Genomic DNA, 115343 nt, shown 5'->3' on the forward strand with positions numbered 1-115343 from the left:
TGCGATTCGGCGAGCAGCACGACACCCGTCACGCCGTGCTCGCCGCCGAAATGATGGAAATGCGCGCCGATCACGCGCGCGCCCGCCTGCCGCGCCGCTTCGGTGAGCAGCGTCTCGAGCCGTGCGGCGTCGCGCAGCAACGCCGCGTCGATGCCGGCCAGGTCGGCCAGCACGTGCGAGCCGAACGTCGCGCGCGGCGGCGCGATCCCGTCGCGCGCGATCATTTGTGCGACCCGTACGACGAGTAGCCGCTGCGCGCCGACGAACTGCCCCAGCCCCCGCCGCCCGAACCGCTGCCGCCGATCGACGCGCAGCTGAACAGCGTGACGACGATCAGGCCGTAGACACCGTAGAGGATGTACCGGATCACGCGTTGCCCCCGTCCGACGCAAAACTCTTCCACAGCCATTCAGGCAGCCACAGCACCAGCAGGCCGACCAGCACGTAAACGGAGCGGCCGCTGAACGAGAACAGCGCGCCCATGTTCAGGATCACGAGCAGCGCGCTGAACACGAGCGGCAGCGGCGCGAAACTGTGCGGGCCTTTCCGGCCGAACAGGCCGGTCGACGCGCTAGCGCCCGTTGCCGCCGCAGCCGCGGCCGTCGCGAGCGCCGGCGTGCCGAAGCGTTCGGCGAGCGTGCTGCCCGACAGCGGCCGCGCGCGCGACCAGACGATCTCCGCGTCGCTGCGCTCGCGCGTCAGCTTGTCCTTCTGCCAGCCATAGTCGATGATCGACGTGCGATCGCCGACCTGCACGCGCCAGTTGAACGCGCCGACCACGTAGACGACCTCGGAGTCGTATTCCTCGCGCAGGCGGTAGGTCTTGCCGCCGTCGGTCACGTCGGACTCGCTGCCGATCGTCGGCCACTGGTCGAGCACCTGCACACGCTCCCAGCGCCCTTCGCTCTGCACGAGCCACAGGAAACCGCGCTTCGGGTTCAGCAGCAGGTATTCGTCCCACGTCTCCTCGTCGCCCGGCACGCGGCAGCGCATCATCCCGATCACCGTGTACTTCACGCCGTCGAACGTGCCGATCGCGCCGAGTTCCAGCGCCCCCTTCACCGCGTCGAGCTTGCGCTGTGCCGCGAACACGGTCTGCTGCTCGGCCGTGCACTGCACGCCCGCATGGCAACTGCCGCACACCACGTAGTCGGCCACGTTCGGCGCATACGACAGCGGCGCGCCGCAGCTCGGGCACGCGAACGGCACCATCTCCGCACCGCGCTTCTCGCGCGTATCGTTGTCGGTATCGCGCAGCCCGGTGAACGCGAGCGCATCGAACTCCAGCGCTTCTCCCGTGTAGACGGCCGGACTCCCGCCGTTCGAATCGGCGTCGGAATAGTCGTACGTCGCGAATGCGTTGCCGGTTCGCAGGTCGACGACGCGCGCCTCCCAGCCGGCATCGACGCGGAACGGCAGCTCGCCGTCGCCGCCCGTGCAGCGCGCGGTGCGCACGTCGGACACGAGGAACGCGCGGCCGCCGTGGTCGATCCGCATGCCCGGCTCCAGCGTGCCGAACGCGGGCCACGCGCCGCCGGACGCATCGTCGGGCTCGCGCACCGTCACCGCGTACTGGCCCGACGCATCCGACAGCCAGCCGAACGTGCCGTCGTCGAACACGACATACCACTCGCTCCACACGCCGGCGTCGTAGGTCATCTGGATGCGCCCGAGCACCGTGAACGTGCGCTTGCCGTAGCGCCCGGCCGTGCCGATCTGGATCGGCGACGCGTCGTCGAGCACCGTGGCCAGTTCGCCAATCCGCTCGACGTCGGTCCCGCGCTTGAGCAGCGTGCTGCGGCAGAACGCGCAGACGGCCATCACGGCCGCCGCCGAGCGAAACTCGACCGGCGCGCCGCACTGGGGGCACGAGGTACTGAACATGCGCGACGCTTACCGGGTGAGCTTCGCGAGGATCTCGGCCTTCGCGCGCGAATATTCGTCTTCGGTCACGAGGTCCTTGTCGAACAGCGTCTTCAGCTGTTCGAGCCGCTGCACGTAGTCGGTGCCTTCCGCCGGCGCGGCCGCCACCGGCGCTGCAGCGGGCGCGGGCGGCGCGGCCGGCGCCGGTTGCGCGGCGCCCGCGATCTGGCCGGCCATCGCCTGACCGATCGCCGCGCCCGCGGCGAGCCCCGCGCCGACGCCCGCGATGCCGCCCGGGTTCTGCGCGGCGAGCGGAATCGCCTGCGCGGTCTGGTACTGCGTGGCGCGTGCGAGATCGCCGGCCATCCCCGCGCCGATCCGCAGGTCGAGCGCCTTCTGCAGTTCCGCCGGCAGCGACACGCTCTCGACCGCGAACGCGTCGAGCGCGAGGCCGTAGCGCGTGAACACAGGCGCCAGCGCGTCGGCGACACGCTGCGACAACAGCGACTGGTTCGCGGCCATGTCGACGAACGGCACGTCGGCCGAGCCGAACGTCGTGCTCATCGCGGTCACGACGAGGTTGCGCAGTTGCTGTTCGACCTCGTCGACCGTGTACTGCGCGCGCGTGCCGCTGACCTCGCGATAGAACGCGGCCGCGTCGACGATCCGGTACGAGTAGATGCCGAACGCGCGCACCTGCACGAAACCGAATTCGCGGTCGCGGATCGTCACCGGCTGCGCGGTACCCCAGCGGCGGCCGAGCTGCAGCCGCGTGCTGAAGAAATAGACGTCCGACTTGAAAGGCGACTGAAAGAATTTGTCCCAGTTCTTCAGGTACGTGAGCACCGGCAGCGTATTCGTTTCCAGCGTGTACAGCCCCGGCTGGAACACGTCGGCCACCTTGCCTTCGTTGACGAAGATCGCGACCTGCGTTTCGCGCACGGTCAGCTTGCCGCCGTACTGGATTTCCTGGTCTTCCATCGGGTAGCGCCAGGCCAGCACGCCGTCGGTGTCTTCCGTCCATTGCAGGACGTCGATGAACTGCTTGCGGATAAACGATCCCAGACTCATGTCGGTCTCCTCGAAACGCGTGGCGCGTCAGGTCAGGCAGGCGGCATTGATGATGCCGACGACGAGCGACGCGGTGCCCATCAGGCCGCCCATTGCGACGTTGCGATCCTCGATCGCATGATTCATGCCGGGCATCAGGCGCGTCAGCGCCGCATAGGTGATCAGTTGCACGACCATCGCGCCGACGGCCCAGATCACGACTTCGCCGAGTGTGGAATTGTGCGCGATGCTGGACGCGAGCGTCAGGCAGAAGCCGATCAGCGCACCGCCGAACGACAGCGTCGCGGCCGCGTTGCCGTCGCGGATCAGCGCCAGTTCGTCGAACGGGGTGACCTTCAGGTACACTGCCGCGAACACAAGAAGCAGCACGAACGCCGACAGTAAATGAACCGCATAGAGATAGGCACTATTCATTCTTTCCCTCGGATTTTGTGCTCGGTTCGCCGCCCCGTCGCCGGCCGGCCCCCGCAGGGCCGGCGGACAAAATTCCGCGCCAGTATATCCACATTGCCGAACACTGCACAACGGATGCGCCATGCTGCATAAGCGTGCGCTCGTCCTGTCGATTCTCGTGCTCGCGTCGTGCGGGCTCGGCTACGAACTGATCAGCAGCGCCCTGTCGAGCTACCTGCTCGGCGATTCGATCCTGCAGTTCTCGTCGGTGATCGGCAGCTACCTGTTCGCGATGGGGATCGGCTCCTGGCTCGCGAAGTTCGTCGAGGACGACGACGTGCTCGACCGCTTCGTCGATATCGAGCTGCTGGTCGGCCTGCTCGGCGGCGTGTCGGCCGCGCTGCTGTTCGCGGTATTCGCCTGGCTCGCCGAGCCGTTCCGCGCGGCGCTTTACGCACTGGTGCTCGCGCTCGGGCTGCTGATCGGGATGGAGATCCCGCTCGTGATGCGCGCGTTCCAGCAGCGTCGCCAGGCATTCCGCCATACCGTCAGCGAAGTGCTGACGTTCGACTATCTCGGCTCGCTCGCCGTGTCGCTGATCTTTCCGCTCGTGCTCGCGCCGCGCCTGGGCCTGCTGCGCACCAGCTTCCTGTTCGGGCTCCTGAACGCCTTCGTCGCGCTGTGGACGACGCACCTGTTCCGCGACGAGATCCGCAACGTGCGCGGCAAGCTGATGCGCGCGTCGCTCGTGATCGGGCTGCTCGTCGCCGGCTTCGTGCTGTCCGACCGCATCACGCACTGGGCCGAACACGGCGTGTACGGCGACGAGACGATCTATTCGGAAACGACACCGTACCAGCGCATCGTGCTCACCCAGTGGCACGACGACATGCGGCTGTACCTGAACGGCAACCTGCAGTTCTCGTCGCGCGACGAGCATCGTTATCACGAAGCGCTGATCCACCCGACGATCGACGCACTGCCGTGGGCGAAGCGCGTGCTCGTGCTCGGCGGCGGCGACGGGCTCGCGGTGCGTGAACTGCTGAAGCACCGCAACCTCGAACAGATCACGCTCGTCGATCTCGACCCCGCGATGACGAAGCTGTTCTCGACGTCCGCCCCGCTCGTCAAGCTGAACCAGGGCTCGCTGAAGGACCCGCGCGTGCACGTGATCAACGATGACGCGATACGCTGGCTCGAATCGAACGCCGACGTGTACGACGCGATCGTGGTCGACTTCCCCGACCCGACCAACTTCGGGCTCGGCCGGCTGTATTCGGTGCCCGTGTTCCGGCTGCTCGCGCGCCACCTGTCGGAGAACGGCTATGCGGTGATCCAGTCGACGTCGCCGTATTTCGCGCCGCACGCGTACTGGACCATCATCGCGACGCTGCACGAAGCGGGGCTCAACACGTGGCCGTACCACTGCTACGTGCCGTCGTTCGGCGACTGGGGCTTCGTGATCGCCGGCAAGCGCCGCGATTTCACGGTCCCGACGCATTATTCGGTGCCCACCCGCTGGCTCGACGCGCAGACGGCCGCCGAGATGTTCCACTTTCCGGCCGACATGCCGGCGCTGCCGATGTCGCCGAACGAACTCAACGACCAGCCGCTCGTGCGCCGCTTCGACGACGACTGGAAGCACGTGCTGCGCTGATGGACCGCCGCACGTTCCTCGTCGCGTCGGCCGCCGCATCGCTCGCCGCCTGCGGGCGCACCGGCTGGATCGAGACGACACCGCAGGTCGGCTACCCCGGCATGCGCGAAGGCCATGCGCTGCGCGACCATGCGACGCTGCCGCCGCCTTCCGGCACGATCGAAACCGACGTCGCGATCCTCGGCGCGGGTGCCGCCGGGCTGTCGTGCGCATGGCAGCTTGCGCGTGCAGGGCACACGCACTTCACGGTGCTCGCGGGCCCCGAATTCGGCGGCAATGCCGCCGGCGGCCGCTTCGGCGATCTCGGTTATCCAAAGGGCGCGCACTACCTGCCGCTGCCGTCGCTCGAATCCGCGCACCTGCGCGACATGCTCGCCGATCTCGGCGTGATCGAATCCGCGCCGTTCTCCGCCCGCCCCGTGTACGACGAACGCGCGCTCGTGCATGCGCCCGACGAACGGCTCTTCATCGCCGGCCAGTGGCAGGACGGCATCGTGCCGACCGCCGGCCTCGGCGCAGACGAACTCGCGCAACAGGCGAAGTTCTTTGCCTACACCGACGGGCTGCGCACCGTGCGCGGCGCCGATGGCCGCAAGGTGTTCTGCATCCCGATTGCCGAATCGTCGCGCGACCCGCGCTGGCGCGCGCTGGACCGGCGCTCGTTCCGCCAGTGGCTGCTCGACGAGGGCTACACGGCAAAGGCGCTGCACTGGTACCTGAACTACTGCTGCCGCGACGACTATGGCGCCGGGTACGAGCGCGTGTCCGCGTGGGCCGGCCTGCACTACTTCTCGTCGCGCGGCGGCCACGCGGGCGATGCGAGCGACGGCGCGGTGCTGACCTGGCCCGACGGGCTGCACACGATGGTGACGAAGCTGAGCGATTCGATCACCGCGCGCACCGGCTCCGGCGCGTGGTCGCGCGACGGCTTCGCGGTGCGCGCGACCGAACGCGCGGGCGGCGTCGACGTGCTGTGCGCGCGCGTCGGCAACGACGGTGCGCTGTCGACGTTCATGCTGAAGGCGCGGCGCGTCGTGAGCGCGATGCCGCTGTTCGTCGCGGCGCGCGTGTTTCCGCAGCTTGGCGCATACGGCTTCGACCCCGCGCGCGACCTGCCGCCGCGCGCGCCGTGGCTCGTGTCCAACTTCCTGCTCGACGGCATGCCGGCCGAGGAAGCGGGCGTGCCGCTCGCGTGGGACAACGTCGTGTACGACGGCGCGGCGCTCGGTTATGTCGTGTCGACGCACCAGCTGATCCGGATGTCGCCGCCGACGCGTTCGGTGTTTTCCGCCTATCAGGCATTGAGTACGCAAACGCCGGACGACACGCGCCGCTGGCTTGCCCAGGCCAGGCCCGACGCGTTGCGCGAACAGGCGGCGATCGACCTGCAGGCCGTCTACGGACGCGAACTCTGGAAGCACGCGACGGCGCTCGAGATCACCGTGCGCGGCCATGCGATGGCGACACCCGACGTCGACTTCCTGAGCCGGCCGGGGCTGCTCGCGCTGCGCGAGGCCGACGGCCGCGTCGTGTTCGCGCATGCGGACCTGTCCGGGCTGTCGCTGTTCGAGGAAGCGTCGTACTGGGGCATGCTCGCCGCCCGGCGCGTGCTGGCCTGACCGCCGTCATCCGTCATTGCGGCGCCGCCGCCAGCCGCTATAATCGCGCGACATTCCGACTGCATTGAGCAGGCCGACGGTGCCGCGCCGTCCGACGCGCCGTATGCCCTCCTCGACAACAACAATGACGAACCGAACCATCCGACGCCTTCGCCCGTTCGTGCGCGCCGCCGCGCGCGTGCTCGCCTGCACTGCGCTGCTCGGCGTGCCGCCGGCGCTGCATGCGGCCGACACCGCGGCCACCGCCGGCACCGCACCCGCCTCCGGGCGCTACATCGTCGTCGACACCGGCCATACGCCCGCTCACCCGGGCTCCACCGGCGCGAGCGGCCGCGTCGAATACCTGTACAACCTCGATCTGTCCGCGGCGGTCGCCGAAAAACTCGCCGCGCATGGCGACCGCGTGCTGCGCACGTCGGCCGACGGCCGCGAGATCTCGCTCGACCAGCGCTCGACCCAGGCGCCCGACGCGAACCTGTTCGTGTCGATCCATCACGACTCGATGCAGCAGCAGTTCATCGACGCCGGGCGGCAGCGCGAATTCCGCGGCTTCTCGGTGTTCGTGTCGGAACGCAATCCGCACTATGCGGAAAGCCTGCGTTGCGCGAAGGCGATCGCCGAGCGGCTGGTCGCGGCCGGCGAACGGCCGTCGCTGTATCACGCGCAGCCGATCCGCGGCGAGAACCGCCCGCTGATCGATCCGCCTCTCGGCATTCACCGCTTCGACGATCTCGTCGTGCTGCGCACCGCGCCGATTCCGGCGGTGCTCGTCGAGGCCGGCGTGATCGTCAACCCGGACGAGGAGGCACGGCTTGCGCGTCGCGAGACGATCCAGAAGCTGTCCGCCGCGATCGCGGGCGGGATCGACGCGTGCACCGCGCCGCTATAAACGATGCAATCGCCCATCGGGCCCAACGGTTTTCACCCAGTCAGGAGCATCACCATGAAAAAGAAGAATCTGCTCGCATCCTGCGCACTGCTCGCGCTTGCCGTTCCGTTCGCCGCGCACGCGGCCGGCTGCGGGAAGCCGCGCAGCGCGTTCGACCAGGTGTACTGCACCAGCACGCAGTTCTCTCAGTCCGATCGCGATCTGAACGACGAATACGGCCGCCTGCGCAAGCAACTGAGCGGCGACCAGCAGGCCGCGCTGAAGGCCGGCCAGCTCGCATGGCTGAAGCAACGCGATGCGCAGTGCAGCGAAACGCGCAACAACAGCTACCTCGTGGACATCCAGTGCGCGAACGACATGACGCAGTCGCGGCTGTCGTTCCTGCGCGAGCGTGAGCGCGAGTGCTCGAGCACGGGTTGCGTGACGTCCAGGCTCGGCGAGTAAGCTCGCCGGACGCGGTGTGCCGCCGTGCAGGTCGCGGCACGCCGCCTTCGAAAGACACGACGATGCGGCATGAATTCTCCGAAGTCCTCAACGACCTGATCGACTGTTTCCTCGTCGGCGATCTTCTGCTGCTGAAGCGCTACAAGGAAACACATCGGCTGCCGGACAACGTCGCGTCCGCGTTCACGACCGGCGACAGCGGCGACAACGCCGTGCTCGAAGGCGTCGTCATTCCGCTGGCCGGTATCGAGAACCATCCGTATACGGTCATCTTCACGCTGGACGACGACACGCCCGAACTGCTGAAGGCCGGAAGCCGCCTGCAGCATCGGCGCGGCGGATACGTGCTGCGCGTCGAACACCGTTCGGTGATGCTTTACACGTGGCGCATTCTCGAACGCTTCAACGACGAATCGGTGAACGCGCTGCTTGCGCGTTATCGCGAACCGGGCCGGCCCGTGATCGACCTCGACAACGGCTGGTACGACGTCGAAGTCCTCGGTGGCGAAGTGCCGCGCAACGGCTGGTTCGAACCCGCGTTCGAGTTCGTGCTGAAGCGGACCGATACGCCGGGCGACGCGTCGCAAGTGGATCTCGGCTACCGTTTCGCGATCGACGGCAGCCTGGATCCGGCGGAATGAATCCCGCGCGCGGCAACGCGGCAAACGGCACACGATCTGACGAGGCTCGCATGACACCGAACACGATGGCGATCGACATCCGCACGGCCACCTCCGCCGACGCGCCGGCCATCGCCGACATCCACGTCGCATCGTGGCGGGCGACCTACACGGACATCATGCCGGCGGCGTTCCTCGCCGGCCTGTCGGTCGACAAGCGCACGGCCTCGTGGCGCGGTGCGTTCGACGCCGGGCGGCCGCACGTCGCACTCGCGGTCTCGGTCGCGGACAACACGCCGGCAGGCTGGATCGCCTACGGTCCGACACGCGACACCGACAAGGATCGTGCGTGGGGAGAAATCGAAGCGATCTATCTGCACCCGTCGTATGGCGGCCGGGGGATCGGCGCGGCGCTGGTCGACCATGCATGCCGGTCGTTGCACGACCTGGGCCATGCGTGGGTATCGCTGTGGGTCCTGCTCAAGAACCGTCGGGCCAGGGCGTTCTACGAACGCGAAGGCTTCGTCGCCGAAGACGACATCAAGACGTTCGAGATCGACGGGACTCCTATCGAAGAGGTGCGCTATTGGCGCGCGTTACCGAAGCGATCGCGTTGACGGTTTCGCCGCCTCCACCGCCAGCCGCGCCTGCATCATCCGCAGCAACTCGCGAATCTTCGCGTTGACCGAATTCCGGCTCGCATAAGCGGCAAGCAGTTCCAGCGGCGCCGGCGCCATCTCCAGCGGCACGCGCACCAGCCGCCCCTCGGCCAGTTCGACCGCGCACGCGCGCTCGACGAGAATCGCGAAGCCGATCCCGTTCACCGCGGCCAGCCCAGCCATTTCGCCGCTATTGACGCGATACCGGCTCGCCACCGGAATCTTGTGAATCCGCCCTTCACCGTCGGCAAATTGCCACGGCTGCCCTTTCAGCGTGCTCAACGTCGTGATGCACGGCAGTTGCGTGAGCTGTTCCGTCCGGGTCGGCAAGCCAACTCGCGCGACGAGCGACGGCGCGGCCACGACGACGCTCGGCAAACTCACGAGCGGCCTGACGACGAATGCGCTGTCGTCCAGCTTCCCGCGATTGACGATGATCGACAGGTCGATATCGTCGCGCAGCGTCGACACGCCGGCGAGGCTCGTATCGCAGTCGATTTCGACGCGCGGGTGACGGCTCGCGAATTCCGCGACGATCGGCCCGAGCATGCGCGGCCCGATTTCGCCGGGCACGCAGAGCTTCAGCACGCCGCGCAGTTCCGTCTGCTGCGACGTCAGTTCGGATTCGGCCTGCGTCAGCGCATCGAGCATCGGTCGCGCGCGCTCGTGAAGCAAACGCCCGGCCTCGGTCATGCGCAAGTGCCGCGTACTGCGCTCGAGCAGACGCACACCGAGCCTCGACTCCAGTTGCGCCACGTGACGGCTCACGTTGGAAGCCGGCATCTCGAGCACGCGCGCGGCGCCGGCGAAGCTGCCTTCGTCGACGACCGCCACGAACACACGCACCGCGTTCAGATCCAGCTTGCTCCGCATCATTAGCCCATTTCAGGTATCAAAGCGTGCCGATTTTCACGGCTTATCCCGCCCGAGACCATAATTTACGATGCTCATCCCGTCAATGCGACGCCGACGCGCGAACCCGCGACCCGGCGAGCACGCGAATGACACAAGGAAGGAGCACGATGGAAATCGCCATTCTGGGCGCCGGCATTGCCGGCATGAGCACCGCACTCGCACTCGCCGAACGCGGCCACCGGATCGGGTTGTACGAACGCCGGCCATCGGAATCGACGATGGGCGCGGGCGTCGTGCTGTGGCCGAATGCCGGCTTCGTGCTCGAGCAACTCGGCCTGCTGCCGGACATCGTCGAGGTTGGCGGCCACCTGCACGCGATGCGACGCATCGACCGGCACGGCACCGCGCTCAAGGCTACCGATATCCGCGCACTCGACCGCCGCATGGGTTTCCCGACGTATTCGATCCTGCGGCGCGACCTGCAGGCCGTACTGGCACGGCACGTCGCCGCGCGCGGCATCGACGTCCGCTTCGGCCACGGGGCGACGACCATCGAAACCGGAACGGACGGCCGCGCCATCGTTCACTTTGACAACGGAACGACGATCGCCCCCGATCTCGTGATCGGCGCCGACGGCCGCATGAACTCCGTCGCGCGACACTACGTGGTCGGTCACAACACGCCCGTCTACCAGGGATTCGTCAACTGGATCGGTATCGCACAAAGTGATGTGCCGCTGGTCGACGAGGTGTCGGTATTCGACTACTGGGGCGTGCGCGAGCGCTTCGGCATCGTCGCAATCGACCGGCATCGGATGTACTGGGCGGCGGCATGGCCCGAAACCGGCCCGGGCGAGGTGACGGAAAGCGATCCTGCGACGATGCTGGAACGGCGCTTCGCTGCGTGGCCGGCCCCGGTCGCGGACGTGATACGTGCGACACCGTCGGACACGATCACGAAGATCCACGTGCACGATCTCGATCCGGTCGACGTGTGGCACCGCGACAACGTGCTGATGATCGGCGATGCCGCTCACGCCCCGCTACCGACCTCCGGACAAGGCGCTTGCCAGGCGCTCGAGGACGCGTGGCATCTTGCCCGTTGCCTCGACGAGCACGCGGCACGCAACGACAGCAACCTCGATGCCACGCTCGCCTCCTTCACGCTGCGGCGCCGCTCGAAAACCACGGCAATCACCGAGCGTGCGCGTGATTTTGCACAGCTGCTGTTCGGCGAAAACGTCAACGAAAGCGCGCGACAACAGATCGACCCGGTCGCGGAAATCGAGGCCCTGACAAACGCGTGGGGCGCGCACCTGCCGATGGCGCAGGCGCGCTGACGACAAGACGCACGAGTGTCGGCATCCGCTTACAGAAACCACCGATACTCGCGCGCACCGATTTCATTGCGAAAATCCAGCTCCTCCTGCCGCTTGTTCTCGCAATACACCATCACGAACTCGCTGCCGAGCCCTTCGCGCACGGCCGGATGATCCTGCATCGCCGCGACGGCCGACAGCATCTCCTTCGGGAAATCGATCCCGCTGCCGCGATCCTCGTTGAGCGGCGCGATCGGCTCGATCCGTGCATCGAGCCCATGCTCCATCCCGGTAAGAATCGCGGCGAGCACCAGATAAGGGTTCGCGTCCGCGCTCGCGAGCCGGTGCTCGATCCGCAGGTTGCGCGCATCCGACTCGGGAATCCGGATGCACGCATCGCGATCCTCGAAGCCCCAGCTTGCGCGGCTCGCCGCATTCACCATCGATCCGTAGCGCCGGAACGCGTTGTGATTCGGCGCGAACACGGGCATGCAGTGCGGCAGCACCGCGAGGCATCCGGCCACCGCGTGCCGCAGCGGCTGCTGCCCGTCCGCCGCGAGCAGGTTGCGCCCCGCATCGTCGTAGAGGCTCACGTGCACGTGCATCCCGCTGCCGGGCGCATGCAGGTACGGCTTGCCCATGAAGCTCGCGCGATAGCCGTGCTGCAACGCGACGCCGCGCGTGCTGCGGCAGAACAGCGCCGACCAGTCGGCCGCGCGCAACGCATCGTCGGTGTGGCCGAAATTGATCTCGAACTGGCCGGGACCGAGCTCGGCCGTGATCACCGTCGCGTCGACGCCCTGCTCGCGCGCAGCCTCGACCATCTCGTGCAGCACGTCGGAGAAGCGCGACAGGCGCTCGATATGCATGTTCGGCTGATCGTCGCGATCGTCGCTCAGGCGGTCGCGCGGATACTGCGGCATCCCTTCCGCGAGCTGCGCGGCGAACAGGTAGAACTCGAGCTCGAACGCGACGACCGGCCGGATGCCGCGCGCCGCGAAACGCCGCAGCACGCGCGCGAGCACCTCGCGCGGCTCGAACTCGATCGGCGAATCGGTGCCGTCGGAGCTGATCAGCATCTGCGCGAGCGGCTGCCGCTCCCAGCGCACGGGCTTCAACGTGCCGGGAATCAGCCGGCGCGGCGCGTCCGGGTCGCCGTCGTTGAAGCAGTAGTCGCCGATCTTGTAGAGGCCGCCCTGCGTGCCGAGCAGCACGCAATTCTGCGGCAGCTTCAGCAACGAGCCCGACGCGACCTTTTCAAGCGCGTCGATCGGGTAGCGCTTGCCGTAGAAATGCCCGGGCAGGTCGAGGCAGATCAGGTCGACATAACGGATCTCGGGGTGCGCCTGCCGGAATGCGCGGACTTCACCGACCAGCGCGGGAACGACGTCAGCCATGTCTCATCCTTTCCATGTCTTGTATGGCGGTGCCGCAGCGCGGCGAACCGGATTCACGCGCATGCATCACGTCGCATGCATCATGTCGATCAGTACTGCAAACAGGCTGCGTGGCGGGGCGGCCCGTCATGCCGCCCGCCCCGCCGACCACTCAGGTGAATACCCAGATCACGCGCGTCGGCGCGTCGGTCAGGTTGGCATAACGGAAACGCTTGTGCGCGGGGAGCTGGAATGCGTCGTTCGGGCCGAGCGTGACCGGTGTGTCGTCGCCGTCGATCCAGATCGTCAGTTCTCCTTCGAGCACGAAACCGCCCTGCTCGTCGCTGTCGTCGACGGGCCGCTCGCCGCTGCTCGCGCCCGGCGCGAGATGGCTTTCGAGGATCGAGAAGCGCGAGCGCATGTTCGGCGACACGAGGATGTCGGTAATGCCGGCCGCGTAATACACGGTGCGCCGCTCGTCGGGCCGCGTGACCCACGGCACGCTGCGCGGCTTGCTCAGGCTGTAGAAATAGGTGGTCGGCACGCCGAGCGCCTCGCCGATCGCGGTGAGATCCGCGACCGTCGGGCGCGACAGCCCGCGCTCGACCTGCGACAGAAAGCCGACCGAGCGGCCGATCCGTTCCGCGAGATCGTTGAGCGTGACCTTGCGATGCTTGCGCAGGTCGCGGATCAGGATCGCCAGGCTTTCTATCTCTTCCTGTTCGTTCATGGTGGGTTCCGGTGTACTCAAACGGTATCGCGCAGACGGTACCAGGCCTTGCCGACCGCTTCCAGCGGCGCGGCGAGCCGGTCGCCGCCGGGGAAGCGCGGGTTGCGGATGCGCTGGTACTGCGCAAGCAGGCGTTCGTCGCCGAGCACGGCGTCGGCCACCGCGCGCGCGCCCGCGAGCGTCGGCAGCACGCCGTGCCCCGAGAAACCCTGCAGCCAGAAACGCTGCCCGAGGCGGCCGATGTCCGGCGTGCGGCGCATGCTGATGTCGATATGGCCGCCCCACGCGTAATCGAGCGGCACGCCGGCCAGCTGCGGAAACACGCGCTCGAGGTGCGGGCGCGTGGCCGCCGCGATATCGGCCGGAATGCCGCCGAGATACGTGCAGCCGCCGCCGAACAGCAGCCGGTTGTCGGGGCTCAGCCGGAAATAGTCGGGCACGAACTGGTTGTCGATCACGCAACTGTTCCGCGGCAGCAGCGAACGCGCGACGTCGGGCGCGAGCGGCGCGGTCGCGACCTGGTACGTGCCGACCGGCAGCAGCCGGCGCGCGAGGTCGCGATCGAGCCGGTCGACATACGCGTTGCAGGCCAGCACGAGGACGTCCGCGCGCACTTCGCCGCGCGCCGTGCGGGCGACGTGGCCCCCGGCCGTTTCGCGGCAGTCGAGCACGCGGCTCTGCTCGAAGATGCGGCCGCCCGCGCGCTCGATCGTCCGGGCGAGGCCGAGCGCGAGCTTCAGCGGGTTCAGGTGGCCGGCCTCGGGATCGTAGAGCGCCGCGAGATAGCGCGTGCCGCCGATCCATTCGGGCAGGTCGGCCCGCTCGATCACGCGCAGCCGGTCGTAGCCCCAGCGCTCGGCCGCTTCGTCGCGGGCCTGCGCAAGCATCGCGACGCGGCGCGGCCGCACCGCCGCCCACAGGCTGCCGGGCCGATAGTCGATGTCGAAACCATGCCGCCCGGGCAGTTCCCGCACCTCGGTCGCGGCCCAGCGCATGCTGTCCCACAGCAGGCGCGCGCCGTCACGGCCGAGCGAATCCTCGAGCGGCTGCATGTCGCACGACCAGCCGAGCAGCGCCTGCCCGCCGTTGCGGCCCGACGCGGCCCACGCGACGCGGCTCGCTTCGAGCATGACGACCCGCTTGCCGGCGAGCGCAAGGCGCAGCGCCGTATGCAGCCCGCTGAACCCCGCGCCGACGACGAGCACGTCGGCGTCGATGCGCTCGTCCAGTTCCGGACGATGCGGGATCGGCTCCGGATACGTACCGGCGTAGTAGCTTGCGACGTGACGGTCGGACTGCACGAACATGCGGACTCCCGTGAAATTCTTGCCGAGAAATTTCATGAAAAAGTAGCATGACAATTTCACGGGGGCAAGCGGGCTGTCGCGATGCGTCCAACTTGATGTCGAGATGCATCCAACTTGGAATCTTTTTCGTCCAAGTTGAAACCTGCAATCCGACTGAGGCCAGCCCAATTTCCGTCGCGATATTGGTTGGGAAATTCCGGTGTGTCCTGAGATCGACTACGCTCGCTTGATGATTGCGGCCGCACGAGCGAAGGGTGCGATTACGTCCGCACTACCCCCACCTTCGACTAATTTGAGTCGCCCTGAGCGAACCCGGTAGTAAGACCGAAAGCGTCGAGGATTGTCACTGATGTCTTAGCCATGCGCTTCGCCATCGCCTCTGGATTCTGCCGCGCGGGACCTTGGCGAAGCCAGTGCACCGCCGTCCAGACCAAACCACCACCCAACACGGTCAGGCAATCCTCTTCCGCTTCCGTTCGGATTCCTTCATAGGGCGGGAGGATGCGACCTGCGACGAACGTAATGAGGTCATCGAAAAAAGTCGATGTCGCTGCGTCGTTGAATACGGTCAGATAGAAAGACTCATGGGCCAGCAAATGCTGAAGGATCAGCGCCGTTTCCACTTCCATCGACTTGACAAACGCGACGTTCGACGGGTTCAGCAGCTTGCCCTGCTCCTCGACGAACGTGAATGCATTCTCGAGCCTAGCCAACGCCGCCCGCTGAGCAGCAACCTGAAGGTCGGGAAAGTGCTGATAGAAAGTGGGACGAGCGATACCTGCACGCTGCACCAGTTGAGCAATGCTGAGCTTGCTCAGGGGCGCCTCGTCGAGCAGTTCCGTCACGGCACGGACGAGGGAATCGTAACTTCTCTGAAAGCGTGGATCGGCGGGATTAGGGCTTACATCAGGTGGCATAAAAAGCTCTGGACACGTCTTTTTGTCTATTTTACATTCGTTCAATAGATTGAGATGCGACGCTTCGACATGTCCTTGTGAAAGGTTATTGAAATGAAATCCTCCGCCCTCGTTCCGCAGCCGCCTCTGAAGCCCATCATCGGTCACCTGATGGAAGTCCTCGGGCCATCGCCGCTCGCAAAGATGATGGATCTCGCACGAACCTACGGGCCGGTCTACTGGTTCGAGGTGTTCGGGCAAGGTTACTACGTTGTCAGCGGACAAGCACTCGTCGACGAGGTGTGCGACGAAAGCAGGTTTCAGAAATCCGTACACCAATCTCTGCTTGAACTGCGGCCGGCTATCGGAGATGGGCTATTTACCGCATTCAGCAACGAGCCGAACTGGGCGAAGGCGCATCGCGTATTGATGCAGTCTTTCGGTCCACTCAGCATCTGGTCCATGTTCGACAAGATGGTCGACATCGCCGACCAGATGTTTCTCTATTGGGAACGATTCGGCCCCGAGACGGCTGTCGATGTCTCCGACCACATGACTCGCCTGACGCTCGACACGATCGCCTTATGTGCGTTCGATTGTCGCTTCAATAGCTTCTACCGTGAAGACCAGCATCCGTTTGTGGATGCGATGGTCAATACCCTCAGCGAGGCGGGAAAGCGCGAGTTGCGGCCGAAACTGGTGTCGAAGCTGATGCTCAACCGGAGTCGCAAGTTCGACGCGGATATCGAGCTCATGCGATCGCTCGCGACCAAAATGATCGAAGACCGGCGGAAGAACCCGCACGACAACGAAGAAGCGATGGACCTGCTGGACCGGATGCTGAACGGTGTGGATCCGGTGACGGGCGAGAAGCTCGATGACGAGAATATCGTTTTCCAGATGATCACGTTTCTCATCGCCGGGCATGAAACGACGAGCGGGCTCCTGTCCTTTGCCACCTATTTCCTGCTCAAGAACCCGGACGTTCTGCAACGAGCACGGGACATGGTCGACGAGGTCGTCGGCAACGACACGCCACGGATCGAGCATCTGGCGCGACTGCGCTACATCGAACAAATCCTGATGGAAACGTTGCGGATCTGGCCGACGGCCCCGGCCTTCGCCGTCACCCCGCTCGCCGACACCACGTTCGGCGGGAAATATCCGGTGTCTCCCAACGACATCATCATGATCCTGACGCCCATGTTGCATCGCGACGTAAGTGTCTGGGGCGAGGACGTCGAGGCATTTCGTCCCGAGCGATTCGAACCGGAGAATGCGGAAAAACTTCCGCCGAATTCGTGGAAACCCTTCGGCAATGGCGCACGCGCATGTATCGGCCGGCCGTTCGCAATGCAGGAAGCGCACCTCGTCCTGATCATGCTGCTTCAGCGATTCGATTTTTCCTTCGCCGATCCGAACTACGAGCTGCAAGTCGCCGAAACCCTTACGCTCAAGCCTACCGGCCTGCGTATCAACGTGCGGCCACGGGCGCGAGGTGTGCGCAAGGTATCGAACGACAACCTTCGCGTGCGTGCGAGCATCGAAACACCGAACGTCGATCAGGCTCCGGCGGTCTCCGACAAGGACGCGTCGAAGATGCTGGTCCTGTTTGGCGGGAACACGGGTTCGTCGGAATCGTTCGCTCGTCGCATTGCAGGCGACGCCGGTCGCCATGGATTTCATGCCACCTGCGCTCCTCTGGACGCGTTCGCAGGAAAGATCGATGGATTTCCTGCGATCGTAGTCGTTACTGCTTCCTACGAAGGCCAGCCGCCCGACAATGCAATCTCGTTTCTTCCCTATATCGAGGCGATGAGCGAAGGGGCGCTGGGCGGAGTCAAATTTTCTGTTCTTGGATGCGGCAACAAGCAGTGGGCAAGAACGTATCAGGCGATCCCCAAGCGCGTCGACGCAGCCTTCGAAAAAGCCGGCGCCACGCGCGTTCACGCCAGAGGCGAGCTGGATTCGGGTGGTGACTTCTTTGGCGAGTTCGATCGATGGTATGCCGAGCTCTGGAATCGTTTTGCGATCAGCTTCGGGAAAGATACGTCGGTTGCGCAAAACAACAACACCGCACTCAACGTCAGCTTCCTGAATAACGTTCGCGAGAAATTGCTCAGCGTTGACGATATGACGCACGCGACGGTGATCGACAATAGAGAGCTCGTCGATATTAGTGCGCCGGGAAGCCGGTCGAAGAAGCACATGGAACTGAAGTTGCCGGAGACGATGACCTATCGCTCCGGCGACTACCTGGCCGTTCTGCCTCGCAATTCCAAACGGAACGTCGATCGCGTCTTGCGCCGGTTTCGCCTGAGCTGGGACACGCAGGTGGTCATCGACGGGACATCGAGCAATCCGCGCCTTCCGCTCGGCCAGGCAATCAGTTGCGGCGAGCTGCTTTCGAGCTACGTTGAACTTGCCGTTCCGGCCACTCGATCGCAAGTCTCCATCCTTGCCACGGCCACTCGCTGTCCGCCCGAGAAGGTCGATCTCGAGCGCCTGAGCACGGGCGACTTCGAATGCGAGATTCTGGAAAAACGAACCACCGTCATGGATCTGCTCGAACGCTTCGGCTCCGTCGATTTGTCGTTCGACAAGTTCCTCGACATGCTCCCCGCGTTGAAAGCGCGCCAGTACTCGATTTCGTCGTCCCCCCTCTGGAAAGCAGATCACGTGACGCTGACGGTTGCCGTAGTCGATGCACCAGCACTCTCCGGCAACGGCCGTCACGAAGGGGTGGCGTCGTCGTATCTCGCGCGACTCGACGCGGGTGACAGTGTGTCCGTTTCGGTCAGACCGTCGAATGCACGCTTTCGTCCGCCAGCCGAATCGAACCTTCCGATGATCTTGATTTGCGCGGGTTCCGGTATTGCCCCGTTCCGCGGCTTTCTGCAAGAGCGTGCAATACAGAAACAGCGGGGAGAAAACGTCGGCCCGTCGTTGCTTTTCTTCGGAATCGATGACCCCGACGTCGACTTTCTCTATCGGGATGAGCTTGAAGAGTGGGCTAACTTGGGGGTGGTCGAAGTGATGCCGGCCTATTCCAACCGCCCGGAGGAAGGCGCTCGCTTCGTCCAAGACAAAGTATGGCTCGAGCGGGAAAAAATCGCCGCGCTGTTTGCGCAAGGCGCCACTGTTTATGTATGCGGGGATGGCAAGAACATGGCGCCAGCCGTACGTGCCACGCTCGGTCGGATTTACCAGGACTCAACCGGCGCGAATGACGAAAGCGCTCACGCGTGGATCGACACGATGGAGCGCGAGCATGGCAGGTATGTTGCCGACGTGTTCGCATGACGGTGACGACGGTCATGCAGATTGCAATTTGTTGAGAAGAGCAATCGCGCACTTGAACAACCTCTCCACCGCTCTCCCTCACTCGAGCAACTAGCTTCTCGATTCCGGCCAGCACCGTTTGCCATCGCCTCCTCCCATCCGGCTCCGGTCGATCTTCGACCGGGGCCGGATGAGAAATTTTGTCTTTCCATTCGAAACGACACCGCCACACGCCCGAACATCCGTCGACCGGATCCGCACGCCGCCTCACGTTCAGCGAACAACTCATTTCCCACGTACACGCTGGCGCTGCCCGATATCACTCATTGGAAAATCATTCGGAAAGCGAACGGGTTAACCATGATCGACCCTGGATGCGCACAGTGATAATTTTCATGTCACGTGACTTGATCATTTGATCATATTTCCGGGAACACACCGCATCACCGGATACTCCCCCGACCAGATTCCACGTGTGTCATGTCCGGCATCGAGCCGTAGCCTTCGGGTTCTCGAAACATGGGTGTGACGAGCACGCACTCCGTTACCTACCGCGTACACTTCGAGGAACGAATGACCAAAAATATTCTGAACAATTTGAACTCTCTCCCCATCGTCTCAAAGACGACTAGCGCCCAAGAGATCGTATCGCTGATGAATCAGTACGGCGGAGTTCGAATCAAGGCTTACCTGTCGCAAGAACAGGTCGCGAACGTCAATCGCGAGGTGGATGGTCCGCTCGAGAGGCTTCGCGAAGGATCGTCACACGAAAATGAGTTGATCAAGGAATTCCACGGCGCGCATACAAAGCGCCTGACGAACATGATCACGCACAGCAAGACTTTTGGCAGCGTGCTCGACGACGATCTCTTTCATGCGCTCGGTGAAGTGCTATACCGAGAAGAGTCCGGCGACTGGTGGTTGTCGACCGCCCAGGTGATCGACATCGGCCCCGGGAACACCGCGCAAATGCTGCATCGCGATGTCGGTAACTTCCCGCCTCTGTGCGCGCTCGGAATCAACGGTCCCACCGTGTTTACCAACCTGATGATCGCCCTTACGCGCTTCACCGAGGAAAACGGCGCCACCCGAATTATTCCGGGGAGCCAAAACTGGGACGAGGACTACTTCAACAGCAAGGGCACCCCCGAAATGACCATCGCCGCCGAGATGGATGCCGGCGACGCTTTGTTGTTTAGCGGGAAGGTGATCCATGGCGGCGGTGCGAACGTGACGAAAAACGAGCGCCGACGCGGGCTCACGCTGCCGATGCAGCCGTCCTACCTGACCCCGGAGGAAGCGTATCCGTTCATCGTGGATATGGACATCGTGAGAAGCCTGTCGAAACGCGTCCAGCGAATCATCGGCTTCCGTTCTCAATATCCGGCTGGAACGCCAGGCCTGTGGCAAGTCGACTACGACGATATTGCAACGCACCTGGGTCTTTGAGCCACGAACAGAGGCCTGAACCGATCCGGAGCGGGCGATTCCCCTCCGGATTTCACTATTCACTCCAAGGCCGCTACATAAACACTACCAACGAGACAACCCATGAAGATTGATCTGACGAACCGTGTTGCGATCGTGACCGGCGCCGGTGCAGGCCTCGGCCGCGAGCATGCACTGCTGCTTGCCCGACTGGGGGCAAAGGTCGTGGTCAACGACCTGGGCAGCGACGTGAACGGCAACGGCGGCTCTGCCACAGCCGCACAGCGGGTCGTCGACGAAATCGTCGCAGCCGGCGGCGAGGCCGTCGCGAACAGCGCATCGGTAACCGATTACGAACAGGTCCAGTGCATGGTCGACCAAGCACTTTCGCAATGGGGCCGGGTCGACATCCTGGTTAACAATGCCGGCATCCTGCGCGACAAGAGCTTCAGCAAGATGACGCTCGACGACTTTCGTGCGGTGATCGAAGTGCACCTGATGGGAGCGGTCAATTGTTCAAAGGCCGTGTGGGAAACCATGCGGCAGCAACGGTATGGCCGCATCGTGATGACGACGTCGTCGTCCGGCTTGTACGGCAATTTCGGGCAATCGAACTACGGCGCCGCAAAGATGGCGCTCGTAGGTCTGATGCAGACACTGGCCATCGAAGGCGAGCGATACGACATTCGCGTGAACTGCCTTGCGCCAACGGCCGGGACACGCATGCTCGAAGGCCTGATGTCGGCGGACACTCTCGACACGCTGTCGCCTGCGTCGGTCAGCCCCGCGGTAGCGGTTCTTGCCGCCGAAGACGCACCGAGTCGGATGATCTTGTGCGCGGGCGCAGGCAGCTTCGAGGCCGCACATATCACGCTGACACCCGGCATCCATCTCGGAACTGGCGACCAGATCGTTCACCAGCTCGCCCAGCGCCTTGACGAGGTCACGAGCCGGAACGGCGAGACCGTTCCTTCATCCGGGGCGGCCCAGGGCGATCTCGAACTCACCAAGGCCCGTGTCACCTCGGCGAATGCGCAGGAGCATTCGGCTGCATGACAAATCCCGGACAGCGCTCCGCAGCGGATCCCCCAGTTTATTGAAGAGATCCGGACGATTACGAAAGCAGCAGAAGCCAACTTACTCTATTCCATGACTAGCGAACTCACCCTCTCCCGTCGCGACGTGGAGTTCATTCTTTTCGACTGGCTGCAGGTCGAGTCTCTCGCTCGCCGGCAACGATATGCCGGGCAAGACCGAATCGACTACACATCCGTGCTCGATGTCTACGAATCGCTCGCCACGGATCTCTTCAAGCCGCATAACAAGAAAAACGACAGCAACGAACCCGCATTCGACGGAGAACGCGTCACCATCAATCCGGAAGTCGGTACCGCCTTGCGCGCATTTTCGGACGCCGGCCTGATCAGCGCGTCGTTCCCCGCCGAATGGAACGGCATGTGTCTGCCGAGCACCGTGGAGCGAGCCGGCATGGCTTATTTGCTTGCAGCCAATCCCGGCACCGCGGGCTATGCGTTTCTCACGATCGCCAATGCCAATCTGCTCATGGCCCACGGCGAACGGGAGCGCGTGGAGCATTATGTCAAGGCGATGTCGGAAGGCCGATGCTTCGGAACGATGTGCCTGTCCGAGCCGCAAGCCGGGTCGAGCCTGGCTGATATCCGCACGCGTGCGGTCCCGAGCAAGGACGGCCGCTACCGCCTGTTCGGCAACAAGATGTGGATTTCGGGCGGCGATCACGAGATTGCCGAGAATATCGTCCATCTGGTGCTGGCGAAGATTCCCGACGAGAACGGCCAGCTTCCGCCGGGAATCCAGGGCATCTCGCTCTTCACGGTTCCGCGCAAGTTGATCGGCCCCGACGGCCTGCCAGGCCCGAGAAACGATGTCGCGCTGGCGGGCATCAATCACAAGATGGGGTATCGCGGCACCGTGAACTGCCTGCTCAATTTCGGCGAGGGGCGCTACCGCCCGGAGGGCGAGGCCGGCGCAATCGGTGAGATTGTCGGTGAGCCCGGCAAAGGGCTGGCCTACATGTTCCACATGATGAACGAGGCGCGTATCTCTGTCGGCCTCAGCGCGGCCTCGATTGGATACACGGGCTACCTGCACGCGCTCGATTACGCAAAGACCCGCACGCAGGGCCGGCCACGCGGCGACCGGTCGCCAACATCCGGGCAGATTCCCATCATCGGCCATGCTGACGTCCGGCGCATGTTGCTGGCGCAGAAGGCCTATGTGTCCGGCGCGCTGGCGTTGTGTCTGTACGCGGCCCGTCTGAGCGACGATATCCATTCTCTGGAAGACGCCGACGGCCGGGATGAAGCACATCATCTGCTTGATCTGCTCACGCCCGTTGTCAAGAGCTGGCCATCGCAATGGGGCCTCGTCGCCAACGATCTCGCCATTCAGGTTCACGGCGGGTATGGGTACACGCGCGAATACAACGTCGAGCAGTTCTATCGCGACAACCGACTCAATCCGATACACGAAGGCACGTTCGGCATTCAGGCGCTCGACCTGCTGGGTCGAAAAACACGTGCAAACGGCGGTGTCGCCATGGCGGCTCTCGACAGGAGAATCGCTGCAACGGTATCCAGGGCGCGGTCGACTCCGTCGCTTCAGCGTCACGCCAGCACGCTCGAAAGCGCGTGGGAGCACATCCGCGTCGTCACCGACACGTTGCACAAGCACGATGACCCCGATGTCCAGTTGGCGAATGCGGCTGCCTATCTCGAAGCATTCGGGCATGTAGTCGTCGGCTGGCTTTGGCTCGATCAAGCAATTGTGGCCGCCACGCTCCAGGACAGCCCGACGGGAACCGACTTTCATCGCGGCAAACTCGCCGCGTGCGACTACTTCTTCGGATGGGAAATGCCCAAGGTGGCTGCGTGGCTCGCCGTTCTCGATCCGGTGGAGACGACCCCGCTCACCATGCCCGAACACTGGTTCTAACCTGGACTCAATGTCTCCATTTCACCTCCATCGCCTCATCAATAAGGATACCGTATGATTGATGCCGTCATCGTTTCCACCGCACGTACGCCCATCGGAAAGGCATATCGCGGTGCATTCAACCTCACGCACTCGCCTACCCTTCTCGGGCACGCAATCCGGCACGCGGTACTGCGTGCCGGCATCGAGCCGGATCGTATCGAAGACGCCGTGATCGGTTCGGTACTCAACGCCGGGACCGCTGGCGGCAATATCGCCCGACACGGCGTGCTGGCAGCCGGATTGCCTGCCAGCGTCGCTGCGCAAACACTCGACCGGCAATGTGCGTCCGGCCTGATGGCGATCGCGACGGCCGCCAAGCAGATCATGTGCGACGGGATGCAGGTCGTCGTTGCGGGCGGCCAGGAAAACATCTCGGCGGTACAAACGCGCTACTTCGAGTGGACCCGCGCCGACGAGGACCCCAATGTGCTGGCCGCGCAACCCGCGGCCTACATGCCGATGCTCGAGACCGCCGAGTTCGTTTCCCGCAAGTACGGGATCTCGCGGGACGTCCAGGATCAGTACGCACTCGATTCCCAGCTCCGCACCGCCGCCGCACAAGCCGCCGGCCGCTTCTCGAGCGAAATCGTTCCGATCACGACACAGAAGCTGGTCGTCGACAAAGCGACCGGCACGACGTCGAGGCATGAGGTCACGCTCACGCAGGACGAGGGAAATCGTCCCGGCACGACGCTCGAATCGCTGGCCACGCTCGCACCGGTAATCGACGGCGGTGTTGTGACGGCGGGTAACGCGAGCCAGCTTTCGGACGGTGCAAGCGCCTGCGTCCTGATGAACGGAAAAACCGCCGAGCAGATCGGGGCCACCCCTCTCGGTATCTATCGGGGCATGACCGTCGTCGGCAATGCACCGGAGGAGATGGGCATCGGTCCCATCTATGCGATCCCGAAGCTTCTGGAGCTTCATGGCCTCAAAACCGACGACATCGGTTTGTGGGAGCTCAATGAGGCGTTCGCCTGCCAGGCGCTGTACTGCCGTGAGAAGCTGGGAATCGATCCCGCGCGATACAACGTCAACGGCGGCAGCATTTCTATCGGCCATCCGTACGGGATGACCGGCGCGCGCATGGTCGGTCATGCCCTGATCGAAGGCAAAAGACGTGGTGCACGCTACGTCGTTGTTTCGATGTGTGTAGGCGGCGGAATGGGCGCGGCCGGCTTGTTCGAAGTCGCTTGAATCAATGCGTCTCATCCCGGGAACTCGAACATGGCGTTGCGTTCCCGGGATGTTCGCAAGAAATGATTTTCAAATTCAGCTCATCAAACACGGAGGCTGGGCATGGTGAAGCGCTTATTCATCGCAATCTCGCTTATCGCCGGGATATTTTTCGTATTGAGCCCGGGATTCATGGTTCTGTACCATATCGAGCATTACGACTCGACCCAATAAGGTTGGCCCGCCGGACATACTCCTTCCGCCTCGTGTGTTTCGAACCCGAAGCCCTTCGACTCCGGGACGCCCCGGCCGGCAAACAGCCGGAGGCCCGCTCACTGTCCCACCATCGCCGTGACGCCGGGCAACGTCGCCCGGCGTCACGTAGATCGAACTCGGCTCGCGACGGACCTTCGCCTCTCCCTTTCCATTGCATAAGTGAAGCAAGGCGTTTCGTCGGGCACGACAACTAGTTTTGATGTCGATGCATGGTACCAACGGCATAGCGTCGATTGATCTTTATTTCATCCTCCTGGGCGCGCTCCAAAGCACAATAGGCGAAATACAGTGAGACGGACATGTACGACCAGGAGAACATGGCGAGTGTGTAGAAAATCATGTGGTCGCTATCTCCGGGTATGTGGTAGAAGTCGTAGATACTCGCGATGATCTGCGTGGATACCAGTGCCAGTGTCACGCTCGCAGCGTTCCGGTTCTCTCCCGCGTCTATCAACTTCTTGATGACGTAGACCAGGTAGAGCGAGAACAAGGACCACATCACCAGATAGAAATACGGCTTGGGTCCGATCATGAAATCCGCTGCCCACAAAACAACGGTTCCCGCCAGTGCGCCTACCACATACATCACGTCACCTAATATCGACGGCTTGTATCGGTGCGTGACGGCCATCATCGCGGCAATGGTGATGACCGGCACACCGAATCCTCTGGAAAACGCGTCGCAAAAAATAGAAACTTCAAAAAAGGCGGGATTTCCCGTCAAAGCATTGATCATCAAATTCGTTGCGGAGAACGTCACGACCAGCGACTCGAACCCGAGCAGACCATTTCGCTTAACGAGATACTTCACACCACATATCAGCGAAGTCACTATCAAGGTGAGATCGGCAAGACAATAAAGATAAAATTTGATTTCCATGAAGAGATCCAGTGATAGTCGAGAATTTCATTAGTGCTCGAGCTCAACCGCGTTCGCGCCATTCCCTGCATCGCCTCCCGGCGCGAAATGGTCCGACCGATACCGGCCGGTTCCACACTGCCGTGTCAGGCAGCAGCCCCGCCGCGTGGTGCGGTCGCAGCGTCTGTCGTTGGCTCCGCCTCACGCGTCACGCGACAGCAGCTTCGGAATGTCTCGACTTGAACTGTCGGATCGCAACGCTGGTCAGCAGAATCGGCACCACCAGCAACCCGACGGAAAGCCAGCCAACCGCGCGCAAACCGGCCACACTGAACACCGTTCCGGCAATCGCGGGGCCGATTGCCAAGCCCAAATTGATCGCCGACGCACAGGTCGCAGTGCTTCTGCCGCTGGAATCCATTTTTGAGAGCGCCGCCACCATATACGGCGCAACCAGCGTCGCACCGGCGCTGATCAGGGCCGTCGACACGAGAAACGCCCATTTACCGCCCACGCAATACATGCCCAGGCTGCATGCGATCAACACGATGAGCCCGAAGGCGATCGGCTTGAACAGTCCGCAACGATCACCCAACCAGGAAACCGCTACGCCCACCGGCAATTGAGCGGCAGCATTGATCATGAACAGAATGCCCAGTTGCTGCGCCTCGACGCCACGAGTTGCCGCGACCTCCGCGGCGAACCCCATGAGGGCCGTCTGCGAAACGTAGATGAAGAATGCACTGATCAGAATCCCGCGGACATCGCTGGATCTGATCGCATCCTTCGCGGCACCTTCCTCGCTTGCGTTGATGGCGGGGTGCATGAATGCGCCGAAAAACAGGGCTGCCACGACAATGGCTAGCTGGACGGCATCCACGCCGATGCTCCCCACCTTCGCATTCACGACCGGCACGACATACATCGCGACGGAAAATATGACGGCCATCGCCACAGCGACTTGAGCCGCGACCTTCTCCGGGTGCTTGACGTGCGCAATCACACCGTACGCACACACGCAACTCACACCCAAGGCGACGCCGAGAATCAGCCTGGCGGCGACAAAAACATGAAAATTGTTCGTAAACATCGCGCAAGTCGACAGAACGGCAAGCGCCGCCGCAATCAGTGCGCCCGCTCTCTTGTTCAACGTCGCCATGCGCCGTCCGAAAATTACGATGGAAAGCGAAAGGCAGAGAAGCACCGCGGACGCGAGCCATCCAGCGCTGCTTTCGGACAGTCCGAACCGGGCCATCGATTCCTCGATGTTGAACGGAAGCAGATAGGTTGGGGTCCATACCACGGCCCCCGTGTAAAGCAGGGCGATTTTACGGATCCCCTTGATTTCGTAACTCACGATGCGCTCCTTGTCGTTTGCACGAATGCGAGAGCGCGTCGAAGGATCTCGATCGCCCTGCTGCTCACACCCACACGTGGACTGTTTCGAAGATGGCTTCAACCGACCGATAAATCGCGATATCGAGCTCGTTCGCGCTTCGCCGGCCCTCATATCGACGGCCGGGGTGATTCTCGAAACGGGTCGAACTCGATATCTACGGGGCAACAGGTAGCAGGACGTGCCGCTATGCCGCATCTTGACTGCGCATAGGCGGGAGCTTCAGCAGGTTTTAAGCCACGACCCGCCTGCGCTGAAGCCCCGATTCCGCTCCACATACGCGCATCGCGTCGGCCTCCTCGCACTTGATGTCGGCTGACTACGATGCCTTCTGCGATGGGGGACCGTCCAATTTCTACGGGAAAAAGCGCGGTAATTCCAACGCTCATCACGTCCGTCAATCGAAATGCCCGACCTCGAGGAAATCCTTCATTTTCAGCAGATCGTTCGGGTCCGACATTTGCCCGTTACGCTCGACGAAGCCTGCAAACGTGGTGCCATAGGTCCAGCCGAGCAATCGCTGCAGTTCCTCCGGAAAGCGCTTCACACGTTCGATCGGCAACGTGAGGTATTGGTTTTCTTCTTGACGAAGGATCGCCAGGTCATACGACATCGTCAGGCCGGTTCTCGGCGCATCGCTGACGTTCTTCCCGCCGCCGTGATAGGTCGAGCCGATGAAGAAAAGGGCATCGCCGGCGGACATCACCGCGGAAACCGCTTCCTCCTGCTTGGGCATGCGCTCGTCGTCCCACTTGTGACTGCCGGGAATGACGAGTGTGGCGCCGTTTTCCTCGGTGAAGTCCGATACCGCCACCATGACCTGGAACCGAGCTTCGCGACCGTAGTTCGGATGTCGCCAGAGCCAGACAGAATCATCGCGATGCAAGGGCTGCAGGCCTTGACCCGGTCGAATCTGAATGGCCTGCGTCACGCCCACCTGAATATCCGGGGCAATATCGACCTGGTTTTCGCCGCTCCAGATCTTGATCGGCGTCTGCAGAATGCTGCGCGCGGCGCCCAGGTAGAGCGGATGCAAAGCGACCTCGGCCATCCAGTCGGTGCGTGCGAAGAGCCGCGAAACTCGCCGCGTCTGTGTACCCGCGAAGTACTCGTCTACGCCGTTCGGAGCAGATTCGAGCGTGTCGAAAAGCGTCCGCTGGATACGTGCGAGCAGGTCGGAACCGACAAAGTTCTTGACGATCGCACCGCCATCCTGGCGAACCGCATTCGCCAGGTCATCAGGACTGCTATCACTTGAAAGGCGTTGCAACGACATGGTGTTTCCTCCAACAAGTTGTCAATGATTGAAAAGAGCAGCGTATCCGCGGTCACCATCGCCTTCTGCAATGGATGACAGGATTCGCTCGCGTAACGCCTTCAGGATTCGCGGCGGCAGCCCCGCGTCCTCCTGCGCCTGCTGGAACAGCGCGACTGCTCGCGCGTACACGTCCAGGTTCGCGCCCCGAGGTTGATAGTCGGAAGCCGCCACGGATTCGAACAGGCCCTCGATAAAGCGCGCCTGACCGGCGATGTAAGTGGGAATCAAGTCACGAATCTCGTCGATCGACATGCCCGAATTCACGACGAACCGAAGACCTTCCAGGAACGCTGCGCCAGCACCAAACACGAAGGTTCCAGTCAACCCGGCATCGAGCACGTTCGGTACATCGGGGCGTGCACCGACGTAGACGGATCGTGGCGCGATCTTTCTCACGAACGGCTCGACTTCGTTCCAGACATTCACCTCGGCGCCAAAAAGGATGGTTGCGCTTTCTCTGCCGATATCGGGCGGAAAGCACTGGATGGTCCCGCTGATGAATTTCGCGCCGACGCGGCTCACGAGCCGATCCAGCGCCTGGACCTCGGATGGACGCCCCGTTGCCAGATTGACGATCGTTTTTCCTTGCAAGCCCTCGCCCAGTTCCTCGAAGTCGCTCGCGACGTCGATCGGTGTTGCGGTCACGACGACGATGACATCCGCCTGCGCACAGGCATCCATCACACTGTCGGCCGCTCGGGCGCCGAGCTCGGACACACGTTGAGCCTTTCCCGAGTTCCTGTTCCAGACGACGACTTTCTCGCCATGCTCAATCAGAGAGATGGCGATCGCGGATCCCATCGCGCCCAGACCCAAGACAGCAATCAAGTTGCTCATTCGTACACCCTATCGTGTCGTCTACCACGTTGCAGCAAGACAATCATCATTCACATCGATCAATAAAGTCACACGACTTGGTCATATGACTGTACGGCGAGGCGCATACCAAGTATTCACGTGGCCGCGGTCCCTGCGTTGCGTTTGCGCGACCTGCAGCGGCAGACACGCCCCGGAACAGGGAACTCGCCGCACCACGTAACGACTCAAGCCACGCTAGCGGTGCAGAGTGACTGACTTGATCAAATGACCATGTATCTACAGGCACGAGTCTTATGCGCCGAATTGACATTTGGAATACGGGGTTTCCACTAGCCGGATATGAAAGCGCCGCCCGAACTCACACGATCACGCTTGCCCCCCCCCAACGCGTGGCCTGCATCTGCCTCGACGCCGGCTCGCAGCCGAGCATCTGCGGGCCGGAATCGCGTGCCGACCGATTACAGCGTGGCGCACCGCCCCGCTCCTCGGCATGCGGCACCAGGGTCACACCAGGCATGCGTCGGGGCGTCACGTTTCCCACGCAGCGCCCCGCACATCACATCCGTGCGCAGCAACGCCTTCCGAGGCTCGCGGAAATAGCGTTCATCGTCATGCTAATATCCAGCGATTCGACTACCCGGCGCGGGTAGCACCTTAGGACGAAGACATCAAACGGAGCACTGGCCTATGCAGAGAGTACGGGCTGAAGTCCGCCGCCAGGACCTCGTAGCGGCAACTGTCGCGGTTATTGCAGAGCACGGTGTAAAGGGCGCCACGACCCGTCGCATCGCCGAAGCTGCGGGTTGCCCGCTTGCTTCGCTGCACTACGTCTTTCACTCGAAGGACGAACTGTTGTTCGCGGTCTATGAGTCCTTGATCGACTTGATCCGCACAGATAGCCCGGAAGCGCCCGAGCATGGCACACTGTCTGACCTCGCGGAATTCAATTTGCGCTCGGTGATGGCCTGGTTCGAAGCAAACCCGGCATACGCAAAAACCCAGTCGGAACTCTATACATGGGCACTGCGACATCAGCCCGAAGTGGCTGTGGGCGCCCTTCGTATCTCGCTGGAAGGCGCGCGTGGCTATCTTTCCGCCGCCGAGCCGCGTCCCAGTGCAAAAGCGCTGGATGCCGTCGCGCGGCTGACCGTTGTCCTGGTGGACGGGCTACTTTTTTCCTGGTTTGCTCAAGAAGACTCGAAACGCCTGGCGGCTGACGTCGACCATGCGAGCAAGATGCTGGCCGCCTATGCGGCAACGCTCTCGGACGCTGGTCCGCCCGCGAAGACCGCTCGCAAGTCAGCACGGAAGCCGTAAGCAGTTTCTGCCCCCTAGACACCGGTTGCATAGGCCTCGCCGCGGCGAGGTTCGCATCACCTCTTTGCGAATGCCTGCTCGGCTCGTAACGCATCACGTTGATGGCTTCGTCGTGTGCGGCGCTACTCGGTGCGCACACCCTGTTCGAACGCCCGTTACGGAAACGTGACGCTCGCCCCTACCGCAACAAGCGCGACGCGGCAATCAGCACCTCAGAGAATCCACTGGCGCCACTTCCGGCATTCCAGTTCAATTCCCGTGCAAACACGACTCACCAGACGGCTTCTGGGCCGACGTCACGCCCCTTGTCCCCACGGGTTTACCTCCATCGACATCAAATCTTCGGCTGCTTAATTTTCAGAAAGGTCAAATGACCAAGTCAACCGAACGCCTTTCTCGTCCATGACTCGACCTGGCAAGCGAGGCATCCGGGAAACCATTAGCCAGCGCTTCCATGGACAAACTTTCAAGAAGCCGACATAATTCACGACCGTTGTGGTCAATTGACCATGTAATGCGAACGAACACTACACACCCACAAGACGTGAACGAACGAGGATTTTCGGGTACCGGAGTTTATCAATGACACGAGTTCGCGCTGCGATGCGGCGACAGGATTTTGTTGACGCTGCCGTGGAAGTCATCGCCGCGCATGGCGTCGCTGGCGCCACGACGAGACGCATCGCGCAAGCCGCATGCTGCCCTCTCGCGTCGCTCCATTATGTATTTCGGACCAAGGACGATCTGTTCGACGCAGTTTACGAATCCCTGTTCGATCTTCTCGCAACGGACATTCCAGCTCATGGTGAATTTCACTCGCTGGGCGAACTCGCCGGATGGCAGTTACGCGAGACCGTCGAATGGCTCGTACGGAATCCGTCGTACGCCCGCGCGCAGTCCGAGCTGATCCAGTGGGCGGAGCGTCATCGTCCGGATTTCGCGTTGAAAACCTACATTCAGACTGTCGAGCGAACGATCGCTTACTTCGGCAAGCATGTGCCCAAAGTGAGCTACGACATGCTCGAGCCTGTCGCACGAATGAGCATTATCCTGATCGATGGTTTGCTGAATAGTTGGCAAAACGAAACCGACCTCGACGGGCTCGAGGCCAATCTGGATAGTGCGAGCTCGGCGTTGGAGGCGTTTGCCGATTCGATCTCGAACTCGACCACACACGCTTGAGAATCGACGCAGTGCTACGTTGTGCCGAAGGCCAACGACCTGACAGGGCCGATGCGATGCCGATCTGCGCCACATCGCGCTTGAACGCGCGTCGCGATATCGTCGCCGCTCCGTCGACGGACGACGGCTGACAGCGGGGCGCCCACCCGAGATGAGCGCCCGTCGTCGATTCCACTCAGCTGACCGCACCCGGGGTCGCACCGAACATGGACTTCGTCTCGAGGAACTCCTCGATGCCGGCGTAGCCCCATTCGCGCCCATTTCCTGACTGCTTGTAACCGCCGAACGGCGCTGCGATATCAGCTGCGGCACCGTTCAAATGCACCATCCCGGTCCGCAGTTTTCTTGCAACCCGCTCCGCCTGCTCGATCGATTCTCCATAGACGTATCCCGACAAACCGTACGGCGAGTCGTTGGCAATGGCAACGGCGTCGGATTCATCCCGATAGGGAATGATCACCAGTACCGGACCGAAAATCTCCTCTGTCGCAATCGTCATCTGATTGTTCACGCGGCTGAAGACGGTCGGCTTGACGTAGTAACCTCTTTCGAGCCCAGGAGGACTGCCAAGTCCGCCCGACAGGAGCAGCGCGCCCTCGTCGATTCCCGCCTGGATCATCTCCTGCACCTTCCGATGCTGGCGCTTGTTCGCCATCGGGCCCATCGTCGTGCTCGGATCACGCGGATCGCCGACGACGACCTGCGCGCACGCAGCCGCGGCAATTTTTTCCGCCTCGTCGAGGCGATGCGCCGGAACCAGCATTCGCGACGGCGCGGTACACGTCTGACCGGAATTGACCATCATCTGCAGCACGCCGTGCGTCACGGCCTGTTGAAAGTTTTCGCTGTCCAGAATGATGTTCGCCGATTTCCCCCCGAGCTCCAGCGTCACCCGCTTGATCGTCGTCGCCGCGGCCTGGGCAACCTCCACGCCAGCGCTCGTAGACCCCGTCAGCGACACCATGTCGAAGAGCGGACTGGAAGCAATCGCCCGTCCCAGGCGTTGCCCCGAGCCTTGCACGAGATTGAATACACCCGGCGGCACGCCTGCCTGTTCGAGGATCTCGGCGAGAACGATGGCCGAATAGGGTGCATTCTGACTGGGCTTCAACACAATCGTGCAACCCGTCACCAACGCCGGTGCGACCTTGCACATGACCTGGTTCATCGGCCAGTTCCACGGGGTAATCAACCCGCACACCCCCACCGGCTCCTTCACGATCCGCGATGTGCCCTGGATTCGCTCGAACGAGTATTGCTTGGCGACTTCCAGCGTCGTGTGAAGGTGCCAGAGTCCCAGCGCCGCCTGGAGCGGACGGGAAATGGCTTCCATCGGAGCACCCATCTCGAGCGTGATGGCGTCCGCCATATCCTGCAACCGCTCGGTGTATACGGCGATCACGGCCTCGAGTATTTTGAGCCGCTCGACCAGCGGCGTGTTCGAGAACGTTGCGAAGGCATCGCTCGCCGCCTTCGCCGCCAGGTCCACATCCGCCTCGTCGGAGAACAGCAAGACTCCGGAGCCCTCCCCCGTCGCCGGATCGACAATTTCCTGTTCAATGCCACCGTTCACCGGCTCCACCCATCGCCCGCCGATGAACACCCGGCGGAGATGATCTGCTTCAAAAATCGGCATCAGCTCGCTCCATGTCAGTTGGTCTCGGGGCACGTCATCAGTCATCGAAATCGCCCTGGACGATCCATACTAGCGTCTTTTTTGATCATTTGTCCAAGTCACACGACTACGTAATAATCAGCATTGCCATGAGCGAGACAAAGTACGACGCTCGAAGCAACGGACCACAGTTCGGCCCCGTCAAGGTCTACGGAAACTGCGGCATGACGGCAATGATTGCGAGACGCCACGGGGCGTTCCGGCGAAATGGGCAACGCACCAAAGTCACCTTTTCCGGGCGGACCGGCGCGGCTTGCTGGCCGAACGGTGAGTTCAGATCTGCTCGGCGATCGAATCTCTGGCGAACCTCACAGAGGGTTAACCTTCATCGACATAGACTTTTTCGAGCAATACTTTCTACTACACGGTCAATTGATCAAGTCATGTGGCAGACTTTCTGCCGGATAGCCAGGAAGTAAGCAATCCGCAAAGTAGCGCACCGCGATCCGGTCGCTTTCTGACATCAACACCAAACGGCAACTCTCCCCTGGGAGCGAAAGGTAATTACCATGGCAATCATCCAAGTACAGCAGATCATGCATGAGAACCCGTTGCATGCTCGTGCTCCGCATGAACCCCGCTACGAAGATGGCAGTGCTTTCTGCGACGGCAACTATGTCCCCATCACCGAAGCGACCGTCCCGCTCGTCGACGCGGGGTTCCTGCACGCCGACGCGGCCTACGATGTCGTCACCGTCTCGCGCGGCAATTTCTTCCGGCTCGATGATCACCTCACCCGCATGGAGGAGTCGTCGGCGAAGTTCTTCCTCGAGAATCCGTTCAATCGCGACCAGGTCAAGGAGATTCTCCACAACCTCGTGCGAAACGCAGGCTTGAAGGACGCGTATGTCTGGTGGTGCGTCACCCGCGGCCCGCTGAGCGTCGACCGCCGCGACCGCAGCGCGATGAAGAACGCCATGTTTGCATTTGCCGTGCCGTTCTTCTTCCAGGCCGACGATGAGGTTCGCACGCGAGGCTCGAACCTGCTGATCAGCAAGCGGTACAACCGCATCTCCGCGAAAGCGGTCGATCCCACGGCCAAGAACTTCCACTGGATGGACATGAAGCTCGCGCTGTTCGAAGCCGCCGAGCGGAAAAAGGACTGGGCGATTCTCGTCGACGAGGAAGACAACCTCACCGAAGCAGCCGGCGCGAACGTCTTTTTCATCAAGAACGGCGAGCTCTACACGCCCGCTGAAGGCTGCCTGTTGGGTATTACGCGCCAAAGTGTGTTCGACATCGCCGCCGAGCTCGGCCTCAAGGTGAACATCGGCAAATACACCGCGACCCAGTTGCGCGAAGCCGATGAAGCATTCACGTCGTCGTCGGCAGGCGGGATCATGCCCATCAGCTCCGTCGACGATCAGCCGCTCGGCAATCGCAACGGCCCCGGCCCGATCTCCGAGAAGATTCACAACCTGTATTGGGAAAAGCGTTGGGCAGGATGGCACGCGCAGCCCGCCGAGTACTTCTCGTCGATCCCGGCATAAGCCAAGCCATGCGGAGGCGGCACGCGTAAGGAGCCGCTTCTGCCGAACAGAGCGCATCCGGCTTCGGTGAGTGAAGATCGGCTGCATGTAGTACGCACAGTCCGGCACACCATCAGGTGTGCCGGACGACCCGATCATCAACGCAACAATGATGAATGGGGCAGTTGATTCACGCAAATTACAGCAAAACGCAGATTTATAAACTTCGCATTACGAATTAATTGCAGTGACGATCATTCGTTCGCATGCGTTCGCTTATACCCAACCCTTTTGGGCGGATTCACGTTACCTGGTCAAGGTCAAGGAGATTGATGTGGTCAAGATGCCTTCTTTCAAGAAATACCCTTCCCTCGTTCGATCGGCAGCGAAATCGTCACTTCTCGCTTCCGCGGTCGCGATGACTTTGACCAGCACGTTTGCCGAAGGCCTGGACTCGTCTCATACACCGTCCGGGGCGGAGGTCGCCGGCACCGCAAACGGGATTCCCGCATGGGCACCTGTTGGAAACGTAGGTTCGGGCTGGACTTACGGCAAGCGCCGCGCGGATTTCTTCAAGTACAAGTCCGACAAGCCGCTGTACACGATCGATGCGAGTAATGTCGACAAGTACGCGGACAAGCTCAACCCTGGCCAGATTGCGCTGTTGAAGAACCTGAAGGGCTTCACGATGCCGGTCTATCCGTCCCGGCGCACGTGCGGCGTCCCCGATTTCGTCGCAGAGAACACGAAGAACAACGTGGGTTTCGCCAAGATGACCGCGGACGGATCGGAGCTCGCCGATGCTCACCTGCCCGGCTACCCGTTCCCTGCGCCCAAGACCGGCGCGGAAGTGATGTGGAACGCGAAGGTGCACTACCGCGGCGCCGGCGTCGAGATGCGCGACATCATCACCGTCGTCTCCCCGCGCAAGGGCGCGTCCGACTGGATCAAGAACGTGTCCGACGCGTGGATCTACCAGCCCTGGGGTGACAAGGCCGGCACGACGTTCGCGAAGGTCAATCAGGTCGAAGGCAACGCCTACTACGCGTACAAGTCGCCGGCGGCCATTGCCGGCCAGGCCGCGATCTTTACCACCTATGCCGGCAAGCCTACCGAAGTCTTCTACTACTTCCCGGGGCAGCGCCGCACCCGTCGCATGCCGTCGTATGCCTACGATGCGCCCCAGATCGGCTTCGACAACCAGTACAACATGGACGAAGCGCTGGTCTTCTCCGGACAGACGGACCGATTCTCCTGGAAGCTGCTCGGCAAGAAGGAAATGATCGTTACCTATAACGACCTGGGCATGTACGACTTCTCGGACAAATTTGAAGATGCCTACGGCCCCGACTTCGTGAACCCGGCGAAGCGTCGCTACGAACTCCACCGCGTATGGGTCGTGGAAGCCACGGTCAAGCAGGGGATGCGCCATACCGCTCCGAAGCGCCTCTTCTATGTCGACGAAGACAGCTGGAGCTACCTCGGCGCGGTGGACTACGACGCGCAGGGCAACATCTCGAAGGTTCGCGAGGGTTACATCATTCCGGTGTACGAGACGGGGAGCTGCGACACGCTCGCATTCGCTCAATACAACCTCGTCGACGGCCGGTACCTCGTGGACGGTTCGATGCTTGCGGCCGGACGGGACGCGAAGTGGTCGGTCGACTCGTCGGCGGACCAACACTACAAGCCGAGCTTCTACAACGCCGATAATCTCCGCGCGTTGAGCGAGCGTTGACAAGGGCCGAAACAAAATGGCTACCACCTCCTCATTACAGCCCCGCTCCAGCGTGGTGTTCGTGCGCACGGCGATCGCGGCGCTTGTCGCCGTCGGTTGCGGCAGCGCGCACGCCTTCACGTTCACGATCGGAAACGTCGAAGGTAGTTTCGATTCGACGATATCGGCGGGCGTCGGCATCCGAACCGCGTCGCCGAGCAGCAATCTCGTCTCGCCGACCTACAACGTGACCACCGGTGCGCAGACAGGTGGCGGCCGACTCGGTCAGTTGAGCGGCCTCTCCGATCAGGGCGACATCAACTACGGCAAGGGAGATCCGTTCACGAGCTATCTCAAGGGCAACCACGAGCTGGTCCTGAAGATGCCGTCGCAAGGGCTCACGTTCATGGCACGGGGCACCTGGCAATACGACTACTCCGGTACCCGCACGACAGGCGCAACCAGCGGACAGGACCTGTTCTACAACCCTTCGCCCAACCTGAGCGGCGGGCTCCCGTCCGATGCCGAGAAGAACATCCGCTTCAAGCCGCGCCTGCTCGACCTGTGGGTCAGCAAGCAGTTCAACGTAGGCGACCAGATTGCGCGCGTCCGTGTGGGTAACCAGGTCATCAGCTGGGGCGAAAGCATCTGGGAAATCGGCGGGGTCAATGCGACGAATGCGATCGACGTGAATCGCGCGTCCCAGCCCGGGGCGCAGGTCAAGGAGATCATCCTGCCCGCGCCGATCGTGAGTGTCGCATCCGGCGTGGGTCACGGCGTGAACGTCGAAGGGTACTTCCAGAGCAACTGGAACCAGAATTACCTTCCGCCGGTTGGCAGCTATTGGTCGAATCAGATCGTCGGGCCCGGCAACAACACGTATGGCGTCTCGACCATCCACCCGAAGAACGGCGGGCAGTATGGTTTTTCCCTTCGCTACCAGCCGGCGGGAACGGACCTGAATCTCGGTTTCTACACGATCGCGTACCACGACAAGTTCCCGCAAGTCTCGCTGAGCTCGACGGGCGGCACGGTTTTCCGGTTTCCGGAAGACCGTCACATGATCGGTGTCAGTGCCAACTTCCCGGTGGGCGACTGGGCGATCGGCACCGAACTCTCGTACCGTCCGCGAGACGCCGTTCCGCTGAATCCGGCCAGTGGATGCGTCGCGCAAGGAGGAAACTGCTGGGTCGACGAGAAGCGATTCCAGTGGCACCTGACGACCCTCTACTCGCTCCAGCCCGGCAATTCCGCAGCGTTCCTGAAGCTGCTCGGCGCCCAGACCGCCACGCTGACGACAGAGACGGTGATCATTGCGTATCCGGGACTTCACAAGAGCTACGGCGGGTCGCCGATTTCGCCTGGCGCGCTTCTGTGGGGGAACGAATTCAACGACTTGTTCGCGACCGGCGCACTCAACACGCCGGGTAGTGCCCAGGGAACGAAATACTCCGGCGGGATCGACGTCGATTTCAACTGGGTTTACGACGGCACCGTCATTCCCGGGTGGCAGGTCAATCCGGGGATATTCGTCCGATACGGCCTCTTCGGCAATACGCCGAACGTGAATGCCCAGTTCATGCGCGGCGTGACGGCCATGAACCTGTATGTGAACTTCATACAGAACCCGGCGAACTGGCAGGTCGGATTGAACTACACCCGTTTCATGGGTCCGACCAACCCGCTGGCCAACCCGCTACGTGACAGGGACTTCGTGGCAATCGTCGCTTCTCGAAATTTCTGAGGTCAATATGAATCAAACGCCTGTTTCCGACGCAGCCCGACCCAGCAAGCTGCTAAGAATTCTTCATTCGCTGGAAAATGCGCTGTTCGGTCACAGGCGTCTCGTGCTGGGGCTCCTGGTTCTCTTCACCGTCGTCATGGCCTGCTTCGCCGTCAAGCTGCGCATGGATGCCGGGTTCGAGAAGCAGCTTCCGCTGGGCCACGAATATACCCAGACGTTCAACGAGTATCGCGGTGACCTGCTCGGCGCCAACCGCCTGATCGTCGTCGTCAAAGCCCGCAAGGGCAGCATCTGGACGCCGGCTGCGTTGAAGCGCCTGTACGAAGTCACCCAGGCGGTCACCTTCCTGCCGAACGTGTCTCGCAGCAGCGTTCAATCCCTCTGGACTCCGAATTCATTCGTCAACGAGATCACCGAAGACGGGTTCCGCGCAGACCCGCTCATTCCCGGCACCGTGACGCCCGATCAGCTCGACAGCAACACGGTAGGCGCCATTTCGCGCTCGACTGCCCAGGGCGGCTTCGTCGGCAGCCTCGTGTCGCGCGACCAGAGCAGCGCAATGGTCACCGCCGATCTCAACGAGCTGGATGCCAAAGGCGAGCGGGTCGACTATGTGGCATTCGATCAGGCTCTCGAATCGCAATTGCGCGCCAAGTTCGAGGATTCGAACTATGAAATCCAGATCATCGGTTTCGCGAAGCAGATTGGTGATATTGCAAACGGCGCGTCGTCCGTCCTGAAGTTCTGCGCGATCGCCCTGCTCCTGACCGCGTTGGCCGTCTACTGGTACTGTCGATCCGTTCGCCTGACGATCCTGCCGCTGACCTGCTCGCTGGTTTCGCTCGTCTGGCAGTTCGGCACGCTGCATCTCCTCGGCTACGGGCTCGACCCGTTGGGCGTGCTGGTTCCGTTCCTGGTGTTCGCGATCGGTGTTTCGCACGGCGTCCAGCAGATCAATTTCATCGTGCGCGAGATCTCCCACGGGAAGTCGGTGGAACAAGCCGCTCGATCCAGCTTCAGCGGGCTGCTGATTCCCGGCACGCTCGCCCTGGTGACCGCTTTCGTGTCCTTCGTCACGCTGATACTGATTCCGATCCCGATGGTTCGCGAGCTTGCGATCACCGCTTCGCTCGGCGTGGCGTACAAGATCGTCACGAATCTGGTGATGCTTCCGCTGGCAGCGTCGTTGCTCAAAGTCGACGGCAATTACGCAAAGAATGCGGAACGGCATGCCGTTCGTCGTGGCCGCGTGCTCCGCGTGCTCGCAAAAGTCGCCATTCCGCGCAATGCAGCGATCGTCCTGCTGGCTGCCGTCGTGGTGTTCTGCGTGGCGGCCTGGGAAAGTCGGGACCGCGTGGTGGGCACCCTGCAGGCCGGCGCGCCCGAGCTTCGTGCCGATGCCCGGTTCAACAAGGATTCGTTTTCGATTGCGTCGAGCTACGACGTCGGCCTGGACTGGATTTCCATCGTCTTCGAAGCGCCGCCCCAGTCCTGCAACAACGTGGAGGTCGGCGCCTACCAGGATCGTTTCGTCTGGTCGATGCGTGCCGTCCCCGGCGTGCTGTCGGTCGTTTCGTTCTCGTCGTTGCTGCGGCAGTACAACGAGGGATACAACGAAGGCAATCCGAAGATGTCCGCGATCCCCATCGATCCCGACAACTATTCATCGCTGGCCGGCGAGGTGGCCCGCACGCCCGGCGTCATGCGCAAGGACTGCAGCATGACCGCGGTGAACATCTATCTGGCCGACCACAAGGCGACCACGATCACCCAGGTGATCAACGCCGCGAAGCATTTCCGCGATACGAACAAGCTGCCGGGCGTGAAGATCCGGCTCGCCTCCGGCAACGCCGGCGTGCTGGCTGCGGTCAACGACGAAATCGAGCGCAGCGAATTGCCGATGATGCTTTACGTCTATACGACCATCGTCCTGCTCGTCCTCGTCACGTACCGCGACCTGCGCGCGGTCCTCGCCTGCTGCTTGCCCCTGACGATCGGCACGTTCATCGGGTATTGGTTCATGAAGGAACTGCAGATCGGCCTGACCGTCGCCACGTTGCCCGTGATGGTGCTGGCGGTGGGCATCGGCGTGGACTATGCGTTCTATATCTACAACCGGCTGCAGCTGCATCTCGCCAACGGCGTCGACATCGTCAAGGCGCTCGAACAATCGATCCTCGAGATCGGGACGGCCACCATCTTTACGGCGATCACGCTCGCGATCGGCGTCGCCACCTGGTCGTTCTCCGAGCTCAAGTTCCAGGCCGACATGGGCAAGCTGCTGGCGTTCATGTTCATCGTCAACATGGTCATGGCCATGACGGTTCTGCCCGCCTTCGCCGTCTGGCTCGAGCGCATCTTCCCGCGGCGCAAGCCCGCCCGTGCCCCCGGCCTGCTCGCCCATTGAAGAAAAAGAGGATTCCATGACCCTGTATCGCAAGGTTCTCTCCCTGTCGGCCGGTGCCGTCGTCTTTGGCGCGCTGCTGGGCAGTACGCCAAGCGCGGTATCCGCATCGGAACTCCGGCCCGTTCCGGCCGTCCAGTCGAGCATCGCGACCCAGTCCGCCGTGCTGGATGCCACCTGGGCCGGCCAGCGGGTCGTGAGTGTCGGCGCGAACGGCATCGTCCTGCTGTCCGACAACCGCGGTGCGACGTACCGTCAGGCTAAGTCCGTGCCCGTGAGCTCGACGCTGACGTCCGTCAGTTTCATCGACGCCAGGACAGGGTGGGCAGTAGGCCACTGGGGCGCGATCCTGAAGACGACCGACGGCGGCGAGACGTGGGAGGTTCAACGCCTCGCGACCGGCGAAGATCGCCCGCTGTTCGGGGTGCACTTCATCGATGCCAACCACGGCGTGGCCGTCGGACTCTGGTCGCTCATCCTCGTCACCGATGACGGCGGCAAGACCTGGACCAAAAGGGAAGCCACTCTCCCGAACGGCAAGAAGTCGGACCTGAATCTGTTCGGCCTCTTCTCGAACGGCAATGGCGAGATCTTTGCCACGGCCGAGAAGGGGCAGCTCCTGATTTCCAGGGACAAGGGCAACACGTGGGAAAGCGTGGAGACCGGATACAAGGGCTCGTTCTGGTGCGGCGTGGCGCTGCCTAACGGTGTGCTGCTGGTCGGCGGGCTGCGTGGCACGTTGATGCGAAGCGAGGACAACGGCCATACCTGGACACGCGCAACGCTCGACACCAGGAACTCCATTACCGCGCTTGCGTCCCGAGGCTCCACGGTATTGGCGGTAGGTATCGACGGGTTGCAGGCTCAAAGCACCGATGACGGAAAGACATTCAAGCGCCTGCATACCGAGACCGGGACGACTTATACGGCCGCGCTACCCTCGTCTGGCGACAAATGGCTGATTTTCTCCCGCGACGGGGTCGTCTCGCGGTAACGATTCAATGTTCGTGTGGCGCGGCAGGCCGTGATCGAGAAACACGGCCCGCTGCGTCGCAGTCGATACCGCAGTCGATACCATTGGCCGTCACCTCCCGTGGCAGCCGGGTTTTCGAAGGCGATAGCCGACGCCGTGCACACTCTCCAATACGCCCGATACCCCCGCGTCCATCAGCTTTCTCCGCAGGCGGCTCATGTGGCCGTCCACAGTGCGCGTAGACGCGCTCGCGTCCGTCATGCACGCGTTGAGTAATTCGATACGCGTAAACGCATGGTTCGGCACCTTGGCCATGTAAGCGAGCAGGCGGAATTCGGCGAGTGTCATCGATATGGGCTCAACACCGAAGGATGTCCGAACGTACGCGACATGGTGTTCCATGTCGATCTCGAGCATTCCAACCCGCAGGCGGCGCGCCGGGGCGAACGCGCATGATCGCCGAAGAATCGCGAGCAATCGCGCGACGACCACTTCCGGGTTGAAGGGTCTGACAATGTAGTCATCAGCCCCAGCATGCAGTGCTCGCACCCGCTCCTTGTCCAGATCACACTCCGACACGACCACGACCGGCGTATCGCACTGTCTTCGAAGGTTGGCGAGTATTTCGAGGGTATCCGCATGTAGTTGACGAACGTCGAGAATGACCAGGTCGGGCTTCAGGTTCAGTCGTGCGGCGAGCACCGGTTGAGCCGTCGTGGTCTGAAATGTTCGGAACCCGTTGCGGATCAGGCAAGTGTCGAGCGTAGACGACATGTCCGGCGTGTCATCTACGATGAGTATCAGGGAGTGCATGAGCGAAGTTCAGAGTCGCCGTCTTGCCGACGTATGAACATGTTCGGATCGCATTCCAGGTTCACGGACATGACGTGACCCATTGGTGACGATGCTCATCACGGCGCGTACCGACGGTCTTCGGGGAGAGAGACTGATGACTGACCCATTCCGGTATGCACGCGGGGTCGGATACGGAACCCGGGGGCAATCAGCTAAGCGGCCCGTTGATTGGCCTTCCTGCAGCGGACGTTGCAGCGCATACGATGCTTCCTCAACGTCCGTGTACGATCGCGGCATTCGCGCCGGCGAACGCCGGCGCGAGAAGACATACGTCAAGCCGCGAACCCGGCTTTCACATCGGCACCAGCCGGGAATCTCGAGATCCCGCGAATCAGATCCGAGGCTTTTTCTCCAATCATGATCGTCGGCGCGTTGGTATTTGCGCCCACCAACGTCGGCATGATCGACGCGTCGACGACACGCAGGCCTTCCGCTCCCCGTACGCGCAATTGAGCGTCGACGACCGCGAGTTCGTCGTTCCCCATCCGACACGTTCCCACCGGATGGTAAACAGTGTCGGTCCGCTCGCGCAGCAGCGCACGTATGTCTTCGTCCGTACGCGATCGGGATGCGTACAGATCCTTCGTCACGAACGCCGACATCGCCGGCGTCGCCATCAACCGTCGCGTGAGCTTGTATCCCTCGACGAGGACATCCAGATCGTCCGCGTGCTCGAGGAAGGCCGGGTCGATCAGCGGCGCATCCAGCGGATCCGCGCTTCGCAGTTTCACCGATCCCCGGCTTTTCGGCCTCAACACGCATACGTGACACGAAATACCATGTCCGAGCTGCACCTTCCGGCCATGATCGCTGACCGGTCCCACGACAAAGTGCATCTGGACGTCCGGCCGATCCAGATCGGGACGCGTCTTCAGGAAGGCGCCGCCTTCGGCAAAATTGGTTGTCAGCGTACCGCTGCGCGACTTCCGGTATTGCCTGATGTCGGCCAGTGTCTTGATCCCTCCGCGTATCGATACGCCGAGCGCATCAAGGCTATTCGTCTTGTAGCTGACGACGAAGTCCGGGTGGTCCTGCAAGTTCTGACCGACGCCCGGGAGATCGACTACGACATCGATCCCGTGACGCTGAAGCTCGTCCTTCGGACCGATACCGGACAACATGAGCAACTGCGGCGACTGAAACGCGCCGGCGCAAAGGATCACCTCTCTCTTCGCCCAAACCGTCTCGACATTCCCCGCACGCGTGACTTCGACACCAACGGCCTTGTTGCCGTCGAACACAATGCGCCTGACCTGCGCACTGGTTTCGACGGTCAGATTCCCGCGCGTCTTCATATGCGGAAAAAGATAAGCACGTGCGGCACTCCAGCGCTCGCCATCCTTCTGCGTCACCTGGTAGATACCGACGCCTTCCTGCTCCGCACCGTTGAAATCGTCCGTGACGGGCAGGCCGCACTGCCGTCCGGCCTCCAGCCAACGCCCCTGAAACGGATTGTCCGTCTTCAGATCGCTGACCCAAAGGGGGCCATCGCGCCCGTGCCAGTCATTGCTCAGACGCTCGTTATGCTCGCTTCGCTTGAAATAGGGAAAGACGTCGTTCCAGGCCCAGCCTTCGTTGCCGAGCGCGGCCCAGTCATCGTAGTCGGCATGATGGCCGCGCGTATACACCATCGCATTGATCGCGGACGATCCACCCAATGCCTTGCCGCGCGGCTGATAGCCGCGCCGGCCCAGCAGCCCTTTCTGCGGCACGGTCTCGAACGCCCAATTGTTCAGCCGGGACGGAATCATCAGCACCAAGGCAGCCGGAACGTTGATTGGCCATCCGTCGCCGGTACCGCCCGCCTCGAACAGGCACAGCGTCGCGTCGGGGTCTTCGGTCAAACGTGAAGCCAGCACACTGCCTGCCGAGCCACCGCCTACAACAAGATAATCGAATGAATTGTTCACGGGTCTGTGTCCTGGATAGTGCTTGAGCGCTTCACAAGCAACTTCCTGATGTATCGATTCCACCGCTCACGTAGCGCCACCGAGCCGCTGCGCAACCGGCTTCATTCCGTCATGCATCAGCACTGTGGCCGCATCGGCAACGCTGGAGATCGTCCATCGAGCCGCATGCAGCCACTCAATGGCGCAACGCACGATCAAGTCGCAATCGCCGACGTGTCAATGGTGCTGCGCGCTCTCGAGGATCCTGCGAAAGCTTGCGACGCCCTTCTCGATCCATGCCCGAGCGCCAGGCGAGATCGCGCCCATGTCGTAGAAGCCGTGCAGCATGCCATCGCACCGGATCGTCTCGACCTTGACTCCGCTTGCGTGAAGCAGGCGACCGTATGCCTCGCCCTCGTCGCGCAGGGGATCGTATTCCGCGGTCACGATGACGGCCGGCGGCAACCCTGCGAAGTCCTTCGCATGGATCGGCGCCAGTCGCACATCCTCCGGGTTCGTGCCGTCGGGAACGTAATGCCCTTCAAACCATGCAATCGACTCGAGGTCGAGCAGATAGCCTTCACCGTTTTCCTTGAAGGACGGAAAGCCTGAACGGTCCTGTGCCACCGCGGGATAGATCAGGAGCTGCGCCGCAAGCGAAATTCCCTCGGCATGCAATTGCTGGGTCACGACGGCCGCAAGATTGCCGCCCGCGCTATCCCCGGCCACCGCCACGACGTCGTTTCCGCCCAATTCGCCTGCGTTGGCGATCACCCATTTGGTCGCGGCGACCGCGTCGTCCGCCGCGGCCGGAAACCGGTGTTCGGGCGCCAATCGGTAGTCCACCGAGACCACCACCGCATTCGCGCCGCGCGCCAGTTCCCGGCAAATGTTGTCGTGAGTGTCCAGATCGCCAATGACGAACCCGCCGCCGTGGAGAAAAACGACCGTCGCCAGACGCGTGTCCGCGCTCGGACGATAGCTCCGCGCCCGCAGCGATACAGACGCGCCGGGGATGGTCAGGTCTTCCACGCTGTGGAGATCGACAATGGTCTCCGGCGCACGAACGGCCTGAGCCAGATGCAGCATCAGTCCACGCGCTTCTTCCGGCGTTGACTGCGGCAACGGTTTCGCGCCGGACCCGGCCAAGGATTCGAGAAAACCAGCGAGATGCAAATCGAGTGCCATAACATCACCTTGTAATCGAACGTTGCATGGGATCAGCGGTACACCAGGACTTCGGCATCGGGGCTCAACTCCGGAATGGTCTTGCGCTCCTCCTCGTACTCGAAGTGGTGCTGCCACGGCATGCGATCGCCCCGCATGTGCATCTGGTGTTGCGACCGCATGACGTATCCCGCATTGAAATTGTTCGGGTCCGTCCAGGGCAGCCGCTGCATGTCGGCGTCCTCGGCTCTCAGGCGCGGTTCCACCGTCTTCGCACCGACCTTTTCCATATGCGCAAGGACCCGACAGGTGAATTCGCACACGAGATCGGCGCGGAGCGTCCAGCTCGAACGGTAGTAGCCGTAGATGAACGCCATGTTCGGGATACCCTCGATCATCAGCCCTCGATACGAGACCCGCTTGGTCATGTCGACCGGATCTCCATCGATCTGAAAGGCGATCTGGCCAAACGCACTCATGTCGAAGCCGGTCGCCGTCACGACGATATCCGCCTGCAGGTGCTCGCCCGACGCCAGCGTGATACCGGTTTCGTCGAACGATTCGATGGTGTCCGTCACGACGGACGCCTTCCCGTCCCGGATAGCCGCGAAGAGATCGCCCTCCGGGACCGCAGCCACGCGCTGCTGCCAAGGGCGATAGCTGGGATTGAAGTGCTTGTCGACGTCGAAGCCTTCCGGCAGCTGTTGCCGGATCTCGTTGATCAGCCAGTCGCGAACCGCATCCGGATTCGCCGAGGACAGATTGATCAGGTCGAACGTCTGCTTCAGGTGTGCCCGCCGCAGAATCTCAGCGCGCCATTCTTCGGGAAGGTTCAGTTCGCGAAGGGTGGTGTCCAGTTGATGCGTCCACGGAACCGACGTGAAGAACGTCGGCGACCGTTGAAGCATCGTCACATGCGCCGCGGTTCCGGCGAGCGCCGGGATCAGCGTCGCGGCCGTCGCGCCCGAGCCGATCACGATCACCCGCTTTCCGGCATAGTCCAGATCTTTCGGCCAGTGCTGCGGATGAACCACCGTTCCCTTGTAGCGATCGAACCCGTTCCACTTCGGGGTGAAACCCTGACGATGGTCGTAGTACCCCGCCCCCAACCACAGGAAGTCGGTGGTCATCAAAAAGCGTTCGCCCGTATCGCCGCGCGATACCTCGACCGTCCAGCGCTTGTGTTCGTTCGACCAGTTCACCGTTTGAACACGATGCCCGTAGCGGATCTTCGAATCGAGCCCGTATTCCTTGATGACCTCGCCCAGATAGCTGTGAATCTCCTCCGCCGTGGCGATCGAGCGCCCCTGCCACGGACGGAATCCGAACGCATACGTGTACAGATCGCTGTCGGAACGTGCGCCGGGGTAACGGTGGGTCCACCAGGTACCGCCGAATCCGTCCATGGCCTCCAGAATGGCCAACGAGCGACCTGGCAGATTCATGCGGAGATGGCACGCGGCGTCAATCCCCGAGATCCCGGCTCCGACAATTAGTACTTCTACGTGCTCCGGCGAGCGCGAAGCTGTTTGTTTCTCAGTCATGAGATCCCTCCGATGACCAGTTATTGAAGATTTTTGTCAGGCCGCACAACCATATCGCCCGACTCAGTCATTTGACTATCTAGATTTGAGGCGCTCAACCGTGCTGGTAGCGATAATCCGTGAGACTCGAGGAAGATCGTCTACATCCCGCCCGACATGCAAGCAGGTCATTGCAATACGACCCCTACATAAGTGGTCATCCCGAACATGATCAAATGACCAAGTCCAATGACTCCCAGTCTTATGCAGCCGAAGGACAATTTGAATCAGGGCTTTCCATTACACGGTCGGGTGAGAAGGGGTCTTCGCGAAGCGCCCTCCGCCGGCGATGTCAAGCCCTTTCCGCCCGCAGCTCTCGCCGAAGGATCTTCCCTACGTTGCTCTTTGGCAGGCTGTCGCGAAACTCGATGCTTTTCGGACGCTTGTAGCCCGTCAGTTGATCTTTGCAGAAGGCCATCAGGTCTTCGACCGTCAGCTCCGGCGCTTTCCTGACCACGAACAGCTTGACCGCCTCTCCAGAGTGCTCATCGGGTACGCCGATCGCCGCGACCTCGTATACACCGGGGTGTTTGGCCACGACCTCTTCGATCTCGTTCGGGTAGACGTTGAAGCCGGACACCAGGATCATGTCCTTCTTGCGGTCGACGATTCGTACGAAGCCATCCGCGGAGATCGATGCAATGTCGCCCGATCGGAAGAAGCCGTCCGCGGTCATCACTTTCGAGGTCTCGTCCGGTCGCTGCCAGTAACCCGCCATCACCTGGGGACCGCGGATGCACAGCTCGCCGGCTTGTCCCGGCGGCAGTTCCTTGCCATCTTCGTCCCGGATCGACACTTCGGTGGAAGGCAATGGCAGGCCGATCGTGCCATTGAACTCGTGACGGTCAACGGGGTTGACCGTCACGCACGGCGATGTCTCGGACAGTCCATATCCCTCGATGATCGGTGCACCGGTCATCTCCTTCCAGCGCTTTGCGACAGCTTCCTGAGTAGCCATCCCGCCGCCGTTGGCCAGCAGCAGATTGGAGAAGTCGAGGCGCAGGAAATCGGGATGATGAAGCATCGCGTTATACAGTGTGTTCACGCCCGGGAAGCTCGTGATCTTGTATCCGGCGAGCGACGCGATCATCCCGCCGATGTCACGCGGATTCGGAACCAGTACGCACATCCCGCCCGTATGCATCGTCAGCAGGCAGCAAACGTTGAGCGCAAAGATGTGATAGATCGGAAGGGCTGCCACCGTGATGAACTGCTTCACGTCGGGACGCCAACTTCGAGCGGGCTTGAGCCAGACGTCCGTCTGCAATACATTCGCGACGATGTTCCGATGCAACAGTGTCGCCCCTTTGGACACGCCGGTCGTCCCCCCCGTATATTGGAGAAACGCAATGTCATCCGGTGACGGGCAGACCGGCGCGAATGTGCTCCGGCCGCCCTCTGCAATCGCGTCGTCAAACGCCGTGTGCGCGCTCGGGATCGCCGCGATGGACGCGCCGTCCTGCGTGGCAATCAGAACATGCTTCACCTGCGTGTGCGCAATGATGGCGTCCAGCGTTGCAGCACAACTGTCGAGTATGACGATCGCCTCGGCACCGCTGTCTTTCAACTGATGTTCCAGCTCACGCGGGGTATAAAGCGGGTTGACGTTGACGACAACGTAGCCGGCGCGCAGGACTGCACAGATCGAGATCGGGTACGGCAACACATTCGGCATCGTGATCGCGACGCGCGCACCGCGCTCGAGCCCCCGCGATTGCAGCCACACGGCCAGCGAGCGCGACATCACGTCGAGTTCACCATACGTCATCAGCGTGCCGTTACACGCAAACGCGGGACGTTCCTTAAACTGGCCGAAGCTTGCCTCGATTAACTCGCTGACGGATCGATACGCGCTCCAGTCGATCTCTGCCGGCACCTCTGGCGGATAGGAAGCAAGCCAGATCTTTTCCATACCCAATCTCCTCTGTCCTGTTGGAATAATCGCGCAACGCCCGTCGTCTCATCACGATCGCGGCAAGCTCGATGACCTCGCCCGACGCGAGAACGCTGTCCCGCCTACTCGCCGCAAACGGTGTCGCACGGACGGCGAGGCGCCAGGTCGCGCGAAGGTCGAAGCGTCAGATATTGACGCCATGTTTTTCGGCAAGCCGCCGAACGAAGGAAGCGGCGCGCTCCAGCAGATATCTCGCTGTCGCGATATTGCGGGCTGCGGTAACGATGCCGTGATGATGTCCGGGCAGATGGTGATGCTCGACTTCGCTGCCGGCGCGTGCCGCGCACGACGTGTAGGCAACGCCCTCGTCACATAGCGGGTCAAGTCCGACCGTTGAGATGAACATCGGCGGCTGCCGCCGGCCCTCCGCATGCAGCAGCGGAGACAGGCGCGGAAGGTCGAGCGGCGTGCCGGCCGGCACGTAGTGATCGCGGAACCAGTGCATCGATTCGGCCACAAGCGGAAATCCGCCTTCAATACGTCGATACGAAGGCAGCGACGCCGTCAGGTCCGTCACCGGATAAAACAGGATTTGTCCGACGATCGAGGATGCTGACGCCAATGCCGCATTCGCGATGATCGTCGCCATGTTGCCACCAGCGCTGTCGCCTGCCAGCACCACGCGAGATGCGTCGATGGAGAGCGCTGATGCATGGGCAACCAGATAGTCCAATGCCCGCTCACAGTCCTCGAGCGGGACCGGCCACCGATGCTCCGGCGATCGCCGGTACTCCACCGAAGCGACCGGACACCCGCTATGACGTGCGAGATGACGGCAAATGCCGTCATGCGTGTCCACACTCCCGATCACCCAGCCGCCCCCGTGAATGAAGACAACCAGCGGATTGCCGACGACAGCTTCCACATTGCGTGTGCGATAGAGCCGTACCCGAATGCTGCCGCCTGTTACGGGAACCGCTAGGTCGTCGTGGACAACAGCGTCGTCAGCAGCGATGCCGTTCAGTTCGCACGCACGCGCGAAGTTCGCGCGGGACTGATCCACGGAAAGACTGCCGTAGTGCAGTCCGCCCAGTTCGCGGAACGCCCGTACGGCGTCCCGGGCATCGTCAGCCACTTCCGTCAGCGGTAACCAGAGCTCCGATGTCATGCGCATCTCCGCTCAGCGCGTACCGAATACGCTTTGATCCCATCGCGTGACGGCACGATATTCATCGACCGTTCCCGGCCAGTTGTTAATCACTTTCCCCTGCGCGTTCTTGTACCAGCTCGAGCAGCCGGCGGAAAACGCCGAGCCGGCCATCGCTGCCTGCAGCTTGCTGTTGTATTCGTCGAACACCGCCCTGTCAACGTCCACTGCGTCGACACCCGCGGCCGCCATGCTTCCGATCGCATCGATGATGTAGTTCTGCTGGATCTCGAGCATCGACACGATCGAGTTGTGGTTCAGGTTCGTGTTCGGCCCGTACAGCATGAACATGTTGGGAAAGCCCGGCACCGTGATGCCCAGATAGGCTTCCGGGCCGTGTTCCCACGCTTGCGCCAGCGTACCGTTCGTCCCGCGGACCTGCAGACTGCCCTGGAATGCCTGGCTTTCGAATCCGGTTCCGAACACGACCACGTCGAACGGCAGAATACGGCCGTCACGGGTCTCGATGCCGTCTTCGACGAACGCCTCTACGCCCGCCGTTTCCAGCGAGACGTTGTCACGCGTGAGCGCCGGATAGTAGTCGTCCGAACGCAGAATCCGCTTGCACGCGTATTCGTAGTCCGGCGTCAGCTTCTCGCGCAGCACCGGGTCGGACACCTGCCGATGAAGGTGGGCCAACGCCAGGCTCTTGCCTTCCATTTGCGCATTGGAGCCGATCCGCGTGCGCTCGAACCCCGACTCGCGGAAGGCGTGTAGCGATTTACGGCTTTCCTCGAAGAGATGAGGTTCTTCCTCGTACAGATCGAGCTGCTCCTTCGGAAAGATGATCTGGTTGCGCGGCATGATCCAGTTTGCGCTTCGCTGGAACACCGTGAGCTGCGCGACCTTGGGCGCGATGGCCGGCACGTACTGCACGGCGCTTGCGGCATTGCCGATGCTCGCCACACGCTTGGCGCTCAGATCGACATCGTGCCGCCACTCCGCGGAGTGGAAGTAATCCCCCTTGAAGCTTTCCAGGCCGCGAACCGCGGGAATCATCGGCCGGTTCAATTGTCCCCACGCCGGCACGAAGAAGCGGGCGGTCAGCCGCGAACCGTCGTTCAGCTCGAACCGCCAGAGGCGTGCAACCGCATCCCATTCCGCGCTGCGAATCTCGCGATTGAACCGAAGGTGTTCTGCCAGGCCGAACCGCGTGGCAAGCGATTTCAGGTAATTGAGCAGTTCATTTCTTCCTGCATACATCGCGCTGACGCGCAAGTGCGGATGGAAGCTGTAGCAATACAGGTGCGACTCGGTATCGCATGCCGCGCCGGGATACGAATTGTCGAGCCAGACGCCGCCAAGCTCCGGACGCTTCTCGAGCACAACGAAGTCGTCGATACCCGCGATTTTCATGCGGGCCGCCATTCCGAGGCCGCCGAAGCCGGCACCCAGAATGACGACCTCGTGATGCTCAATCCTTTCTACAGTATTCACGGTGCACTCTCTCTATTAACGTTACGGCGACAACGGATTGGCCTGCGTCGGTTCAATAGGCCTGTTCATACAGGCGCAAGGCATCGGCATCCGTGACAACGACCGGATTGTTCTGCAGCAGGCGCTGCTGCTTCATGGCATCTGCCGCCAGTGTCGCCAGACTCGAACGCGTGACGCCTACGTCGCGCAGGCGTCGCGGTGCGCCGGATCGTTCCATCAGGTCATCCAGGAATCCGATGAATGCGGCGGTGCGCGCGTGGACGTCGCCCTCTCCTCCCGTTCCTACGAGGTCTGCCAATTCCGAATATTGCTGAGCAGCCGCTTCGGCGTTGAAACGCAGTACGGGGGCGAGCATCAATGCGTTGGACAAACCGTGCGGGATGTGAAAATGGCCGCCCAACGGATAAGCCAGTGCATGGACCGCGGCCACCGGAGCATTGGCGAACGCTTGGCCCGCCAGGGTTGCGCCCAGGAGCATGGCCTCCCGCGCGCGCTGATCTTTCCCATTCTCGCAAGCCGGGATCAGGTTGCTTGCCAGCAGACGCAGTGCTTCACGTGCAAGCGCATCGGAAATGGCATTCTTCTTGTGCTTGCTGGTATAAGCCTCGATGGCATGAACCATCGCGTCGATGCCGGTTGCAGCCGTATGACTGCGTGGCAGGCCGACGGTCAGTTCGGCGTCCAGGATCACTTTGTCGGCGTACAGCTGACGGGAGACGATTCCCATTTTGTTCGTTTCGCCCACAGAAACGATGGAAATATTCGTGACTTCCGATCCAGTGCCGGCAGTCGTCGGGATCTGCACCAATGGCAGGCGCTCGCCCTGAACGTTGCCAATGCCGTACATGTCCGCGAGCGACTGCTGCGACACGGTCAGAATGGCGGCCAGTTTCGCAATGTCCATCGACGAGCCGCCGCCCAGGCCGATGACGACGTCTGCGTCGGCACTGCGGGCGAACGCTACGCAACGCGATACCACGCTCTCTGGCGGATCGGCCACGACCTCGTCGAAAACCGCCGCACGAAATCCCGAGGCTGCCAACGATGCTTTCGCCGGCTCCAGTACGCCGGCCTTGTGCAGCCCTGCGTCAGTAACGATCAGCACATTCCGACGATCCGTCCATCGCGCCATCACTTCGCCCAGGCGGCGCACGCAGCCCCATTCCTGGAGGATCGACGGAACGGTTTCGAAGAGCAGCGACTTCGGGGGCATTTCCATTGACGTTTCCTTCATGCCGACATTTGCAGTTAGATCTGGGTACACATGTACTTGATTTCCAGATATTCCTCGATCCCGTAACGGGAGCCCTCACGGCCGAGGCCGGACTGCTTCACCCCACCGAACGGCGCGACCTCGTTGGAAATCACCCCGGTATTCAGGCCAACCATGCCGTACTCGAGCGCCTCGCCTACCCGCCAGATGCGACCGTGGTCGCGTGTATAGAGATAGGCTGCCAGGCCATACTCGGTGTCGTTGGCCATCGCAATCGCCTCCGCCTCATCCTCGAAGCGGAACACCGGACCGACGGGCCCGAAGAGTTCCTCGCGCGCCAAACGCATGGCCGGCGTCGCATCCGTGATGACGGTCGGCTCGAAAAACGTCCCACCGAGCGGATGGCGTTTCCCGCCAGTGACGATTCGTGCGCCCTTGCTTACCGCATCGTCGACCAGTTCGTTCAGGTGATCGCAGGCGGACTGCTGGATCAGCGGCCCCTGCTGCACGCCTGGCTCCGTTCCGTTTCCTACCTTGAGCGCCTGGACTCGCCGAGCGAGTGCATCGACGAAACGGTCGTGAATGCCAGCCTGCACGAGAAAGCGATTGGCGCACACACAAGTCTGGCCGCTATTTCGGTACTTCGATGCCATCGCGCCTTCAATCGCTGCGTCGAGGTCCGCATCGTCGAACACGATGAAAGGTGCATTGCCGCCGAGTTCGAGAGAAAGCCGCTTGATCGTCGCCGACGACTGGCTCATGAGCACGCGACCCACTTCGGTCGAACCGGTAAACGAAAGCTTGCGCACAATGGGGCTGGCCGTGAGGACCGCGCCGATCTCGCGCGACGGGCCACACACCACTTGAAGGACACCGGCGGGAATACCCGCTCGCTCGGCGAGCACGGCAAGCGCAAGCGCCGTCAATGGCGTGAGGTCCGCCGGGCGCACGATGATGGAACAGCCTGCAGCCAGCGCCGGCGCCACCTTGCGTGTAATCATCGCGGCGGGAAAATTCCAAGGCGTGATCGCGGCGCAGACACCGATCGGCTGGCGAATGACGCAGATGCGCTTGTCGGATTGCGGGTGGGGAATGACGTCGCCATATACCCGCTTCGCTTCTTCGGCAAACCACTCCACGAAAGAAGCGGCATACATGATTTCGCCGCGCGCCTCGGCGAGCGGCTTGCCCTGCTCCGACGTCATGATGAAGGCAAGGTCGTCCGCATGCTCGACGATCAGGTCATACCATGCGCGCAGTATCCTTGCGCGCTCGTGGCTGGTTCGTGTGCGCCATGCTTCTTGTGCCGCAGCCGACGCCGCAATGGCCTTATCCACCTCTGCAGCACCGAGACTCGTCACGCGCGCCAGGACTTCACCCGTAGCCGGATTCGTGACCGGAAACGAACGACCCTCCTCGCCTTTTTCCCATCCCGATGCAAGCCAGACCCGCGTCTCCAGTAAGGAGGCATCTCGCAGTCGGGCGCTCAGCGCCGAAGATACAGTCGATTGGTTCATCCTTTCGTGCTCAGTTTGGTGAAAATTGAATGGATTAACAGTCCGAAGTCCTGATGGCGCTAGACGCCCGCTTCCTGGTCCGCATGGGCGATCTGTCCTGCATGCAGCGACATCCGCCCCCAATACTCGGCCTTGCCCGACCACGCCCGGCTTCCTTGTCGACGAAGCATCGTTCTGTCGTCACATGCAAAAACGACTTCCTTCTGTCCAGCCTTTCCCGGCCTCCGTCGAACACCGCGCCGCAAGCGAAGGCCCATGCCTGAAAACGCGACCTCCTGTTTTGGGATAGACTACGCGCCCTTGGTCAATTGACATGGTCATTTGACCATATTGGGAAATTTGCAGCAACTTAGTAGTTGCACGGGGCTGCGGCACCGGAACCGTTTATGCCATCCTCGAACACAGAATGCGGGCCATGGGTCCTGCGTCTCAAGGAGTCCACATGAAAAATCACAAACGATGCTGCTACAGCGCCGTCGGCGTGCTAGTGACGGCGGCGATACTGGCGGGTTGCGGGCAATCCGAACAGCAAGCCGCTGCACCCGCTACTCCGGTTGCGGCAATGACCCTGGCGACCTCGCGTCTCGACCTGACCGAAGACCTGCCCGGCCGTGTCGCAGCCGTCCGGATCGCCGAGATCCGGCCGCAGGTGAGCGGCATCGTCCAACGACGGTTGTTCGAACAGGGCACGGAGGTGCGCGCCGGCCAGCCGCTGTTCCAGATCAATCCGGCACCATTCAAGGCCGACATGGACACGGCCGCGGCGTCTCTGCAACGCGCGCAAGCCGCGCTCGAACGGGCCAAGGTCCAGACCACACGACTCAAGCCGCTCGTCGAAGCCGACGCAATCAGCCGTCAGGTCTATGACGACTCGGTGTCCCAACGCGACCAGGCTGCCGCCGACGTCGCACAGGCTCGCGCGACACTCGCACGTCGCCAACTCGACCTGAAGTTCGCGACCGTCGAGGCTCCGATCGCCGGCCGCATCGACCAGGCCCTCGTGACCGAAGGCGCACTGGTGGCAAGCACCGACAGCCAGCCGATGGCGCGCATCCAGCAGATCGACCAGGTCTACGTGGACGTGCGCCAGCCGGCCGCCTCGCTCGAAGCGCTGCGCGGCGCGCTCGCGTCGCAGCCGCAAGCGTCGGACAGCAACGGCGTGCCGGTCGACGTGCTGCGCGACGACGACACGCGCTACGACGCGCGCGGCCGCATGCTGTTCTCGGGCGTCAACGTCGATCCTGGCACCGGCGACGTGCTGGTGCGCGTGCTGGTCGACAACCCGAAGCGCCAGCTGCTGCCGGGCATGTACGTACGTGCCCGCATCCCGCGTGGGCATTACGACAACGCGTTGATCGTGCCGCAGCAGGCCATCGTGCGCGCGGGCGGCAAGCCGCAGGTATGGGTGCTCGACGCGAAGGGCACCGCTCACCTGAAGGCCGTCGAGATCGGCGAACTGACGCATCGCAGCTATCGCATCAAGTCGGGGCTGCAGGCGGGCCAGAAGATCGTCGTCGAGGGCATGGAGCGCCTGACCGACGGTGCGGTGGTAACGGCGACTGCATGGAAGGCGCCTGAAGCGGTCGAGACCGCTTCGTCGCACTGAGTCACGGGAGCACCCAGTCATGTCCCAATTCTTCATCCGCCGCCCGGTCTTCGCGTGGGTGATCGCCCTCTTCATCATCCTGCTGGGCCTGATCGCCATTCCCGAACTGCCGGTTGCGCGCTATCCGTCGGTCGCACCGCCGACCGTCACCATTACCGCCACCTACCCGGGCGCGACGCCGCAGACGATGAGCGACAGCGTGCTGAGCCTCATCGAGCGCGAGCTGTCTGGCGTGCGGAACCTTCTGTACTTCGAATCGTCGGCCGATACTTCGGGCCAGGCGCAGATCACCGCGACCTTCAAGCCCGGTACTGATTCAGCAATGGCCCAGGTGGACGTACAGAACAAGCTCAAGTCGGTCGAACCGCGCCTGCCGCCGGTCGTGCGGCAGAACGGCGTGATCGTGCAGTCTGCCGCCACCGGCTTCCTGCTGTTCGTCGGCCTCAAGTCGGACAGCGGCCGCTATGACGAAAACGCGCTGGCCGACTACATGGCGCGCAACGTCGTCGAGGATCTGCGACGTGTCGAAGGCGTCGGCAAGGTGCAACTGTTCGGTTCGGAACAGGCCATGCGCATCTGGGTCGATCCGCAGAAGCTGATTACCTACGGTCTGTCGATGAACGACCTGACCACTGCCGTCAGCCAGCAGAACGTCCAGATCGCGCCGGGCAGCCTTGGGGCTGCGCCTGCGATGCGGGGCCAGCGCGTAACGGTGCCGCTCACGGCACAAGGCCAGCTCACGACGCCGGAGCAGTTCGCCAAGATCGTGCTGCGCGCGAATGCGAACGGCTCGAAGGTCGTGCTCGGCGATGTCGCACGGGTCGAACTCGGCCCGCAGGCGTTCACCTTCGTGAACAGCGAGAACGGCAAGCCGGCCACTTTCGCCGGCGTGCAACTGGCGCCAGGCGCCAATGCGGTGAAGACGGCGGAAGCCGTGCGCGAGCAACTGGACATGATCGCCAAAACCATGCCGGCCGGCATGACCTACTCGATCCCGTTCGATACCGCACCGTTCGTGAAGATCTCGATCGAGAAGGTGATTCACACGCTGCTCGAAGCGATGGTGCTCGTGTTCCTGGTGATGTACCTGTTCCTGCAGAACGTGCGCTATACGCTGATCCCGGCCATCGTCGCGCCGGTCGCGATGCTCGGCACGTTCGCGGTGATGCTGATGACCGGTTTCTCGATCAACGTGCTGACGATGTTCGGCATGGTGCTCGCGATCGGCATCATCGTCGACGATGCAATCGTCGTCGTCGAGAACGTCGAGCGCCTGATGGTCGAAGAAGGGCTGTCGCCGAAGGATGCAACGATCAAGGCCATGAAGGAAATTACCGGCGCGATCATCGGCATCACGCTGGTGCTGACGGCCGTGTTCCTGCCGATGGCGATGTCGAGCGGCTCGGTCGGTGTGATCTATCAGCAGTTCACGTTGTCGATGGCCGTGTCGATCCTGTTCTCCGCGCTGCTCGCGCTGACGCTCACGCCGGCCCTGTGCGCGACGATGCTCAAGCCGATCGAGCATGGGCACCACGAGAAACGCGGCTTCTTCGGCTGGTTCAATCGACGCTTCGATCGCCTAACGGGCTGGTACGAGACGCGCGTCGGCCGCCTGGTCGGCCGCACGGGCCGCGTCATGCTGTTGTTCGTCGCGATTTCCGCGGCACTGGTATTCGGCTTCCGCATGCTTCCGTCGTCGTTCCTGCCCGAAGAAGACCAGGGTTACTTCATGACCGGCTTCCTGCTCCCGGCGGATTCGACCGTCGAGCGCACGGGCGACGTGGTCAAGACGCTCGAGAAGCACCTCGCCTCACGTCCGGCGATCCAGTCGAGCATCTCCATCATCGGCTACGGCTTCTCCGGTCTCGGTTCCAACGCGGCACTGAACTACGCGGTCCTCAAGGACTGGGGCAAGCGCGAGGGTTCGTCCACGATGGAAGAAGCGATGCACGCGCAGGCTGCGATGGGTGGCGTGACAGAAGGTACCGTCATGAGCCTGTTGCCGCCGGCCATTGACGGGCTGGGAACCAGCTCGGGATTCACGATGCGCCTGCAGGATCGTGCCAACCAGGGCTATGCCGCGCTCAAGGCGGCAGAGATGAAACTGCTCGAGCTGGCCGCCCAAAGCAAGATCGTGACTGGCGTCTATCCGGACAGCCTGCCGGCCGGCACAAGCGTGAAGCTGGATATCGACCGCGACAAGGCCGAAGCGCTAGGGGTGTCGTTCACGACCATCAGCGATACGTTGTCGGCCGCGATGGGCTCGACCTATGTGAACGACTTCCCGAACGCGGGCCGCATGCAGCAGGTGATCATCCAGGCCGATGCCCCGGCACGCATGCAGATCGACAACGTGATGAAGCTCTACGTGCGCAACGCGGCCGGCGGCATGGTGCCGTTGTCCGAAGTGGTGCGTCCGGTCTGGTCAGAGACCCCGCTCCAGTTGGTGCGCTTCCAGGGTTATCCGTCCGCACGCATCTCCGGCGGTGCGGCACCCGGCTACTCCAGCGGCGCGGCGATGGCCGAGATGGAGCGTCTGGCCGCGCAGTTGCCGCCGGGCTTCACGGTGGCGTGGACGGGCCAGTCACTGCAGGAGCGCGAGTCGGCCTCTCAGGCGCCGATGCTGATGGCGCTGTCGATGGTCGTCGTGTTTCTGGTGCTCGCGGCGCTCTACGAGAGCTGGGCGATTCCGCTGTCGGTGATGCTGGTGGTGCCGCTCGGCCTGATCGGCGCACTCGCCGCGGTCCTGCTCCGCGGGCTGCCGAACGACGTGTTCTTCAAGGTCGGGATGATTACGGTGATCGGCTTGTCCGCGAAGAACGCAATCCTGATCGTCGAGTTCGCGAAGCAGTTGCGCGAGGAAGGCAAGGGGCTGATCGAGGCGGCCGTACAGTCGTCGAAGCTGCGCCTGCGCCCGATCCTGATGACCTCGCTCGCATTCGGCCTCGGCGTCGTGCCTTTGATGATCGCAACCGGCGCCAGCGCCGAAACGCAGCACGCGATCGGTACCGGTGTGTTCGGCGGCATGGTCGCCGCCACCGTGCTGGCCATTTTCTTCGTGCCGGTTTTCTTTGTGTTCGTGATGAGCATCCAGGAACGCATCTCGGCATGGCTCGCGTCCGGCAAGAAGCGCGCCAACGTGACCCCCGAACAAGAAGGTTGATGCCATGCGACTACTCATTCTTTCCGCTGCGGTTTCCGCCGCTCTCGCGTTGTCGGCGTGCTCGATGGCGCCGAAGCTGGTCAGGCCCGAGATGCCGGTGCCGACCGCCTATACGACCACTGCCGCGGCTGACCAGCATGCGAACGCAGCCGATCTCGGCTGGCGCACGATGTTTGGCGATCGTCGCCTGCAGCGCCTGATCGAGCTCGCGCTCGAGAACAACCGCGACCTGCGCCTGGCCGCGCTGAACGTCCAGGCCGCCGAAGCGCAATATGGCATCCAGCGCTCCGCGCGCCTGCCGTCGATCAGTGCCGGCGCGAGCTTCACGCGCCAGCGCACGGCGGCCGACTCGCAATCGAACCCGCCGCTGCTCGAAAACACGCAGAACCAGTATGGCGTGAACGTCGGCGTCAGCGCCTTCGAGATCGACCTGTTCGGCCGTGTGAAGTCGCTGTCCGATGCGGCGTTCGCGCGCTACCTCGCGACCGATCACGGCCGTCGCGCCGTGCAGATTGCACTCGTCGGCTCCGTGGCCAACGCGTATTTCGCCGAGCGCCTCGCGCAGGAGCAGCGCGCGCTGTCCGAACGCACGCTGAACGACTGGCGCCAGTCGCTTGACCTCGCGCGCCGGCTCAAGCTCGCGGATCAGGCCAGCGGCGTCGACATCGCGCAGGCCGAAGGCCAGGTCGCGAGCGCCAGCGCCGATCTCGAGGCGCGTTCGCGCGCCGTCGAGCAGGCCAACAATGCGCTGCGGCTGCTGGTCGGCACCGAGCTGCCGAAGAACCTGCCCGACCCGCTGTCGCTGGAACGCCAGCCGGTGATGACGCAACTGCCGGCCGGACTGCCGTCGGAATTGCTGTACCGCCGGCCGGACATCCAACAGGCCGAGCAGAATCTCGTGGCCGCCAACGCCGACATCGGCGCGGCGCGCGCGGCGTTCTTCCCGCGCCTGTCGCTGACCTCGTCGATCGGGTTCCTCAGCCCGGGGCTGGGCAGCCTGTTCGACGGCGGCCAGCGCGTATGGAGCTTCGCGCCGCAGGTCACGCTGCCGATCTTCCAGGGTGGCCGGCTGCGTTCCGAGCTGAATCTAGCGGAAGTGCGCAAGTCCAGCGCGGTCGTCGAGTACGAACGCGCGATCCAGACTGCATTCCGGGAAGTGGCCGACGGTCTCGCCGGACGCGAGACCTTCAGCCGTCAGATCGACGCGCAGGCGCGGGTTGTCAAGAGCGCCGAGCGCCGTACCGATCTCGTCAATCTGCGCTATCGCGCGGGCATCGAGGATCGGCTGGAACTGCTCGACTCGCAGCGACAGCTGTATGCCGCGCGTCAGGCCTTGCTGGATCTGCGCAACGCCGAACTGGACAACGCGGTCGCGCTCTACAAGGCGCTCGGTGGCGGTTTGATCGATACCGAAGTCCCTCCCGCCGACAGTACGGCGAACTCCTGAGCCACGGGCGGTCGGCGATCCGTTCGCGAGGACTGAAAGCATCGCGAAGTCCGGCGGCGCACGTGCTGCGTCGCCGGCCGCCTCCCGATCACGCCCACTTCCAGTGAACCCGATGAACCCTCTGATACTCATTGCTGAAGACGATCCGGAGATCGCGGAAATACTCGACGCCTACCTCGCTTACGACCGCTTCCGTACCTATCGTGTCAGTCACGGGCAGGCCGTGCTCGACGTGCTGCCGATGCTGAAGCCCGACCTGATCCTGCTCGACGTGAGGATGCCGCAGAAGGATGGCTGGGAAGTCCTCCTCGAAGTGCGACGCCGCAGCGACACGCCTATCGTCATCCTCACGGCGCTGGACCGCGAGATCGATCGATTGCAAGGACTGCGTTTCGGCGCGGACGACTACATCACCAAGCCATTCAATCCCGCCGAGGTAGTCGCGCGCATTCGTGCGATCCTGCGCCGTTTCGAAACGGCCAAGTCGGGACGCGTCATCAAGGTCGGCAAGCTTGAGATCGACACACAAAGCTATCTGACCACGATCCGCACCGGCACCGGAGGGACCAGCGTCTCGCTGACGTTGACCGAGTTTCGGCTGCTCGCCCATCTGGCAAGTTCGCCGAATCGCGTGTTCACACGCAGCGAACTGGTCAGCGCCTGCCTGCCCGACGGCGATGCACTGGAGCGTACCGTCGATAGCCATATCAGTCGGCTGCGCAAGAAACTCGAATGCGCTGGTGCGCCCGGGATGCCGGACGTGATGCGCGGCGTGGGCTATCGACTGCTAGGTGTCCAATAAATGCGTGTCGCCGGTCGTGGTTGCGTTGCATGTATATTCGCGCTACTGATCGCTGCAATCGCACTGGGAATCTTGACCGGGTGGTTCGTCGTCTATGGTTTGATCGTCTTGACCGCGCCTTCAGTAATCGATAACACGATCGCGGTCGTGATCCGGGAAACGCCGGACTATCTGGTCCTTGCTATTCTGCTTCTGGTCGGCCTCGTCTCGACTGTGATTGAACTTATCAAACTGAGGCACAAAGCAGGTTCGTAATTCGATTTGCTCCGCATGCGGTGACGCCGCCGTTAGCAGGCAGCCGGTGCCTTGATCTGAGCCAACGTATCGACGGACGCAATGAGCCGTGCAATCCGCTTCTCAATCGCCACGTTCGAACCGATGGTCAACAGCGACGACGCCATGATCCGGTAGACGCGCTTTCTCGGTACCTTGGCCGGCGCCGTCGGGTCGAGCCACGCGTCGTGGCCGGCCAATAGCTCGAGCGTCTCGAGGCCGATAAGAATCGGCCACAGGCACGCGAGCCGCAACCGCACGAAGCGACGCGGGATCGCGAGTGTATACAGACACGCATCGCGATACTGGTCGAGCGCTACGCGCAACAGGTCGATCAGCACGCCGCGCGCACGCGTCGACGCGCCCGGCTGCATCAGATCGGGCACGCCAAGCCCGTGCGCAGCCAGCACGTCGTCCGGCAGGTAGCAACGGCCAATAGGGAGATCCTTCCCGCAGTCGCGCAGAATATTGGTCATCTGCAGCGCCTTGCCGAACTGGATCCCTTTATCGAACATGTCCTGGAAGTCCCAGCTGCGTGCCGCACATGTGTGCGCGCCCGTCATATCCGTCCAGAACTCCCCGACGCAACCCGCGACCAGGTAGGTGTAGCGATCGAGCATGTCGTACGTCGGCAGTGAAGCGACCTGCCCCGACTGTTCGTCCGGAAACGTGCGCAGGTCGAATTCCATGCCGGAAGTGAGTGTTGCGACGACCTTGCGGATCGCTGCGCTGTCGGCATCCGTCTGCGCGCGCAGCAGCGCAAGCATCGGCGGTATCGAGCCGAGTAGCACGTGTTCGTGGGAATCCGTCTGCATCCGCGTCACGTCCTCGAGTGCATGGGACAGTGAGACACCGTCGTCAAGCTGCTCGACGTTCTCGCGCAATTGCGTCAGCAGCGCCACGCGGCGGTCCGGCGCGACAAGTGCGGTGTCCGCGATGGTATCGGCCGCACGCGCAATCAGGTATGCGAGCCCGACCGGTTCGCGCATGCCGTCAGGCAGCACGCACAGCGACAGGTAAAAGGAGCGCGAAACATTCTTGAGGAGATTGCCGAGCAGATCGGCGGAATGGGTATCGGTGGTCATGGGTACGAGAATTCGGCGGAGCCGCGCGCCGGACGCACGTGACATCCGCCCCGCCCCGCGACCGTCAACGCAAGAGTCCGCAGAGTTTAGTGGATATCGTCCGTGGTCGCGCAAAGACGTTCCTCGGTAGTCCCTGCTTTTTTCCACGGCGTTCTGCGAGAACCGTCGTCAACTCGACGCTCATGGCATGTGTATCGTCGGTCTATCTCAATCGGCATGGTGAACCGATGCCTCGGGAAAAGCCGCTCGACGACCCAATTAGACCGCATGCATCCGGCGTAGCTGCCACGTTAACGCAGCAACCCCATGGCGATGTTCAGCATGCCGCTCTTGAACTGCTCGGGATGCTCGGTAAGATCCGAGAATTTGGCCAGCACGTGACCATAAGAGACCGTGTTGCTTATTGCATTGACGATCATCGCATGCATAAGCTCAGGGTCGCATGGCTTTACCTTGCGAGCCTCTATGGCGTCCTGGAGAAGCGGGACGACTGCGTCGCGATAAGGGCCGATCAACCTGTCGACCAGCAGATCCAATCGCGCGCCATGTTCTGTCGTCGCGGTCGCAAAAAACATTCCGACGTCAGGCGTTTCGAACAGGCTGTCGATAAAAAGTATCATGGCCTGCCGGACACGCTCGATCAGGGACATGCGGCTATTGCGCAATTGCTTCGTCGTTTCGATCACGGGCCCCAGCTGTACGGCCAGTTGTTCGACTACCGCCGTCCAGAGCCCTTCTTTCGACCCAAAATGATGTGACATCAACGCCGGATCGACCCCGGCAAGGCCAGCGATCTTCCGCACACTTGTGGCGGCATAGCCCTGTTTGGCAAACATCTGTCGCGCACATCGCAGAAGTGAATCAAATCCCACATGCGTATCGCCGGACGGACGTCCCCTGGCACGTTTTACCGTTGGCAAATGCTGGGTCGAAGTATCAGAGCACGGCATGTCGGAACGACATCAAGGAAAGGAAGCCGGAAGTATACCAACCGTATTCGGCATACCGCACTCGCCGAGCTCAAGAAATTCGATCTGCTCTCGCCCTTTCCGCACACAGGATGATGCCAATCGGCAGTGCTCTCATCCGGCTCTTGCTCGTGCTTCGCAAGCCGACGTCAGTACAGTTCCAGTTGACACTTGTGCTCGGCCTTGAACGAACCAGCCGAATTGGCGCGGTGCAAGCGTGAATCTGGCGGAAGCACGACGTTATGAATGACGCAGCCGACTGCGCAATCTTCGCGCGCAGTCGGCCAAGCTGCACCGTGCGACGGGCAAAACGCTCATCTCGCCTCATCGCATGTGCGTTCGCCGGACGCCATCAATCCGCTCAATAATCGTAGTAAGCCTCGTCGTAGCGATGCTTGTTGCGGCGCATCCTGCGCATACTGTCGCGGTCTCGCGCATCGTCGCGGTCCCGTGCGTTACGTCCGAGATTGCCACCCAGCGCCGCGCCTCCGCCACCGCCGAGCGCCGCACCGAGGATTCCGCCGTTGCGGCCGCTCATCGCATGACCGGCCGCAGTGCCCGCACCGCCGCCGAGTGCACCGCCAATGATTGCCCCGTCGCGCTCGTTGCGGTCCGCCGCGATCGCGCCACCGGCACCGCCGCCAATCGCACCGCCCACTACCGCGCCAGTGCGGCCACCCAGTGCATCGCCGACGGTGGCACCGGCAATACCGCCGAGTGCACCGCCAAGCGCGTTGTCCCAACTGTCCGCCGCGGCCGGCAGTGAAATCAGCGCGACCGCGGTAATGATGAATGCGGGGGCGATCTTCTTCAACATGCGAATGCTCTTCCTTGTGCTCAATCTCAAGTCCAGGTTTCTTGCGTTGCTGCCCATTCTCTTCGACGAACGGGTGGCGAAAGATAGCACTCCCATACAACCCCAGTTCGCCATTGTCGTAACAGATTGTGTGGGCCTGCAGAGCCGAACCAGCATGGCTGTCAGGCGGCCTGCAATTTTTTACATCGATTCAATCATTTCTCCATCAAACCTCACAAAAACGTCCATCGAGTCGAAGCATACTGCGACGCAACTCATCGAATACACGTGCACGGGCAACACGAACACATGGACACGTTTCCGACCCTGATCGTCTGCGAGCATTGCGACAGCGTCTACCGACGCCGCGCACTGGCGCCTCACGAGATCGCGCGTTGCGAACGGTGTTCAGCCGTGTTGTTTCGATCGAGCTGGCTCGATATCGACCGGTGGCTCGCGCTGTCCATTGCTTCAGGCGTCGTCTTCGCCATCGCCAACCTTTGCCCGATCATGCGAATCAGCGTGCAGGGGCGGCATAGCGAAGCCACGCTGTGGCAATCCGCGCTTGCGCTTGCGCAGGGATTCGCCGCGCCGATCGCGATTCCAACGGCCCTTGCCATCGTGGTGGCGCCGTTTCTACAGGTTGCGACGTTGATCTGGTTACTGGCCTTTGCCCGCGCGGGACATCGCGCGCCCGCGTTCGGCCCGCTGATGCGGTTACTTGTCGCGCTGCGCCCATGGAGCATGATCGAGGTCGGATTGCTCGGCATCCTCATCGCCATCATCAAGCTGTCCAGCATCATGCAGATCATTCCCGGCGCTGGCTTGTGGGCCACGGCGGTGCTGATGGTGCTGATTCCGGTGATCGCCGGCCACGATCTGCGCCAGTTATGGGACTGGGTTGTGCCGGTGGAGCCCGCCGGAGGACACCCGTGAGCCTGCCTGTGCGCGCCAGTCGACTGGGCATGATCGGGTGCCATGCGTGCGGCCTTGTCTGCCGTCCATCTTCACCCGCCGAGCAGGATGCGGGTCCGCAAGCCGCCGAAACGAAGCACTGCCCGCGCTGCGAGTCCGCGCTGCACGCTCGTCGTCCGAACAGCATGGTGCGCGCCTGGGCGCTCCTGATCGCCAGTCTGATTTTCTACATCCCGGCCAACCTGTTGCCGGTGATGCGCACCACGCTGCTCGGCAGCCAAAGCGAATCGACGATTCTCAGCGGCGTCGTGATGTTCTGGAATGCGGGTTCGTACGGCATCGCGTCGGTCATCTTCATTGCGAGCGTCGTCGTGCCGTGCACGAAGTTCCTCGCTATCGGAATGTTGCTCGTCACGACGGGTCGGCACAGCGTGTCGGCCATGCGCGAGCGGACCGTGCTGTACCGCGCGGTCGAACTGATTGGCTACTGGTCGATGCTCGACGTGCTGGTCGTCGCGATCATCTGCGCGCTGGTGAGGTTCGGTCCGCTTTCCGAGATCGAGCCGCGCGCCGGCATTTTGTTTTTCGGCATGGTCGTCATTCTCACGATGCTGTCTGCAATGAGTTTTGACCCACGCCTCATTTGGGACGCCGAGAGAGCATGAATCCCGCATCCGGCCCGCAAGGCCTCGAACCCCACGACCCGCCCGTGACACGCAACCGGATGCGGCTCTCGCTCGTCTGGCTCGTGCCGGTCGTCGCGGCGTTGATTGGCCTGTCGATGGTGATACACGCATGGTTGTCCGTCGGACCGGAAATCACGATCACATTCAACACTGCGCAAGGCCTCGAAGCCGGCAAGACACCGGTCAAGTACAAGGACGTCGTGATCGGCACCGTGACCGCCATTTCGCTGAGCGACGACAGTTCACACGTGGTCGCGACCGTTTCGTTCGTGAAGAATGCACGTAACCTCATTCGCGACGATACGCGGTTCTGGGTCGTGCGGCCTCGCGTCGGCATGAGCGGCGTATCGGGCATCGATACGCTGTTTTCCGGCGCATACATCGGCATGGACACGGGCCGCTCGGACAAATCGCGGAAAGCCTACACCGGGCTAGAAACGCCACCTACTGTCATCAACGGCATGCCGGGGACAAGCTTCACATTGCTGGCCACAGATCTCGGCTCGCTTGATATCGGCTCGCCGGTCTATTACCACCATCTGTTGGTAGGCCACGTCGCGTCGTACAAGCTGAACATGCAAACTCGCGACATGAACCTGCAGGTGTTCATCGATGCGCCGTACGATCGCCTGGTGACGACCGATACGCGCTTCTGGAACGCGAGCGGCATGGACCTTTCGCTCGACGCGAATGGCCTGAAGCTGAAGACCCAGTCGGTCGCGACGATCGTGGGCGGCGGCATCGCGTTCGCGACGCCGGACGACAGCAGCGCACCGGCCGCGCCCCCCGATACCGTGTTCAGGCTCACCGCCAACGAAGCGTCGGCGATGGCCGTTCCGGACGGGCCTTCGCAGCTCATTCGATTGAAGTTCGAGCGGCCATTGCGCGGGCTTGCGGTCGGGGCGCCAGTGGAATTCTCCGGCGTCGACATCGGCAAGGTCGTCTCGACCCAACTCGACTTCGACAACGCCGCACGGCGCTTCCAGTCGATCGTCATGGTCAAGGTCTATCCCTATCGGCTCGGCCCCGTCGTCGAGAAACTGCAGAAGACTGAAGGCAACGGCAATCCGCGCGTGGCCCAGTTCCTGGCGGGGCTGGTCAAGCACGGGCTCCGGGCGGAGACGCGCACCGGCAACCTGCTGACGGAGCAACTCTACATTTCGTTCGATTTCGTGAAAAACGCGCCGAAGGTACCGTTCGACGCCAATGCCACGCCGCTGACCCTGCCTACCGTCACGAGCACGTTTGACAAACTGCCCGAACAGATCGCCGACATCGTCGACAAGATCAACAAGATGCCGCTGGAGTCGATCGGCAAGCATGTCGATTCGAGCCTGACGACTCTGGACGCAACGCTCAGGCAGGTCAACGGCCAACTGCTGCCATCGACGACACGCGTGCTCGACCAGGCGAACCAAACGTTCGGCACGTTGCGCCAGGGCATCGCAGAGGATGGCCCACTTCAGGAAAACCTGACTAACACGTTGACCGAAGTCCAGCGTACCGCGCGATCGCTGCGCACGCTGACCGACATGCTGGGCCGCCGGCCCGAATCGCTGCTCCGGGGAACCGGGGCCGATCATGCACCGATCGCGCCGGCCGACAGTTCAACCCCGCCTGCCGCGCAGGAGCCACGACAGCCATGAGCCTCCCGATTCGCGCAAGAACGATTGCCCTGAGTACCGGCGCCGTCATCGCGCTGACCGCCTGCGCGTCGAACCCGGTGCATTACTACACGCTCGTTTCGCCGGCCACGTCGGCGACGGCGACGACCGCACGCGGCACCACGCCGCTGGCGATCAACGTGTTCCCCGTCGGCATCCCGGCCCAGCTCGACCAGCAGCAGATGGTCGTTCGCAACGGGACAGGCACCGCGGTGATCCTGGACAACGAACGCTGGGTCGCGCCGCTCGGCGACGAGCTGCGCGCGGCGCTGTCGTCGTCACTCGTCGTGCAACTGGGCGCGCGCAACGTCACCGGCCTTCCACGTCCGTCGAACCAGACCGTCATGAGCATCCGCACGCAAGTGCGTCGCTTCGATGCGTGGCCGGGGCGCATGGCCCGGTTCGAAGCGGATTGGGCCGTCGGTGTGCAACAGGACACGCCTGGCACGCGCATTTCATGCAGCACGCGGCTCAACGAGGTCGCCCCAGACAACTACGCCGACATGGTTCAAGTGCAACAACGCATGGTCGAGCAGTTCGCCGCACGGATCGCGAGCGCGGTGCGCAGCTTGGAAAGCGGGCGCCCGGCCTGTCCGGCCGATTCCTAATTCACCCGGCCCCGGGAGCGATCTATCGGGGCTGACCAACAAACAAGGCCGCTTTGGCGGTTACAGACCCGCTTTATCAACAAGGTCGCAAGACCTGCCTCTTTTTAGAAGGAGCTCCACGAATGAACAAGACTCTGATCGTTGCAGCAGTTGCAGCATCGTTCGCTACCGCCGCTCACGCGCAAAGCAGCGTCACGCTGTACGGCGTGCTGGACGCAGGCATCACCTACCAAAGCAACGTCCAGACCGCATCCGGCCAAGGGAAGTCGCGTTGGTCGCTGGGTTCAGGCATTGACCAGAGCCGTTTCGGGCTGCGTGGTTCGGAAGACCTCGGTGGCGGCCTGAAGGCAATCTTCACGTTGGAAAGTGGTTTCAACATCGGTAACGGCAAGTTCGCGAATGGCAACGGCGGTATGTTCAACCGCCAGGCATTCGTCGGCCTGTCGAGCCAGTACGGCACGGTCACGCTGGGTAAGCAGTATGACGCGACGCAAGACTACCTGGCGCCGCTGACGGCAACGGGCTCGTGGGGCGGCACCTACTTCGCTCACCCGCTGAACAACGACCGCCTGAGCACGAACGGCGACGTCGCGCTGAATAACACCATCAAGTACACGAGCGTGAACTACGCCGGCCTGCAATTCGGCGGTACATACTCGTTCTCGAACAGCACGAACTTTGCCAACAATCGTGCATATAGCGCTGGCTTGTCGTATCAGTTCGAAGGCCTGAAGCTGGGTGCGGCATACTCGCAAGCAAACAACGCTGGTCTGTCCACGACGGGCGCGGTAAACCCGAGCATTGATTCGACGACTGGTACGGCGTTCGGAGTCCAAGGCCGCACGCGCACCTACGGTATTGCAGCAGGGTACGCGTTTGGCCCGGCGCAAGTCGGCGCAGCGTGGACACAATCGCGCCTCGACAATCAAACGAGCGGAGCCGGTACGCTGCGCGCTGACAACTATGAAATCAACGGGAAGTACAACCTGACGCCGGCCCTCGGCCTGGGTGCTGCTTATACGTACACGAGCGCAAAGCAAAACGGCCAAAGCACGCACTGGAATCAGTTCGGCGTGCAGGCTGATTACTCGCTGTCGAAGCGTACGGACGTCTACGCTCAGGCAGTGTACCAACGCGGCACGAAGGGTGCCGGTTTGGGCGCTTCCATCTACAACGGCGACGTCAATGCATATCCGAGCTCGAAGGTCAGCCAGACCGCGGCAACGGTGGGCCTGCGTCACCGCTTCTAAGCCTGTGACTGGTTAGTTGGTTAGGAAAAGCGCCTTCGGGCGCTTCTTTGATGTGTTTGTCCCGTCCGGAAATAGGTTGACACTTTTTCGCCGAAGCGAAGAGGTGCCCAAGCATTTCAATTTTCCCGTAGTCTCTTCAGGTGGGAGTCCAACGTTCGGGGTTCAGTTCAAATCGAGCGCTTCTGCGCCTGCGAGGCGGTCATGAATAAGGATTCTATTCAAACGACCCACATCCCGCGCGATGCCGCGCTTCGGCCCTCATGGGTGATGGTGTTGTGTTGCTTGATCGTGTTCATGATGCAGATGGCCACCACCGTCTATTTGCCATCGCTGCCGGTAGTGATGCGCGAACTGGCTATGAGTCAGAGCCTGGTGGAAATGTCTATCTCCGGCTTTGTTGTCGGCGCGGCGTTGCCCGTGTTGTTCTGGGGATCGGCCGCCGACCGCTGGGGGCGTCGCGGCCCGTTGCTGGTTTCGCTGGCGTTGTTCGTCCTGTGCAGCGCGTTGTTGGCCGCCGCAGGCAGCGCAGTCGAACTGCTGGTTCTTCGAGCGCTGCAGGGCAGCGCGGCCGGCGGCGCTGCCATCATCGCTCGAATCATTGTCCGCGATAACTGGAGCGGTGACGAGCTGGCACGCCGGCTATCGGTACTGTCCATCGCCTTCATCACCGCGCTGAGTGCCGGCCAGTTCATCGGGGGGCTGATCGGCGAGTACAGCCATTGGCAAGTCGGTTTTGTGTTGATGGCCGTCACCGGCACCCTAGCCGCATTGCTGAGCATGACTGTGCCGTTGCAGGGCGGCCAGCCGGCAGCCTCGCGCCAGAGCGGAAGTCCCTACTGGCAGATCTTGCGCCGGCTAGGCTTTACGCTGCCGGCGTGCGCCGGGGGGCTGGGCTTTGCCACAACCATCACATTGCAGGAAGCCAGCCCCTTCGTGTTCCAGGAGCACTTCGGGTTGGCAGTATCAAGCTTTGGCAATGTCGGACTGCTGATTGGCTTAGCTTATTTCTGTGGCGCGTGGACGGTCAATCGCACCGTCGCCAAACTGGGCGGCAAGAAACTGATGCGCGCTGGCGCGCTGCTGATGGCCGCAGCCACCGTCGCCACGCTGCTGTGTTGGCATCTGGGCGCATTGGAGGCCAAACCTGGTCTATTGCTGTTCGTGTGTCTGTATTGCCTCACCATTTTCGGCCAAGCGGTGCTGTTCCCTAATAGCATGGCCGCCGCAGTCAGCGACGCCAAGAACCACGGTGCGCACGCGATGGCGTTGTGCGGCTTCCTGCAGCAAGGTTTGGCCGGCATCGCCGCCACGGTCTCGGTGCTGCTTCACCACAACGGCGCCTGGACGCTGGCAATGGCTGTGCTCGGCCTGACCACTCTTCTACTGGTTCTGTTCCAGGCACACCTGCGCGTGTCCTAGCCCCGTTACTCGTAGCTGCGGTCAGGATTTTCCCGAGCCATTAAAAAAGCCGCGTGTCCCAAAGCATTTCTGTGAAGCTACCTCCAAGGCCCACGCCATCCACCGTATCGCGCCGATTGCCGGTGACACGATGGCTAGGGCGCGCGATACGGCCAAGCTTCTTGATGTCGATGTGCAGCAAGTCGCACGGTGCCTCGTGTTCGCAGCGCTGCACCGGTTCACTCGGTTGCAGATCGCCCAACCGGGACAGTCCGGCACGTGCCAGCACACGGCTGACGGTCGAGCCGATACGCCTGCCTGTCGGGCGATCTGTCGCTGCAGCAAGCGCTGCTGGCGCAATTCCACGATCAGCAAGGCAGTCGCTCGAGCAATGGAGCGCGGAGACCCGCGGCGACCTCCCGTTGGTGGACGTGATCGGCTCGCCCCTTTCCGCGTTGACTGACTGGGCTACGCATAGACAACTAGAGCGGGAACAGCCGGGCAAGGCCTCATGGAATTCGAGATGCAACCGCCCGAGGCTTATAGAACCTCAGATTTCTCCCCCTTCGACGGCTACTGATACGGTACAGGCTCAAACGCCATCAACCGCGATGAATTTAAGTTCGCCGTAAGGATTGGGGCGATGTCCAGACACCGCCTCCTTTGAAGGCACATTCCAGACCACATCCGCTAGCGTAGACGGAAATAATTGGCGCCCGCGTTGCGCGGTGTTGACTCGCGCGCCCACTCACATCCACGCAACGGATAAGAATTAAATTTAAATCACCTAAAATCACTGATTTAAATTTCAAAACGTCGACTCAAATTCGGTTCTTTGAATATTTTTTCTTGAACTTCGAAAAATATTTTCTACCCTACTCAAAGGAAATTTACCCGAGGTTGCAATGAGTCCGTTCTCTGTTGCATTGCGGCAGTTGCGCGCAGAGTATGACGTTGCTCAGGGCGAGCTGGCCAATCGCCTCGGCCTGCGCCAATCCTACATCTCCCAACTAGAGCGTGGGGCAAAACTACCCAAGGACAAGGGCCTAGTCAGAAAAATCGTTCAGGCCCTACACCTTCACCCCCAAGAAGAAGCCTCACTGTGGCAGGCATTCCAAGCGTCTCGCAAGTTCGACTTCCCTCCCTCGGACGCGCCCGCGGCCGCCTACAGGTATTTTGCGAAACTCTCGGACGCACTCCCAAGACTGTCGTCCGCCGACTTCAACGTTCTATCCACCTTCCTCGATTCAGTCGGCGACGACGATGCAATGAGCAAGGTCGGAACATCGGAATCGACGCCTGAATCCCAAGCGGAGGTTCCCATGTAGAAATAAAAACGCCACCTAACCCCGGAGGACTAGGCGGCGTCGCGTGCATCTCTCGATACACGACTTGGGCAAGTTCAGTATCGGCGGCATGTTCAGACGTGTCAAGTCCTCTTCAAGCACTTCCCCAACGGGAGCTGGATCGATATTGCTTGGAGAAAATTCATGCCCGGCGTCAGAAAGGTCGTCACTCGCTCCCCATTTAGGCGAGTGGGCACCGTTGCGTGCCCATGGTTCCGTCACGCTCCTATCGAATACGAAAGCCTACTGGAGCGTGACTTCATCCGGCTTGCGCTTCTCAGTCTGAAAGTCTCTGCAATCTTCGAGCAACCATTCACGTTGGACCTTGGAGGCGCAGGCCTCTACACACCTGATTTTCTTCTGATGCACGAGCAGGGGCCGATCGTCGTCGAAGTGAAACCAAGTGCCCGCGCGTCCGAAGCAGAAACCCAATCGCACCTCGCTTCGGCCGCCAAGATGCTAGCTGGCAGGAACCATCGATTCCTGGTCGCTACAGAAGATTTTATTCGAGCTGACAAACGCCACGACCGCGCGGCCCTTATCCTTCGGCAAGCCAGAAGTCATCTGCAATTTAACGTTACGTCGAAAGTACTAGCAATCGCATCACGAAGGCCGGACGGCATCACCATACGGCATTTGGCAGACAAAGTCCGCGTCCCCCAATCTACTGTTCTCCATCTCGTCGGCCGCCGGCAACTGCGCATCGGTGAATCTCTGCACATCGATGAACACCAGCTCGTCTTCCCCGTAGAGGTGATCCGGTGACAATCTATACGCTAGATCGCGGTCTCATCGTGCGCTGTGGTGATGCCCAATGGCAAGTTCACCGCATCCTTGATCACAAGTACGTTCAACTTGAGCATGCACAGTCAGGCAGGATTCGTCGCGAGAAGCTCTCAAAGCTCGCAGCTGATATCACGTCCGGCCGAGTACATGTCGTTCGAGATGCAACCCCTGGAGCTGGGATGCGTCCGGAAGCACCCACGGCGATATCTGTCGCTTCCATTTCAGAGCGCTACCAACAAGCATATGTCCGCGCGAACGACTACGTGAGATACCTACGACGACAAGGAATATCGAAAGGGCAACGTCGCAGAATATCGGACGCCATATCGTCGTGCGCCGCATCCATGGGAGACAAGCATCCTCCGAGTGCCTCAACCGTCATGCGGTGGATGCGACTCTTCGACACAAGCGACGGCAACCCAAGCGCCCTCATCTCCGGAAATGCTCACCGCAAACGCCAGACTCGCATCCCTCGTCAGGTCCGGGCAATTATCGACGGTGTCTTGCAACGGCATTACTTCAAGAAACGAGGAGCCACCCTTGTCGAAGTACATGACCGTATCGTTGAAGCACTTGCCGATGAGGTTGCAGCCGGCCGAATACCAGCCGCAAAAGCAGTCGTGAGTTCGTCGACGGTTCGCCGAATCGCGTACGAGACCACACCTTACGACCGTGACAGACTTCGTCTGGGCACAGCGGAAGCGAATCACAAATGGCGATTTTCGAAACCGGGCCGCTACGCGTCTCGGCCACTCGAGCGAGTCGAGATGGATCACACGTTGCTCGACATCTGGGTAATTGACGATCGCTGGGGTATTCCACTCGGGAGGCCAACGATTACCTTCCTGGTGTGCAGCTATAGCGGCTACATTCTCGGCTTCTACATATCGTTCGAAGGCGAGTCGCTCGCACGCGTCCTCCAATGTATCAAGCTAGCGATACAGCCGAAAGATGAGATCACGAAAACCGCAAACCTGTCTAATCCATGGCATGCGATGGGCCTATGGGAGACTCTCGTCGTTGACAACGCCCTGTCGGTGCACTCGAATCGCCTCAAGCTCATCGTGAACGAGTTGTGCTCAGACCTGGAATACTGCCCGGTCCGCATGCCGTGGTTCAAGGCCGTCGTCGAACGTCATCTTGGTGAACTTACCCGCGACCTCCCTGCACAAGGTCGCCCCCAGAAGCCAGGTCGCCAACCCGATCCGATCGATCCACGGATAACGGCTTGCGTCACATTCTCCGATCTCTGTCACGGCGTACTGCAGTGGGTGGTTGATGTACATCCATTCCAGATTCACTCCAGGAAAATGAGTCGTCCAATCGATTTATTCCTCGATGGCCTGGATAACTGCCCCGCCCCATCATTTCTCGAGTCAACAAGGAATCTTGATGTCTTAGCCGGAATTCGCACGACCACGACCGTTCGTCATGATGGGTTGACTCGGAAATGGATCACCTACGCGTCTGATGAGCTAGGCGATATGCGGAAAGAGGTTGGAGCAAATTTCCGCGCCAATATCGTCTATAACCCGTACGAACTTGGGAGTGTGTTCGTACAGCACCCACGCACTGCCGAATGGGTGAGTGTGTCTGCTAAGGACGCGGAATATGCGACTGGTCTGTCGGAGACTCAACATCGAATCATCCGCGCGGCGGCCGCACAACGATTGACACTTGCAAATGCCGGAGAGGTACTAAGAAAGGCACGGCTCGCGTTGCTCGACCACTGGGCAACCGCAGTTTCAACGGGGAAACGTATCAGACGAGCTCCTCGAGATTTAGCGCTGCTTCAGCAAGTCAGCTCTGTTTTCGTCGCTCCCTCCGCTGCCCCGACGACTCCGATCCGGGCATTCGAGCAGTTCGCCACCGATGAAGATGAGGTCGCGATGACAAAACCGATTCCATCGTTTGATACCTTCGTCGGTGACATCCTATGAGCTATAGCGACCAAGCCATACAAGCTGGAATCCGCATCGAAGGCATCCGGGTTCACCACACGAAATTCAAACGCGCACTTGACGCAATTGCTAGAGTCATCCAGATAGGAAACTCTGTTTCGACGATAACCGGCGTGAGCATCATCGCTCCCGCCGGTTCCGGTAAAACTCTTCTTATCGACTCGGTAAAGCAAAACGTATGCAAATGGCCGTTCCTGCCGCCAAACGGGGTACTTTGTGCTTCGCTGAAGGAATCTCCGAGCGTGAGTCAAGTCCAGGACGAACTTCTCGCGGGGCTCAACTATGCTATCCCGACCCGATCACTCCGGAGGAACAACACCGCATCGTTCGATCTGCTTGTTGAGTCAGTTAATCACCACGGCATACGACTGATCGCGATTGACGAGTATCAACATGTCTTTCTTGCAAGAAAGACTGATGCTCGCGCAGACATGATTGACTGGACGAAAAGACTGATGACGAAGACCAAGTGCCCGGTTCTGCTCGCTGGGACAGAGACGCTGCGAAGCATTGAGAAGGGTGACCCACAGCTCTCTTCGCGGATCCCAACTGTTCTCGCGCTGCCGGCGTTCGAGAACGATGAAGAATGGCGTGGAATACTCACTGCATTCTCGTCAGCAGTCTCGGAAGTCAATTTATCGCCCCTGTGCACTGACCACGCAACGACGATGTTCCGAGCTACACGCGGAATGATGCGTATGCTGAAAGCGCTGATCATCGAGGTCTCCATGATTGCGATCGACGATGGCAAAGGTCAGATCACAAGAAAGCATCTGCAACTCGCGTTCAATCGAGTCTACGGTGACGACTCGAGCTTACCGAATCCATTTGCGTGATACCCCCTTCTCAGCTGTGCACCGGTCCAGACAGGATGAGGTCCATGCCGATGAAGGCAGTGCGCGATTAGTTTTTAAAATGGCGGCCACGACCTGTACCACCACTCACGATCTCACCCGACAATATTCGGAGAGGTAGATGATTAACGATCATCCCAGTTTGCTCGTAGTACCGCCTCCTATTGACGACGAATCTCCAGCCTCTTGGCTATTGCGTATTTCAGAGAAGCATCATGTTTCGTGCGAGACGCTTCTGCAAGCTTTCGGTATAAAGATGTCCAACGACCCCGATATATCGCTGCGTCCCGAGGACATGCTGCGTATCGGGAGAGGAACCGGCGTCCCGGAGCATCGCTTACGTACCCTTGGTGACACGTTTTCTGCAATTCGACAGGATCGATTCCTCACAAGGCTCTTGGTAACCGACAAGTCGTCTAGTGTGAAGTATCGATTTTGCCGTGAATGTTTGCGGACAGACCCGATCCCGTATTTCCGTATCCAATGGCGATTTCTCGATTGGAAGTACTGCCCTATCCATCGAATCGAACTTTCTGACCACTGCGGGCAATGTGGATGTTCGAGGTCGGGAATGTCCCTGGGACGGATATCGAACGACAAAGCACGCGGCATCCGGACCTGTCACCGCTGCCGGCACTCGCTCGCAGCGCTCAGGCGATCAGCAGCCGATGCGCGGGCTACCGACACAATCATAACGCTTCAACGACATGTCGTCACCGCATCACTAATCGACATGGAAGAGATCGACGGCCCAGTCAATCGCTGTGTTCTACGCTGGTATCTCCTTTGGTACGTTCGCCAATACCGTCCTGAATTTGGCACCACGGTCGGGGCCCAACGCCCGCGTGCGTCTTTTCTGGACATAGGTGATGATCTTCCCAATATTCTCGCGATGTACAAGCGTCGCCGCTGGGGATCCACCTTGCGACAAAGCAGAGCCCCGACCGAGCCACCAGCCGTCCCCCGTAAGCGGGTCATACCGCCATGGTGAATGTAGGGTTCCAAGTATGGTTTTTATTGTCGCAAGTCGTTGATATATTTGAATTATTGAAATTTCCTGTAGGGTTCGTTGTAGAGTTCATTGACAGACGATGTGGGTCAAAAATCTGCACCTACCCCCATATGTTGTCGATCCCTGCTCGCAACCCAGCCCGTTTGGATTGCGCGGATCGTCCTCAGACCGATCACAAGCTTCGCATGCGAAACGAACACGAGAGCTTGCCAAACTTTTCGTTACGTCAGCCGTTCTGGCATGGATAACAGTCAGGCACTACGTCGGCGAGGTTCGTGGTTCGAAGCAACGCTATACGATGCAAAGTTGCTACCATCGAGATGGTTCGAACAAGCTTGTACTTGCCCCTCTTTCGAGCCGTTAGTCTGACTAGGAGCGGCCACTATGCAGCTGGTATCGCCTGAAGCGATCGCGGAAGTAATGGCGTTGATCCCTGTCCCACATACTTTGGCTGAACTGGAAGCACGAGTCCAAGAAGGGCTCCCCAAGTCTGCACTGCGTACTTGCGTTGAGTACGCAACCAGCGGCGCTGAAGCACAACACGCATTGCTCACGCAAATCGTCCCCGCAGCGACCTACAAGCGACGTCGTGCTCGGCTCACACACGACGAATCTGAAAAGACCGAGCGGCTCGCGCGTGTCGTCGCGACCGCCTCTCACGTGTGGGGAAACCGGGAGGATGCGCGTCTGTTTCTCGGAACGCCTCACCCGCTGCTCGAAGGACAAAAACCTCTTAACGTGGGTCTAACGGAATTGGGGGCGCGCCGTGTCGAAGAACTGCTATGGAAGCTATTCTACGGACTACCGGCATGAGAATATTCCGAATATCAGTAACCAGAAGCCGGCCGCCATCGGGAACTTCGTGTTATCGGAACACGTCACTGACGCTCCGTATCCATCAAATCAACCAGTTCAGTCCGAATGAATCCAACACGCCTTCGTGATCAACTTTACACCTTGCGTAAGCAAGCCGGTTTGACTCAGACAGAACTGGCCGAACTCCTACACATTGATCAATCGAATTTGTCTAAGATTGAGCGCGGCTCCCGGTCCCTCGACGTCTTTGGCTATATTGACTGGTGTCGCGCGTGCGGTGTATCCCCGACGAATTCATTGGCGGATCTGCTGGGGTCGACTAGCCTCGACACCTAGATCCGCCACCTCACCATCCAAGACAATGCACAAACACCTGCCAAGCAAGGTAGGCCGACGGTCATTGTCCCAGGTCGCAACCATAGCTCCGACCTCAATTGTCTGTGGAAACAACGCACGAAGTTCTTCGAGCTTATGGTTCTTGTAAATTCAGCGTTGCTTGGGCACTTTCACAAAAAATACCCGCTACTCGCAAAAATTCAAGCTTAAACAAATCGTTTTCGTGTTAGTTCAACGTTAAATGCACTATGAGTTCAACGTCTCACGAGCAACCCTTCAGCAGAGCGTCGCCACATCATCGATTCGACGTCAAAAGTAAGTGAATCTCGACACTTGAGTCCGACGAACTAAAGTCGCGCTCTTTTCAGGGGGTTGCCGCCCGCAAATAGCCGCTGGTCTGCCAAATTGAAAGAACTCCAAACAAATCTTGGGGCCGGCTTACACCCCCGGCTCGGCGACTACCTGCTGGATCTCCTGCGGCCTGTTCTGCCGCTCGATCCGAGCATTGATTTTTCATTAAAATCAGTAGCTTATGCCGAGATGCGGCGGATTTTTTTGAGAATCCCGGTCAAGCCTCACACACGCTCGACACAACCCAGCAAGTTGTGCGGCCAGGAATCAACACCAATGACTTGGCAAGCGTGGCCAGGAGCCATCTCAATTTCTCGGCAGTTCGGAATGTTCGATTCCCTGAAACCATCCAATCACCATGAGTTAATAAATTAACTCATTTGTTTCACCAGATGCATCTATCGAAGTTAATAAACAGCAAAAAGAGATTTCCAAATACTGGGAAGCCAATCCAAAATCACGATCGCGATTTAGCATGCTGAAATTTTCCGGTCAACGAAATTTTCTAGTCGAAAGTTTTAATAAAAAACCCTTGATCCCCTGTTGTATCGCTTAAAAATTTACATATACTTTGCTCACAATTTCGTCAGGAGATATCGGCGTCACTTCTCCGGGAAATTGAAAACGATTTGAAAGAAGAGATGTGTCGAAGGCGGCACGGGCACGAAATGCTTTTGCCACTCGATTCCCGTAAATCAGCACCAAAGCAATTGATAAGTCGGTTCCGTTCAAATAACCGTCGAGGTAGTTATTGCCGAACCCGGTCAAATTGCCCTCAGTACTATTCCGAAGGGTCGATATCCGTCGTTTCGAGTTCCGCCGATGTCAGGGCGGGTAAGGAGATACCGATTAATAAGCCAGCGGGTGCTTTCCGAGTCGTGGAGTTGGTATATCCACGTGGTGTTGATTTATCTATCGGACATACGTGACGTTCGAACACAACTCACGGTGCACATTTTGAAATCCGGCGTTGCATCGCCGATCTCACCACCAATCCCCACAGCTTCCCGAGCGAATGCCGGTCTCGCCGACATTGATCCGGCCGCCTGGAGTTTGAATACGCCATGCTGACACTAAGACTCGCACCCGCGGCCCCGCCTGCATTGCGCGGCTTGCTAGAGAACCTCTCACACGAGGAGCGTCGCGTCGACGACTACATTCCCCTCACCGCCAACGAGAACCGCATGTCGGATCTCGCCTGTGCGGTACAGGCCAGCCTGCTCTCACACCGATATCTCCTCGGCCAGGCCGACGAGCGCGGCGAGCAGGGCCGCGATTTCGTCAAGGGCGGCCTCATGCTTGATGGCCTTCCCGCCGTGACGGCGCTCGAGCAGCGGGCGGTCACGGCAGCGCGTGCGATGTCGCGTTGTAAGCCTGCTGGCCCTGACACTGTCCTAACACCAGACCTATGCACATCGACACCGATTTCGAAGCCGCCGCCATCGATCACGTTGCCTCTCCCGCCAGCGGCTCCCCCCTGCGTTTGCGTCTGCGCAGCGACAACGCCGCCGAATTCGCCCAATGGTTCGCGTTCGAGCTGGTCGATCTGCCGCCCGGCGGCGTCGACGTGCGCATCGAGGGTTTGGCCGGCTCGTCCTACCCGAAAGGCTGGGTCGACTACCGCGTCTGCATGCGCGCCGATGGCGGCGAGGCGGCGGCCTGGCGCCGCCTGCCAACAGACTTCGATGGCGATGCGCTCGCGTTCCACGCGCCCGGCCCGGCCCGGCGCCTGCGCTTTGCCTATTTTCCGACCTTCGACCGCGTCGCCGAAGACAACCTCGTCGCTCAGGCGACGCAGGCAGGCGCAACGCTGGAGACCCTCGGAACCTCCGCGCTCGGCGAGCCGATCCGCATGCTCTCGTTCGAGGGCGATGCGCCACGCACTCGCCTCTGGTTCATGGCTCGCCAGCATCCGGGCGAATCGCAGGGCGGTTATTGCCTCGAGGGCCTCGTGCAGGGGCTGTGCGGCGAGCTGCGTCCTGTTTGGGAGAACGGTGGCTCAGCCGTGCATGTCGTCATCAATGCCAATCCGGACGGCGTGCGCCTGGGCAACCTGCGCACGAACGCGCGCGGCGCCAACCTCAACCGCTGCTGGGACCGCGAGTATCCTGATGCGCCCGAGACGGCCGCCGTGCGCCGTCGAATGCAAGCGCTCGGACTCGACCTGCTCGTCGACTTCCATGGCGACGAGGTCCTGCCCCACGTCTTCTCGGTGGGCGCCGACGGCAGCCCCGCCTGGACGCCACGCTTGCAGGCCCTGCGCCGCACGTTCGACGAGGACCTGCTGCGACGCTCCCCCGTGTTCCAGACAGCGCGCGGCTATTCCGTCGACCGACCTGACCACGCGAGCCCAAGGAAGTGCATCCCGTGGGTCGCGGAGCAATTCGATGCGCTGGCGATGACCATCGAATTGCCGTTCAAGGAGAGCGCCGACCGACCGCGTGACGACGCCGATGCGACCGCATACGCCCGCACATTCGGACGGGCCGTGCTCGAAACCGCCCTGGCGCTTGCGCCGTCCGTGCGGCCTTGAGGTCCTGCTCGCCTTCCGTCGAGCACGCATGGACGCCTCCGGGGTGCCAAACCTTCGTTTGCACGACGGTTTGAAGGCCAGGATTGCGGCCCTGCGTCCGGAGGGGATGCGGACAAAATCTTGGACTACTTTGGACGTAGTCCATGTATTTGTTGAAGTTCGTAGATACTGCTAATTGTGTCCGTTCAGGAACCGATGCGTCTGCAATGCACACGCTATCCAACTTTAGTTGACGCCACGGCTTTATTTTTCCTTTGTTCTACAAAGTCGGAGCAAAGTCTGCTCCGTGAATAATTCGAATCAACGCGATCCGCAGTTGCCACCAATTCGCCTCTATGGACCTCCTTGTGATGCAGAAAGTGCATCAACTAGAGGAAAGCGAAATGTCGTTAGTGGAGCAAACACGGTGGCCAGACCACTGCTATGACGATGGGAAATTGAAATATCCCGCCTGCATTCCGGAGGGCTTAGCTTAGAGATTGATCTTTTGGGCCGCAAAGTCCACAGCCTCAGCGGCATCGATATCGCCCGCCGCCACCTCCAAGTCGATTCCGCGAGTCGCGCCGCAACAGTCAACTAGACCAATGTCAGTAGTCAGACGGCCCTGACTGACTCGTTTCGTCGCAAGACGTTGCACCCACTAATCAGACAAATAGGATGTTCCCAATCCAACTACCAAGGGACCGTTCACCGAATGTGAACGCAGTTGCCGGTGTCCTCAACTGATACATGTCATCACACAAGACAATCCAGTTCCCGCCAAACACATTCGCCTGCATGGCAGAAATCGCGCAACTTTAGTTCACGCATCAACTTTGTCCAAACTTTAGTTCCGAAATTTTGGAACTAAAGTTGCGCTCTCAGGAAGTGTGCGGCACCGGCGAAGCTTGATACGCCTGCCTTCCCCAGCATTCCAAAATAGGGCAACTTTAGTTCGTCGGCCTGAATCGAGGCCACGTTCTTTCCCGGTCGAATCCAGCGATTCGCCGGGATCGGGCCTCGCCCCGATCGATGCGCGGGTCACGTCAATCCCGGATAAGCCGGTTCCCGCAGTCACAACGCCCCCAGCGCGCCCGGGCGATCAACCGCAGCGCGCTTCCCGACCGCCGCGCACACATCAAATTTTTACGCTTGTAAAAATTTTGGCCAGAGAGAATGACGCGCTGAAACAGAAACAGCAACAGCCCGTCCGCTGCCCGTGCACGGGCTTCCGCAACCTCCTTCGGCCCACAACCCGATCGCTCACGGAAGAAGAGATGCCCACGAACCAGGATGCACGCCCGACTGTCGGGTCGAACCACGGGGAATTCGCGCTGAGCGAAGTCCCGCTCGAGAAACGCACCGGCTTCCTGTCCATCACGATGGTGCTGCTGAGCTTCACGTTCTTCACCGGGACGATGTTCGCCGGCGGCAAGATCGGCGTCGCCTTCGATGTCGTCAGCATGATCCAGATCGCCGTGATCGGTAACCTGCTGCTCGCCGCCTATGCGGCGTCGCTTGCGCTGATCGCCGCGCGCAGCGGCCTGAATGCGGTGCTGATGGGGCGCTTCTGCTTCGGCGAAGTCGGCAGCAAGCTGTCCGATTTCCTGCTCGGCTTCGCGGAACTCGGCTGGTACGCGTGGGGCACCGCGACGGTTGCCATCGTGCTGGTCAAGCTGCTCGGCTGGCCCGCGTCGGTGACCACGCCGTTGATGATCCTGTTCGGCTTCGGCTTCTCGATCACGGCCATCATCGGCTATCGCGGCATGGACGTGCTGTCGCGCGTGTCCGTGCCGTTGATGTTCGTGCTGCTGATGACGTCGATGTGGATCGCCACCCGCGATATCGGCGGGTGGGCCGGCCTCAAGCACGTTATGCCGACGCATCCGATGCAGTTCTCGGCCGCGGTGACGATGGTCATCGGCACCTTCGCGAGCGGCGCCACGCAGGCGACCAACTGGACGCGCCTCGCCCGCAGCGCGCGCAGCGCCGTGTCGGCCAGCATGATCGGGTTCTTCGCGGGCAACGGCCTGATGATCGTCGCGGGCGCGTACTGCGCGATCGTCTATCAGCAGGCCGACATCGTCGAGGTGATGATGCTGCAGGGCCTGTCGATCGCGGCGGTCGTGATGCTGTGCCTGAATCTCTGGACCATCCAGGGGCCGACGATGTACAACGTGGCGGCCGCCGGCTGCCACCTGCTGCGCACCGAACGGCGCCGCACGCTCGTCCTCGTGGGCGCGGCGATCGGCATCGTGCTCGCGGTCGGCGGGATGTACGAGCTGCTGATTCCGTTCCTCGTGCTGCTCGGCTCGATCATTCCGCCCGTCGGCGGCGTGATCATGGCGGACTACTGGTACCGCCATCGCGGCACCTACCCGTCGCTTGCGACCGCCCGCCTGCCGCGCTTCAACCTGGTCGGCCTGGCCGCCTATGCGATCGGTGCGATACTCGCCTACACCTCGCCGTGGATCGCGCCGATCGTCGGCATCGCGGCGTCCGCCGCCGCGTATATCGTGCTGCTGCAGGTTGCCCGCGCGTTCTCGCGCGAGCCGTCCGTCCAGGGCGAATGATGCCGCTGCGCGCCCTTCCGGCCCCACTCGAACGACAGGAACCCACATGAAGATCATCAACGCCAGATTGCGCGGCCGTAGCGGCCTCTTCACGATCGACCTCGATGCGGACACGATCCGTGCGATCGACCTCCAGCCTTCGCCGCTGACGCCGCAAGGGAACGACGTCGTCGATGCCGGCAGCAATCTCGTCATCCCGCCGCTGGTCGAGCCGCATATCCATCTCGATGCGACGCTGACCGCCGGCGAACCCGAATGGAACATGAGCGGCACGCTGTTCGAAGGCATCGAGCGATGGGGCCAGCGCAAGGCCACGATCACGCACGACGATACGAAAGCCCGCGCGCACACGACGATCGGGATGCTGCGCGACAACGGCATCCAGCACGTGCGCACGCACGTGGACGTCACCGATCCCACGCTCGCCGCGTTGAAGGCGATGGTCGAAGTCAGGGAAGAGGCACGCGATCTCATCGACCTGCAGATCGTCGCGTTTCCGCAGGAAGGCATCGAATCGTTCGACAACGGCCGCGCGTTGATGGAGCGCGCGATCGACATGGGCGCCGACGTCGTCGGCGGCATTCCGCATTTCGAGAACACGCGCGACCAGGGCGTGAGCTCCATCAAGTTCCTGATGGATCTCGCCGAGCGCAAGGGCTGCCTCGTCGACGTCCATTGCGACGAAACCGACGATCCGCAATCACGCTTCCTGGAAGTGCTCGCCGAGGAAGCGCGGGTACGCGGGATGGGCAAGCGCGTCACCGCGAGCCACACGACCGCGATGGGCTCCTACGACAACGCTTATTGCTCGAAGCTGTTCCGGCTGCTGAAGCGCTCGGAGATTCATTTCATCTCGTGTCCGACCGAAAGCATCCACCTGCAGGGGCGCTTCGACACCTACCCGAAACGGCGCGGCATCACGCGTGTGGCGGAGCTCGATCGCGCCGGCATCAACGTGTGCTTCGGACAGGATTCGATCAAGGACCCGTGGTATCCGGTCGGCAACGGCAACATCCTGCGCATTCTCGACGTGGGCCTGCACGTGTGCCACATGCTCGGATACGAAGACCTGCAGCGGTGCCTCGATTTCGTCACCGAGCACAGCGCGAACGCGATGTCCCTCGGCGACCGGTACGGCCTCGCCGTCGGGCGGCCGGCCAATCTGCTGATCCTCGACGCCGATAGCGACTACGAGGTGATTCGCAAGCAGGCCAGGGTGCGTACGTCGCTGCGCGGCGGGAAGGTCATCATGCAGCGCGCGCCGGAACACATCACCTATCCCGAAGCGAACGCGCGTTGAGCGCGCGGCGGCTCCGGCCCGACATGCCGGTGGAGGACCAAGCGATGAACCCGTCCGCGCCGACCGCAGAGCCGCCCGCCCGGCCACCCGGCCGGCGGGAAGCGCTGCGCGATACCCTCGAGGCGGCCATTCTCGCCGCCGCCGAGGAGTCGTTTTCCACGTATGGATTCGAAGGGAGTTCCGTTGCGGCGATCGCGGCGGCGGCCGGCCTGTCGAAGCAGAACCTGATGTACTACTTCCCGACGAAGCTGGCGCTCTACAGACGCGTGCTGGACGACGTCCTGCGGGACTGGCTCGGCAGGATGCGGGAGTTCGCGGCGCCCGAGCGCGAGCCGGCGGAAGCGATGTCGGCCTATATCCGCGCCAAGCTCGAATTTTCCAGGAACCGCCCGCATGGATCGCGGGTGTTCGCGCTGGAGATCATCGGCGGCGCGAAGACCTACGGAAAGGAGATCCGCAAGCAACTGATCCCGGTGTTGCGGGAGGACATCCGGGTGCTCGAACGCTGGATCGACGAAGGCAAGGTCCGGCAGGTCGATGCCGAGCACCTGTTCTTCCTGATCTGGGCAGCGACGCAGTCGTACGCGGATTTCGCGTCGCAGATGCTGCTGGTGCTCGGCAAGCGCGCGCTGGGGAGCGACGATTTCGACGCGGCCTATCGCACGATCTCGGACCTGGTGCTCAGGGCGCTGATCACCGAAAACGGAACGGCGGCCTGAGCGCCGCCGTTGCCGTTCGCGCACGCTAACCCGGCGCCATCGAAGGCCGCCGGAAAGCGCCGGTCAGTCGTCGTGCTTGTGGTGCTTCTTTTTCTTGTGCTTGTTGCCGCGGTAGTAATCGTCGGAGCGCGAGTTGTTGCGCGACACGTGGCCGCCCAGCGCCGCCCCCGCACCGCCGCCGACGGCCGCGCCGACAAGCCCGCCGGTCGTGCCGCCCATCGCGTGGCCCGCCGCGGTGCCCGCGCCGCCGCCCAGTGCGCCGCCGACGATGGCGCCCGTGCGTTCGCGCTTGTTCGACGTCACCGCGCCGCCTGCGCCGCCGCCCACGGCCCCGCCGATGATCGCGCCCGTGCTCCCGCCGACCGCATTGCCGACCGCCGCGCCCGCGACACCGCCGAGCGCGCCGCCCAGTGCGTTGTTCGTGTCACCTGCCACGGCAGGCGCCGAGACCGCCACCATCGCGCCGACCATCGCTGCCATTCCGGCCCATTTCTTCAGCATCTGTCTGCCCTCGCCACTTTTCGAGATATCGATGCGCGAATTTAGCACCTTTCCGGTAAACCTATCGTAATGAAGCGTTAAATCCGGCTTTCCACGGCGATCTCCATGTGAGCGGACACGCGTCGCCCGGGTGTCGCCGCCGGGATTGCAATCGGCGCGGCCGCCATCGACGGGCCGCGCAACATCGCGTCGACACACCACGACCCGCACCGCATCGCGCAGCACGCCCCGACTGCCTTCCTGCGTCCGCGATCCTGCATTACCATCGAGCGTCCGCCGCGCCTGCCCGCTTCCGGCAAGCGGGCCTCCAGCCACCTCCCCGTTCCCGCACTTCACTCATGCTCGCTCTCGTCATCCTCGCCGGCCTGTGGGCCGGCCTGCAGAACACTCTCGCCGGCGGCGGCTCGTTCGTCACACTGCCCGCGCTGATCGTGTCGGGCATGTCGCCGCTCTCGGCGAACATCACGTCGACGGTCGCGCTGTTTCCCGCTCAGGTCACGACCGGCTGGGCGAGCCGCAACATGGTGCGCGGCGTCGGCAAGCTGTCGTTTCGGGCGATGTTCGCGATCAGCGTGGTCGGCGGCGCGCTCGGCGGGCTGCTGTTGCTGAAGACGCCTTCGTCGATCTTCTCGCGCCTCGTGCCGTGGCTCGTGCTGTTCGCGACGATCGTATTCGCGTGGGGCAGCTTCTTCCGCAAGCCGGGTGAAGGCACGGCCCACCTCGGCACCGTCCCCGCCGCGTTCTCGCAATTCATGATCGCGATCTACGGCGGCTACTTCGGCGGCGGGCTCGGCTTCCTGATGATGGCCGTGCTGACGATGGCCGGCCTGTCGCCGCGTCACGCGATGTCGACGAAGAACGCGCTCGCGGGCGTGATGAACGCATCGGCTGTCGTGCTGTTCCTGACGTCGCCGCACCTGCACTGGGGCAAGGCGCTCGCGCTCGGCGGCGGTGCGATCGTCGGCGGGCTGCTCGGCACGTGGGCGCTGCATCGCGTGAACGAACGCGTGCTGCGGATCGGGATCGTCTGCATCGGCGCATTGCTGACGATCGGGTTGTTCGTCAAGCCAATCTGACACACGCACACGCTTGTCGCCGCCACGGCAATTGATGAGCAAACCGCAAGACGTCCTTCTCATATCTCGTTTGCGGTGACGGCGGTGTCCGCCCACAATCCGGGTTGCCGTCGTCATCGCCCTCTCGCGGGCACCGACCGGCATTTCGCGGCCGCCATTCCGACTCACCGCCGGCGGCCCGGCACATCGCGTCACACACGCTCCCCCGACATCGGCGTCCCCCGGCGGCAGAACGTTGCCGCCGCTGCCCGATGCGTTCCCGGCCAACAATAACTAGAGGTAGGAGATGCAGGACAATTCTTTGAGGCAAAGCCTCAAGCAACGGCACATCACGATGATCGCGCTTGGCGGCGTGATCGGCGCAGGCCTGTTCGTCGGCTCCGGCGCCATCATCGCGACCGCCGGCCCCGCGGCGATCCTGTCGTACCTGATCGGCGGCGTGATCGTCACGCTCGTCATGTTCATGCTCGGCGAAATGGCGTCCCGCAATCCCGACAGCGGCTCGTTCTCCACCTACGCGAGCAGCTATCTCGGCGAATGGGCCGGCTTCGCGGTCGGCTGGCTGTACTGGTTCAAGTCGATGATGACGATCACCGTCGAGGCGATTCTGCTCGGCGCGATCCTCAACGATTTCCTGCCGTGGTTGCCCGTGTGGGCCGGCGCGCTGTTCATGCTCGTGACGCTGATCGCGAGCAACGCGTACTCGGTGCGCTCGTTCGGCGAAGCGGAATACTGGCTGTCGTTCGCGAAGGTCGCGACGATCATCGTGTTCATGGCGCTCGGCGCATCGATCCTGCTCGGCTTCCAGCCGCGCATTCCGGCGCCCGGGCTCGTGAACCTCACGGATCACGGCGGCTTCATGCCGAACGGCATTTCGCCCGTGCTTGCCGGCGTGATGGTCGTGATCTTCTCGCTCGGCGGCAGCGAAATCGCGGCCGTGGCCGCGGGCGAATCGGAGAACCCGGGCAAGAACGTGATCCGCGCGATCAAGAGCGTGATCGTGCGCGTGATGGTGTTCTACGTCGGCTCGGTGTCGATCCTGATCCTGTGCATGCCGTGGACGGACAAGGCCAACCTGAAGTCGCCGTACGTGTCGCTGTTCGGCATGGCGGGCTTCACGGGCGCGGCCGTCGCGATGAAGATCGTGCTGTTCGTGTCGTTCATGTCGGTGATGAACTCGTTCCTGTTCTCGAACTCGCGCATGCTGTTCTCGCTCAGCCAGCGCGGTCACGCGCCCGCGATGTTCGGCCGTACCAACGCGAAAGGCGTGCCGATGAACGCGCTCGTGCTGTGCCTCGCGATCTGCGTGTCGATCCTCGGCGTTCACTTCGTGAGCGGCGGCGACCTGTTCCTGATGCTCGCGAAAAGCAGCGGCGCGTTCGTGATGATCGTGTGGATCTTCATCATCGTCGCGCACTTCGCGATGCGCCGGCAGACGAAGCACGAGCGACGCGACCCGGCGGCGTTCCGCGCGTGGTTCTATCCGGTATCGAACTGGGTCGCGCTGCTGGCGCTCGTCGCCGTGCTCGGCTCGCAGGCATTCAACCCGGATTCGCGCTTCCAGTTCTGGTTCACGGTATCGACGGCGCTTGCGATCGTCGCGGCGTATTTCCTGCGCCGCAAGCCGGCCCAACTCGGCGAAACGGCCGGCGCGAAACTGCGCTGACCGTTGCCCTCGGCGGGCGGCGCGCTGGCCGGCGCCGCTCGGCCAGTCAATTGCTCAACCGCCTGGCTTCTCGGCCGCTCGGCCGATCAAGTACCTGGCGGCTTAGCCGAACGGCCGCACGCCGATCAGCCAGCCGTGCAGAAACAGCACGAAGACGGCCCAGACGACGAGCCCGGCCACGATCGCCACGACGTCGCCCGACAGCCTGCCCGCCGGATAACGAACGCCTTCGCGGCGGTCGCGCGCGCGCCACACGACGAAATCGACGAGCGACCAGACGAAGAAGGCGCCGAACAGCACGACGGCGTGCAGCGTGCCGTTCGCGAGCAGGTGCGCGATCGCCCAGACCGCCACGCCGGCCACCATCGGATGGCCGACGAGCGTCTTGATACGGTTGCCGGGCACGTAGGAGGCGGCGATGAGCACGAATGCGATCGCGGTCAGCATGCCGGTGAGGTGGCGCACACCGACCGGTGACACCCACAGCAGCGTCGCGCCCTGGCGCGCGATGCCGTAACCCCAGACGATCAGCACGAAGCCGATGATCGATGCGATCGCATAGGGGCCCTTCCAGCCTTTCTCGCCGATTCGCTCGATCGTCGCCGATCGCCAGCCGTCCGCGACGATCCGGATCGAGTGCACACCGAGGAAGATCGCTAAACCGAGAATCAGGACGAGCATCGGTTGTCTCCGTCTGGAATGATGGGTGGGGAAGCGTCCCGCGCGGCATACGATGCGCCGTTCGTTGGAGCCGGCGGCGAGGCCGGCGCGGGTCGCGCCAGTCACGGGTGCAACCCGCGCCGATCATAAACGCCGGGGCCGCCGTTGTGAAGCACGGGGGATGTGCGGTGCGGCAAGCCGCATGACTTTACGCACCTGCGTGGGCGCATTGCCTGGCACCTGTCATGCGCCGCGCGTCGCGCGAATCGACCCGACACGTTCGAGATCGAAAGAAAGGAAAGCGAAAATTCGCGAAAGTGTCGCTTCGCTCGACCGGCATCAGGTTTGCTTGCGCTTTGCCGGTGGTTTAGTTGCTGGTTTTGCTGCCGGTTTCGCTGTCGGTTTCGCTGTCGGTTTCGCTGTCGGTTTCGCTGCCGGTTTCGCTGTCGGTTTCGCTGTCGGTTTCGCTGTCGGTTTCGCCGTCGGTTTCGCTGCCGCCTTTGCCGCTGGCTTGGCCGCCGGTTTCGTTGCCCGCTTCACTGCCGGCTTTGCCGCAGACTTCTCCGCAGGCTTCGCCGTCGCTTTCGCCACCCGCTTCACCACCGGTTCCGCCTCCGGCACCGGCTTCGCCGCCGCCCTCGTCTTCCGCTTCGGCGGCCCTGCCAGCAGCGCCGCGCGATATGCGCTGCGGCACCAGTCGAACAGCGCACCCGCATCTTCGAGCACGTCGGCCGGTGTTTCGTAGTAGCCCTCGAGCGAGACGGTACGCGTGGGCCTCGCATACGAGAACGGCCCCATCCCCGCCGCGACGAACGCCGGACGGTTCACGTCGTCGACACGCAGGAACAGCGACCCGCGCGACATGAAGCCGAACATCACGCCATCGAGCCGCATCGCCGCCCCGCTGAAGAACCGCGCGACCTCGACCTTGCCGAGCGGCGCGAGCTGATACGCGATCTCCTCGCCGTGTGCCTTCTCCGACTGCCAGCTCATGCTCGCTCCATGCAACGCTGCGTCCACGCGTCGAGCGCCGCGTCGCCGAAGCCGACCGCCGCCGCGCTTTCGCGAATCTGCCGCCACGTCGCGCGGTCGACCGGAATGCCGCCGGCCCCGCGCGCCGCGCGGCTCGCTTCTTCCGGCTCGCCGGGCACCTGTACCGGTGCGTCACCGGCCTGCGGCGACGCCTTGGCCCATGCGATGAACGCATCGGCTTCACGCTCCGCATCGGCCGCATCGAATGCCTTCGGGTCGATCAGCACCGACAGCATCCCGTTGACGATCGCGCTCGTCTTCTGCAGCGTGTCGCCGTAGGTCGTATGCCCGCCGACGAGCGCACCGCCGAAAATCTCGCACATCGCCGCCAGCGCGTACCCCTTGTGCAGCCCGAACGGCAGCAGCGCGCCGAACGGCTGCTCGTGCATCACGGCCGGATCGTCGGTCGGCTGGCCGCGATGGTCGATCAGCGACCCGGCCGGCACGCGCTTGCCCTGGTTGTACGCGACGCGCGTCTTGCCGTACGCGATCGCACTCGTCGCGAAATCGAGCAGCAGCGGCGGCCTGCCCGCACGCGGATACGCGGCGCAGAACGGGTTCGTGCCGAAGCGCGGATCGGCGCCGTGCAGCGGCGCGACCAGCAGGTCGCCCGGCACGTTGACGAAATGGAACGACACGAGCCCCGCGCGCGCGCACTGCTCGGCCCAGTGCCCGATGCGGCCGAGATGATGCACGTCGCGCAGCCCGATCGCGCAGATGCCCATGCGCCGCGCACGCTCGATCCCTTCGACCATCGCCTCGAACGCGATCACCTGGCCGAAGCCGCGCCCGCCGTCGATCGTCAGCACCGCGCCGCCGTCGCGGACGATCGACGCGTGCCCGTTCAGCTGCAACTGCCCTTCCCGCCACGACGCGACGTAGTTCGGGATCATCCCGATCCCGTGCGAATCGTGGCCCGCGAGATTCGCGCCGACCAGGTGATCGGCGACGAGCCGTGCCTCCCGCTCGTTGCTGCCGGCCCGTTCCCAGAGTGCCGCGACGAATGCATGCAGCGGTTCGGCGCGCATGCGCAGCGGTTCGGTATCGGGTGTCGGCAACGCGGTCATCGGCAAGGTTCCGTCAGGTCGGGTCGGGCAGTCGTGGCACTCAGCGCGCGGTCGCGATCACGTCCGCGACCGCCGCCGTCAGCTTCTTCGCATACGGCACGTGCAGGAACTCGTTCGGGCCGTGCGCGTTCGACTTCGGCCCGAGCACGCCGCACACCATGAACTGGGCGGACGGGAAACCTTCCTGCAGCACGTTCATCAGCGGGATCGTGCCGCCGAGGCCCATGTACGCGCAATCGGCGCCGAAGTGGCGGCGCGACGCGGCATCGAGCGACGACGCGAGCCACGGCGCGAGATCCGGTGCGCTCCAGCCCGTCGCGGCACCCGCGTCCGGCTTGAACGTGACCTTCGCGTTATACGGCGGGTCGAGTTCGAGCAGTTCTTTCAGTTGCTGCACGGCCTGCGCGGCGTCGACGAGCGGCGGCAAGCGCAGCGACAGCTTGAACGCGGTGCGCGGACGCAGCACGTTGCCCGCATCCGCAAGCGCCGGCATGCCGGCCGCGCCGGTCACCGACAGCGACGGGCGCCACGTCGAATTCAGCAGCGCCTCGCGCGGATCGGTCGTGGTCGGCAGCACCGGCTTGCCGTCCGCGCCGCAGGCCCACGGCAGCCCCTTCCACACGGCGTCGCCGAGGATCGCGGCGGCTGCGTCGGCTTCGCGCACGCGGCTGTCGGGAATCTCACAATGGAACACGCCCGGCAGCAGGTTGCCGTTCTTCGCATCTTCGAGGCGCTCGAACAGCTGGCGCATCACGCGGAAACTCGACGGCGCGATGCCGCCGAACACGCCCGAATGCACGCCTTCCTCGAGTACCTCGACCTGCAGGTCGCCGGACACCAGCCCGCGCAGCGACGTGGTGAGCCACATCTGGTCATAGTTGCCGGCGCCCGAATCGAGGCACACGACGAGCGACACCTGGCCGAGCCGGTCGCGCAGCGCGTCGACGTACGGCAGCAGGTCGTAGCTGCCCGACTCCTCGCAGGTCTCGATCAGGCCGACGCAACGCGGCCGCTCGATGCCCTGCTCGTCGAGCGCGCCGAGCGCGGCGAGGCTCGCGTAGATCGCATAACCGTCGTCCGCGCCGCCTCGGCCGTACAGCTTGCCGTTCTCGTACTTCGGCGTCCACGGGCCGAGGTCCGCGCGCCAGCCGTCGAACTCGGGCTGCTTGTCGAGGTGGCCGTACAGCAGGATCGTGTCGGTGCTGCCCGAGCGCGTGGCGGGCGATTCGAAGAAGATCACCGGCGTGCGGCCCGGCAGGCGGACGATCTCGAGCTTCAGGCCCTTCACGGGCTGCTTCTCGGCCCACTGCGCGGCATCGGTGACGACGCGCTCGAGATAACCGCGCTTCGCCCAGTCGGGGTCGAACGCCGGGCTCTTCGCGGGAATCGCGATGTAGTCGGTCAGTGCGTGGAGGATTTCATCGTTCCACTTGCGCTCGATGAAGGTAACGAGCTTGTCATGGTCGAGGACGGGGGTAGTGTCGACGGAGGTCATGGTGGGGGTGCCTGGATCGGGCTGACGAAAACCCAGATGATACGCCGATGCTCCCGCGCCGGCGCCCACTTCCCGGTCGCTCAGCGCGCCTGCGGAAACGCGTCGCGCAGCCCCGCCGCACATGCCAGCGCCTCGCGCCACAGGCGCTGCGTCAGCTCGCCCGCGTCCTCTTCACGCGCGAGCGCCGCGGCCTCGCCCGACCACAGCACCGAGAAGTCGTCGCGACCCTGCCGCTCGAACGCGCCGCGCAGCGGATCGACCATGGCCGTCGCGAGCGGAAACGCCGGCGCGAGCGCGCTCATCGGCCCCTGTTCGCGCATGAAACGCGTCAGCAGCCCGCGCGCGGGGCGGCCCGTGTACAGGTTGGTCAAGCGCGTGCCGTCGTCGCGCGCGGCGCGCAGCGCGGCGCGATGCTGCGCCGAGCGGCCGGCCTGCGGCGTCAGCAGGTAACCGGTGCCGATCTGCACCGCGCGCGCGCCGAGCGCGAACGCGGCCGCGATGCCGCGCCCGTCGGCGATCGCGCCGGCGGCGATCACCGGCGCGCGCACCGCGTCGACGATCTGCGGCAGCAACGCGAACAGGCCCGGCTGCGCGTGGATGTCGTCGGTCAGGAACATGCCGCGATGGCCGCCGGCCTCCGCGCCCTGCGCGACGATCGCGTCGACGCCGCGCGCATCCAGCCAGCGCGCTTCCTCGACGGTCGTCGCGGACGAGACGACCTGCGCGCCCGTGCGCCGCACGCGATCGAGCAGCGGATCGTCCGGGAGCCCGAAGTGAAAGCTCACGACGGCCGGCCGCAACTCCTCGACGACCGCGCACATCGCATCGTCGAACGGCGCGCGTCCGGGGCCGCCCTTCACGTCGGCCGGATCGAGCCCGGCTTCCGCGTAGTAGCCCGCGAGCGCTGCGCGCCAGCGCGCGTCGACCGCGGCATCGGGCGCCGGCGGCGTATGGCAGAAGAAGTTCACGTTGAACGGTGCGCTCGTGCGCGCCCGGATCGCCGCGATCTCGTCGCGCAATTGCTGCGGGCCCAGTGCCGCACAGGCGAGCGAGCCGAGCCCGCCGGCTTCGCACACGGCGATCGCGAGCGGGCTCAGTGAACCGACCATCGGGGCCTGGATCAGCGGCAAACGGGAAGGCAGCGTCGTCATCGGAATCATCCTCGGGGAAGCAGCGGTGGTCGCGCGCGCAGGCGGCGCGCATTTAATGCGCCCGATAATAACCGACAAAGACAAACCCCGATTACGGTGCCATTTTGATCGAGAAATGATTTAACCAGTTCGTAAAAAACGATTATTCATCGACGCTTCGGCAGCGCAATCTCGCCCGCCCGGATCGAGACGGAAAAAATGCCCTCCAGCCTTGCGGCCCGGGCCGCCCAACCCGAAACTCAAACACCGTTTCACCGGCTTCAATGACATTCATCAATATTCAAGTTATTAAATGCCGGCGTTTACCATTATTAATAATCACCCCGAGCGATAACATGAACGCGTCAATTAAAACGACGAACCGCACCGGAATCGTCGACCGGCGCCACACCGCGTCACCTCAACCGAAACACGTCTTCTCAAGGAGCGTCGCATGTCCGATGCCAGCTCGTCCTCCTCCCGCGCCGCCGCCACGCCGGCCGCGGCTTCCGCGCCGAAAATCGGCGTCATTCCCGCCACGCTGATGGTCGCGGGCAACATGATGGGCTCCGGCGTCTTCATGCTGCCCGCGAACCTCGCCGCGACCGGCGGCATCGCGATCTTCGGCTGGCTGATCACCGTCGTCGGCGCCGTGTCGCTCGCGCTCGTGTTCGCGAAGCTCGCCGCGATCGACCCGGCCGCCGGCGGCCCGTACGCGTATGCACGCAAGTCGTTCGGCCCGTACATGGGCTACCAGACCAACCTGATCTACTGGCTCGCGAACGTGCTCGGCAACGTCGGCCTCGCGGTCGCCGGCCTCGGCTACCTCACGCATTTCTTCCCGGTACTGAAGGACCCGCTCGTGTTCGCGCTCGCGCAGATCTTCGTGATCTGGCTGTTCACGTACGCGAACATCCTCGGGCCGAACGTCGTCGGCCGCGTGCAGTCGGTCACGACGGTCTTCGCGCTCGTGCCGATCCTCGGGATGGCCGTGTTCGGCTGGTTCTGGTTCAGCAAGGACGTGTATTTCGCCGGCTGGAACGTGTCGGGCACCAACAGCTTCAGCGCGATCGGCGCGACGCTGAACTTCACGCTGTGGGCATTCATCGGCGTGGAAAGCGCATCGGTATCGGCCGGCGTCGTCGAGAATCCGTCGCGCAACGTGCCGATCGCGACCGTCGGCGGCGTGGTGCTCGCGGCCGTCTGCTACGTGCTCAGCTCGACCGTGATCATGGGGATGATCCCGAACAAGGCGCTGCTTGCGTCGAGCGCGCCGTTCGCGGATGCCGCGCGCCTCGCGCTCGGCAATACGGCCGCGAACGCGGTCGCGCTGTGCGCGGCGCTCGGCTGCCTCGGCTCGCTCGCGGGGTGGACGCTGCTGGTCGGCCAGACCGCGAAGGCGGCGGCCGACGACGGCCTGTTCGCCAGCGTGTTCGCGCGCGTCAACTCGAAGAACGTGCCGTCGGCCGGCCTCGCGATCGTCGCGCTGATCATGTCGGTGCAGGTGCTCGCGACGATGTCGCCGAGCGCCAGCGAGCAGTTCGGCAAGATCGCGTCGATCGCCGTGATCATGACGCTGCTGCCGTACATCTATTCGTGCATCGCGATCAAGGTGCTCGGCTACGGCAAGATGCCGTCGCACCAGTTCACGTTCTACACGATCGTCGGCCTGATCGGCGCCGTCTACGCGCTGTGGGCGATGGTCGGCTCCGACGGCCAGCAGACGCGCTGGTCGCTGATCTTCGTCGTCGCGACGATCGTCTTCTACGAGCTGTCGATCAACCGCCAGCGCGAGATCGAGGAAACCCATGTCCATCCGGGCGGCCGCTCGCCGCGCTGGGTGCGCTATCTCGCGCTCGGCGTGACCATCGCCGCGCTCGCCGCGACCTTCTGGATTTCCGTGGGCCGTCATCAGGCCGACACCCTTCACGCGCGCTCGCCGGCCGTTGCCGCGAGCGTCCAGGCAACCCAGCAAACGGGGGAATGACATGACCGCATCCTTGACCCAACCGGCCTTCCGCCGCCTCGGCATGAAGGCGCTGCTCGTGCAGCACGACATCGACGAACGCACGGCCACCGGGCGCGCCGCGACGGCGCTTGCCGAGGAGCTGCGCACCCGGCTCGTCGACGTCGTGATCGCGACGTCCGCCGACGACGCCTGTGCGGTCGTCGCCGCCGATCCGGCGATCCAGTGCCTGCTGCTCAACTGGGAACTCGGCAACGACGCCGGCCACGCACCCGCGCAGGCCGTGCTCGACGCAATGCGCGCGCGCAACGCGACCGTGCCCGTGTTCCTGCTCGCGAGCCGCGCGAGCGCATCCGCGATTCCCGTCGACGCGATGCGCAAGGCCGACGACTTCATCTGGATGCTGGAGGACACCACCGCGTTCATCGGCGGGCGGATCGTCGCCGCGATCGAACGCTACCGCGAGACCGTGCTGCCGCCGATGTTCCGCGCGCTCGCGAAATTCTCGCGCGTGTACGAATACTCGTGGCACACACCCGGTCACACGGGCGGCACCGCGTTCCTGAAATCGCCGGTCGGCCGCGCGTACTTCGAATTCTTCGGCGAGGCGCTGTTCCGCTCGGACCTGTCGATCTCGGTCGGCGAACTCGGCTCGCTGCTCGATCACTCCGGCCCGATCGGCGAAAGCGAACGCTACGCGGCGCGCGTGTTCGGCGCGCACCGCACGTATCACGTGACGAACGGCTCGTCGATGTCGAACCGCGTGATCCTGATGGCGAGCGTCACGCGCAACCAGGTCGCGCTGTGCGACCGCAACTGCCACAAGTCGGCCGAGCACGCGATGACGATGTCCGGCGCGATTCCGACCTACCTGATTCCGTCGCGCAACCATTACGGGATCATCGGGCCGATCATGCCCGAGCGGCTGACGGCCGCCGCGGTGCGGCTCGCGATCGACGCGAACCCGCTCGTGCGCGGCCGCGACGGCATCGACCCGACGCCCGTGCATGCGCTGATCACGAACTCGACATACGACGGCCTCTGCTACAACGTCGCGCGCGTCGAGGAACTGCTCGGGCAGAGCGTCGATCGATTGCATTTCGACGAGGCGTGGTACGGCTATGCGCGCTTCAACCCGATCTACCGCGACCGTCACGCGATGCACGGCGATCCGTCGCAGCACGACGCGAGCAAGCCGACGGTGTTCGCGACGCAATCGACGCACAAGCTGCTCGCCGCGCTGTCGCAGGCGTCGTTCATCCACGTCCGCGACGGCCGCAACCCGATCGAGCATGCGCGCTTCAACGAGGCGTACATGATGCATGCGTCGACGTCGCCGAACTACGCGATCATCGCGTCGAACGACGTAAGCGCCGCGATGATGGACGGCCCCGGCGGCGAGGCGCTGACGACCGACGCGATCCGCGAGGCCGTCGCGTTCCGCCAGATGCTTGCGCGCCTGCATGCGGAATGCGCGGAGAACAACGACTGGTTCTTCAACGGCTGGCAGCCCGACAACGTCGTCGATCGCAAGACGGGCCGCCGCGTGCGCTTCCACGAAGCGGACGAGACGCTGCTCGCCACCGACCCGTCGTGCTGGGTACTGCATCCGGGCGACACGTGGCACGGCTTCGGCGATCTCGAGGACGACTACTGCATGCTCGACCCGATCAAGGTGTCGATCGTCACGCCGGGCGTCGCATCGCACGGCGGGCTGATGCCGGTCGGCATTCCGGCATCGGTCGTCACCGCGTATCTCGACCGGCACGGGATCGTCGTCGAGAAAACGACCGACTTCACGATCCTGTTCCTGTTCTCGCTCGGCGTGACGAAGGGCAAGTGGGGCACGCTCGTCAACACGCTGCTCGATTTCAAGCGCGACTACGACGCGAACGCGCCGCTCGAACAGGCGCTGCCGGAACTCGTCGCGCACTATCCGGAACGCTACGGCAAGCTCGGCCTGCGCGACCTGTGCGACCTGATGTTCAGCGCGATGAGCGACCTGAAGACGACCGAGATGATGTCGCGCGGCTTCTCGACGCTGCCGAAGCCCGATTACAGCCCGGCCGAGGCGTTCGAGCATCTCGTGCACAACGACATCGAGATGCTGGAGCTGTCGGAGATGGAAGGCCGCACCGTCGCGACGGGCGTCGTGCCCTATCCGCCCGGCATTCCGCTGCTGATGCCCGGCGAGAACGCGGGGCCGGCCGACGGCCCGCTGCTCGGTTACCTGAAGGCGCTCGAGCAGTACGACCTGCGCTTCCCGGGCTTCACGCACGACACGCACGGTGTCGAAGTCGAGGATGGCGTGTACCGGATCGCGTGCATCAAGCAGAAGGCGCGCGACACCATTTCGCGCTGAGCCTGCACCGGCCGCGGTGGCACGCGGCCGTTCAGTACACGCGGCCGGTTGCTCCGGTCACCGGCCGCCTGCGCTTCACCGTCGCCGTCGGGTTGGAGGATGCATGCGCCGTATCACGGCGCGATCGCGTCGGCTGCTCGCATCGGCTTCGGAATCTCCAGGCATTCTTCCCGCGACCGGCCGCAGCGTCGCGACGGTGTCAGCCCGCGTCCGGCTCGGGCACGCGTGCGGCGGCCTCGATGCGAAACAGCAGCCGGTTGTCGAGCACATCCCAGATGTCGACCTCGCCCTGCCCGCCCATCGGCAGGCCGACGAACACGGGGCGCCCGCCGATCCAGCCGGCCTGGCTCTTGAACCACTTGCGCTCGCACCAGCCGCCACGATGCAACGCGAGGCGCTTGCCGCTGTCGACGTCGAACTCGCGCAACACGAATTTCGCGTCGCGCGCCAGCACGCGCGTGCCGTCGTCCGAAAACGCGCATGGAGAGCCGTTGTCCGCGCCGGGTATGTCGCAATCGGTCGCGCCATCCGTGCGCACCGTCAGCGCCGCGTCCCGCGCGAATGCGCGGCGATGCCGGCTGGCGCTCACCGCGAACGGAGCATCCTGGAAACGCTGGTCGGCCAGATCGTAATCGAGCACGTCGAGCGTGCCGTCGCCGGCGAGCGGCACGCGATAGAGCCGGTTGCGGATGCGCACCCACGCTTCGCGCGCGTCGGGCGACAGATGAACCCGTTCCAGATCGTCATAACGGCTGTCCGCCCGCCAGCACGCGTCCGCTGCACCGCTCGCGGCATCGACCCGGTAAAGTGTCGTGTTCTCCCAGTACGCGACAATCAGCGTCGACAACGACGCATCGGCCGACGCGCTCACCGGCACGTTGCGCAGTCGGTCCATGGCCGTCGCCTCCGTCTCGTCGGGCACGAACGGACGAGGCAGCGCAAACGACGCGACCACTTGCCGCTGCGCCAGATCCCAGATGTCGCAGAACCCGTCGCCGGCCACGACGAGTCGCGGTTCGCCCGTCTCGTCGCGCGTCCATTCGATCACGCACGCCCGGCGGGCGGCGTCCGACCCGGCGGGCGACGCCTGCCGGAACCCGTTCGCCGACACCGATTCGGGCGCCGGTCCGGCATCGGCCCGTGCTTCCGCTTCGGGCGCCACGTAGTCCGGCGGTACGTAGTCGGGCATCGGTGACCTGTCACGCGCGCGCCACGCAGCCAGCCATGCCTGATACACGTAGCGACGACTGCCGTCCGTGCCGATATCGGGTTGCTCCAGATGAAAGGCGGCCGGATCGACGCCGGGCAGCGGCACGAGTTCGGCGCCGTTGCAATAGACGTAGGCACGCGCGCGGTCCCGTGCGAAATACTCGGACAGGAACGTGAGCGTCGCTCCGTCGACGCCGCGCCGATACGGCTGGTTGTAGTGCAGCAATCGCCCCTGCCCGTCGCGCAGAAAGCCGTGACCGACCGGTTCGGCCGTCGGGGCGTCGAACCTGGCCTTCACTTCCTTGCCGAAATAGAACAGCCGGCCCCCCTCCCGCAGATGGTCGTCGCCGACGACTTCGATTCGTGCGGGATCGATGCCGCGCTTGCGTACCAGCATGCACAGCACGCCATTGCGATCCTTCGCATAGGTATCGTTCAGGATCTCGAACGTCTTGCCGTCGACCTTCGCGGCCTCCGCATGGCCGCGCCATTGCTGCCGATAGCAATGGTCGCCAGCCTGATACCACGGCCCGCCAAGATGCCGCCACTGCGCAGGATCGCCCGGAAGCGGCCCTCCGCGAAGAAAGCCCTTGTGGTACTCCGAATACGAATAGAGCCGCGAGCGGTCCGCGATGAATGAATCGCCGAGCCATCGGACCGTCCCCGCGTCCGGTTCGAGCAGCGGCAGGTCGTGCAGGTACACCTGATCGCCGATCACCCGGTATCCGCCGCCGAGTTCCCGCGTCGATACGTCCGCCGCGGCCTGCCCGATCAGCGCATGCCACCAGTACCCCTGCAATTCGGGACGCGCGGCGAAGAACGGCGACCAGTTGCGTTCCCATTGCTCGCGCGGGCCGGGATCATCCGCATGGCCGTAACGGTAGGGACGCGCGCGGTCGGTCGCCTGATCCTGCGCCACTTCATCCGCGCTGACAAAGCTCGCCGCATCGGCGCCTTCCACTGCCCGCCCGCCGTACCAGACGCGCTGTGCGTCGACCAGATACGCGCCGACCCAACGCAGCGTCGCGGGATCCGCGCCGCGCATGCGCTTGCCGTAGTGATACAGGTAACGGTCGTCATGCCCCCATGATTCGCTCAGCAGCCGAAAGCGCGCAGGCGACGCGCCGGCAAGTTTCCGGTTCTGAAAATAGACATGGTTCGCGTCGACGGCATGCGACTCGTCCAGCAGGCGAAACGTCGCGGCGTCGACGTCGAGCACGGTGAAGCGCAACCACGTGAAAGTGCACGCATAGGCACGCACGCCGTCCGTCGCCAGATACGGGGACAACGGCCGGAAGCTGTCGATCGCGATGCCTTCGATGAGGTTGCCGGCGCGGTCCCGCAGCGGGCCATCGTGGCAATAGACGTGCGCGTCATCGCGCATGAAGCCGAATCCGAGGTTCTCTCTGAGTGTCATGTTGTTGGTTTGTTGCGCTTTCGTCCGGAATGCCCCGGTCAGGCGGTGCGCCGCCGGGTACGAAAGCCACCGCGCAACAGCGCGGCGCTCAAGCGTCCTGCGATCTTACGCCACGATCCATCCCGCGCCGATACGCGGCCGGGCTCGTCGCCGCGACGCGCCGGAAATGCCGCCGCAGCGACTCCTCCGACCCGAACCCCGCGCGCGCCGCCACCTGCGCGAGCGACAGCGCGGGATGCGCTTCGAGCATGTCCTTCGCCACGTTCACGCGTTCGCGGATCAGCCATGCGAGCGGCGACATCCCCGTCGCGTCCGCGAACTGCCGCTGCAGCGTGCGCGTGCTCATCGCGGCCTGCGCGGCGAGCGACGCGAGCGTGTGCGGCTCGGCCGCGTGCACGCGCATCCAGTCGATCAGCTTCGCGAGCCGGTCGGTGCCGCCCGGCGCGACCGGGCGCGGCACGAACTGCGCCTGGCCGCCGTCGCGATGCGGCGGCAGCACGAGGCGCTGCGCGACCCGGTTCGCGATCGCGCCGCCGTGATCGCGGCGCACGAGATGCAGCAGCATGTCGAGCCCCGCCGCCGATCCGGCCGACGTGACGACCTGCCCTTCGTCGACGTAAAGCGCATCGGGATTCACGCGCAGCGCGGGATAACGCGCCTGCAGTTTCTCCGCATAGCGCCAGTGGGTCGTCACCGTGAGGCCGTCGAGCACGCCGGCCGCGGCCAGCACGAACACGCCCGAGCAGATCGAGCAAAGCCGCGCGCCACGGCGATGCGCGGCCCGCAGTTTCTTCAGCAACGGCTCCGGCGGCGGTTCGTCCGGATCGCGCCAGCCGGGAATCACGATGGTATCGGCGCGATCGAGCGTCGCGAGCCGATACGGCGCGGCGACCGTGATGCCGCCCGCCGCGCGCACGGGCCCCGGCTCGCTCGCGCAGACCGCGAAGCGATACCAGTCGACCCCGAGCTCGGGGCGTTCGAGCGCGAACAGTTCGACCACGCAGCCGAATTCGAAGGTGCAGAGGCGATCGTAGGCGAGCGCGACGACGAGATGATTGTGCATGGCGCGATGTTACCGGAACTTGTCGATCGCGCCACTGCCGCGACGGTCGCCGAACCGCGATACTGCCCATCATTCCACTGCGTTCCACGCAACCTTCAGGAGAACTTGACCATGTCCTACGTCACCGACGTCCCCGCTGCCGACAGCCCCGCCGCCCTCGCGCATTTCGAGGCGTCCTTGCGCTTCGAAACCGATTGCTGGGACGTGCACGACGCGCTCGCATCGGGTGCGCCCGATTTCGTACTGCTCGACGTGCGCGGCCCCGACCAGTTCGCCGCCGGCCACGTGCCCGGCGCGCGCAACCTGCCGCGCCGCAAGATCATCGAGAGCAAGCTCGCCGGCTATCCGGCCGGCACGCTGTTCGTCGTCTACTGCGCGGGCCCGCACTGCAACGGCGCCGCGCGCGCGGCGATCCAGCTCGCACGCCTGAGCCGGCCGGTCAAGCTGATGATCGGCGGCGTGACGGGCTGGCGTGACGAAGGTTTCGCGCTGAGCAACGAAATGCAGCCGGCGGACACCGAAGCTGGCTGATCATCATTAAAATCGCAACAATCAATTGTCTGCGCGCGGCCTGCACGCGAACGGAAAAAGCGCGACAATCGGCTCCATTGCAGTTCGGATGGAGCAGCAACATGCAGAACGCAGTCCTGATTCAAGTGGCCGGTTCGGTGGCCGCGATCGCGATCTATTTTCTGCCGGCGGTCATTGCCGACCGGCGTGGCCGGCACGACAAGCTGACGGTCGCGATGTTCAACGCGCTGTTCGGGTGGACCGGCATCGGCTGGCTGATGACGCTGTACTGGGCCTGCCAGCCGAACCCGCGCACCGATGTCGCGCAGACGATCCTCGCCAAGCGTCGCGGCATCAGCATGCGGACCTTTTCAACCGGTCTCGTCGAGCGCGTGCAGCGCCGTGTCGCCGCCCAGGAGCAATGGGCGGAAAAGCAAGGCTGCCGTTAAGTCCCTCTTTCCCGATCACCCTGCCGCGTCGAACTTCGGCATCCTGACGTTGGTCGACGCGCGGTAATGCCACGCCAGCCCGTCGTGCCGCGGCCCGCCGCCCGCACGCAGCCACGCCCCGAACGCCCCCGCTGTCACCGCCCGTGCGATCCGCTCGCCCGGGCAGCCATGCGGCCCCGTGCCGAAACCGAAATTCGGCCCGGCCGCGCGGCCCGGCATCAGCCGGTGCGGATCGCGATGCTCGGCCGGGTCGCGGTTCGCCGCGGCGAGCACGACGAGGATCGCGTCGCCGGCTTCGACGGTCACGCCCTCGATCGTCGTGCGCGACGCGACGAAGCGGCGCGTGTTCTGCACCGGTGAATCGAAGCGCCCGACTTCGGCAACGAACGCGTCGAGCGCGGCATCGTCCGGCACGACGCGCGCGGCGCTTGCGCCCGCTTTTAAGCCCGCTTCCAAGCTCGCTTCCGCGCCCCCATTCCACGCCACCAGCACATTGCCGAGCCAGGCGGCAGTCGCCTCGCATGTCTGCGACAGCAGCCCGACGAGGTTCGCGACCAGCGCGCCGCTTGCCTGCCAGCCCGCCGCACGGGCCGCCTGCTGCACGGCGGCGACGAGCGTGCCGTCGTGTGCACGCGTCTGCGCGACGCGCACCGTCATCCGGTCGAGCAACTGTCGCGCGGCGTCGCTCGCGCGGGCCAGCGCGTCGGCATCGGACAGCGGCGACAGCGCCGCGACGAAGTCGACCACCTCTGCCGCGATCGCGTCGAGCTGCGTCTCGTCGAAGCCCAGCAGATCGGCGACCGCGCAGACGGGCATCGTCATGCACCACGTGTCCAGCGCGCCGGCATCGCCCGGCGGCTGCAGGCGCCGCGCGGCGAGCTGCATCGCACGGTCGCGCAGCGCAGCCGTGTCGATCGGCGCGAACGCCGCGCGCAGCGCCTGCTTCGGCACGTCGTGCCGCAAAGCGCCGTCGTTCATGCGCACGAGCTCGCCGAACAGCGCGCCGGCCGTCGTGCCGCGCAACGCGGGCGGCACGGGCGCGTCCAGCGGGCGTACGCGGCAGGCCGGATGGCCGAGCACGGCCGTCACGGCGGCCGCGCGGCTCGCGACCCACAGGCCGAGCGTGGCGTCGAACGCGAGCGGCGGCCCGTCGACGAGCGCCGCATAGTAGGGATAGGGATCGCGGTGCGTAACCGCTGCGATGGGATCGGTCGGGTTCATGCAGACAGTATCGGCGGCGTGCACCGCCGCATGTTTCAGGCCGGCGTGAAATGTCGCGGTGCGGGCGCCGCGTGCCGCCGCATCGCGATGTCAGGTGATTGTCAGGCCGCCGACCGGTAGCGATGCGCCTGCATGCGCATGCGGACACGGCCGGCCGAAATCGCGCGCGGCTCCGGCACCACGGTGTCGTGAGGGAACATTTCCTGCCGGAATTCGCCGTGTTCGTCGAACCACTGGCAGATCAGCCAGTCGCCGTCGTCGAATACGACCGGCCCGGCATAGGTCACGGTCATGCGCGGCCCGCCCGTCTTCAGCGTCACGACATCGCCGACGCGAAACCTGACGCGTTGATTTTCTCGGATCGTCATCGCTCTCTCAGCATTTTTATATATCGATATTCCCGGCAGCTCACCAGCGGTTCATTCGAACGTGCCGCAGATTATCAATCAAAAAACCTGCCGGCAACTCCCCTTTTCAAAAATGTCATGATCGGGAAAATGCAACAATGCGCGCCATCGACGCGCCCGGCGGGTGTCCGGCCGCCCGATCCGGCGCGGCTTGCGCGCCGGACCCGGTCGAACGGGCGAAATGCGGAGAATAGACGATGTATTTTACGTCGTCACCGACGTTTAATTCCGACGTGAAATCGATTGATTATTGTCAATCAACTTTTCGATTGGGAACGATCCCACGATTTATTTACACTCATTCATCGAACAAAACCGGTGAATTATCCGGCGACGCAAACCAGCGGTTGATATCGCGCCCGGGAACGGCCGCTTGCGTGAACGTAAACGTGCCGTCCTGCGCCATCTCCTTCGCGGCACGCAGGAACGCGCCGAGCGCGGCCCGCGCCAGTGCGCCGCCGACACTCACGCGCTTCACGCCGAGCGCCGCCAGTGCGTCGACGCTCAGCAATCCGCCCTGCAGCCCCATCACGACGTTCACGGGTGCGCCGACCGCCCGCGTCACCGCCGCGATGTCGTCCGCATCGGTGATGCCCGGCGCATACAGCACGTCGGCGCCCGCGTCGCGATAGGCGACGAGCCGCGCGATCGTGTCGGCGAGGTCGTGGCGGCCGTGCAGGTAGTTTTCGCAGCGCGCGGTCAGCGTGAACGGAAACGGCAGCGCACGCGCCGCGTCGACGGCCGCCGCGATGCGCTCGACCGCCGCTTCGTGCGCATAGATCGGCGCGTCGGCGCGGCCCGTCGCATCCTCGATCGATCCGCCGACCGCGCCGGCCTCGGCCGCGAGCCGGATCGTCTCGGCCACCGTGTCGGGCGCATCGCCGAAGCCGTTCTCGAGGTCGGCGCTCACGGGCAGGCCGCCCGCGGCGGCGATCTCGGCGATGTGATCGAGCATCTCGCCGCGGTCGATCGCATAGTCGGGCCGGCCTTTCGAAAAGGCATAGCCGGCGCTGGTGGTCGCGAGCGCCTCGAAGCCGGCCATCGCGAGCAGGCGCGCGGTACCGGCGTCCCACGGGTTCGGGATGATGAAGGCGCCGGCGCGTGCATGCAGTGCGCGGAAGGCTTCGGCTTGGCGGACTTGAAGATCGGAACGGGTCATCGCGGGCTCCAGGAGGATGTCGACGGCCGAGCTTACGCCGATCGTGCACGCGACGTTTCAGCGTTCACCGAAATGTCGTCGCGCGACAGGGAAAAACCGATGCGCCGATTGCGCGCCGTAAGCCGGTTGCCGGTTGCCGGTTGCCGGTTGCCGGTTGCCGGTTGCCGGTTGCCGGTAACCGTAAGCTGGTAACAAGCAACCAGCAACGAGCGGGGCCTATACCGCCGCCCGCCCGCTGCCGACCGATAGCCACTTACCTTGCCGCCGGTGGCCCGCCGTCGATGCCGAGCAACACGTCGGTGACGGCTTCGGAGAAACGCATCGCGCGACCGTCGATCAGTACGCCGTCCGGATTCGACGGGTCCCGCGCGGCTTGCGGCACACCGTGCGCGAGCAGCACCCGCGCGCAAGCCTCCCAGTCGGCGGCACCGACATGCTCCGGTTCGTTGACGGATGCCCAGGACAATGTGCCGAGCGCATCGCTGTCGAACCCGTGCCTGTCACGCCAGTTCGCGCCGTGCTCGAGGAGGAACGCCAGCAAGCCCGCATCGCCGCGAAACACCGCGTGATTCAGCGCGCTCGCGTCCCAGTCGCCGCCCCGCGCCGCGATGGGCCAGCCCAGTTCGACCATGACCTTCACCGCATCGCCCGAGCCCCACGCGGCGGCATCCGGCAGCAGCCGCAGCCGCTCGCCGGGCAGCGCGCCAGGCAGTTCGGGATGCCGTGCCTGGATGCGTCGCGCATCGTCGGCGTCGGCGCGCGCGCAGGCCGCCACGAACGCATCCTCGGCGTCGAGCGTCTCTTCCGCGCCCGCCGCGCGCAACAACGCGGCGACCTCGGACAGCCCGGTCTGCATCGCCAGCCGGTACGCACTGACGCCCGCCGGGGTCCGCGCGCGGGGATCGGCGCCGGCCGCCAGCAGCGCGGCGACGTGGCGCGCCGAGCAGCGCACGCCGATCGCCCGCAACAACGGTGCGCCCCAGGTCTGCGCCAGCCCCTCGCCGGGCGGCTCGTTCGGGTCGCCGCCATGCGCGAGCAGCAGTTCGAGCGCGTCCGCCTCGCGCATGTCGAATGCGCGACGCAACGCATTCGTCCCGCTCACCCGCGCGCCGTGTTCGAGCAGCAGGCGCGTACAGGCCGGATTTTCGACCGAGTGATAGAGCGATTCGCCGTCGTTCGGGTCGGCGCCGGCTTCCAGCAGCATCGCGGTCAGAACCGGATCGCGATTGACGCCCGCGGCACCGTACAGCGCCGACAGCGGCCCCGCTTCGTCGGGCGCCGCGAGCGACGCCGGCGGAAACCGGTTGCCGATCCGCTGGTTCGGATCGGCGCCGGCATCGAGCAGATGACGCGCGCAGGCGCGCAGCCGGACGGCGAACCCGGGAATCTGCCCGAGCCGCGAATGCGTGACGGCAACCAGCGGCGGCAGCTTCAGCACGCCGCCGGCGCGCGCGATCCACCCGGGATCGGCGGCCAGCGCCGCCTTCACGGCATCGAGGTCGCCGGCCGCGCATGCGATGGTCGGATCGCTTGCCACGAGATCGGGCCGGTCGAGCAGCAGTTGCGCGGCGACACGCGGCCGGGCCGCGTCGAAACCGCCCGTCACGTCGGCGCCGTACGCCAGGTCGAGCCAGCGCCGGATCAACGCCGACCGCTGCTGCCCGGCAAGCGCGTGCGTTTCGACGAACGCGCCGAGATCGGCCCATGACGCGAAACCGTACTCGCGCGCAATGCACGACTGCGCATCGTGCAGCCGGAGCCCGAGCGCGAGCGCTTCGTCGTGCGTGCGGTTGGCGGCGGCGGGGAGAAAGCGGACAAAACGCGCGACGGCGTCGGCGTCACCCTGCCGGTACAGGCGCAACAATGCCTTGGCCTGCTTTTTCAGATGATCGGGATTGGCCCCGGGAGGCAGCTTTTTCATGCGAATCCTCGTGCAGTCATGGCCGAAGGTCCGCAATACCGCCAGCACAAAGGACAGGAGGAAGACTGGATTTGCTGCGACAGGTGGGTTGAACCCTTTCCGCGGACCCGGAAGCGACCTGCATCGCTGGTCGCTATCCTAGGCGACCGCCGGCGACCTCGTCAACCGGGCCGCTCCATGCGGCGATGCTCAGCCTGCAAGCCGCTTCGTCAGGAAAATGCGCGTGTGCCCGGCCGGATAATCCGGCAGTTCGCCGAATCGGACATAACCGCGTTTCTCGTAGAACGGCCGCGCCTGGAAGTCGAACGTGTCGAGCCACGCGCCCTGGCATCCGCGCGCGACGGCTTCCGCCTCGGCCAGATCCATGATGCGCGTGCCCGCACCCTGGCCGCGCGCGGCCTCGGGCACAACGAGCAGGTCGACATGCAGCCAGCCGTACGCCGTGCTGCCCCACAAGCCGCCGACTACCGTGCCTTCGGCGTCGGTCACGACCACGGCCAGCGCACGGAAGTCGTTCGGGCCCGCCTGGCTTTCGTTGAATCGGACGAGCGGCGCGACGATCTGCTTGCGAACGTTCACGTCGCCCGCGTCGGTCACCTCGTATGTGAACGTCATCGGTCGAACCTGGTTGAATCGGAAATGAGGAAGGTTGAACCCGCACGCACCGCGTCAGACGACGTAAGCGCCCTTCGCATGCAGCTCCGCTTCCGTGCGCTCGAGCGCGGCGATCGCATCGCTGCCTTCGAGCGCCAGCAACTGCGCGACCAGCGCTTCGGCCATCGCGTGCGCGGCCACCAGCGACGGGAAAAACGACGGGCTGTCGTGCGTGAAGATCAGTTGTGCGTCCGCGTGCAGCGCGATCGGCGACACCGCGCTGTCGGTGATCGCGACGATCCGGCTCCCCTGCGCCTTCGCGGCCTGCGCGACGCGCGTCGCTTCCGCCGAATACGGCGCGAAGCTGACGATGACGGTCACGCTCTGCTTCGCGATCGTCCGCAGCTCCATTTCGAGCGACCCGGCGACGCCGTTGAGCAGCGACACGGTCGGGCGGAACAGCCGGTAGCCGTACACGAAGCCGAATGCAACCGGGTAGCACGAGCGAAACCCCGCGACATGCACGTGCGACGCCTTGCGGATCAGTTTCGCGGCTTCGGCGAGCGCGTGCTCGTTCTGCGCGGCGGTGGCCGACAGGTTGTGTTGTTGCGCGGCGAGCAGGTCGTGCGCGAGCGACGCCTTCGCATCGGGCCGCACGAGCGAGCGCGCCCGCTGCGTGAGCGGCTCGGGGCGCGTGCGCACGCGCGCGACACACAGGTCGCGCAGCTCGTTCCAGCCGGGGAAGCCGAATTGCTGCGCGAGCCGCACGAGCGACGCGGGCTGCACCTGCGCGCGCTGTGCGACCTTGCGCATCGACGACGTGGCGACTTCGTCGGGATGATCGAGCAGGAAGGCCGCGCCCGCCTGGAATTGCGGGCTCAGCTCGGAAAATTGCGCCCGGATCCGGGACGCGAGTTCGTCGAAATTGGCGGCCATCTTGGTGTGAACGGGAACCGGTCGACCATGGTATCACCGGCCCCGTATGCACCGGTGCACCGGTCAGCGCAGCACTTCGACGTGATCGGCGTCGACCTTCACGCTGCCCGACCATTTGCGCTCGAATTCGCCGGTCACCTTCACTTCGTTCCGGTCGCTGACGGGCTGGCCGGCCGCCCACAGCTTGTGGTCGATCTCGACGCGGATCGTGCCCGTCGCATCGGCGAATTCGTAATCCTCGCCGCCGACATGCTTGACGATGCGCCCCTGCAACTGCACGTGCTGGTCGTCCTTGCCGTTCGCGAGCAGCTCCTTCACGGTCGTCGTGGTCAGCGTGGACGGCCCGGTATATTCCGCGTAAACGGCGGCGGGCAGCACGGCGAGCGCAACCGCCAGGATTCTCGTCAGGTGTTTCATGATCTCGGTCCTCTTCTTCGATGTGACGCCGCGCTCCGTTGAACGCGACGGCCCCAGATTACGGACCGTAAGATTAAGCAAACCTGAAGGTCGCGCCGCAGCGGCACGGTGCCGCACCGGGCCCGCGCGAAAGCCGGCCGCGCGCCCGTGTTTAAGCTCCCGCTAAGGCACGCGCGCTTATCATGGGAACCCCGGGCGCCATGGCGCCCCGTTGAAGAGACACGAATCCATGCGCGTACTGCTCGTCGAGGACGATCCGCTGATCGGCAGCGGGCTCGAACAGGGCCTCAAACAGGAAGGCTTCGCGGTCGACTGGGTGAAGGACGGCGACGCCGCGTCGCTCGCGTTGCGCGCGACCGGCTACGGCCTGCTGCTGCTCGATCTCGGGCTGCCGAACCGCGACGGCCTGTCGGTGCTCGCCGCGCTGCGCCGCCGCGACGAAAACCTCCCCGCGATCATCATCACCGCGCGCGACGGCGTGCCCGACCGCATCGCGGGCCTCGACAGCGGCGCGGACGACTATCTCGTCAAGCCGTTCGAACTCGACGAACTGCTCGCCCGCATCCGCGCGGTCAACCGCCGCCACGCGGGCCGCGCGCAGACGACCCTCGCGATCGGCTCGCTGCGGCTCGACCCCGTCAAGCACCTCGTCTGGCTCGGCGACGACGAAGTCACGCTGTCGCCGAAGGAGTTCGTGCTGCTGCACGAATTGATGCGCGACCCGGGCGCGGTGATTTCGCGCGAGCAGTTCGAGGAGCGGCTGTACAGCTGGGGCGAGGAAATCGAGAGCAACGCCGTGCAGGTGCACATCCACAACCTGCGCAAGAAGCTCGGCCACGACATGATCCGCACGGTGCGCGGCGTCGGCTACCGGATCGGTGACGGCGCATGACGCGCATGCAACACGCGATCGCACGCTGGCGCAACGCGTCGCTGCGGCGGCGCCTGCTGATGTGGCTGCTCCCGGCCGCGTGCGTGATCGGCCTCGTCGCGAGTGCCGGCACCTACTGGGGCGCGCTGCGCGAGCTCGACGACCTGCTCGACGACCAGATGCGCAGCATGTCGAAGCAGATCGTCGTCGGCCCGAACGGCGAGCTGTCGTTCAGCAACCGCGCCAGCGGCAAGCACGGTTTCGAGGCGAGCGATCCCGACGCCGTGCTGCTGCAGGTCTGGCGCAACGGCAAGCTCGTGTATTCGACCGACCGCGATTCGACCCTGCCGCCGCCCGAGCAGAAAGGCATCGCGAGCGTCGACGTCGGCGGCCAGCCGTGGCGCACCTACGTGACCGAACGCGGCGGCACGACGATCCGGCTCGCGCAGGCACGCCATGCGCGCTGGGAAGCGATCGCGGGTATCGCCGTGCACCTGCTGTGGCCCGTGTTCTCGATGCTGCCGCTGCTCGCGATCGGCCTGTGGTTCGGCATCGGCGCGGGATTGCGGCCGCTGCGCACGATCGCATCCGGCCTCAAACGCAGGAATGCGAACAATCTCGAGCCGGTCGACGTCGGCGCGATGCCGAACGAAGTCCGTCCGCTCGCCGAAGCGATCAACGACCTGCTCGCGCGCCTGGACCGTTCGTTCACGCTGCAACGGCACTTCATCGCCGATGCCGCGCACGAATTGCGCACGCCGATCATGGGCTTGTCGATCCAGTCGCAGCTGCTGCGGCGCGCGTCGACCGCCGAGGAACGCGAGCACATCCTCGCGCAGATCCATGCCGGCACGACGCGGCTCGGCCACCTCGCCGAACAGCTGCTGACGCTCGCGCGCCTCGAACCCGATGCGCAGGCGGTCGCCTCCGCGTCGGCGCCCGTCGATCTCGCCGCGCTGTGCCGGTCGGTGGTATCGGATCGCACGCGCGTCGCCGACGCGCACCGGATCGATCTCGGCGCGATCGTATCGACGCCCGTGATGACGTCGGGCAATGCCGACACGCTGCGCGTGCTGCTGAACAACCTCGTCGACAACGCGATCCGTTATGCGGGCGACGGCGCGCGTGTCGACGTGTCCGCGCGGCTCGACGGCACGACGCCCGTGCTCGAAGTTGCCGACGACGGCCCCGGTATCCCGGAAGCCGAACGCACCGACGTGTGGGAGCGTTTCTATCGCGGCGAAGGCGCGCAGGCCGTCACGTCGTCGGGCAGCGGGCTCGGGCTGTCGATCGTCAAGCGGATCGCCGAACAGCATCGCGCGACGGTCGCACTCGGCACGACACGCGGCGGGCGCGGGCTGACCGTCACGGTGCGCTTTCCGCTGCCGGCCTGACGCCGCGCGACACACGACACGCAGCTTTTCCACAGATTGTGTTGGCAAGCTTGTGGACAACCTTTCATTAACGGCATCAAGCCATTGATCGGAAAGGGTTTGTCAGGGCTGCGTCGGAAATGCGCCGCCCGGGTCACTCATGCTCCCCGCTCAGTTGTCGAAGACGATCCGCTCGACTCGCAGGCCGGTCGAGGTTTCGAGAATGCTGGCGTATTTCTTCACGACGCAAAACAGGCGGCCCTTGGGATAGTCGTCCGGCCGTTGCCGGGTGCGATCCTCGGTGTGGACGACCACGGTACCGTCGAACGGATGCGCGCCGACGTGTTCACCCATGAAATAGAGCTGACCGTTCAGTTGGTAATAGCCGTGCCCGAGGTACCAGAACGAATCGCTCCCCGTGGCGATCCGGTCAGCGCCCAGATAGATCCCGTCCCCCTTCCGGACGATCGCGTAGAACAGCAAGCCGATTTTCGGCTCGATGATCGTGTAGTGATTGGCGCGGATGTCGTCGACTACCTTGTCGCGTAGTGCGTCGCCCATGTATTCGGCCGTGCCGAAATACGCGGTCTCGTATCGGGCCGGCAGGCACGCGTGTGCAGGCGTTCCGCATGCGATCGCCAGCAGCGGCACGGCGACCGTTTTCCAGATGGTTCTCACTGATTCTCTCCAGGTTCTTTGTAGTTGGCCCGCCATCCGTCGCGGCAAATGTTACCGGTGCCGGATCGCGTTGCCAGTTTACCGGCCTGACTACGCTCAGTGACGCTCATTCGCCAATTTGACAACCAGTTGTCCATTGCGTAAAGTAGTTGTCAATTCATCACGCGTATCGAACATGACGAAATCCGCGAAGTTGACCACCGTCGCGCTGTCCGTATTCCGGTTGAACGGCCTGCTGATCGAATGGGGCAACACCTTTGCCGGCCCGCACGGGCTGACCAGTGCGCGCTGGCAGGTGCTGGGTGCCATCGCGATGGCACCGGTTGCCCCGAACATCCCGCAGATCGCCGAAGCAATGGGCATCACGCGGCAGGCCGTGCTGAAACAGGTCAACGTGCTGACCGACGAAGGGCTCGTCCAGTCGCTACCCAATCCGGCGCACAAGCGCTCGCCTCTGTATGCGCTGACGCCGCGTGGCGATGCGGCCTATCAGGCCGTGGTCGGGGAGTGGCAACAGCATGTCCGCGACATCGCCGGCGACTTCAGTTCGGCTGACCTGGACGCGGCGATCCGCGTGCTGTCAGCGATGTCCAGCGCACATGGCGCCGATGCACCGACGTGAGTGCTCAATCGCGCCCGCCCCCCTCACCCGAAGGAGTTCCCATGCCTCAATTCAAGCCGATGGATCCGGCCTTTCCGATCCAGCAACAGATCGGCATCGACGCCGAGCCGGTCGTTCTCGTCAACCTGTTCACGTTGGCCCCCGCCGACGAAGCGGACTTTCTCTCCGTGTGGAAGGACGATGCCGAATTCATGAAGCAGCAACCGGGATTCATCTCGACCCAGCTTCATCGCGCGCTCGGCGACAGTCCGACTTACCTGAACTACGCGATCTGGGAATCGACCGAAGCATTTCGCGCGGCCTTCACGCACCCCGGGTTCGTGGCCAAGCTGTCGGCCTATCCGTCGTCCGCCGTCGCGAGCCCGCACCTGTTCCAGAAAGTCGGCGTGGCCGGCATCTGCACTGCGTGAGTGCCCGCACGCATCGCGGCAACACGTGGCATCCGCGGGTGTCCTGCGCGTCGCGCACGCACCCCGACTTCTCCACAGAAAATGTTGGCAAGCTTGTGGATATCCTGCGCACCGCAACGCTAAACCCTTGATCCGATGGACTTTGGCACGCGTGATGCAGACGCGGCCCCGGTGACGGCCGCCGCGTCCACCGCTTCGCCGCACTTCGCATCACGACGCCACGACGATGCACGTCGCAGCCGGCGCACACGTGCCGGCCATGCGCTGCGCGACTTACCCACAGATTTTGTTGGCAAGCTTGTGGATATCCTGCGCACGCGTGCGCTAACCCGTTGATCGGCTTAGGGTTCATGCGCCGCGTCACGGTTGCGGCAGCGTGCGGCCCGGACATGCGTGAATGCGGACAATCCCGCGCGACAGACGCGCCGCCACCGTGCACCGCTCTCGCCTTGACGCTCGCGCCCGCCGCGCGTCAAGATCACGCGAGCCGCACGCGGCCGTGCATCGCCGGCTTCGCGCGACGGCTCAACGGGCCGGCCGTTCCGCCCGACACATCACTCCGAGGAAGGCCATGGAACACTTCACCGCGTGGCAGCTGGTCGTCTCACTCGTGCTCGTCGCCGTCGTCGTTTATCCGTACGTCCGCATCGTCCGGCGCACCGGGCATTCGGGCTGGTGGATCCTGACGATGTTCGTCCCGATCCTGAACTTCGTCATGTTGTGGGTGTTCGCGTTCGTGCGCTGGCCCACGGTCGACGATCGGCAGCCCTGACCGTCGCCGCCGCGGCCGCCGGGCTTGTCCACAATTTTTGTTGGCAAGCATGTGGATAGCCTGCGCATACCGCGATCAAGCGCTTGATCCGAAAGACTTTGTCCGCGCCGCCTCAAATGCGGCACGCGGCAGGCAAAGTGCCGCTCGCACGTCGTCGCGCCACGTGACGGGCCGCCTTCCGCGCGGGCGAACCGGCTTGTCCACAGATTGTGTTGGCAAGCGTGTGGATAGCCTGCGCATACCGCGACCAAGCGCTTGATCCGAAAGACTTTGTCCGCGCCGCCTCAAATGTGGCACGCCGGCCCGCGCCACGCCGGGCGCGGCCGCGCGCGGGCTTGTCCACAATTTTTGTTGGCAAGCATGTGGATATCCTGAGCATGCGTGACCTAAGTCGTTGATCGCACAACGTTTGATCGCGCGGGTCACGGCTGCGGCACGGCCCGCCCGCGCATCGCATCACACACGCGCACCGACCGCCCGCGTCAACCGAAGGCCTGAACCACGATGCGCGCGACCGACGCGATCACGTCGTCCTTCGCGCGCGCATCGGCACGCGCCTGCGTGTAGTACACGGCCACCGCGATCGGCTCACGCGACGGCGACCACACGACACCCGCGTCGT

General features: G+C 63.3%; 97 protein-coding genes and 1 pseudogene (2 of these 98 running past the window's edge). 52 read left to right on the plus strand and 46 right to left on the minus strand.

The annotated features are described in order from the left end of the window. The 5 genes in view from speD to AB3K92_RS18980 are tightly spaced (at most 27 nt apart) and all read right to left on the minus strand, a layout consistent with a single transcriptional unit that may run on beyond the window. Positions 1–224: the 5' portion of an adenosylmethionine decarboxylase gene (speD, locus tag AB3K92_RS18960; RefSeq protein ID WP_175850891.1), read on the minus strand. It extends 172 nt beyond the left edge of the window; the window shows 224 of its 396 coding nt (coding positions 1–224); its start codon is at positions 222–224; its stop codon lies beyond the left edge, outside the window. Further along, positions 221–370 carry a hypothetical protein gene (locus tag AB3K92_RS18965; RefSeq protein WP_153489189.1) on the minus strand — a complete coding sequence of 50 codons (150 nt, stop codon included), beginning with the start codon at positions 368–370 and terminating at the stop codon, positions 221–223. The genes speD and AB3K92_RS18965 overlap by 4 nt, the downstream gene beginning before the upstream one ends. After that, positions 367–1884, minus strand: coding sequence for a DUF4178 domain-containing protein (locus tag AB3K92_RS18970; RefSeq protein ID WP_369465619.1), 1518 nt, complete (start codon positions 1882–1884; stop codon positions 367–369). Before AB3K92_RS18970 ends, AB3K92_RS18965 begins: the two co-directional genes overlap by 4 nt. A 9-nt stretch (positions 1885–1893) precedes the next feature. Beyond that, the gene (locus tag AB3K92_RS18975) at positions 1894–2934 is read right to left on the minus strand and encodes an SPFH domain-containing protein (RefSeq protein WP_369465620.1); all 1041 of its coding nucleotides are present in this window, start codon (positions 2932–2934) and stop codon (positions 1894–1896) included. A gap of 27 nt (positions 2935–2961) precedes the next feature. Further along, complete coding sequence (locus AB3K92_RS18980; protein ID WP_021163477.1) at positions 2962–3348, minus strand: DUF350 domain-containing protein; 387 nt, start codon at positions 3346–3348, stop codon at positions 2962–2964. A gap of 121 nt (positions 3349–3469) precedes the next feature. Here AB3K92_RS18980 and AB3K92_RS18985 point away from each other — a divergent pair, with 121 nt between their 5' ends. The 6 genes from AB3K92_RS18985 to AB3K92_RS19010 all read left to right on the plus strand — a co-directional run bounded on the left by AB3K92_RS18985 (position 3470) and on the right by AB3K92_RS19010 (position 9173). Then, a complete protein-coding gene (locus AB3K92_RS18985; RefSeq protein ID WP_369465621.1) occupies positions 3470–4984 on the plus strand; it encodes a polyamine aminopropyltransferase in 1515 nt (504 codons plus the stop codon). Next, the gene (locus AB3K92_RS18990) at positions 4984–6603 is read left to right on the plus strand and encodes an NAD(P)-binding protein (RefSeq protein ID WP_369465622.1); all 1620 of its coding nucleotides are present in this window, start codon (positions 4984–4986) and stop codon (positions 6601–6603) included. Before AB3K92_RS18985 ends, AB3K92_RS18990 begins: the two co-directional genes overlap by 1 nt. Positions 6604–6727: 124 nt before the next feature. Beyond that, entirely contained in the window at positions 6728–7492 is a 765-nt protein-coding gene (locus AB3K92_RS18995; RefSeq protein ID WP_369465623.1) for an N-acetylmuramoyl-L-alanine amidase, read from the plus strand. 54 nt (positions 7493–7546) lie between these two features. Continuing rightward, positions 7547–7936, plus strand: a complete 390-nt coding sequence (locus AB3K92_RS19000; protein ID WP_021163471.1) for a lysozyme inhibitor LprI family protein — start codon at positions 7547–7549, stop codon at positions 7934–7936. Positions 7937–7998: 62 nt separating this feature from the next. Further along, positions 7999–8577: a hypothetical protein gene (locus AB3K92_RS19005; protein WP_060156274.1), complete on the plus strand. Its 579-nt coding sequence runs from the start codon at positions 7999–8001 to the stop codon at positions 8575–8577. Positions 8578–8627: 50 nt separating this feature from the next. Continuing rightward, positions 8628–9173 carry an N-acetyltransferase family protein gene (locus tag AB3K92_RS19010; protein WP_369465624.1) on the plus strand — a complete coding sequence of 182 codons (546 nt, stop codon included), beginning with the start codon at positions 8628–8630 and terminating at the stop codon, positions 9171–9173. Here the strand turns inward: AB3K92_RS19010 and AB3K92_RS19015 are convergent. Then, complete coding sequence (locus tag AB3K92_RS19015; RefSeq protein WP_059485482.1) at positions 9153–10088, minus strand: LysR family transcriptional regulator; 936 nt, start codon at positions 10086–10088, stop codon at positions 9153–9155. The genes AB3K92_RS19010 and AB3K92_RS19015 overlap by 21 nt on opposite strands. A 149-nt stretch (positions 10089–10237) precedes the next feature. Between AB3K92_RS19015 and AB3K92_RS19020 the strand changes: the two genes are divergently transcribed. Beyond that, positions 10238–11410: an FAD-dependent oxidoreductase gene (locus tag AB3K92_RS19020; RefSeq protein ID WP_124923188.1), complete on the plus strand. Its 1173-nt coding sequence runs from the start codon at positions 10238–10240 to the stop codon at positions 11408–11410. A gap of 29 nt (positions 11411–11439) precedes the next feature. On the opposite strand, the gene AB3K92_RS19025 is transcribed toward AB3K92_RS19020, so the two are convergent. The 4 genes from AB3K92_RS19025 to AB3K92_RS19040 form a co-directional block, all read right to left on the minus strand. After that, a complete protein-coding gene (locus tag AB3K92_RS19025; protein WP_021163466.1) occupies positions 11440–12786 on the minus strand; it encodes a glutamine synthetase family protein in 1347 nt (448 codons plus the stop codon). Between the two features lie 151 nt (positions 12787–12937). After that, a complete protein-coding gene (locus tag AB3K92_RS19030) occupies positions 12938–13495 on the minus strand; it encodes a helix-turn-helix domain-containing protein (protein ID WP_021163465.1) in 558 nt (185 codons plus the stop codon). Positions 13496–13512: 17 nt separating this feature from the next. Further along, on the minus strand, positions 13513–14802 hold the full coding sequence (locus tag AB3K92_RS19035; protein ID WP_042977943.1) for an FAD-binding oxidoreductase: 1290 nt from the start codon (positions 14800–14802) through the stop codon (positions 13513–13515). A 287-nt stretch (positions 14803–15089) separates the two neighbouring features. Further along, positions 15090–15647 (minus strand): TetR/AcrR family transcriptional regulator, encoded by a 558-nt coding sequence (locus AB3K92_RS19040; protein WP_059485469.1) that lies wholly within the window; start codon positions 15645–15647, stop codon positions 15090–15092. Positions 15648–15812: 165 nt separating this feature from the next. Here AB3K92_RS19040 and AB3K92_RS19045 point away from each other — a divergent pair, with 165 nt between their 5' ends. The 5 genes from AB3K92_RS19045 (at position 15813) to AB3K92_RS19065 (ending at position 24620) form a co-directional block, all read left to right on the plus strand. After that, positions 15813–19001, plus strand: a complete 3189-nt coding sequence (locus AB3K92_RS19045; protein WP_059485470.1) for a cytochrome P450 — start codon at positions 15813–15815, stop codon at positions 18999–19001. A 552-nt stretch (positions 19002–19553) separates the two neighbouring features. After that, the gene (locus AB3K92_RS19050) at positions 19554–20429 is read left to right on the plus strand and encodes a phytanoyl-CoA dioxygenase family protein (protein WP_059485485.1); all 876 of its coding nucleotides are present in this window, start codon (positions 19554–19556) and stop codon (positions 20427–20429) included. A 102-nt stretch (positions 20430–20531) separates the two neighbouring features. Continuing rightward, on the plus strand, positions 20532–21464 hold the full coding sequence (locus tag AB3K92_RS19055; protein WP_059485471.1) for an SDR family NAD(P)-dependent oxidoreductase: 933 nt from the start codon (positions 20532–20534) through the stop codon (positions 21462–21464). A 93-nt stretch (positions 21465–21557) separates the two neighbouring features. Then, positions 21558–23381 (plus strand): acyl-CoA dehydrogenase, encoded by a 1824-nt coding sequence (locus AB3K92_RS19060; RefSeq protein ID WP_059485472.1) that lies wholly within the window; start codon positions 21558–21560, stop codon positions 23379–23381. A gap of 54 nt (positions 23382–23435) precedes the next feature. After that, positions 23436–24620, plus strand: coding sequence for an acetyl-CoA C-acyltransferase (locus AB3K92_RS19065; protein ID WP_034202090.1), 1185 nt, complete (start codon positions 23436–23438; stop codon positions 24618–24620). A 445-nt stretch (positions 24621–25065) separates the two neighbouring features. Here the strand turns inward: AB3K92_RS19065 and AB3K92_RS19070 are convergent, their stop codons facing one another. The 4 genes from AB3K92_RS19070 to AB3K92_RS19085 all read right to left on the minus strand — a co-directional run bounded on the left by AB3K92_RS19070 (position 25066) and on the right by AB3K92_RS19085 (position 29285). After that, a complete protein-coding gene (locus AB3K92_RS19070) occupies positions 25066–25755 on the minus strand; it encodes a hypothetical protein (RefSeq protein ID WP_059485473.1) in 690 nt (229 codons plus the stop codon). 187 nt (positions 25756–25942) lie between these two features. Next, a complete protein-coding gene (locus tag AB3K92_RS19075) occupies positions 25943–27091 on the minus strand; it encodes an MFS transporter (protein WP_059485474.1) in 1149 nt (382 codons plus the stop codon). A gap of 436 nt (positions 27092–27527) precedes the next feature. Then, positions 27528–28406 carry a phytanoyl-CoA dioxygenase family protein gene (locus AB3K92_RS19080; RefSeq protein ID WP_059485475.1) on the minus strand — a complete coding sequence of 293 codons (879 nt, stop codon included), beginning with the start codon at positions 28404–28406 and terminating at the stop codon, positions 27528–27530. Between the two features lie 21 nt (positions 28407–28427). Then, positions 28428–29285 (minus strand): NAD(P)-dependent oxidoreductase, encoded by an 858-nt coding sequence (locus AB3K92_RS19085; RefSeq protein WP_081057975.1) that lies wholly within the window; start codon positions 29283–29285, stop codon positions 28428–28430. A gap of 669 nt (positions 29286–29954) precedes the next feature. Here AB3K92_RS19085 and AB3K92_RS19090 point away from each other — a divergent pair. Next, positions 29955–30584: a TetR/AcrR family transcriptional regulator gene (locus tag AB3K92_RS19090; RefSeq protein WP_034202087.1), complete on the plus strand. Its 630-nt coding sequence runs from the start codon at positions 29955–29957 to the stop codon at positions 30582–30584. Between the two features lie 582 nt (positions 30585–31166). Beyond that, positions 31167–31766 carry a TetR/AcrR family transcriptional regulator gene (locus tag AB3K92_RS19095; protein ID WP_034202086.1) on the plus strand — a complete coding sequence of 200 codons (600 nt, stop codon included), beginning with the start codon at positions 31167–31169 and terminating at the stop codon, positions 31764–31766. 175 nt (positions 31767–31941) lie between these two features. On the opposite strand, the gene AB3K92_RS19100 is transcribed toward AB3K92_RS19095, so the two are convergent. Next, positions 31942–33402: an aldehyde dehydrogenase family protein gene (locus AB3K92_RS19100; RefSeq protein WP_059488333.1), complete on the minus strand. Its 1461-nt coding sequence runs from the start codon at positions 33400–33402 to the stop codon at positions 31942–31944. 548 nt (positions 33403–33950) lie between these two features. Here AB3K92_RS19100 and AB3K92_RS19105 point away from each other — a divergent pair. From AB3K92_RS19105 to AB3K92_RS19125, 5 genes are all read left to right on the plus strand, one after another. After that, a complete protein-coding gene (locus AB3K92_RS19105; protein WP_006498943.1) occupies positions 33951–34931 on the plus strand; it encodes a branched-chain amino acid--2-keto-4-methylthiobutyrate aminotransferase in 981 nt (326 codons plus the stop codon). Positions 34932–35157: 226 nt separating this feature from the next. Further along, on the plus strand, positions 35158–36648 hold the full coding sequence (locus AB3K92_RS19110) for a DUF1329 domain-containing protein (protein WP_104765794.1): 1491 nt from the start codon (positions 35158–35160) through the stop codon (positions 36646–36648). Between the two features lie 16 nt (positions 36649–36664). Then, a complete protein-coding gene (locus AB3K92_RS19115; RefSeq protein WP_059488258.1) occupies positions 36665–38371 on the plus strand; it encodes a DUF1302 domain-containing protein in 1707 nt (568 codons plus the stop codon). Between the two features lie 7 nt (positions 38372–38378). Further along, positions 38379–40778: an RND family transporter gene (locus AB3K92_RS19120; RefSeq protein WP_059488261.1), complete on the plus strand. Its 2400-nt coding sequence runs from the start codon at positions 38379–38381 to the stop codon at positions 40776–40778. 16 nt (positions 40779–40794) lie between these two features. After that, positions 40795–41769 (plus strand): YCF48-related protein, encoded by a 975-nt coding sequence (locus tag AB3K92_RS19125; RefSeq protein WP_059488263.1) that lies wholly within the window; start codon positions 40795–40797, stop codon positions 41767–41769. A gap of 90 nt (positions 41770–41859) precedes the next feature. On the opposite strand, the gene AB3K92_RS19130 is transcribed toward AB3K92_RS19125, so the two are convergent. The 9 genes from AB3K92_RS19130 to AB3K92_RS19170 all read right to left on the minus strand — a co-directional run bounded on the left by AB3K92_RS19130 (position 41860) and on the right by AB3K92_RS19170 (position 54510). Next, positions 41860–42561 carry a response regulator transcription factor gene (locus AB3K92_RS19130; protein ID WP_059488265.1) on the minus strand — a complete coding sequence of 234 codons (702 nt, stop codon included), beginning with the start codon at positions 42559–42561 and terminating at the stop codon, positions 41860–41862. Between the two features lie 314 nt (positions 42562–42875). Then, positions 42876–44513 carry a GMC family oxidoreductase gene (locus AB3K92_RS19135; RefSeq protein ID WP_059488267.1) on the minus strand — a complete coding sequence of 546 codons (1638 nt, stop codon included), beginning with the start codon at positions 44511–44513 and terminating at the stop codon, positions 42876–42878. 216 nt (positions 44514–44729) lie between these two features. Next, a complete protein-coding gene (locus AB3K92_RS19140; RefSeq protein ID WP_059488269.1) occupies positions 44730–45680 on the minus strand; it encodes an alpha/beta hydrolase in 951 nt (316 codons plus the stop codon). Between the two features lie 32 nt (positions 45681–45712). Then, positions 45713–47203, minus strand: coding sequence for an NAD(P)/FAD-dependent oxidoreductase (locus AB3K92_RS19145; RefSeq protein ID WP_059488271.1), 1491 nt, complete (start codon positions 47201–47203; stop codon positions 45713–45715). A 331-nt stretch (positions 47204–47534) separates the two neighbouring features. Beyond that, the gene (locus AB3K92_RS19150) at positions 47535–49154 is read right to left on the minus strand and encodes an AMP-binding protein (protein ID WP_369465626.1); all 1620 of its coding nucleotides are present in this window, start codon (positions 49152–49154) and stop codon (positions 47535–47537) included. Positions 49155–49320: 166 nt separating this feature from the next. Further along, on the minus strand, positions 49321–50304 hold the full coding sequence (locus AB3K92_RS19155) for an alpha/beta hydrolase (RefSeq protein WP_059488337.1): 984 nt from the start codon (positions 50302–50304) through the stop codon (positions 49321–49323). A 12-nt stretch (positions 50305–50316) separates the two neighbouring features. Further along, entirely contained in the window at positions 50317–51780 is a 1464-nt protein-coding gene (locus AB3K92_RS19160) for an NAD(P)/FAD-dependent oxidoreductase (protein WP_081057935.1), read from the minus strand. 52 nt (positions 51781–51832) lie between these two features. Continuing rightward, positions 51833–52999, minus strand: a complete 1167-nt coding sequence (locus AB3K92_RS19165) for an iron-containing alcohol dehydrogenase (protein WP_059488339.1) — start codon at positions 52997–52999, stop codon at positions 51833–51835. Between the two features lie 29 nt (positions 53000–53028). Next, positions 53029–54510, minus strand: coding sequence for an NAD-dependent succinate-semialdehyde dehydrogenase (locus AB3K92_RS19170; RefSeq protein WP_034202076.1), 1482 nt, complete (start codon positions 54508–54510; stop codon positions 53029–53031). Between the two features lie 442 nt (positions 54511–54952). Between AB3K92_RS19170 and AB3K92_RS19175 the strand changes: the two genes are divergently transcribed. From AB3K92_RS19175 to AB3K92_RS19195, 5 genes are all read left to right on the plus strand, one after another. Further along, complete coding sequence (locus AB3K92_RS19175) at positions 54953–56116, plus strand: efflux RND transporter periplasmic adaptor subunit (RefSeq protein WP_059488275.1); 1164 nt, start codon at positions 54953–54955, stop codon at positions 56114–56116. A 19-nt stretch (positions 56117–56135) separates the two neighbouring features. After that, a complete protein-coding gene (locus tag AB3K92_RS19180) occupies positions 56136–59279 on the plus strand; it encodes an efflux RND transporter permease subunit (RefSeq protein WP_059488276.1) in 3144 nt (1047 codons plus the stop codon). Between the two features lie 4 nt (positions 59280–59283). Next, on the plus strand, positions 59284–60726 hold the full coding sequence (locus AB3K92_RS19185) for an efflux transporter outer membrane subunit (RefSeq protein WP_059488278.1): 1443 nt from the start codon (positions 59284–59286) through the stop codon (positions 60724–60726). Between the two features lie 112 nt (positions 60727–60838). Beyond that, positions 60839–61528 carry a response regulator gene (locus tag AB3K92_RS19190; RefSeq protein WP_059488280.1) on the plus strand — a complete coding sequence of 230 codons (690 nt, stop codon included), beginning with the start codon at positions 60839–60841 and terminating at the stop codon, positions 61526–61528. Beyond that, a complete protein-coding gene (locus AB3K92_RS19195; protein WP_043206133.1) occupies positions 61529–61783 on the plus strand; it encodes a hypothetical protein in 255 nt (84 codons plus the stop codon). 32 nt (positions 61784–61815) lie between these two features. Here the strand turns inward: AB3K92_RS19195 and AB3K92_RS19200 are convergent, their stop codons facing one another. From AB3K92_RS19200 to AB3K92_RS19210, 3 genes are all read right to left on the minus strand, one after another. Further along, positions 61816–62886: a phytoene/squalene synthase family protein gene (locus tag AB3K92_RS19200; RefSeq protein ID WP_059488281.1), complete on the minus strand. Its 1071-nt coding sequence runs from the start codon at positions 62884–62886 to the stop codon at positions 61816–61818. Positions 62887–63176: 290 nt separating this feature from the next. Then, the gene (locus tag AB3K92_RS19205; RefSeq protein WP_046338001.1) at positions 63177–63836 is read right to left on the minus strand and encodes a TetR/AcrR family transcriptional regulator; all 660 of its coding nucleotides are present in this window, start codon (positions 63834–63836) and stop codon (positions 63177–63179) included. Positions 63837–64215: 379 nt separating this feature from the next. Next, entirely contained in the window at positions 64216–64671 is a 456-nt protein-coding gene (locus AB3K92_RS19210) for a hypothetical protein (RefSeq protein ID WP_059488283.1), read from the minus strand. A gap of 288 nt (positions 64672–64959) precedes the next feature. Between AB3K92_RS19210 and AB3K92_RS19215 the strand changes: the two genes are divergently transcribed. The 6 genes from AB3K92_RS19215 to AB3K92_RS19240 all read left to right on the plus strand — a co-directional run bounded on the left by AB3K92_RS19215 (position 64960) and on the right by AB3K92_RS19240 (position 71192). Continuing rightward, complete coding sequence (locus AB3K92_RS19215; protein ID WP_034202071.1) at positions 64960–65586, plus strand: paraquat-inducible protein A; 627 nt, start codon at positions 64960–64962, stop codon at positions 65584–65586. After that, positions 65583–66230 carry a paraquat-inducible protein A gene (locus AB3K92_RS19220; RefSeq protein ID WP_059488285.1) on the plus strand — a complete coding sequence of 216 codons (648 nt, stop codon included), beginning with the start codon at positions 65583–65585 and terminating at the stop codon, positions 66228–66230. Before AB3K92_RS19215 ends, AB3K92_RS19220 begins: the two co-directional genes overlap by 4 nt. Beyond that, a complete protein-coding gene (locus tag AB3K92_RS19225) occupies positions 66227–67897 on the plus strand; it encodes an intermembrane transport protein PqiB (RefSeq protein WP_059675700.1) in 1671 nt (556 codons plus the stop codon). Before AB3K92_RS19220 ends, AB3K92_RS19225 begins: the two co-directional genes overlap by 4 nt. Positions 67898–67974: 77 nt before the next feature. Further along, complete coding sequence (locus tag AB3K92_RS19230) at positions 67975–68523, plus strand: membrane integrity-associated transporter subunit PqiC (protein WP_230954563.1); 549 nt, start codon at positions 67975–67977, stop codon at positions 68521–68523. A 122-nt stretch (positions 68524–68645) separates the two neighbouring features. After that, a complete protein-coding gene (locus tag AB3K92_RS19235) occupies positions 68646–69773 on the plus strand; it encodes a porin (RefSeq protein WP_006498910.1) in 1128 nt (375 codons plus the stop codon). Between the two features lie 201 nt (positions 69774–69974). Further along, positions 69975–71192, plus strand: coding sequence for an MFS transporter (locus AB3K92_RS19240; RefSeq protein WP_225740259.1), 1218 nt, complete (start codon positions 69975–69977; stop codon positions 71190–71192). An 88-nt stretch (positions 71193–71280) separates the two neighbouring features. Here the strand turns inward: AB3K92_RS19240 and AB3K92_RS19245 are convergent. Next, positions 71281–71576: pseudogene (locus AB3K92_RS19245) on the minus strand (IS481 family transposase); the annotation flags it as partial. 500 nt (positions 71577–72076) lie between these two features. On the opposite strand from AB3K92_RS19245, the gene AB3K92_RS19250 reads away from it, so the two are divergent. Next, the gene (locus AB3K92_RS19250) at positions 72077–72499 is read left to right on the plus strand and encodes a helix-turn-helix transcriptional regulator (RefSeq protein WP_059488293.1); all 423 of its coding nucleotides are present in this window, start codon (positions 72077–72079) and stop codon (positions 72497–72499) included. A 162-nt stretch (positions 72500–72661) separates the two neighbouring features. After that, positions 72662–73282, plus strand: a complete 621-nt coding sequence (locus AB3K92_RS19255; protein WP_081057936.1) for a TnsA endonuclease N-terminal domain-containing protein — start codon at positions 72662–72664, stop codon at positions 73280–73282. A gap of 392 nt (positions 73283–73674) precedes the next feature. Here the strand turns inward: AB3K92_RS19255 and AB3K92_RS19260 are convergent, their stop codons facing one another. Then, entirely contained in the window at positions 73675–73857 is a 183-nt protein-coding gene (locus AB3K92_RS19260; RefSeq protein ID WP_060340815.1) for a hypothetical protein, read from the minus strand. A 213-nt stretch (positions 73858–74070) separates the two neighbouring features. Here AB3K92_RS19260 and AB3K92_RS19265 point away from each other — a divergent pair, with 213 nt between their 5' ends. The 9 genes from AB3K92_RS19265 to AB3K92_RS19305 all read left to right on the plus strand — a co-directional run bounded on the left by AB3K92_RS19265 (position 74071) and on the right by AB3K92_RS19305 (position 85737). Next, on the plus strand, positions 74071–75243 hold the full coding sequence (locus AB3K92_RS19265; RefSeq protein WP_225740258.1) for a hypothetical protein: 1173 nt from the start codon (positions 74071–74073) through the stop codon (positions 75241–75243). Then, a complete protein-coding gene (locus tag AB3K92_RS19270) occupies positions 75240–76100 on the plus strand; it encodes a TniB family NTP-binding protein (RefSeq protein WP_059488297.1) in 861 nt (286 codons plus the stop codon). Before AB3K92_RS19265 ends, AB3K92_RS19270 begins: the two co-directional genes overlap by 4 nt. Before the next feature lie 139 nt (positions 76101–76239). Then, entirely contained in the window at positions 76240–77109 is an 870-nt protein-coding gene (locus AB3K92_RS19275) for a TniQ family protein (protein ID WP_081057937.1), read from the plus strand. A 405-nt stretch (positions 77110–77514) separates the two neighbouring features. Further along, on the plus strand, positions 77515–77943 hold the full coding sequence (locus AB3K92_RS19280) for an antitoxin Xre/MbcA/ParS toxin-binding domain-containing protein (protein ID WP_059891895.1): 429 nt from the start codon (positions 77515–77517) through the stop codon (positions 77941–77943). Positions 77944–78051: 108 nt separating this feature from the next. Further along, positions 78052–78282: a helix-turn-helix domain-containing protein gene (locus AB3K92_RS19285; protein WP_369465628.1), complete on the plus strand. Its 231-nt coding sequence runs from the start codon at positions 78052–78054 to the stop codon at positions 78280–78282. A gap of 1759 nt (positions 78283–80041) precedes the next feature. Then, a complete protein-coding gene (locus AB3K92_RS19290; RefSeq protein ID WP_060309273.1) occupies positions 80042–81166 on the plus strand; it encodes a M14-type cytosolic carboxypeptidase in 1125 nt (374 codons plus the stop codon). 1256 nt (positions 81167–82422) lie between these two features. Then, positions 82423–83718, plus strand: coding sequence for a cytosine permease (gene codB / locus AB3K92_RS19295; RefSeq protein ID WP_369465629.1), 1296 nt, complete (start codon positions 82423–82425; stop codon positions 83716–83718). A 46-nt stretch (positions 83719–83764) separates the two neighbouring features. Continuing rightward, entirely contained in the window at positions 83765–85018 is a 1254-nt protein-coding gene (gene codA, locus AB3K92_RS19300) for a cytosine deaminase (RefSeq protein ID WP_059586982.1), read from the plus strand. A gap of 44 nt (positions 85019–85062) precedes the next feature. Beyond that, complete coding sequence (locus AB3K92_RS19305) at positions 85063–85737, plus strand: TetR family transcriptional regulator C-terminal domain-containing protein (RefSeq protein WP_021163455.1); 675 nt, start codon at positions 85063–85065, stop codon at positions 85735–85737. A 63-nt stretch (positions 85738–85800) separates the two neighbouring features. Here the strand turns inward: AB3K92_RS19305 and AB3K92_RS19310 are convergent, their stop codons facing one another. Further along, complete coding sequence (locus AB3K92_RS19310; RefSeq protein WP_230951912.1) at positions 85801–86217, minus strand: hypothetical protein; 417 nt, start codon at positions 86215–86217, stop codon at positions 85801–85803. A 359-nt stretch (positions 86218–86576) separates the two neighbouring features. Between AB3K92_RS19310 and AB3K92_RS19315 the strand changes: the two genes are divergently transcribed. Beyond that, positions 86577–87314 (plus strand): sulfite exporter TauE/SafE family protein, encoded by a 738-nt coding sequence (locus AB3K92_RS19315; RefSeq protein ID WP_021163683.1) that lies wholly within the window; start codon positions 86577–86579, stop codon positions 87312–87314. A gap of 286 nt (positions 87315–87600) precedes the next feature. Next, the gene (locus tag AB3K92_RS19320) at positions 87601–88980 is read left to right on the plus strand and encodes an amino acid permease (RefSeq protein WP_059488303.1); all 1380 of its coding nucleotides are present in this window, start codon (positions 87601–87603) and stop codon (positions 88978–88980) included. Positions 88981–89082: 102 nt separating this feature from the next. Here the strand turns inward: AB3K92_RS19320 and AB3K92_RS19325 are convergent, their stop codons facing one another. From AB3K92_RS19325 to AB3K92_RS19345, 5 genes are all read right to left on the minus strand, one after another. Next, complete coding sequence (locus tag AB3K92_RS19325) at positions 89083–89661, minus strand: NnrU family protein (RefSeq protein WP_021163685.1); 579 nt, start codon at positions 89659–89661, stop codon at positions 89083–89085. Between the two features lie 318 nt (positions 89662–89979). Continuing rightward, positions 89980–90633: a TfoX/Sxy family protein gene (locus AB3K92_RS19330; protein WP_369465630.1), complete on the minus strand. Its 654-nt coding sequence runs from the start codon at positions 90631–90633 to the stop codon at positions 89980–89982. Beyond that, positions 90630–91739: a malate/lactate/ureidoglycolate dehydrogenase gene (locus tag AB3K92_RS19335; RefSeq protein WP_369465631.1), complete on the minus strand. Its 1110-nt coding sequence runs from the start codon at positions 91737–91739 to the stop codon at positions 90630–90632. Before AB3K92_RS19335 ends, AB3K92_RS19330 begins: the two co-directional genes overlap by 4 nt. 40 nt (positions 91740–91779) lie before the next feature. Next, positions 91780–93234, minus strand: a complete 1455-nt coding sequence (locus AB3K92_RS19340) for a M20 family metallopeptidase (protein WP_021163689.1) — start codon at positions 93232–93234, stop codon at positions 91780–91782. An 80-nt stretch (positions 93235–93314) separates the two neighbouring features. Next, the gene (locus AB3K92_RS19345; RefSeq protein WP_175850878.1) at positions 93315–94385 is read right to left on the minus strand and encodes a nitronate monooxygenase family protein; all 1071 of its coding nucleotides are present in this window, start codon (positions 94383–94385) and stop codon (positions 93315–93317) included. 433 nt (positions 94386–94818) lie between these two features. Between AB3K92_RS19345 and adiC the strand changes: the two genes are divergently transcribed. Both adiC and AB3K92_RS19355 read left to right on the plus strand, forming a co-directional pair. Beyond that, positions 94819–96351 (plus strand): arginine/agmatine antiporter, encoded by a 1533-nt coding sequence (gene adiC / locus AB3K92_RS19350; RefSeq protein ID WP_021163783.1) that lies wholly within the window; start codon positions 94819–94821, stop codon positions 96349–96351. Position 96352: 1 nt separating this feature from the next. Continuing rightward, a complete protein-coding gene (locus tag AB3K92_RS19355; RefSeq protein ID WP_069254833.1) occupies positions 96353–98692 on the plus strand; it encodes an Orn/Lys/Arg decarboxylase N-terminal domain-containing protein in 2340 nt (779 codons plus the stop codon). A gap of 199 nt (positions 98693–98891) precedes the next feature. Here the strand turns inward: AB3K92_RS19355 and AB3K92_RS19360 are convergent, their stop codons facing one another. Further along, positions 98892–101318 carry a DKNYY domain-containing protein gene (locus AB3K92_RS19360; RefSeq protein ID WP_369465632.1) on the minus strand — a complete coding sequence of 809 codons (2427 nt, stop codon included), beginning with the start codon at positions 101316–101318 and terminating at the stop codon, positions 98892–98894. Between the two features lie 88 nt (positions 101319–101406). Then, positions 101407–102381, minus strand: a complete 975-nt coding sequence (gene ftrA / locus AB3K92_RS19365; RefSeq protein ID WP_048023311.1) for a transcriptional regulator FtrA — start codon at positions 102379–102381, stop codon at positions 101407–101409. A 111-nt stretch (positions 102382–102492) separates the two neighbouring features. On the opposite strand from ftrA, the gene AB3K92_RS19370 reads away from it, so the two are divergent. Continuing rightward, positions 102493–102912, plus strand: a complete 420-nt coding sequence (locus AB3K92_RS19370; protein ID WP_318827320.1) for a rhodanese-like domain-containing protein — start codon at positions 102493–102495, stop codon at positions 102910–102912. A gap of 101 nt (positions 102913–103013) precedes the next feature. Next, positions 103014–103340 (plus strand): superinfection immunity protein, encoded by a 327-nt coding sequence (locus AB3K92_RS19375; RefSeq protein ID WP_011354384.1) that lies wholly within the window; start codon positions 103014–103016, stop codon positions 103338–103340. Positions 103341–103355: 15 nt separating this feature from the next. Here AB3K92_RS19375 and AB3K92_RS19380 read toward each other — a convergent pair whose 3' ends face one another. From AB3K92_RS19380 to AB3K92_RS19410, 7 genes are all read right to left on the minus strand, one after another. After that, positions 103356–104561: a cytochrome P450 gene (locus tag AB3K92_RS19380; protein ID WP_318827321.1), complete on the minus strand. Its 1206-nt coding sequence runs from the start codon at positions 104559–104561 to the stop codon at positions 103356–103358. Positions 104562–104662: 101 nt separating this feature from the next. Continuing rightward, entirely contained in the window at positions 104663–104929 is a 267-nt protein-coding gene (locus tag AB3K92_RS19385) for a YodC family protein (RefSeq protein WP_021164209.1), read from the minus strand. Positions 104930–105266: 337 nt separating this feature from the next. Continuing rightward, positions 105267–106127, minus strand: coding sequence for an oxaloacetate decarboxylase (locus tag AB3K92_RS19390; RefSeq protein WP_060331482.1), 861 nt, complete (start codon positions 106125–106127; stop codon positions 105267–105269). Positions 106128–106380: 253 nt separating this feature from the next. Further along, positions 106381–108048, minus strand: coding sequence for an ankyrin repeat domain-containing protein (locus tag AB3K92_RS19395; protein ID WP_059555247.1), 1668 nt, complete (start codon positions 108046–108048; stop codon positions 106381–106383). A gap of 189 nt (positions 108049–108237) precedes the next feature. Next, positions 108238–108663, minus strand: a complete 426-nt coding sequence (locus AB3K92_RS19400) for a GNAT family N-acetyltransferase (protein WP_318827322.1) — start codon at positions 108661–108663, stop codon at positions 108238–108240. Between the two features lie 54 nt (positions 108664–108717). Next, positions 108718–109578 carry a MurR/RpiR family transcriptional regulator gene (locus AB3K92_RS19405; RefSeq protein ID WP_021159885.1) on the minus strand — a complete coding sequence of 287 codons (861 nt, stop codon included), beginning with the start codon at positions 109576–109578 and terminating at the stop codon, positions 108718–108720. A 63-nt stretch (positions 109579–109641) separates the two neighbouring features. After that, entirely contained in the window at positions 109642–109995 is a 354-nt protein-coding gene (locus AB3K92_RS19410) for a YgiW/YdeI family stress tolerance OB fold protein (RefSeq protein ID WP_021159886.1), read from the minus strand. Positions 109996–110224: 229 nt separating this feature from the next. Between AB3K92_RS19410 and AB3K92_RS19415 the strand changes: the two genes are divergently transcribed. Beyond that, on the plus strand, positions 110225–110887 hold the full coding sequence (locus tag AB3K92_RS19415) for a response regulator (RefSeq protein WP_318827323.1): 663 nt from the start codon (positions 110225–110227) through the stop codon (positions 110885–110887). Further along, a complete protein-coding gene (locus AB3K92_RS19420) occupies positions 110884–112260 on the plus strand; it encodes an ATP-binding protein (RefSeq protein WP_021159888.1) in 1377 nt (458 codons plus the stop codon). Before AB3K92_RS19415 ends, AB3K92_RS19420 begins: the two co-directional genes overlap by 4 nt. A gap of 150 nt (positions 112261–112410) precedes the next feature. On the opposite strand, the gene AB3K92_RS19425 is transcribed toward AB3K92_RS19420, so the two are convergent. After that, positions 112411–112917 carry a hypothetical protein gene (locus AB3K92_RS19425; protein WP_318827324.1) on the minus strand — a complete coding sequence of 169 codons (507 nt, stop codon included), beginning with the start codon at positions 112915–112917 and terminating at the stop codon, positions 112411–112413. Positions 112918–113092: 175 nt separating this feature from the next. On the opposite strand from AB3K92_RS19425, the gene AB3K92_RS19430 reads away from it, so the two are divergent. The 3 genes from AB3K92_RS19430 to AB3K92_RS19440 all read left to right on the plus strand — a co-directional run bounded on the left by AB3K92_RS19430 (position 113093) and on the right by AB3K92_RS19440 (position 114721). Further along, a complete protein-coding gene (locus AB3K92_RS19430; protein WP_059488328.1) occupies positions 113093–113539 on the plus strand; it encodes a MarR family winged helix-turn-helix transcriptional regulator in 447 nt (148 codons plus the stop codon). A 41-nt stretch (positions 113540–113580) separates the two neighbouring features. Next, positions 113581–113949 carry an antibiotic biosynthesis monooxygenase gene (locus AB3K92_RS19435; RefSeq protein ID WP_048026313.1) on the plus strand — a complete coding sequence of 123 codons (369 nt, stop codon included), beginning with the start codon at positions 113581–113583 and terminating at the stop codon, positions 113947–113949. Positions 113950–114520: 571 nt separating this feature from the next. Then, positions 114521–114721, plus strand: coding sequence for a membrane protein (locus AB3K92_RS19440; protein ID WP_027789587.1), 201 nt, complete (start codon positions 114521–114523; stop codon positions 114719–114721). Between the two features lie 482 nt (positions 114722–115203). Here the strand turns inward: AB3K92_RS19440 and blaPEN-bcc are convergent, their stop codons facing one another. Further along, on the minus strand, positions 115204–115343 hold the end of the coding sequence (gene blaPEN-bcc / locus AB3K92_RS19445) for a PEN family class A beta-lactamase, Bcc-type (protein ID WP_369465633.1). Its footprint extends 799 nt past the window's final position; the window shows 140 of its 939 coding nt (coding positions 800–939); its start codon lies beyond the right edge, outside the window; the stop codon is at positions 115204–115206.

Source organism: Burkholderia sp. Bmkn7 (genome assembly GCF_041103175.1).
GTDB classification, from domain to species: Bacteria; Pseudomonadota; Gammaproteobacteria; order Burkholderiales; family Burkholderiaceae; genus Burkholderia; species Burkholderia cepacia.

Coding starts and splice junctions, on each gene's coding strand:
- adiC (WP_021163783.1), top strand. CDS start 94,819: ATGTCCGATGCCAGCTCGTCCTCCTCCCGCGCCGCCGCCACGCCGGCC.
- AB3K92_RS19420 (WP_021159888.1), top strand. CDS start 110,884: ATGACGCGCATGCAACACGCGATCGCACGCTGGCGCAACGCGTCGCTG.
- AB3K92_RS19155 (WP_059488337.1), bottom strand. CDS start 50,304: ATGACATCGGAGCTCTGGTTACCGCTGACGGAAGTGGCTGACGATGCC.
- AB3K92_RS19020 (WP_124923188.1), top strand. CDS start 10,238: ATGGAAATCGCCATTCTGGGCGCCGGCATTGCCGGCATGAGCACCGCA.
- AB3K92_RS19035 (WP_042977943.1), bottom strand. CDS start 14,802: ATGTTCGTGCAGTCCGACCGTCACGTCGCAAGCTACTACGCCGGTACG.
- AB3K92_RS19235 (WP_006498910.1), top strand. CDS start 68,646: ATGAACAAGACTCTGATCGTTGCAGCAGTTGCAGCATCGTTCGCTACC.
- AB3K92_RS19390 (WP_060331482.1), bottom strand. CDS start 106,127: ATGACCCGTTCCGATCTTCAAGTCCGCCAAGCCGAAGCCTTCCGCGCA.
- AB3K92_RS19275 (WP_081057937.1), top strand. CDS start 76,240: ATGATTAACGATCATCCCAGTTTGCTCGTAGTACCGCCTCCTATTGAC.
- ftrA (WP_048023311.1), bottom strand. CDS start 102,381: ATGCACAATCATCTCGTCGTCGCGCTCGCCTACGATCGCCTCTGCACC.
- AB3K92_RS19280 (WP_059891895.1), top strand. CDS start 77,515: ATGCAGCTGGTATCGCCTGAAGCGATCGCGGAAGTAATGGCGTTGATC.
- AB3K92_RS19440 (WP_027789587.1), top strand. CDS start 114,521: ATGGAACACTTCACCGCGTGGCAGCTGGTCGTCTCACTCGTGCTCGTC.
- AB3K92_RS19430 (WP_059488328.1), top strand. CDS start 113,093: ATGACGAAATCCGCGAAGTTGACCACCGTCGCGCTGTCCGTATTCCGG.
- AB3K92_RS19335 (WP_369465631.1), bottom strand. CDS start 91,739: ATGACCGCGTTGCCGACACCCGATACCGAACCGCTGCGCATGCGCGCC.
- AB3K92_RS19000 (WP_021163471.1), top strand. CDS start 7,547: ATGAAAAAGAAGAATCTGCTCGCATCCTGCGCACTGCTCGCGCTTGCC.
- AB3K92_RS19360 (WP_369465632.1), bottom strand. CDS start 101,318: ATGACACTCAGAGAGAACCTCGGATTCGGCTTCATGCGCGATGACGCG.
- AB3K92_RS19340 (WP_021163689.1), bottom strand. CDS start 93,234: ATGACCTCCGTCGACACTACCCCCGTCCTCGACCATGACAAGCTCGTT.
- AB3K92_RS19030 (WP_021163465.1), bottom strand. CDS start 13,495: ATGAACGAACAGGAAGAGATAGAAAGCCTGGCGATCCTGATCCGCGAC.
- AB3K92_RS19240 (WP_225740259.1), top strand. CDS start 69,975: ATGAATAAGGATTCTATTCAAACGACCCACATCCCGCGCGATGCCGCG.
- AB3K92_RS19175 (WP_059488275.1), top strand. CDS start 54,953: ATGAAAAATCACAAACGATGCTGCTACAGCGCCGTCGGCGTGCTAGTG.
- AB3K92_RS19200 (WP_059488281.1), bottom strand. CDS start 62,886: ATGACCACCGATACCCATTCCGCCGATCTGCTCGGCAATCTCCTCAAG.
- AB3K92_RS19045 (WP_059485470.1), top strand. CDS start 15,813: ATGAAATCCTCCGCCCTCGTTCCGCAGCCGCCTCTGAAGCCCATCATC.
- AB3K92_RS19100 (WP_059488333.1), bottom strand. CDS start 33,402: ATGCCGATTTTTGAAGCAGATCATCTCCGCCGGGTGTTCATCGGCGGG.
- AB3K92_RS19085 (WP_081057975.1), bottom strand. CDS start 29,285: ATGAGCAACTTGATTGCTGTCTTGGGTCTGGGCGCGATGGGATCCGCG.
- AB3K92_RS19065 (WP_034202090.1), top strand. CDS start 23,436: ATGATTGATGCCGTCATCGTTTCCACCGCACGTACGCCCATCGGAAAG.
- AB3K92_RS19190 (WP_059488280.1), top strand. CDS start 60,839: ATGAACCCTCTGATACTCATTGCTGAAGACGATCCGGAGATCGCGGAA.
- AB3K92_RS19400 (WP_318827322.1), bottom strand. CDS start 108,663: ATGACGTTCACATACGAGGTGACCGACGCGGGCGACGTGAACGTTCGC.
- AB3K92_RS19395 (WP_059555247.1), bottom strand. CDS start 108,048: ATGAAAAAGCTGCCTCCCGGGGCCAATCCCGATCATCTGAAAAAGCAG.
- AB3K92_RS19170 (WP_034202076.1), bottom strand. CDS start 54,510: ATGAACCAATCGACTGTATCTTCGGCGCTGAGCGCCCGACTGCGAGAT.
- AB3K92_RS19150 (WP_369465626.1), bottom strand. CDS start 49,154: ATGGAAAAGATCTGGCTTGCTTCCTATCCGCCAGAGGTGCCGGCAGAG.
- AB3K92_RS19050 (WP_059485485.1), top strand. CDS start 19,554: ATGACCAAAAATATTCTGAACAATTTGAACTCTCTCCCCATCGTCTCA.
- AB3K92_RS19285 (WP_369465628.1), top strand. CDS start 78,052: ATGAATCCAACACGCCTTCGTGATCAACTTTACACCTTGCGTAAGCAA.
- AB3K92_RS18995 (WP_369465623.1), top strand. CDS start 6,728: ATGACGAACCGAACCATCCGACGCCTTCGCCCGTTCGTGCGCGCCGCC.
- AB3K92_RS19185 (WP_059488278.1), top strand. CDS start 59,284: ATGCGACTACTCATTCTTTCCGCTGCGGTTTCCGCCGCTCTCGCGTTG.
- AB3K92_RS19140 (WP_059488269.1), bottom strand. CDS start 45,680: ATGGCACTCGATTTGCATCTCGCTGGTTTTCTCGAATCCTTGGCCGGG.
- AB3K92_RS19315 (WP_021163683.1), top strand. CDS start 86,577: ATGCTCGCTCTCGTCATCCTCGCCGGCCTGTGGGCCGGCCTGCAGAAC.
- AB3K92_RS19120 (WP_059488261.1), top strand. CDS start 38,379: ATGAATCAAACGCCTGTTTCCGACGCAGCCCGACCCAGCAAGCTGCTA.
- AB3K92_RS19095 (WP_034202086.1), top strand. CDS start 31,167: ATGACACGAGTTCGCGCTGCGATGCGGCGACAGGATTTTGTTGACGCT.
- AB3K92_RS19250 (WP_059488293.1), top strand. CDS start 72,077: ATGAGTCCGTTCTCTGTTGCATTGCGGCAGTTGCGCGCAGAGTATGAC.
- AB3K92_RS19270 (WP_059488297.1), top strand. CDS start 75,240: ATGAGCTATAGCGACCAAGCCATACAAGCTGGAATCCGCATCGAAGGC.
- AB3K92_RS19255 (WP_081057936.1), top strand. CDS start 72,662: ATGCCCGGCGTCAGAAAGGTCGTCACTCGCTCCCCATTTAGGCGAGTG.
- AB3K92_RS19375 (WP_011354384.1), top strand. CDS start 103,014: ATGCAGAACGCAGTCCTGATTCAAGTGGCCGGTTCGGTGGCCGCGATC.
- AB3K92_RS19060 (WP_059485472.1), top strand. CDS start 21,558: ATGACTAGCGAACTCACCCTCTCCCGTCGCGACGTGGAGTTCATTCTT.
- AB3K92_RS19215 (WP_034202071.1), top strand. CDS start 64,960: ATGGACACGTTTCCGACCCTGATCGTCTGCGAGCATTGCGACAGCGTC.
- AB3K92_RS19405 (WP_021159885.1), bottom strand. CDS start 109,578: ATGGCCGCCAATTTCGACGAACTCGCGTCCCGGATCCGGGCGCAATTT.
- AB3K92_RS18985 (WP_369465621.1), top strand. CDS start 3,470: ATGCTGCATAAGCGTGCGCTCGTCCTGTCGATTCTCGTGCTCGCGTCG.
- AB3K92_RS19345 (WP_175850878.1), bottom strand. CDS start 94,385: ATGACGACGCTGCCTTCCCGTTTGCCGCTGATCCAGGCCCCGATGGTC.
- AB3K92_RS18990 (WP_369465622.1), top strand. CDS start 4,984: ATGGACCGCCGCACGTTCCTCGTCGCGTCGGCCGCCGCATCGCTCGCC.
- AB3K92_RS19265 (WP_225740258.1), top strand. CDS start 74,071: ATGGATCACACGTTGCTCGACATCTGGGTAATTGACGATCGCTGGGGT.
- AB3K92_RS19010 (WP_369465624.1), top strand. CDS start 8,628: ATGACACCGAACACGATGGCGATCGACATCCGCACGGCCACCTCCGCC.
- AB3K92_RS19025 (WP_021163466.1), bottom strand. CDS start 12,786: ATGGCTGACGTCGTTCCCGCGCTGGTCGGTGAAGTCCGCGCATTCCGG.
- AB3K92_RS19380 (WP_318827321.1), bottom strand. CDS start 104,561: ATGAACCCGACCGATCCCATCGCAGCGGTTACGCACCGCGATCCCTAT.
- AB3K92_RS19320 (WP_059488303.1), top strand. CDS start 87,601: ATGCAGGACAATTCTTTGAGGCAAAGCCTCAAGCAACGGCACATCACG.
- AB3K92_RS18970 (WP_369465619.1), bottom strand. CDS start 1,884: ATGTTCAGTACCTCGTGCCCCCAGTGCGGCGCGCCGGTCGAGTTTCGC.
- AB3K92_RS19260 (WP_060340815.1), bottom strand. CDS start 73,857: ATGTACTTCGACAAGGGTGGCTCCTCGTTTCTTGAAGTAATGCCGTTG.
- AB3K92_RS19080 (WP_059485475.1), bottom strand. CDS start 28,406: ATGTCGTTGCAACGCCTTTCAAGTGATAGCAGTCCTGATGACCTGGCG.
- AB3K92_RS19145 (WP_059488271.1), bottom strand. CDS start 47,203: ATGACTGAGAAACAAACAGCTTCGCGCTCGCCGGAGCACGTAGAAGTA.
- AB3K92_RS19180 (WP_059488276.1), top strand. CDS start 56,136: ATGTCCCAATTCTTCATCCGCCGCCCGGTCTTCGCGTGGGTGATCGCC.
- AB3K92_RS19410 (WP_021159886.1), bottom strand. CDS start 109,995: ATGAAACACCTGACGAGAATCCTGGCGGTTGCGCTCGCCGTGCTGCCC.
- AB3K92_RS19195 (WP_043206133.1), top strand. CDS start 61,529: ATGCGTGTCGCCGGTCGTGGTTGCGTTGCATGTATATTCGCGCTACTG.
- AB3K92_RS19385 (WP_021164209.1), bottom strand. CDS start 104,929: ATGACGATCCGAGAAAATCAACGCGTCAGGTTTCGCGTCGGCGATGTC.
- AB3K92_RS19105 (WP_006498943.1), top strand. CDS start 33,951: ATGGCAATCATCCAAGTACAGCAGATCATGCATGAGAACCCGTTGCAT.
- AB3K92_RS19130 (WP_059488265.1), bottom strand. CDS start 42,561: ATGCACTCCCTGATACTCATCGTAGATGACACGCCGGACATGTCGTCT.
- AB3K92_RS19115 (WP_059488258.1), top strand. CDS start 36,665: ATGGCTACCACCTCCTCATTACAGCCCCGCTCCAGCGTGGTGTTCGTG.
- AB3K92_RS19305 (WP_021163455.1), top strand. CDS start 85,063: ATGAACCCGTCCGCGCCGACCGCAGAGCCGCCCGCCCGGCCACCCGGC.
- AB3K92_RS19415 (WP_318827323.1), top strand. CDS start 110,225: ATGCGCGTACTGCTCGTCGAGGACGATCCGCTGATCGGCAGCGGGCTC.
- AB3K92_RS19330 (WP_369465630.1), bottom strand. CDS start 90,633: ATGAGCTGGCAGTCGGAGAAGGCACACGGCGAGGAGATCGCGTATCAG.
- codA (WP_059586982.1), top strand. CDS start 83,765: ATGAAGATCATCAACGCCAGATTGCGCGGCCGTAGCGGCCTCTTCACG.
- AB3K92_RS18975 (WP_369465620.1), bottom strand. CDS start 2,934: ATGAGTCTGGGATCGTTTATCCGCAAGCAGTTCATCGACGTCCTGCAA.
- AB3K92_RS18980 (WP_021163477.1), bottom strand. CDS start 3,348: ATGAATAGTGCCTATCTCTATGCGGTTCATTTACTGTCGGCGTTCGTG.
- AB3K92_RS19055 (WP_059485471.1), top strand. CDS start 20,532: ATGAAGATTGATCTGACGAACCGTGTTGCGATCGTGACCGGCGCCGGT.
- AB3K92_RS19090 (WP_034202087.1), top strand. CDS start 29,955: ATGCAGAGAGTACGGGCTGAAGTCCGCCGCCAGGACCTCGTAGCGGCA.
- AB3K92_RS19210 (WP_059488283.1), bottom strand. CDS start 64,671: ATGTTGAAGAAGATCGCCCCCGCATTCATCATTACCGCGGTCGCGCTG.
- AB3K92_RS19165 (WP_059488339.1), bottom strand. CDS start 52,999: ATGGAAATGCCCCCGAAGTCGCTGCTCTTCGAAACCGTTCCGTCGATC.
- AB3K92_RS19205 (WP_046338001.1), bottom strand. CDS start 63,836: ATGCCGTGCTCTGATACTTCGACCCAGCATTTGCCAACGGTAAAACGT.
- AB3K92_RS19290 (WP_060309273.1), top strand. CDS start 80,042: ATGCACATCGACACCGATTTCGAAGCCGCCGCCATCGATCACGTTGCC.
- AB3K92_RS19355 (WP_069254833.1), top strand. CDS start 96,353: ATGACCGCATCCTTGACCCAACCGGCCTTCCGCCGCCTCGGCATGAAG.
- AB3K92_RS19070 (WP_059485473.1), bottom strand. CDS start 25,755: ATGGAAATCAAATTTTATCTTTATTGTCTTGCCGATCTCACCTTGATA.
- AB3K92_RS19125 (WP_059488263.1), top strand. CDS start 40,795: ATGACCCTGTATCGCAAGGTTCTCTCCCTGTCGGCCGGTGCCGTCGTC.
- AB3K92_RS19225 (WP_059675700.1), top strand. CDS start 66,227: ATGAATCCCGCATCCGGCCCGCAAGGCCTCGAACCCCACGACCCGCCC.
- codB (WP_369465629.1), top strand. CDS start 82,423: ATGCCCACGAACCAGGATGCACGCCCGACTGTCGGGTCGAACCACGGG.
- AB3K92_RS19005 (WP_060156274.1), top strand. CDS start 7,999: ATGCGGCATGAATTCTCCGAAGTCCTCAACGACCTGATCGACTGTTTC.
- AB3K92_RS19325 (WP_021163685.1), bottom strand. CDS start 89,661: ATGCTCGTCCTGATTCTCGGTTTAGCGATCTTCCTCGGTGTGCACTCG.
- AB3K92_RS19310 (WP_230951912.1), bottom strand. CDS start 86,217: ATGGCAGCGATGGTCGGCGCGATGGTGGCGGTCTCGGCGCCTGCCGTG.
- AB3K92_RS19370 (WP_318827320.1), top strand. CDS start 102,493: ATGTCCTACGTCACCGACGTCCCCGCTGCCGACAGCCCCGCCGCCCTC.
- AB3K92_RS19015 (WP_059485482.1), bottom strand. CDS start 10,088: ATGCGGAGCAAGCTGGATCTGAACGCGGTGCGTGTGTTCGTGGCGGTC.
- AB3K92_RS19435 (WP_048026313.1), top strand. CDS start 113,581: ATGCCTCAATTCAAGCCGATGGATCCGGCCTTTCCGATCCAGCAACAG.